We start from the raw sequence: 105,501 nt of genomic DNA, 5'->3' as shown, positions 1-105,501 counted from the left end.
TGCGGTGAAGATTCGACACCTCCACCACACACGGGGGCCTTCGCCATGATCAAGCCCGGCCAGTGTTAACAACGCTCGTGATCAATACACCTAGGGCCTGTCGTTTGGATCACGCCGCAGACGCGGGGCCGAGCAGAACAGTCGCTTCCCTGCGACCTGATCCAAACGACAGACCCTAGTCCCGGGGCCCCGGCGGGCCGGGAGGACCGCCCGCCGGTACCCCCGGCTTCCGACGCGGAGGACCTCGGGCCTGCGAAGCCCTGCGGACGGAGAGTCAGAACCTGGGCCGAGGGGCCCGGGCCTCGACGATCTCCGCGGCCTCGGCCTGCGTCTCCACGGACGGCGGGGAGCCGGCCAGGGGCTTGTTGGCTGTCTCCTTCATGCACAGGACGGCGATGACGCCGATGACCGCGGCACCCGTGGAGTAGTAGGCCGGCATGAGGGTCGAGTCGAAGGCGCTGATCAGGGCGGTGATCACCAGGGGAGTCGTACCGCCGAAGATCGACGTGGCCAGGTTGTAGGCGACCGAGAGGGAGCCGTACCGCACGTGGGTGGGAAAGATCGCCGGGAGCGCCGCCGACATCGTGCCCAGCATCGTCACCAGGGAGAGCCCCAACAGCAGCAGCCCCAGGGCGATCAGGACGACACTGCCCTGCCGGATGAGCAGGAAGGACGGCACGGACAGGAAGAGGAACCCGAGCATCCCCGCCATCAGCAGCGGCCTGCGCCCGAAGCGGTCCGACAGCCGCCCGACCTGGTTGATGACGCACATCTGAAGCACCATCACGAGCAGCAGGATCAGCAGCCCGTGGTTGGTCTCGTAGCCCAGTTCGTCGGACAGGTACGTCGGCATGTACGACAGCAGCATGTAGTCCGTGATGTTGTACGCCGCGACCAGCGCGAGGCACAGCAGCAGCGGCCGCCAGTACCGGGTGAAGATCTTGCCGAGGTCGGCGGCGGCCGAGGTCTCCACGGCCTCGGCCGCCTCGCTCGCCGTGACCTGGCCGCCCTCCAGCTTCTGGAAGGCGGGTGTCTCGTCCAGCTTCAGCCGCAGATAGAGGCCGATGAAGCCGAGCGGGGCCGCGACCAGGAAGGGGATGCGCCAGCCCCACGCCAGCATCTGGTCGTCGCTGAGGAGGGTCTGGAGGACGACGACGAGGCCGGAGGCCCCGACGTAGCCGGCGAGCGTGCCGAGCTCCAGGAAGCTGCCGAAGAAGCCGCGCCGCTTGTCGGGCGCGTACTCCGCGATGAACGTCGAGGCGCCCCCGTACTCCCCGCCGGTCGAGAAGCCCTGCACCAGCCGGAAGAAGATCAGCAGGGCCGGGGCCCAGAGACCGATGACGGCGTGCGAGGGGACGAGGCCGATGGCGAAGGTCCCCACCGCCATCATGATCATGGTGAGGGAGAGGATGCGCTTGCGGCCGACCTTGTCGCCGAGCGGCCCGAACACCATTCCGCCGAGGGGACGCACCAGGAAGGCCACCGCGAACGTCGCGAAGGAGCTGAGCAGTTGGGCGGTGTCGTTCCCCGAGGGGAAGAACACCTTCCCGATGGTCGAGGCCAGATAGCTGTAGATGCCGAAGTCGTACCACTCCATCGCGTTGCCGAGGGCGGCGGCCTTCGTGGCGCGCTTGACCGCCGCCTCGTCGGTCACGGTGATGTCGCTGCGGCGCAGCTTCGGGTGGCGTCGTTTCTCGATCGCCCGGAACAGCACCCGGTGTCGTCTCACGGCTGCGGGATCCACCGACTCGTCGTTGTCGGGCGCCGCCATTACGTCGTTCCTTTCGCCGGTCGTCTATCCCAACCACCACGCCTGCACAGAACTCGCGCGCTCAAACGAACCCCTTCGCGCGGCGCCCGGACGACTACCGAGAGTAACGGCCGGATGCTACAGGTGAGACCCGCGCTGCCTGCCGACAGTGGTGTGTGCGTGTCCCGGAGGGGGAACTTGGTTCGCCGGTGCCCACCTGGGGCACCCACCTGGTTGAGAGGAGCCCATGTGACAGCGTCGGCGTCGGGCGACCGGAACCAGGGCGCGCAGGAGGCCGGATACGAGCCGGACCCGCGCCGGTGGCGGGCCCTGTGGGTCACCCTGGTGGCCGGCTTCATGAGCCTGCTGGACGTCTCGATCGTGGCGGTCGCCCTGCCCTCCGTCCAGCGCGGCCTGGACGCCTCTCCCGCGCAGGTGCAGTGGGTGGTGTCCGGATACGCCCTCACCTTCGCTCTCGCGCTCGTCACCGCCGGCCGTCTGGGAGACGCGCTGGACCGGCGCCGCATCTTCCTGCTGGCCCTCAGCGGCTTCGTGGTCTGCAGCGCGGCCTGCGGGGCGGCCCCCAGCATCACGCTGCTGGTGGTGGCCCGCCTCGCCCAGGGCCTGGCGGCCGGCTTCATGGCTCCCCAGAACTCCGCGCTCATCCAGCAGATGTTCCGCGGTGCCGAACGCGGCCGTGCCTTCGGCTTCTTCGGCGCCACCGTCGGCATCTCGTCCGCCATCGGCCCTCTCGCCGGCGGCCTGATCCTCGCGCTGGCCTCCGGCGGCCAGGGCTGGCGGTGGATCTTCTACGTCAACGTCCCCATCGGGATCCTCGCCGTCCTCCTCGGCCGCCGCCTGCTGCCGCGCACCCGGCGGTCCGGCCGGCAGCACGTGGATCTGCCCGGTGTCCTGCTCCTCGGCCTCGGCGTCCTCGCGCTGATGTATCCGCTGGTCCAGGCAGGCTCCGGCGGCTTCGGCGGGCTGTGGTGGATGTTCCTCGCCGGTGCCGCGATCCTCTTCGGCTTCACCCGGTGGCAGCGTCGCCTCGTCGAGCGGGACAGCCAGCCGCTGCTCGATCCGCGCCTGTTCACGACCGTGCGCGGCTATGCCGTCGGCGCCGGCGTCGGCACGCTCTACTTCATCGGCTTCAGCGGCGTCTGGCTGGTCTTCGCGCTCTTCTACCAGGACGGCCTGGGCTTCTCCCCGCTCCGGTCCGGCCTCGCCGTGACTCCCTTCGCCCTCGGCTCGGCCTGCGCGGCCGCGGTCGCCGGTCGGCTGGTGGACCGGCTCGGCCGCAAGCTCACCGTGGGCGGCCTCACGGCCGTGATCGCCGGGCTGGGCGGCACCGCGCTGCTGCTCCGCTTCGCGCCCCTCGACATCGCACCCTGGGCCGCCGCCCCTGTGTTGTTCCTCGGCGGCCTCGGCAGCGGGTGCGTGATCTCGCCGAACATCACCATGACGCTGCGCGACGTGCCCGTGCACATGGCGGGCGCGGCGGGCGGCGCCCTGCAGACCGGGCAGCGGCTCGGCGCCGCGGTGGGCACCGCCGCCCTGCCCGGCCTCTTCTACCTGGTGCTCGGCAGCGGCGACGGCTACCGCGGCGCCCTCGCCACCGCACTGGGCGCCGGCCTCCTCGGCATGCTGGCCTCCCTGGCCCTCGCGACGTCCGACTGGAGGCGCGACCGGCGGAGGCAGCAGCACGGGAAGTGCCCGGACGATGTCGCCAACAGCCCCATACACGCCCGGCAGCACTGATCCCGCGGCGCGCCACCGACTACCGGAGCCGCCGGCCGAGCAGGGGGACCGGGATCAGCCGGCGGCCAGCACGGCCCTCCCCCCACCGGCACCGGCACCCGCAGCGGCGCTCGCGTGGTCGTGCGGGGACAGCCGCAGGTAGGCGGTGATCTGCTTTCCCCTGGCCCGGGGTGCCACGGCGACCCGCTCGCTGACCGTGTGCACCAGGCGCAGTCCGTGGCCGCCGACACGGAACCGGTCCCCCTTGCGCACCGTGGGCTGCTCCGCCGAGGTGTCCCACACGGTGATGGCCAACTGTCCCCGGAACAGGCGCAGGATCAGCTCGCAGGGTCCGGGAGCATGCCGGATGGCGTTGGTGACCAGTTCGCTGACGACGAGTTCGGCGTCCACGGCCAAAGAGGCCGTAATCCGGGCGGGGGCGGTGTGAGGGCCGTGGGCGAGGAAGGCGCGCAGGGCCAGGCGTGCGTCGACGGCGCTTGCCGCGCCGTCGTCCCAGGCCGCGCCGAAACGCACTGTGGCCTGCTCGTCCGCGCCCGGTCGATCTGCCGCCTGCTTCCCAAGCGGGAGGACCATACGGATGCTCTTTCGTTGTGTTCACCCCTGCCGGGGCCGCTCTGTCACCCTGCGTTTACCCGGGCGTGGGCCGCGCATACCAGGACGATCTCCGGCGATCCCAGCAAGCCGCTCCGATCGGCGGCAGCCACGCGGGAGCTGGTTTCGGTGCCACGGGCACATAAGGATGCGAGCCGGAGCGTACTCAGACCGCCGCGCAGCAGTCCGTGGCCGTACTCGGCACCTCGCTGACCCGAGGGGCGGACGCCATCGGAACCGGCGCCTACGCCGTGTACGAGGAGGGGCCCGGTCCGCCGAGGACCTGCTCCGTTCCCCGCTGCCCATCGCCCGGCTGATCACCCCGTACGACATCGGCGACGACGGAGCCGGCACGCTGGTGCTCTGCCGCACCGTCGAGCGGCAGACCGCTGCCCGAGCTGGAACGGCTGGCCCTGCCGGCCGACGTCACCACGCGGCTGGCCTCCACGCTCGACGTCGACGAGGTGCTGGAACGCCTGGTGAGCCTGGTCGTGCCCCGGCTGGCGGACTGGGTGATCGTCGACCTGATCACCGAAGACGACGAGGTCCGGCGTACAGAGCCCCGCGCGGCGTGGCCTCCACGATGGCCGGGCCCGACACCTACCAGCGGGAACCGGACTCCGGCATCGCGGTCGAGCAACGCCGGCTGTTCGACACCACGGGGATGCACTCGGCGGCCATGGCTCCCCTCCGCAGCACACGCGCGGTCCTGGGGGCTTGCCCCTCGGCCGGGCCGCGGACCCGGTCGCCTACACTGCCGCCGATCTCCCGCTGGTCGAGGACATCGCACGCCGGGCCGGTCTCGCCCTGGACAACGCCCGCCTGTACCAGCGCCGGCGCAAGGTCGCCGAGACCATGCAGAACCATCTGCTGCCCCAGATGCCGGGGGTTCCGGGCCTCCAGATGGTGCCCTCCTGGCCCTGCGCACACCTTCGGCCACGGCACGAGCGGACGGCCGGTGACCCGGCGACGGATCCTCAGGGTTCGACATGGATCTTGGGGCCGGGCCCGGAGTCGGCCGGGCGCTCGCCGACGAGGAGGGGGCCCACCTCGTCCAGGCCCACGGTGGCGGCGACGAGCGGCCTGGGGTCGACCGCCCCGGCGGCGTACGCCCGGATGGTGGCGTCGAGGCCGGGGGAGGCGGACAGGACACCTGTCGCGGTCACGTCCTTGAGGACGAGCGTGCGCGTGTCGATCCCGCTGGGCTCGCCGGCCAGCCCGATGTACACCAGGCGGCCCCCGGGTTCGACCCGTTCCAGGGCCAGGTCCGGCAGCCGGGCGGCGTTCGTGGCGTCGACGACCGCGTCGAAGGGCATGTCCGGCACGGAGTCCTCCGTCCACACGTGCTCGAAGCCCAGGGAGCGGGCGAAGGCGAGGGAGCTCTCGGTGGTGCCCATGAGGTGCACCTCGGCGCCGGACGCGCGCAGGAACATCGCCACCAGCAGCCCGATCGTCCCCGGGCCCAGCACGAGGGCGCGGTCCCCGCGCGCCGGCGCGGCGGCCCGAGCGGCGCGCAGGGCGTTGCCGCCGGGCTCCACCAGAGCGCCGAGCACGGCGTCGACGGAGTCGGGCAGGGCGTGCAACGAGGAGGCGGGTACGGCGAGTTGCTCAGCCAGCGCCCCGGGCAGGTCCCCGCGTATGCCGACCTCCCGCCGCTGCTCGCACACATGCTGACGGCCGCGCAGACAGCGGCGGCAGGTGCCGCAGCCGAGCATGGTGTCGCCCGTGACACGGCGGCCGAGCCAGCCGGGATCGACACCGCCACCGACCGCCGTCACCCGCCCGGCCCACTCGTGGCCCGGCCGCATCGGGTAGGCGGAGTGGCCCTGGTGGAGGTAGGCCATCGCACCGGTGAAGAACTCCACGTCCGTGCCGCACACACCGACCCGCTCGACGTCGACGACGACCTCACCGGGGCCGGCCACCGGCACCGGAAGCTCCTGGACCTCGTACGCGCCGGGACCGGTCAGGACGAACGCGCGCATCACGCGACGGCTCACCACGGGTGGGGCTCGCCCAGGAGGCGGGGCGGTTCCATCAGCTCGGGCATGTCTCTTGCTCGACCATCTGTTTATGCTTCATGACGTTCCGGAATCTAGACCGCTGTACCGTCTATCGGAAGGGCTCCATGGAGAGACTCCGCAGCGCGCAGTGGTACGAGGGACGGGACCGCAACGCCTACATCCACCGGGCATGGATGCGACGCGGCGTGCCCGGCGACGCCTTCACCGGCCGGCCGCAGATCGCCATCGCCAACACCGCCTCGGACCTGACCCCTTGCAACGCGCATCTGAACGAGGTCGCGGCCTCGGTACGCAACGGCGTGTACGAGGCGGGCGGCATCCCGCTGGACCTCCCGGTGGTGTCGCTCGGCGAGACCCAGGTGCGGCCCACCGCCATGCTGTGGCGGAACATGGCCGCGATGGCCACGGAGGAGATGCTGCGGGCCAACCCCGTCGACGGCGTCGTCCTGCTCGGCGGTTGCGACAAGACGATCCCGTCGCTGCTCATGGCCGCGTCCTCGGTGGACCTGCCCGCGGTCGTGGTCCCCGGCGGCCCGATGCTCAACGGCACCTTCCGCGGCGGACTGCTGGGCTGCGGCACCGGTGTGTGGCAGCTGTCGGAGGAGGTCCGCGCGGGCACGCTCTCCCAGGAACAGTTCACCCGCTCCGAGTCGGCGATGATCCGCAGCCGCGGCCACTGCAACACGATGGGCACGGCCTCGACGATGGCGCTGGTGGCGGAGGCGCTCGGCACGGTCGTCCCCGGTACGGCCGGGATCCCCGCCCCCGACAGCCGGCTGCTGGAGGCCGCGCACCACACCGGCCGGCTGGCGGTGGACATGGTGGGCGCCGACCGGCGGCCCGGGACGTTCCTGACCGAGGCGTCCTTCCGCAACGCGATCGTCGCGCTGGCCGCCATCGGCGGCTCGACCAACGCCGTCGTCCATCTCCTGGCCGTCGCGGGCCGGCTGGGCATCGACCTGTCGCTCGACGACTTCGACCGCATCGGCTCCCGTGTGCCGGTCCTGGTGGACCTCCAGCCGGCCGGCCGCTTCCTCATGGAGGACTTCCACCGCGCCGGCGGCCTGCTCGCCGTCCTGCGTGAGGTGCGCGACCTGCTCGACCCCGACGCGCTGACCGTCACCGGCAGGCCGCTCGCCCACTACCTCGACGGCGCCGAGATCTGGGACGGCGAGGTCATCCGCACCCGCGCCCGGCCGCTGGTCGCCGAGGGCGGCATCGCCGTCCTGCGCGGCAACCTCGCACCCGACGGCGCGCTCGTCAAACCGGCCGCCGCCTCCGCGCACCTGCTCCGGCACCGGGGCCGGGCCGTCGTCTTCGACAGCATCGAGGACTTCCGCGCCCGTATCGACGACCCCGATCTCGACGTCGACGCCGACTCCGTCCTCGTGCTGCGCGGCTGCGGACCCAAGGGCTACCCGGGCATGCCCGAGGTCGCCAACATGCCTCTGCCGAAGAAACTCCTCGCCCAGGGCGTGCGGGACATGGTCCGGGTCTGCGACGGCCGGATGAGCGGTACCGCGTACGGCACGGTCGTCCTGCACGTGGCCCCCGAGGCCGCGGCCGGCGGCCCCCTCGCCCTCGTACGGACCGGGGACTTCATCACCCTCGACGTCGAGGCCCGCCGTATCGACGTCGACGTGCCGGACGGCGAACTCGCCCGCAGAACCCCCGACAAGGCCACCGTCACCGGCTTCGCCAAGCCCCGGCGCGGCTGGGAACGCCTCTACGTCGACCACGTCCTGCAGGCCGACACCGGAGCCGACCTCGACTTCCTCGTCGGCTCCAGCGGCTCCGAGGTGACCCGTGAGTCGCACTGACACCAGGTTGGCTTTATCAGTGAGTCCTGACACCGGTTGTCGATCGGCGACGACACCGCCCGGTGTTGGCGGAGAGTGATATCGCCAAGTTTTGACACCACTTGGGTGCTTGCGGTGGGAGGCTGGGAGTGCTCTGCATGGTGAGGGGGCGCCGGTGCCACCGAAGTCCAAGGTCGATCTGTACGCGGCGATACGCCGTGATGTCCGGGCGGGGATGTCGAACCGGGCCTTGCAGCGCAAGTACGGGGTGGGCTTCCGGACGGTGAAGGCGGCCATGGAGTCCGTCTGGCCGGAGCCGCGCAAACAGCTGCCGCCCCGCAAGACGCGGCTGGACGTGTTCAAGCCGGTGATCGACCAGATGCTGCGGGCGGATCTGGACGCGCCGCGCAAGCAGCGGCACACCGTCAAGCGGATCTTCGACCGGCTGCTGGACGAACACGGTGCGGTGGAGGTGACCTATCCGATGGTGCGGGCCTATGTCGCTGTCCGTCGGCCGCAGATACGGATCGAGGCGGGACGCGGGCCGCTGAACGCGTTCATCCCGCAGACCCACCTGCCGGGGGCCGAGGCGGAGGTCGACTTCGGGGACGTGACGATCCGTCTGGCCGGTGAGCAGGTCAAGGTGTTCCTGTTCGCGATGCGCCTTTCGTATTCCGGCAAGGCGGTGCACCGCATCTTCGCTTCCTGCGGCCAGGAGGCGTTCTTCGAGGGCCACGTCCACGCTCTCAGCGTGCTGGGCGGCGTCCCCTGCGGCAAGGTGCGCTACGACAACCTGCGGGCCGCGGTCGCCCGGGTGCTGGGCCTGTCGAGAGCGAGAGTGGAGAACGAGCGGTGGACCGCGTTCCGTTCGCACTACGGCATCGAAAGCATGTACTGCCGCCCGGGACTCGAAGGCGCCCATGAGAAGGGCGGGGTGGAAGGCCAGATCGGCTGGTTCAGGCGAAACCACCTGGTCCCCGTGCCGGAAGTCGACTCCCTCGCCGAACTCAACGCGATGGTGGAGCGGTGGGACTCCGAGGACGACGACCGCCGCATCCGGTCGCGGCCCAGGACGATCGGCGAGTACTTCACCGTCGAACGGCCGCTGCTGCAGCCGCTGCCGGACGAGCCGTTCGAGACCGGCCGGCTGTTCAGCCTACGGGTGGACCGATACGCACAGGTCAGCGTTCGCACGAACCGCTACTCGGTACCGGTGGACTGATCGGCCGCACGGTTCGGGTGATGCTGCACGCTTCCGAGGTCGTCGTCTACGACGGGCGCAGGGAAGTCGCCCGGCACGAGCGTTTGATCGCCAAGGGCCAGGCCCGCCTGGAGCTCGACCACTACCTGGAGGCTATGGTCCGCAAACCCGGGGCTTTCCCCGGCGCGACCGCGCTGGAACAGGCCCGCTCCGCAGGCAAGTTCACCCCTGTCCATGACGCGTGGTGGGCGGCGGCCTGCAAGGCCCACGGCGACCGGGACGGCACCCGCGCTCTGATCGAGGTCCTGCTGCTGGGCCGGCATCTTCACCACGAGTACCTGGTGACCGGGCTCGCCGCCGCCCTGCGGGCCGGCGCCCTGACCGCAGACGCGGTCGCCCTGGAGGCACGCAAGGCCGCCGAAGCCGACGAGGCACCGGCCGCCACGACTCAACCGGAGCCGGACCGGGCGAGGGTGACGTTCCTGACCGAACGGCGGCTGGCTCACCTGCCGCCCGACAACCGGCCGCTGCCGTCCGTCGCGGCCTACGACCAGCTGCTGCGACCGCGGCAGCGGCCGGACCGTTCCGCCGTCGAGGGAGACAGGCCATGACGACGTTCAAACGCCACCGCGGACTGACCGAACAGGCCGCCGACGCCGCGGTCGACCAGGCATGCCGCATGCTGCGGCTGCCCACCATCCGGGCCCAGTTCCCCGAGCTGGCCGAAGCAGCCGCCCGTGACCAGATGTCGTATCGCGGGTTCCTCGCCGAACTGCTGATGGCCGAGTGCGACGACCGGGCTCGCCGCCGTTCGGAACGGCGGATCAAGGCCGCCGCCTTCCCTCATGAGAAATCGCTGCGAGCCTTCGACTTCGACGCGAACCCCAGCGTGGACCCGGCGGTCATTCACACCCTGGCGACCTGCGAGTGGGTCAAGAGGGGCCTGCCGCTCTGCCTGATCGGCGACTCGGGCACCGGCAAGTCGCATTTGCTGATCGCGCTGGGCACCGAGGCAGCGATGGCCGGCTACCGGGTCCGCTACACGCTCGCGACCAAGCTCGTCAACGAGCTGGTCGAGGCCGCGGACGAGAAGGTGCTGACCAAGACCATCGCCCGCTATGGCCGCGTTGATCTTTTGTGCATCGATGAGCTGGGCTATATGGAGCTGGACCGCAGGGGTGCTGAGCTGCTGTTCCAGGTGCTGACGGAGCGGGAGGAGAAGAACAGCGTCGCCATCGCCTCGAACGAGAGTTTCAGCGGCTGGACCAAGACCTTCACCGATCCCCGGCTCTGCGCGGCCATCGTCGACCGGCTCACCTTCGGCGGCAACCTTATTCAGACCGGCACCGAATCCTACCGACTCGCCATCACCCAAGCCCGGGCCGCCGCCCAGGACGGCAAGGCAGGCTAACCGCCCTGGGACTCTCTTCACCAGGAGGCGTCGCACCCCTCAACCTCAGTAACTGGAACAATGAAAGATCTTGCAGACGTCACATGGGGAGAGGGGAGATTCGACTGTGAAGGTCGGACTGGCACGTTCCGCCGCGATCCAGTGGGTTGCCCAGCATGCCCAACCCGATGCTGGCTTCCGGGGTGCGTACTTCAGCGGCTCAACCGTCGGGCTGCCGGACGACGCGGAGCTGTCGCCCTCTTCGGACATCGACATCTTCGTCGTCACCGCCCAGGAGGACCCACCGGCCAAGCCAGGGAAACTTCGCTTCCAAGACGCCCTGCTGGAAGTCAGCTACTTGCCCTGGACCGAGCTCGCCTCCGCCGACGACGTCCTGGCGTCCTACCACCTGGCCGGCAGCTTCCGCACTGACGCGATCATCGATGACCCCACCGGCGATCTGCACAAACTGCACGCACACATCTCGCGCCACTTCGGCGCCCGACCCTGGGTCCGCCGCAGATGCCAGGATGCCCGCCACCGGATCGAAACCCGCCTCGCTGCGATCGACACCTCGGCGCCGTTCCACGAGCAGGTGATCTCTTGGCTATTCCCCACCGGCGTGACCAGCCACGTCCTTCTCGTCGCCGCCCTGCGCAACCCCACCGTCCGCTTGCGCTATCTGGCCGCTCGCGAGGTCCTCACCGACTACGGCCACCTCAGCCTCTACCCGGAACTTCTGAACCTTCTCGGCTGCTCACACCTGCCCGCGCAGCGTGTCCAGCACCATCTGCGTGAACTCGCCGCGACGTTCGACGCCACCGTCCAAGTGGCGAAGACCCCGTTCTTTTTCAGCAGCGACATCACGCCCACCGCACGGCCGATCGCGATTGACGGAAGCCAGAGGCTCATCGACTCAGGCGACCACCACGAGGCTGTCTTCTGGATCATCGCGACCTTCGCCCGCTGCCACATCATCCTGGCCGCCGATGCCCCCCAGCTGCACGAACCCCTCGCCCCAGCCTTCCAGGCGGCCGTCACCGATCTCGGCATCAGCTCCACCCGTGACCTCATCCACCGGGCCGAAGAGGTGACCCGGTTCCTGCCCCGGCTCTGGCAGACCACAGAGGACATCCTGCGCAGCAACCCCAACATCACCGAATAGCAGAGAAAAGACGTCGACTCGGCCACCGAGCGGTGTCAGTTCTCATCGACATTTCACGGCTCGGCGATCGACAAGTGCTGCCCAAACTCGTCGACAAGTGGTGTCCGTTCCCACCTACGAAGCCACTTCCAGTTGTACGGCGCCATCACCGCCACCCAGGCCGTGCTGCCCGCGATGCGGGAGGCCGGCGCGGGCACCCTGCTCTACACCACCGGCGCCGGATCCATCCGGCCCGACCCGAGGGTCGCCAACGTCAACGCCGCCGCCGCGGCCCTGCGCAACTGGGCGATGAACCTGCACAAGGAACTGGCCGACGCAGGCACCGGCATCCAGGCCGCCCATGTCGGTATCGACGCGTCGATCGGCGTCTCCGTCGTCCCCGGGCTGGAGGCGGCCGAGCCCGAGCAGATCTCCCCCCTCTACTGGGAACTGCACACCACCAAGCGCGATCAGGCGGAGCTCGTCTTCAAGCTCTGACAGCCGGGCTCCGGGTCCGCGAACCTCATCCGTCACTCCTGTTTCAGGCCTCGGCGTTTCGGCCAACCGAAGCCGCCCCGGGGCGGCTTCAGTACCGCGTCCACCCGTTCGCGCCCTTGCCGCACCTGGGGGCGCACGCGTCCGGAATCGATCGCGTTCGATTCCCGCGCTGCGTCGTTATGCCGTGCACCGCCGAGCCATCCAGGTGCGGCACGACCCGAGGAGCGATGCGGATGACGGTCACCGACGCCTCGACCGACAACGCGAAGACGCCGCCCCCTCCACCCCCGGCCACCATCACCTTCGAGGGCAAGTTCGGCAAGAACCCGCTGGCAGACGCCGGCTTCACCGCGATGTGCCGACGTCTGCCCGCCGTGCTCGGGCACACGGCCCGGATGGCGTGGGCCGTCGACAGGACCGGCGTCGTGCTGCTCCTCGCCTGCCAGTTGCTGACCGGCGGCGCGGCCGCCGTCGTCCTCGCGTTCACCGCACAGGCGATGACCCACATCCTCGGCACCGGCACCGTGTCCGAACGCCTGCACGCCGCGCTGCCCGCCCTGATCGTCGTGACGACGGCCGCGGCCATCGGCCGAATCAGCGGCGCCCTGTCCTCGTACGCCGACGGACGCATCACCCCGCTGCTGACGACCGAAGCGGACATCGCACTGGTGACCGCCGTGTGCCGCGTGGAGTCGAGCGCCTACGGCGAGGACGGATTCGCCGACCGGCAGGAGGCCGCCGAAATCGGCGTCACCCGGACCCGGCTGATGGTGCAGGACGCCCAGCGGTTCATGTCCGCCCTCATCCGCATGATCGCCGCGAGCGGGGTCGTCACGACGCTGCACCCGCTGCTGCTGCCCCTGCTCCTGCTGGCCGTCCTCCCGGCCGGCGCCGGAGCCGTCCTGTCGGCACGCGTCGACTACGAGACCCACTACCTCAACCTCGGCGACCGCAACGTGCGCTCCATGATGCGCTGGTGGGCCACCTACTCCCGCTTCGGCGACGAGGTCCGCGCCAACGGCATGACCGGCTACCTCACCTACTGGTACCGCGCCCTGTCCGACCGGATCGACGAGCGCACCCTGACCGCTGCCCCGCGCATGCTGCGCATCACCCTCGGCACCAGCGCCCTGGGCGGGGTCTTCCTGCTGTGCACCTGGGCCACGCTGGCCTGGCTGGCCGCCACCGGCCGCATCGCCCTGCCCGTCGCGGCCACGGCCGTGGTCGCCGTCCAGACCACACTGGCCGCGCTCTCCCAGTTCGTCATCCACGGCGCCGCGATGTTCCACACCTCGCTCTACCTCGCCGACATGCGGTCCTTCCTCGACATGGCGAGTGAGCGCGCGCCCAGGCGCGGGGACCTGGCCATCCCGGAACGAGTGGACGAGATCCGCCTCGACGAGGTCGTCTACCAGTACCCCGGCAAGGAGGAACCCGCCGTCGCGGGCGTATCGCTCACGCTGCGGCGCGGCGAGATCCTGGCCGTCGTCGGCGAGAACGGCTCGGGCAAGTCGACCCTGACCAAACTCATCACCGGCATCCTGCTCGCCGACAAGGGCCGCGTCGTGTGGGACGACACCGACCTCGCCCACGCCGACCCCGACGCCGTGTGGAAACGCACCGCGCTCGTCCCGCAGAACTTCGCCGCCTGGCCCCTGCGCGCCCGCGAGAACATCACCCTCGGCCAGCCACGGACGATCGACGACGGGCCGGTGTGGGACGTCGTCGACGCCGTCGGCATGCGCGAGGCGATCGAGAAACTGCCCCAGCAGCTCGACACCCTCCTCGCCAAAGAGCTGTGGGGCGGCGCCGAGTTGTCAGGCGGGCAGTGGCAACGCCTCGCGTGCGGCCGCGCCCTCTACAGGCAGACTCCGCTCCTGATCCTGGACGAACCGACCTCGCAGATGGACGCCCGCGGCGAGCACGCCATCTTCCTGGAGATCAAGCGGATCGCCGCCGAGCGCATGACGATCGTCGTCACCCACCAGCTCGAGAACACCAAGCTCGCCGACCGCATCGTCGTCATGGACCAGGGCCGCGTCATCGAACAGGGCACGTACGAGGAACTGGCAAACGCCGGAGGTCTGTTCGCGGAACTCGTCTCCCTGTCCCAGGACCGGTGACGGACCATGAACCTCGCAACCCGACCCACACGCCCGCCTCGTCGCCGACGGCAACGGCACCACCGGCCTCGCGAACGCTCGAGCCGGTTTGCGCCAAGTAGAGGGTGAGACCGCCGACCGGCGGTCCGCCGGCAGAGGTCCTGAGACGGAGGTCCGGTGACCAAGGACCTGAACGACAAGCATGCGCCGACCCCTACAGTGCTGGACCCGGCAGCCTTCGAGCCGCTGGTGGAGCGACATTCGGTGGGCCTGCACGGCTACTTCGCGCGCCGCGCGCCGTCAGCCGCCGACGACCTGCTCGCCGAGCTGTGGCTCCAGGCGTACGCGACGCGACACGGTTTCGATCCCGACCGGGGGTCCGTACGAGCCTGGCTGTTCGGTGTGGCCAGAAACGTCCTGTCCGCGCACTGGCGGCGGCTCGCGGCATCCCGGCCGCCGGGCCCGGCGGGATCGAGCGGGACCGACGATCCCTGGGAGGCGGTCGACGACCGGCTCGTCGCCGCCGCGATGGCCCCGCGACTGCGCGCGTCCCTCGCTGAACTGCATCCGGACGAACGTGAGTTGCTGCTCCTGGTCGCCTGGGAACAGCTGACGCCGAGCGAGGCCGCGGCCGTGGTCGGCATACCCGCCGCGACGGCTCGCACCCGACTGCACCGCGCCCGCAACCGCATGCGCTCCGGCGCCTCCTGCGACCTGACAGGCGGCCCCACGTGACGGACACAGAAGGAGTGAACGGCATGAACAGCAGGAACGGAAATCACGGGATGGGCAGGATGAACGAACGCGACGACATTCTCGACTTCCCGGGCGCCGACGAACTGATAGCGGCCGGAGCCGTGGCTCCGCCCCGGGCGGACCAACTCACCGCCGCACGCGACCTGGTGGCACGCCTCGCGGAGCGCGAGACCACGAACACGCGCGCCGCCCTGGCGCATGACGCCGTGCTGCCGCCCGCCGTGGCGCGACGGGACGGTCCGACGGCATACCTGGCCCCTCCGCGGACACCACGGGTCGTCGGCCGCGCGGCGCACGGCCCGGACGGGGAGGAACCGTCGGGGACCGGGGTCCGGCGAAGCCGGGGCCCGCGCCGCCGCCGGTTGCTGGTCGCGGGTGCGGCGGTGGCGGTGCTCGCCGCGGGCACAGTCGCGTATCCGGTGCTGGACGTGGGAGGCAAGCCCGCGTCCACGGCCTCGGCGGCCACCCGGTTCCTGAACGAGATGGCGGAGGTCTCGACACAGGCCCCGACGCCCCAGGGGAAGTACTGGATGTCCCACTACCGGGCGAAGGACGGCCGGGCGACGGCCACGGTGACCGTCTACAGCGACCGGTCGGGCGCCACCTGGATTCGGCACCCCAGCGGCAAGGTGACCAGGTCGGGCCACAACATCGCCGACTGGCCCGTGGGCGACCGACGGCTGTCCTGGACCGACTTCGACCGGCTGCCCACCGACCCGGAAGCGCTGAACGCCCACTTCTCCAAGGACGCCGCACAGCGGTTCGACCAGGCCATGGCGCTGCTCGCGGAGTCCCCGGCGAGCCCCCGGCTGCGCTCCGCGCTGTTCCAGATCGTCGCGGAGACCCCTGGGGTGACCATGACCCAGAACGTCAAGGACAGCCAGGGCCGTCCGGGCACCGTGATCAACCTCCGCCGCGAGGTGGAGAATCGCAAGGAGAAGATGGGGGCGGAGCCCTCCGCCGCTTCCCGCACCTACGTGGACGGCCCCTACTACTTCATCGACCCGGGAACCAGCCGCGTACTGGAGCAGACCAGCGAACTCGGCGCCACCTCCCTCGTCCGCACGACCTACCTCAAGGTCGGATGGACCGACCGCATCGGCTGACCGGACCCGGCCCCGGCGCGCACGCCGCGCCGGGGCCGGCAGCCACGCCCATGGAGCGTGTGGCAATGCCTCTACCCGCCGCGGACCGCACGGCGGAGCTTAGTGAGGCGCTCGCGCAGGGTGCGTTCCCCGCCGTGCTGCGTGGGGCGGTAGTAGTCCTTGCCCACCAGTGCGTCCGGCGGGTACTGCTGCTCCAGGACTCCGTCGGACGTGGCGTGGGGATAGCGGTAGCCGACCGCGTTGCCCAGCTCCGCGGCGCCTGTGTAGCGGCCGTACCGCAGGTGAGCGGGCACCTCACCGACGGCGCCCGCTCGGACGTCCGCCATGGCCTCGTCGATCCCGACGATCACCGTGTTCGACTTCGGCGCCAGGGCCAGATGCACGGTGGCCTGCGCCAGGGCGAGACGGGCCTCGGGCATCCCGATCAGCTGGACCGTCTGCGCCGCGGCGACGGCCGCCTGCAGCGCTGTCGGGTCGGCCAGCCCGACGTCCTCACTGGCGTGCACCAACAGCCGCCGCGCGACGAACCGCGGGTCCTCCCCGGCCACGAGCATGCGGGCCAGGTAGTGCAGCGCGGCGTCGGGGTCCGAGCCGCGGATCGACTTGATGAACGCGCTGATGACGTCGTAGTGCTGGTCGCCCTGCCGGTCGTAGCGCACAGTGGTCTCGGCGATGGCCCGCTCCACGGCCGGCACGTCAATCACCAGGCCGCCCGTGTCAGCCACCCCGTCGGCACTCGCCTCCAGCGCGGTCAGCGCGCTACGGGCATCGCCGGCGGCAAGGCGCACCAGGGCGTCCTCGGCCTCGGCCGACAGCGAGACCGAACCGCCGAGGCCGCGCTGATCCGTCACAGCCCGCCGCAACAGCTCGTGGACCTCGTCCTCGCTCAGCGACTGGAGCTGCAACACCAGCAACCGCGAGAGCAGCGGCGACACCACCGAGAACGACGGGTTCTCCGTGGTGGCGGCAACGAGCAACACAAGCCTGTCCTCGACAGCCCCGAGCAACGCATCCTGCTGCGTCTTGGAGAAGCGGTGCACCTCGTCGATGAACAGCACGGTTTGCCGGTTGTGACGGTGGCGACGGCGCGCGTCGTTGATCACCTCGCGCAGTTCCTTGACTCCGCTGGACAGCGCCGAGAGGGCGACGAAGTGCCGGGTATCGACGGTGGCGAGCAGGCGCGCAATCGTGGTCTTCCCGGTGCCGGGCGGGCCGTAGAGCAACACCGACGCCGCCTCCCCGCCCTCGACCAGCCGTCGCAGAGGGGCGCCGGGTCGCAGCAAGTGCGTCTGGCCGACGACCTCATCGAGCGTGCGCGGCCGCATCCGCACCGCCAACGGCGCGGTGGCCCGCACGGGCTCGGCGGGCGGGGTGTCGGACAGGGTGTCGGACATCGGTAACTCGAACAGCCCCTGCTCCTCGGCAGTCATCACTGCACCCCGCCATCGGTACAGAGCACACCTTGGTGTCGGAGTCGGCCGCGAGTCCGAGGACTTCGGTCGCCTCGGTCCACCGCGGTCTGAATGATCAGCCGCGCCCCGAGACGATCGGTGGAAGATGCTCTGCTGGACACGCGTGGTGGCCCTTCCTGTGTGGGGTGGTCACTCATGAACGGACCCTACGTCTCATGAACGGACGCTATGTCCGCCGTCACACCTACGCGTACAGCGTTCCCCGGGCGACGACGACGGCGGACCCCGCCACCTGGACCGACTCGATCCGTTCCGACGTCCCCATGGCCCGAGCCTGCATCGTCGAAGGACGGCCGATCTCGACACCCTGGCGGATCTCGATCCACTCCCCGAACGGGATCAGACCGTGCCGGGCGAGGTGTACCGCGAGAGAGCCAGCGGCCGAGCCGGTGGCCGCGTCCTCCACCACGCCATAGGCGGGCGAGAACATCCGCAGCCTCCATCGCGAACCCGAACCCGCGAAGCAGTTGGCGGCCATATCGGGAAGCCTGGCGAGAATCCTCTGGTCCGGCTCCACAGCGGAGAGCGCAGCCACGCTGTCCAGGCCGACGAACACGTGCCGCGGTCCGTTGCAGTAGACCTCGACCGGCAGGGTGCAGGTGGACGCCGCCAGACCGAGACCGGCGAGCAACTCGTCCGCATGGTCGTAGAGCTCCCACGTGGGGATGGGTTGCGTCATGCGGGCCGCGCCGACCCGGCCGTCGCCGGCCCGCTCAAGACGGAACGCCACAGTGCCCATGGCGGTCTCCATCCGGATCGTCTCCGCCGCGTTCGACTCGCCGAGCACGATGGCGGTACCAAGGGTCGGATGCCCGGCGAACGGCAACTCGTTCACCGGGGTGAAGATCCGGACCCGTACGTCACCGTCGTCTTCCGCGGGGAGGACGAAAACGGTCTCCGACAGGTGCATCTCCTGCGCGATCTGCTGCATGCGCTCGGGAGAAATACCGACGGAATCCACGAAGACCGCAGTCGGGTTGCCTTCCAGCGGGACGTCGGTGAAGACGTCGGCTACCACGTACTCATATGTACCCATCGGTTTCCGTCCTCGACATCGGGTCATCGCGGCTCATCCGCTGAAGTCCAGGTCAGTGGGTGTCGAACAGGGTCTGGTATCGAGCGACTGCCTGTTCTGTTGCTGCACACTCGTCAGAGGTCGGGTCGAACGGATCGGCCGCAGGGGGAAGTGCACCAAGTTTGAGTAGCGCGGCCATGAGAAGCATGCGCGCCTTGGAAGCTGTGAGGTTGTTGCCCGAGATGAACGTCGGGTCGGTCCGGTAGGCCATGCCTCCGGTGTTGCCGCGGCCGGTGCGGACCACCGGCATACCGGCGAAGATGGCGACGCTCAATGCCGCATTCCTCGTCGGGTCGGCCATCCCGAACGGTGACATGCCTTCACATACGAAACCGGCCAGTGGCGCCGTGGCGAGATTGGCTTTGATCCGTGCGAGGATCTCCACTTCCTCGTCAGCCGTGGACGGACTGTCGGTGTCGATCCGCGTCGCCGCGTACCGGCCGTACTTGGTGATCGTGACGTGCGGCATGGCGGTGGGGACGAGCCCGTCGGTGTCCCTGATCGAAACGTCGACCAAGGACACGCCCGTGTCCAATGTGCCGGCGACGCCAGTCACCTGCTTGGGGAGCACGGTGAGGCGTAGATCCGAGCAATGTGTGTGACGACGGGCGGGGAGGTACGTGAGCTGAGGCGGGCCATAGCCACCCAGGTCGGCAACGACTCCACCATGACCACCGGTGACTTCGTAACCCCCCGGTCGGGCGTCGACCTTGGTCACGTCCCGGGCCGCGTAGACGAGTTCATCGACGATCACGCAGGCACCCACGCGGTCTTCGCCCCGTTCGTCCAGGGCGACGCCTGACGCGATGTACTTCACGCCGTCCACCACGTTGCGGTCGCCGTCGGCGCTCAACGATTGGTGACGGCGTTGAGCGGCGTGTCCGATGAGTGGCACCGTCGTATCGACCATCAGTCCGAGCCAGTACAAGGTCTCCTCGACGGTCGGACTTCCCTCGAGCCATTGAGCGCCGGCGTACTCTCCGGTAGCGAGGACAGCCTGGACCTGATTGGTCGCCTGGGCGAGGTTCGTCAGGCCGGGTTCGCGCTGCAGGTGGTACGGGTAGTAGACGAAGAAGTCCTGCCCGAGGCGTTCGGAATCGGGGTCTGCGGTGTATCCGCCCGACGGAGCGGCGCGGAAGAAGTCAAAGTCGGCGATCGACCACAGCTCGACGGGAGTTCCGTGGTCGGCAAGGCCGAACCGCTCGATCTCCTCGTAGAGGCGGCGGGCATCGGGGTAGAACGTTTGTCGAGCTGCTTCCGGTGGTGCGAACGGTGTGGTCGCGGTCTCCTCCCAAGCGGACCCATCCGCTTGTCTGGCCATGTAGGGGAGGGGATAGAGACCGTCGTCGGGATGGAGTTCGACGGCATACACCGGTGTGGCGTGGTCGTGAGGCTGCTCCTGGTGGAATGTGCCGTCCTTGTCGAGCCAGCCGTCCGGGGGAGCGTACAAGCGGGCTGCGTCTCGTTCGAGTGGGTGCGCGCTGAACGCCTCGATGTAGACCGTCACGGGTGCCGCGAGCCGCTGAGGGCGCAGGACGTCGAAGTGCGCGGGGCGCGGCGGAAGACCGTGACGTGTACGTGCCTTGTTCGATGTGATCAGGTCCGGTGTGTTGAGAATCGTCGCCGTCGGCCCGGCGAACACCGCGATCCGCGGTCGCGGTGCGCCGCCCGGAAGAATTTCACGCATCACAACGGGCGCAGGTGCTCGATCGCGACGCCGTGCCGCTCGGTCAGCCGCTGGGCGACCAACGATCGATGGCAGGCCTCAGGGTCGCGCTCGACACAGAACAGCGCTGCGGTCCCGCTGCTCGGCAGCGCCGACACGATCGGCGCGAGGTCGGCGCGGTCGAGGATCTCGCTCGTGTAGCGGCGGGTGTACTCGGCGGCGAGCTCGCGGCGCGAGCGTTTGCCGACCCCGCGGCGGTCGTCCTCGGCGTACTGGAGCTGACGTAACTCGGTTGTCGGGGCGAGTTCCCGGTGGTGCTCGTAGGCGATCCCGGCAGCGGCGAGGGCCGCCTGCAGCCGGCGTGAGTTCGCCCAGGCGTACTCGGGTCCGCGCACGCCGCGGCGCTGGCGTACGTCGAGCAGCAGGCGGACATTCGCCTGCTGCAGTCGTTGCAGGTAGGACTCGCCGTCGAAGCCATAGACGCCGATTGTTGCCACCTTGAGCACCACAGATCTCCCGTCCGCTCGATTGCTTGCCGCTGATTCGGTTCGCTGGCGCGTCACACGGCGGCAGCGATCAGGGCGGTCGTCTCCATGGGCAACTCGGCGATCCGTGCAATGTCCAGACCGGCTCGGTTCAGCAGCGCTGTGACCCGGTCGAGGGTGCGGTGCTCGCCGCCCGTTGTCATCAACAGGTGCAGATCCCAGAGGGCAGGCAGCACGGTGGAGTCCTCGTCCTCGACGAAACGATCGAGGATCAGCAGTCGCGACGAGGAGTCCGCCATGGCGCGGCGGCAGTTCTCGAAGACCTTGACGACCGCGTCGTCGTCCCAGCCGGCCAGCACTCGGCAGAGGATATAGACGTCCCCGCCCGTCGGGACGTCTTCGAACATGTCGCCCCCCACCAGGTGGACGCGGTCCAGTCCGACGGTGGCGGCCAGGTGCTCACGCGCCTTGGGCATCATGTGTTCGCGGTCGAAGAGCGTGCCTCTGGCATCTGGTGCAGCGCCGAGGATCGTGGCGAGGAGGTGCCCGCCCCCTCCGCCCACGTCCACGACCATCTTGCCGCCGGAGAAGTCGAAGATCTCCGGTACCTGGTGGAAGAACATGCTTCCGGCGTTCATGGTGTGCTGGAACCGCCTGGCGGTGGCCGCGTCCTGACTGAGATAGTCGTAAAACGACTGGCCGTAGGCGACTTCGAAACCCGAGCTTGCCGTACTGATGGCGTGGTGGGCGTGACCCCAGGCGGAGTAGAACTCCTCGCCGTAGAGCAGGCACATGTCGCGCAGCGACTGAGGGCCGTCGAGCAGCGCTGCGCTCACCTGGGTACTCCGGTAGCCGGTCGACTCGCTGCCCTCGAATATGCCCATGGCCACCAGGAGGCGCATCAGGCGGTGAAGGCCCTTCTCATTGGCCCCCGTCGATTTGGCGAGTTCGCCGCAGGTGGTCCGGCCGGCCTCTATATGGTCCGGCAGTCTGAGTTTGACCGCGGTGTACAGGGCCTGCGCCCTCCACCCGCCGGTGATGATGTCGACCACCTCTCGAGTGGCCTGCACGTCGACTGTCATTGAGTCCTCCCCATCCTTCGCATGAGCACCCGGGCCCCCGAGGACCTCCCGGTGTGAAGCGGAACCATCGGACAGCCCCACCACACACCGGGAGATCCCCACCCTTCACCCGTCAGCCGGCCGTGGCGCCTCGACAGGTCACGGCGGCGGGTGGTGGGGGGCGTACTGCTTCACGATCCACCGGCAGATCACCTCCACGACGTAGGCCCGCTCGGCGTCGTCGAGTGCGTGCCCGGCGGGGATGCCGTGCCAGCGCGCGAGGCAGGTGCGGCAGCACGTCGCGGTGGCGTGCTGGGCGACGAAGACGGGATGTCCGCGGTAGGGCGTCTGACGGCCGTCGTTGCGCGGTTCTGCAGGGGCCAACCTGCGACCGATCAGATCCTCGGCGTGCCTGCGGACGGTCATGATCCCGCGCAAGTCGACCACCGCACGGTCCCTTCCGCGCAGCCGAAACTTCGCGCGGAAGGGGTGCCGCCCGATCCGGTCCAACCTGTCATCCAACTCGTCCGTCATCGGTTCTGGGCTGGTTCGAACGCGGTAGCCCGTGGTCGATCAGGACCGCTGCTGGCTGATGTTGACCATCCAGGTGATCCCGAACTGGTCCACGAGCGAGCCGGCCTCGTCACCCCACGCCTGCTTCTCCAGAGGCATCGTCACGATGCCGCCGGCGGACAGCTTCTCGAAGTAGTCGCGGAGTTTGGCGTCGTCGCCGCCGAGGTAAAGCGCGACGTTGTTGCCCGGGTTGAAGGGCACCTCCTGCGGGACGTCCCACGCCATCACCGTGTAGCCGTCCGGGGTGCTGAGCATGGCGTGCATGATCTTGTCGGCGTTGGGCGCGTCCGGTGAACCGAACTCGCCGACCGTGCCCATCTCCAGCTTGCCGCCGAGGACTTCCTGGTAGAACTCCATGGCCTGCCGTGCGTTGCCGTTGAAGGCGATGTACGGGTTGAGCTGAGATCCCATCTGATGCTCCTTGCTGAGAGTGCGGACAACTTGAACCTAGCAACGGGCACTGACAAACCGTCCGAGCCCTGGGAGGAAGTCCCTACGTGGGGATCCCGCCGCGCTTGATCTGCGGCACCTCGATACCCAACGCGCGCAACTGCTGGAACGGGTTCATGAACTCGCGGTTCTGCTTGATTTTCCCGTTCTCGAGCAGGAACGAGTGTATGAAGTGGTTCTGGTAGTAGCCGGGCGGGTAGTCCGGGTACCGGATCTCGCCCTTTCCGTCACACTCGACCCAGAACCTGTTGGGGTCTTGTGTCTCGAAGATCTCGACGTTGACCCATTCCCAGTCGGGGAACATGCGCAACGACCACTCGCCGTGCGCCTTGAGCTTTTCGTGACCCTGCGAGACGACAGGTTCGCCGGTGTCAGTGGTGTACAGGCCGGCGCTGCCGTCCTCGGTGAAGAGGAGATACCGTGTCAAGCGGTTCTCGCCCTTTCGGCTCATGTAATCCGCGACGACCTCACGGTGCCGGCGGCGGAGTTCGGCGTCGGTGTCGAATCCCTCGGGCTGCGCGGTGGTGTCTGCCATCTTGAATCCCCCTACTCCAATGATGTGACCGCCCGGTCGTGGCCTGTTTTCGGTGCTTGTCGCACGGCCCTGCGCCGCCGCCCTTGGTCGGATGAAGCCCCCGGAACACGGGCGGCGGCAGAGTTTCAGGACCGCGTGGCGACCGCTTCTACCTCGAACAGGATGTCGGGCATGGCCAAGCCGGCGACCCCGATGACGGTTTGCGTGGGCGGCTTCTCCGCGCCGCCGCTCGCCACGGCCTGGCCGATTGCCTTGAGCTTGTCGAAGTCGGGGTTCACCACATACGTCCTGAGCTGGACGACGTCGGTGAGGTCAAGCCCGTGGGCCGCAAGGGCCGTGCCGAGGTTGCTGAACGCTTGCTGCACCTGCTCGTTGAAGTCGTTCGAGACGACCATGCCGTCCGGGCCCGATCCGTACTGACCCGAGACGAACACCAGCTCCGCGCCGGCCGGGACGGAGGCGGTGTGGCTGTAGCCGAACGGGCTGGGGTCGTGCAAACCGTCTGGATTGACGATCGTGTGTGACACGTGGATTACCTCTTCTGTGAGATGCGTGTTTCTTGTAACTGGCACTCAGTGCAGACGGAGCTCGGGGCGGTAAATGTCCAACCAGGTGCTCAGATCGAGTACTCGCTCCATGCCGTTGCGGACATCGATGGGCATCGCGTCCGAGTCTCGCCGCGCAATTTCTTCCAGCCAGCTACGGTCGACCAGATCGAACACCGGATCATCGGTCGAGAGTAGTTCCTTGCACTGTTGTAGCAGAGCACCGGTGTACAGCGGATCGAGAGTGGCCGGATAGGGAGCCTTGGCTCGATTCAGCACCGACTGCGGCAACAGGTCGGCAGTCGCGGCGCGGAGCAGGCTCTTCTCCCTGCCGTCGAAGGTCTTCAATGACCACGGCGTGTTGTAGACATACTCCACGAGCCGGTGGTCGCAGAAGGGGACCCGGACCTCCAGTCCGACGGCCATGCTTATCCGGTCCTTGCGCTCCAGGAGCATGCGGACGAAACGGGTCAGGTGCAGGTAACACATCACCCGCATCCGCATCTCGTGGTCGCTCTCACCGTCGGCCCGCTCGACCTCGGCAACCGCGTCGGCGTAGCGGTCGCGAATATACGTGGGCAGGTCCAGTGCAGCCGTGATATCGGCATTGAACCGATCGGACACTTGGGCCCGCGCGCCGCTGACAAAGACGGCCATCCAGGGAAAGGTGTCCGCCGCCTGTGCCTCCGGCTGGTGGAACCACCTGTATCCGCCGAAGACCTCGTCGGCGGACTCCCCGGACAGGGCGACCGTGGAATGCTCACGAATGGCTTGAAACAGCAAGTACAGCGAGGCATCCATGTCACCGAGGCTGAGCGGACTGTCCCGCGCGGTGATGACCGCACGGCGCACCCCCGGGTCGGCAATCGCGGCATGGTTGAGCACGATGGCCTCATGCTGCGAGCCGACGTGCGTGGCCACCTCACGCGCGTAGGGGGCGTCCGTGGTGGGGCGCAGGTCGTCGGCGACGAAATCGTCCTCCCGCCCGACGAAATCCACTGCGAAGCTGCGCACCTTCTCGCCGGGCTCGCCGTGCTCGCCGGGCCTGCCGAGCTTGGCGGCAGCCAGTGCGGTGATCACGCTGGAGTCCAGCCCACCGGAAAGCAGTGTGCAGCGCGGCACGTCGGAGACCAACTGACGGCCCACGATGTCCTCGAGCAGCGTGCGCACGGTGGCGATGGTGGTCTGCCGGTCATCGGTGTGAGGGCGGGTCGGCAGGGTCCAGTAACGGCGTTCACGCAGGCCGGCGCGGTCGACGGTGACCACGCCACCCGGTACCACCTCGCGCATCCCGCACCACACCGCAGCCCCTGGCGTCTGGGTGAAGCTGACCAGCTCACGCAGTCCGTCGAGGTCGACCGCCCGGTCCGCCAGCGGGTTGGCGAGGATCGCCTTCGGCTCGGAGCCGAACAGCACCCCGTCATCGGTACTGGAGAAATAGAGCGGCTTGACGCCCAACCGGTCGCGGATCATCACGAGCTTGTCGGTCCTGGCATCCCAGACGGCGAAGGCGTACATGCCGTTGAGCCGTTCGGCGACTGCTTCCCCCCACTCCAGGTAGCCATGAAGCACCACCTCGGTATCGCTGCGGGTCCGGAACCGATGGCCTCGACGGAGTAACTCGCTGCGGAGCTCAGGGAAGTTGTAGACCTCACCGCTGTAGGTGATCGTCACCGCACCGTCGTCGGTGTCCACCCACATGGGCTGGTTGCCGCCTTCGATGTCGATGACGGCCAGCCTTCGATGGCCGAGCGCCGCGTGCCGGTCAAGCCGGGTGCCCTCGGCGTCCGGTCCCCGGCAGGCCATGGTCGCTGTCATCGCGTCCAGGTCCGCGCGGTGCTGAGTCAGATCCCGATCGAACGAGACCCATCCCGCAATTCCACACATCGATTCGCCTTCTTCCTCTCGCGTGCACGGTCCAGGGCGCGGTCACGGTTGGAGCCGGCCGGCACGCCAGCCGGGGCCGTCACGCTCGTACCGCAGCCTCTGGTGCAACCGGTCCGGGTCGGCCTGCCAGAACTCGACCGACGCGGGCTGAAGCAGATAGCCCAGCCAGACGGCCGGGCGAGGCAGCGCCAAGCCGTCGCGGCCCAGTTCCCGGGCCTGCTTCCGTAACGCGTCCTCGTCCGGCAGTGGCGCGCTCTGATGCGAAGCCACCGACATCGGGTGCGTGCCGACCGGCCGGGCGGCCCACAGGGCATCGGATTCCTCGTCGGGCAACGGATGGGTCGGGCCGGACACGATCACCTGGCGGCCGGCCTCGCGCCAGTAGAGGACGCCTGATGCCCAGCCCGTCTCGGCCAGTTCTCGGCCCTTGCGGCTGTTGGCGTGGCTGGCGAACACCAAACCGGTATCGCGAACCGCGAGCACCTGCACGATCCGGTTGGAGGCATGACCGCGGGCATCGGCGGAGGCCAGTGCCAGCGCGCCCGGCTCGCGGACGGCGTTCGCGACCGCGCTGTCGAACCAGGCCTTGAGCAGGCCCATCGGTTCGGCGGGCGGGGTGGAGAACTCGTCGGCACCCGGCGGTTGGGTCGATGCGCTCACGACGACTTCCTGACCGGTTCGAAGGCCAGGCCGCGATCGGCCAGTTGGCCGGAGTGGACGCCTTCGACGATGGCCTCGACGTCGGTCGCCATTCGGTGAGTCGGCGGGTATCCGATGAGCTCGGTGGCCCGGTTCGGCGGCATCGGTGCCGTCAGGTCGGCTGTGGACTCCCACAGCATCACCGCGCCCCAGCGGTTGGTCTCCCGGTCGGAGATCCAGAACTTCAACCGCAGCCCCTGAATCTGCGCCCACGGCTCCACGCCTTCTTCTCGCAGGTAGACGCGTAGGGAGTCGATGGTCTGGTCGGACCCGGCAAGGTCCCACCAGGAGATGGTGGCTTTCATGCGTTCAGTACCTCCTCGGTCTCCGTCAGCGGCGCCAGCAGCTCTCCCAGGAGGCGCTCCCCGTCCTGGGTGAGCACCGATTCGAGGTGGAACTGCACCGAGCTGAAGTGCGGCCCGCGCAGGGCATGTACCTCGCCCGTGTCGGCGTCCAGGCTGACCTTCACCTCGCCGACGCCAGGCACCTCCAACTGCTCGGCTCGCCCGCAGGCCACGTAAGAGTTGTAGAAGCCCACCCGTTCCCGCGAGCCGAACAGGTCGATCTCGCGCTGGGTGCCCTGGTTCGGGACCTCCCGGCGCCTCAGCCCGAGCCCGAGGTGCCGGCACAGCAACTGATGGCTCAGGCACACGGCCAGAAAGGGGGTGCGCCGGGACAGCAAGTGCTCGATCGCCGAGGTGAGGTGCGCCATCCTGGGATGGTCGGCCTCTCGCGGGTCACCGGGACCGGGGCCCAGAACGACGAGATCGTGGTCGTCGAAGCGGTGGACCGCGTCGAAGCGGGTGAGCTCCACCGTCAGCCCGATGGCGCGCAGTTGGTGGGCCAGCATCGCGCTGAAGGTGTCCTCGGCATCAATGATCAGCGCCCGGCGGCCGGCCAGCACCGGCTGCGGTTGTGCTCGCGAGTCGGCGTCGCTGAGCCAGAAGCGCGCGATCGTCGCGTTGCGCCTCCCCAGGGCTTCCTGGACCACCGGGTGCTCGTCGAGCCGCTCGTCGGCGCCCAGCGCCGAAAGCAGGCCCGCGGCCTTGGTGCGGGTCTCGGCGACCTCGGCGTCGGGGTCGGAGTGCCGGACCAGCGTTGCGCCCACCCCCACCTCGACGTGACCGCTGTCGTCGAGGTCCGAGGTACTGATGTCGGCGGTGCGGATGAGGATGGCGGAGTCCAGGGTGCGCGCGCCGCCGGCGTCCCGGCCGATGAGGGCCGCGACGCCCCCGTAGTAGCCGCGGCCGCGCGGCTCGTAGCGGGCGATCACCCGGCAGGCGTTCTCCAGCGGGCTGCCGGTCACTGTGGGGGCGAACATCGTTTCCCGCAGGATGTCCCGGGGATCGAGGTCGCTGCGCCCCTCGATGATGTACTCGGTGTGCGCAAGCCAGGCCATTTCCCGCAGGAACGGGCCCACCACTCGGCCTCCGCCCTGGCAGACCCGGGCCATCATTTTCAGTTCCTCGTCCAAGACCATGTACAACTCGTCGGTCTCTTTGCCGTCGGTGAGGAAGTCCATGACCTCCGACAGCACCGGTCCTGTCGGCGGGTAGCGGTAGGTGCCGCTGATCGGGGTCATCGCCGCGACGCCGTCTCGCAGGCTGACGTGGCGCTCCGGTGTGGCGCCGACGAAGGTCCGAGTGCCGGTGTGCACGAGGAAGGTCCAGTAGGCGCCGGTCTCCCGGGTGAGCAACCGGCGGAACAGGCTCAGTGCGCTGCGCGTGGAATATCCGGTGATGGTGGCGACGAACGAGCGCTTGATGACGAAGTTCGAGCCCTCTCCGGTGCCTATCTCGTTGTCGAGCACCGCGCGAACCGTGTCGGCGTAGGCGTCGTCCTCGGTGTCGAAACGCCCACCGGTCAGGGCGATCGGCTCGTCCGGCAGGCATCTCAGCGCCTCGGACGTGGCGATGCGACCCTGGTCGGTCACCGACATCGCGAGCAGCGGTGAACCGTCCTCGGCGGCGGCGAAGCCGCGCTCGGTGATCTGCTGGTGCGGCACCAGGACCAGCGCTTCCTGCCGGGCCTCGCCGGGCCGCCCGGTCCGGTCGGCCAGCGGGATGTCGGCGAGCCGGGCCGGGGTGCTGACCTGGCCCAGCAGGATCTCCATTCGGTCCGGGCCGAGGGTCTCGGGGCGGTGCAAGAGGGCGAAGGCGCCGGGGTTGGGTCCCAGCACGTGATCGAGTAAGTGAGGGGAGTTCATCGGAAGACCTCCTCGGTGGTGGTGACCACCGAGCAGCGAGCGGCCGCGTAGTCCAGGGCCAGCCGGTGGTACTCGGCGGAGAAGTCGCCAACGGCGTCGGCGACCAGGAACGGCTGGATGTCGTTGGTGAACGCCTCGATGGCCGTCACCAGTACGCCGACGTGCGCGTACACGCCGCAGATGATCAGCTGGTCGCGGTCCTGGTCGCGCATCCGCGCCAGCAGTTCCGAGCGGAAGAACGCGCTGTAGCGCCACTTGGTGAGCACCCGGTCCGCCGGCCGGGGTGCGAGCTCCTCGACGACCAGACGATCGAGGGGGTCCACCCTCATGCCCGGACCCCAGAAGTCCTTCAGCAGGCCGCGTTCCTGCTCCGTCATGCCACCGGGTTGCGCGGTGTAGAACACCGGGACCTCGAGCGCGGCGCAGCGCTCCCGCAGCAGCGCACAGTGACGTACCAGCGGGTCACGCACCGACGAGGGAAACGGTGCGAGGAAATAGCGCTGCATGTCGTGCACGAGCAGCACCGCCCGGCGCGAGTCGAGGGTCCACTGCGCGGTGTTGACGGGCAGTTCGCCCTTCGTCGGCAGTGGGTAGCCTGGGATCGGCGCTATGCCCGGCACGGTTCTCCCTCGGCCCGGTTCGTCATCATCTGCGCCTGCCAGGCCGAGACCACCGATACCGCCTGGCGGGGGTTGAGTCGCGGGTCGCACAACGTCGTGTACTTCTCACCGATCCGGTCGGTGCCGTAGTGGGCGTCGACGCATTCGGTCACCGCATCGGGGGTGGTCTCCAGATGTATCCCGCCCGGTATTCCGCCGGCTGTGCGAACCGCGACCTGGAACGCGGTGACCTCCCGGATGATCGTCTCCACGACTCGGGTCTTGCGTCCCTCGGCGGTGGTCACCGTGTTGGCGTGCATGGGGTCGACCAGCCAGATCACCGGGTGTCCGGCGGCGCGCACGGCCCGGACCAACGGCGGCAGCAGATCCATGGTCGCCTCAGCACCCATCCGAGCGATCAAGGTAAGTCGGCCCGGCTCCCGTCCAGGGTCGAGCCGCGCGCACAGCCCGAGCAGATCGGGGACGGTCATTCGCGGCCCGACCTTGCAAGCAACCGGGTTGACCACATCTGCCAACAGCGCGACGTGGGCCCCCTCGAGCTGGCGGGTTCGCTCGCCGATCCACGGCCAATGAGTGGAAGTGAGCGCGAGGCGACCCTCCCGGTCCCGACGCAGCATGGGGATCTCGTAGTCGAGCAGCAGAGCCTCGTGGCTGGTCCACACGGCCGGCTCGATGCGCGCCCGCGGCGTCGGGGTGAGGTTGGCCATGAGCTGGCTCGCCGCCCGGTAGCCCGCCAAGAGGCGCCGGGGATCGGCCCGCCGCGCTTCCGGGTCCGGCTCCGGACCGTTCACCATGTGCCCCCGGTACACCGGGATCTCGACGCCGTCGACCCACTCGGTGTGCGCCGACCGTGGCTTGGCGTACTGGCCTCCGATCCGGCCCACCCGCACCACCGGCTGATGAGTAATCGCGTTCATGACGCCGGCGAGCACGTTGAGGAGTCCCGCCTTCCGCTCCACGTCACCCGCGGTGCATTCCGCGGGATCCTCCGCGCAGTCACCCCCCTGCACCACCTGCGCCTGCCCGGCGGCAACCCCGGCGAGCAACTCCCGGAGCCTGCTCAGCGATTCGGCCTCCACGAGCGGGGGAAGGGCCGCCAGCACATCCCGGACCTGCTCGACCTGTGCCGGGTCCTCCCACTGAGGCTGCTGCCGCGCCACCGGGGCCCGCGAAACTTCCAGCGAGGTGACGTTCAAGTTCTCTCCAAACCTCGGACATGTCGGCAACTCGCTATTCGCGCATCAACCGATGACCGGCCACCGATGGCCGGTGGCGGAGTGACTCCCGTCTGTGCAGTCGGCTCGCCGACCAGTCGCTGAGCTTGAAGAAGACGAGACCGCCGAGGTGGCCCGATCAGTGGTGGGCCGATGTTCCGCTGCCGTGGGGCGGGTAGGGATTATCCTGGACGTACAGCCACGTACCATTCGGCTGCTCTTGTACGGTGTCGCAGAAACTCCCGGTGAAGCTCTCGCGGGTACCATCCGGCCCGGTCTGCTCCAGGGAATAGTCGCCCATTATGGCTGCCGTACGGCCACGTACTTTCTCACCTGTGCGCTTGCCTCCCGCCAGCACAGTTTGGCGAGGGTTGACCGTGAGCACCGGATCCGACTTGAACCACTCGACGTAGAACTCCCGTATTTCCTTGTGGCCCCTGACAATCGATCCGTCGTAATCGACAATCGCCGCTTCGGGCTCATGGAGAGCGATGATTCCGTCCACGTCCTTGGCCTTGATCCGCTCGCCCAGGAACTCCAGCAACTGGGCGGGGGTCTTGGCGGCGGCCCGCGCACCGCTGATATCCGCGGAGGTCGTGGTGGCAGTTGAGTTGCTCGCGGCCGGCGACGCATTCGTCGTCTCGGCCTGGAGGATGAAGGTGGGGCCGACGAGGCTCCCAGCCGTCAGCAAAACGGCCGTGGCAGCGATCGGCAACGTGCGCATGATCCTATTCATGACATCTCCCCCAAACTGGAGATGGCAACCAGGTAAATGCAACGCGTCTGCAGCGTTGGACCCTCGGCCCCTGCTCCTCGAGGGAATACCGCGATCCGTTTGCTGCGGAATACCGCGATCCGTTTTCTGGCGGGTGTGGTCTCACCGGCCCCCGTTTGCCATCCCGTCCCCGTGATGGCAGTCATATAATCGTCCGAGGTTGACCTCTGTCAAGTCCTGGAGAAATGCGGCGGGTGTCAATGTTTGGCTTTTCCGGCCGTGCAGTCGTAAACCACCTTGGCGGCTGTAGTTCTTGATCGTTGATGCGTTCGTGCTGGTCAGCGGCGCGGTTTTTGAGGCTCTTCGCAGACGGGGGTGTATTGCTGGCGCGTCGCTCGCTGGGTGGTTGAGTCGATCCGAGCACTGGGTCCGGCGTGGGAGGTCGAGCATGTCGGTTCCACCTCCGTCCCCCAGGCCAGCCGCGTGCCGCGGTGACAGATAGCGCGACAACCAACAGGGCTTCGGGCGCTCCGCAAGGTGCTGTAGATCCACCGAACGGTGGAGGCGCGAATCAACCCAAGCTCAGACGCTACGGTCGATGTGGCGGCGTGCGGGGCGCCCGTAACTTCGCGGTATGACCGCATTGGAAGTGCGCCATCTGCACAAGCGCTACGGGCGGCACGTTGCCGTCGACGACGTCTCCTTCACCGTTGAAGAGGGGGAGATCTTCGGCATCATCGGGCCCAACGGCGCCGGCAAGACTACAACCGTCGAGAGCATCGCCGGCCTGCGAACGCCCGACTCGGGCTCGATCTCTTTGCTGGGACTCGACCCGATCAAGGACCGGGCGGAGGTGCGTGAGCGACTCGGCGTGCAACTGCAGGAGAGCAGCTTCCCGGACGCGATCAAGGTCGCCGAAGCCCTCGAGCTCTACAGCTCCTTCTACCGGAACCCCGCCGACCGGCGCGGGCTCATGGAGCTCCTTGGTCTCGCTGAGAAGCGCAACACGCAGTACAAGGCTCTCTCGGGCGGGCAGAAGCAGCGGCTTTCGATCGCACTCGCTCTGGTCGGCAATCCGAAGGTCGCGATTCTCGACGAGCTCACGACGGGACTGGACCCGCAGGCGAGGCGCGACACCTGGAGCCTCGTTGAGCGGGTTCGTGACACGGGCGTCACGATCCTCCTTGTCACGCACTTCATGGATGAGGCGGAGCGTCTCAGCGACCGGATCGCCGTCATCGACGGTGGCCGGGTTGCTGCGGTGGATACGCCCGCAGGGCTGATTACGCGGTCGAGCGCGGTGCAGCAGGTCCGGTTCCGCGTGAGTCAACCGCTGGACAAGAGTGTCCTGACCGAGCTTCCCGACGTGACCCATGTCGAGATCACCGAGGGCCGCTGGCTGGTCACCGGCAGGGGACAGCTTCTGAGCAGCGTCGCAGGGGCTCTCGCCAGAGCGCAGGTCGTGGCGGAGGATTGGGACGCGCCCCGGAGTCCCCGGAACCCTCCGAGAGGAGGGGTGACTGATGCGTGCTCTTCTGAAGATGGTCAAGGTCGAGACGAATCTCTTCCTTCGAGACCCTGCCACCGTCATCTTCGGTGTGCTGTTCCCGGCGGGACTCCTGGCGTCACGTGAGCAGGCGACGGCGGTAGCCCTCGGCCACCGCCGAGGCTCGATCACGAACGCCGAGTTTGTCGTAGATGTGTTGCAGATGGGTCTTGATGCTCGCTTCGGTTCAGAGGGTCGAACTCCACATGTCGGCCGGAGTGGGTGACCGGCTGGAACGCCACGGACCGTACGGCGGGGTGGTCGATGCCGTACTCGATGATCGCGCCGAGTTCGTGCTCGTTCAGGCCGCGTTCGACCGCCGCGACGAGGGTGACGGTCAGACCGGCCTCCGCGCAGTTGTCCAGGGCCCGCTGCTTGAGCGTCCGCAGGTCCCGGCCCCTGATCTCAAGGTGGGTACGTTCGTCGAAGCCGTCGAACTGCAGGTAGACGTTCACCGACCGGCCCGCCACCCGGTTGCGTTTGCCGAGCTCGGCGACGAAGGTCTTGTCGGTGGCCAGGCGGATGCCGTTGGTGTTGAGGTTGACGTTCTTGACGGGGCGGGCCTGAGCGAGGTCGATGAAGTCGAGGATGTGCTTGTGGATGGTGGGCTCGCCGCCGGAGAACATCACCACCTCCGCCTCCCCCTCCGAGGCGACGAAGGCGTCGAGCATCCGCTCGCACTGCTCGTGGGTGATCGCATAACCGTCGCTCTGGTGGCCGGAGTCGGCGAAGCAGATCGGGCAGTCCAGGTTGCAGCCGGTGTTGACCTCGATGATCCCCAGGCAGGCGTGCTGCTTGTGCTCCGGGCACAGCCCGCAGTCCGACGGACAGCCGTCCTTCACCTCGGTCTGGAAGGTGAGCGGGATCGTGCCGGGCTTGTTGAACCGGGCCGAGGACAGGTACTCCTCGGCGTCCCCGTACACCAGCGCCTCGAACTCACCGTGCTCACGGCAGCGTTTACGCAAGTACACCTTGCTGTCATGGATGTTGACCTGCGCGTCAACGGGCGTCTTGCACATCGGGCAGATCGACTTGGTGAACTCCACGAACACCTCGTCGCGGTCCACCTTGCGCCGGGGCGCGGGTGTCTGGGTCACGCGGAACACCTCCATAGATCGGCTTCCTTCACTCACCGGGCAACGTCACGGTCTGCGATGTCGCCCGAGTGCCACGCAGGTGAGGCCGGGATCGTCGGGCAGCAGTCGTCTGGCCCGGCGCCCCGGCGGCGAAGGGCCCGGCAGTGCAGGGTGTAGCCGGCGCCGGCGAAAAGGATGACCGCGCCGACGGAGATCAGCCACCCATTGGCCAGGACCCCGCCGAGGGCGCTGAGTGCTCCGCCGGCGACGAGCAGGGGGCCCGCACAGCACACCATCACCAGCAGCGCGGCACCCACGGCCGCCGCCAGGCCACCGAGACCGGAACGCTCACGGGATGACGACACGGCGGCTCGCCTCCTCCCGGTCGCCGTGCGAGGGGGCCGACGCCGTGCGGGCGGAGCGGACCAGCAAGGCGGCGTAGAGCAGGATCAGGGCGTCCTGGAGCAGCACGAACCAGCTCAGCCGCTGGGACAGGTAGATCCCGAAGCAGCCGCAGTTGTCCACTGCCAGGCCCCGGGCGTACGCCTGCACCGCCAGCAGCGACCACACCACCGACACGCCCGTGTACACCCACACCGGCGCCAGGGCCTTCGACCGCGGCCGGGCCAGAAACCAGATCCCGCACACCAGCTCGCCCGCGATCAGCGCCACGGCCAGCATCGTCGCGGCGCCCCCGATCACCAGCCCGTATGCGGACAGAATCTGCGACATGTGCCCGAAGGAGGCGATCTGGCCCAGGGCCATCGCCGTGTACACCGTCCCGAGCACGATCCTCAGCACCATGATCCGACCGTAGGCCGCTGGGGAGGGCGAGAACTGTAAGCGCGCTCACCGAACCACCCTCTCGCCTCCGGCGATCGAAGGTGCGAAGCGGTGTTCGCCACCGCGCGAGCCCGCGTCCCGAGGAATCGGGAGGTGGCAGGTGAACAGTCAGCAAGCCCACCGCCCGCCACGGCGGCAGCGGGATCCCCGCCATCGACAAGCCCCGCTTCGTCCCAGCCGACGCCGACTTCCTCTCGGAGGACGAGCCGGTGTTCGGCCTGCGGTATCGGGGCGAGGTGAGGGCGTACCCGCAGCAGGTGCTGGTGTGGTACGACCCGGACGGACGCACAAGAACTGCGGAAACCGTCACGGCGGCGATCGCGGCAGCGACCGGCACGGCCGGAACCTGACGCGCTCCGCCCCGCAGGAGCCGCAGGGCCCGGCCCGCCGGTCTGCCGCTCAGCCGGGGGCCGCGCGCCGCTCCGCCTCCTGCTTGACCGCCTCCAGTGTGGCCGCGACGGCCGCCTCCCAGCGCGGGGCGACCGCATCGCCCCACCATCGGCCCAGCGCCCACAGGTCGGTGCCCAGCTCGCCGCGGTACACCAGCCGTGTACCCCCCTGCTCCTCGGTGAGTTCAAACGTCTCGGTGACCGCCGGGACGGGCCCGCGCACCAAGCGGAAATCGACACGCTCCGGCCGGGCGAACCGCACGGTCTCCACCGTCGTCGCCGTCAGCCGCCCGCCCAGGACGGGGGTGCGGTGTGCGGCGAGCACCATGTCGCTGCCCTGCTCCAGCACCGTGACCTTCTCGCGCATGGCCCGGGTCGCTCGGCCGAGATAGGGCTGAGCGATCACCTCGAAGACCGCCTCGCGCGGTGCGGCGATGTCGACGCTTCGCGGGCCGAGCGGGCGCGTGCGCCGGCCCACCCCGAGATCGAGCGGCACCGCTCCGGTCACCAGCCCCAGATACCCGGCCGCCACGCCCGTGCCGGCCGCGGTCACCGCCGCCAGAGCACCGATCCGCACCATCGCCCCGACCTCTCCACACGTCCGTCCCTGTCTCCCGTCCGACGCTAGGGCCTGTCGTTTGGATCATGCCGCAGACGCGGGGTCTGGCACGCACCTCTGCGGCGTTGTCGTCGGTTGCCGACTCCCCCAAGCTCTCGACTTCGCTCGAGCAAGGGGGGACCCCCATCGCGTCGACGCCCTCCTCCGCCTTGCAGAGGCACGCACCAGACCCCGCTCGCCGGCACCGAGCAGAACAGTCGCTTCCCTGCGACCTGATCCAAACGACAGACCCTAGGCCGGTCATCCCCGCCGATCAGTGAGCGCGCTCACCTTCCTCCCGGCGCGTCGGCCCCTACCCTGAGCGCCATCACCCGGTGGAGAACGGAGGAGCGTGGAGCCCGTATCCGACATGGCCGACAGCCGCGCCGCCACGAACGCACTGCTGGCCGGTCTGCGTGAACACAACCTCGCCCCGGCCGCCGTCGTGCGCTTCCTCGGGCACGCCGCACGCCGGTCGCTGATCCAGGCCGTCCGGCGCCCGCGGGCCCTGGCCGAGCTCACCGCCCTGCACGGCGCCATGTACCTGCTGGCGGCGGGCAGGCGGCCCGGACGGCGCTGGGTGGCCGCTGGCTGGGTCCTGGCCGTCCTGCACCTGGGGCTGCTGGAGCACCGCACCCGCCTTGCCACGGCAGACTTGCTGACGCTGATGCGCGCCAACCTCCCCGCCCTGCCCGGCGGGGCCGGCCGTGCCTCCGGAGTGCTGGCGATCGGCCTGGATCTCGCCGACGGACGCCTCGCCCGCCGGCAGGGCACGACCTCCCCCTTCGGGGAGTACGCCGACACCTTCGCCGATGCCGCCTACTGGACGTGGCTCACTCTGCGCCACGAACCCAGCCGCGCCGTGCGGATGGCGGCGGTCGCCTCCTGGGCGCTCCCTGTCGTCACCGTCACCGGCCTCGCACTGCGCCGCGGCGCCATGCCCGAACGGCCCCGCCCCGTCCTGCTGCGGCCGGCCGCCGCCCTTTAGGCCGTCGTCGCCCTCCGGCACCTCACCCGCCGCTGACCGCCTTGGTCACTTCCCGCCGTCCTCCGGCGCGTCCGGCTCCGGCGTGCCCTCCACGCGTAGGCCCCGCCAGAACGCCACATGGTCCTTGATCTTCCGGGCCAGGGGGCTGGCCATGTCATTTGGTGAGCCAGCGGAAGCAGACGAGGGTGCAGGCGGCGGCATCCGGCCGGCCAGGAGGCGGTGCGTTCGATCGTCCAGCGGTGGCGGCCCAGGCGGCTCGAGGACTCCATGTCCTTGCGGGTGACGCCGGGTTTGCGGGGCCAACGACGCGGGTGGTCGTAGTCGTAACCCTTGTCGGCGTGGAGCTTGGCCGGCCGGCGTCGGCGCGGACCGCGGCGGGAGCGGGGCGGCAGGGATTCCGCAGACGTTCCATGGCCTGGCTGTCGTGCTCGTTCGTGCCGGACCAGTCATGCGGTCCGCGTGCAGTGGCCCTGCGCCTGCTGCCTTGGGAGGAGCTGGCCACTGCGCCCGGGAGCCAACAGCGTTACGTGGTGGAAGGGCCGGGGAGTTCCGTTACCGCCGATTCCGGAGATCCCCATGGTTCCTCCAGTGCGGCCCGAAGTGCGGTGACGGTATCCGCACCGACGCGCCCGGCGAGCGCGGCTTCGAGCCCGGCCAGCATCTGCATCGTCTCAGCGCGGCGCCGGACGCCGGCCGCCGAGAGGAGCACCAGCTTCGACCGGGCGGAGTGCGGATCGCTCTCGACGGTCACCACGCCCATGGCGACAAGTTCATGGACCCACTGGTGCGCAGTCGGGGCGCTGACGCCCAGACGCCGAGCCAGCTCGGCGATGCTCGCCCCCTCCGACGGGAGCTGACTCAGCAGGGTCACGTGTGCCGCACTGATGGCCGACCCGTCTCCCTGTGCCTCGAACGCAGTGGTCAGGGCGGCTCGGAACCAGTTGTGTGCGCGCCACAGCAGCCGGATGAGCGGCTCGGGTTCAGGCGGGGAGGAGGGCATGTGGTTCTGCTTTCACGGTGGGGCGGTCGGTTTGGCGCGGTCTGCCGATCGTAAGCCGGTCAGGTCTGGTGCCCAACATCACCGGAGCTTCCGGGACAACCCTTCATTAGGTAGCCTACGAGTAGGTTACCTAATGGTTGAGGCATCTCCACCGCCCGACCCATGCCCCTGATTCCCGTAAACCGATGGAAAGGCATGACGATGACGACAGGATCGTCTGAATCCCCCCTCGTCGCGGCCACCTCGCGGCGGCGTCTGCTGGCCGCCGCAGCCGGCGCCACCGCCGGCACGGCAGCCCTCACGGCCCCGCCCGCCGCCGCCCAGGCCGCCACCTCCGCGTCGGCCGGGACCGCCGCCGGCCGCCCGGGGCGCGGCATGAAGGTGATCGCGGTCGAAGAGGCGTTCTCCGTTCCGGAGTTGATCCCGTGGCCGGGCGAGGCCCGTATGCCTGCCGGCTGGGGGCAGGAGTGGGGGCGTCGGCTCGCCGACTTCACGGAGTTGCGGCTGGCGGACATGGATGAGCATGGGGTGGACATGCAGGTCCTGTCGCTCACCTCACCCGGCGTGGAGGCCATCGAGGACCCCTCCGAGGCCGTGGCCACGGCCCGCCGGGTCAACGACCGCCTGGCCGAAGTGGTCGCCGCCCACCCGACACGGTTCGCCGGCTTCGCCACCCTGCCGTTGCAGGACCCGCAGGCCGCCGTGGTCGAACTGCGCCGGGCGGTGGAGCAACTCGGCCTCAAGGGAGTCCTGCACAACGACCACGTTCTAGGCCACTACCTCGACGAGCCGCAGTTCCGGCCGGTGTGGGCCGAACTTGAACGGCTCGGCGTGACGCTCTACATCCATCCCGCGCTCTTCCCCGCCGATCAGTGGCGGGTGTTCCAGGGGCATCCCGTGCTGAGCGGGCCGTCCTGGGGATGGACAGCGCAGGTCGGCGCCCACGCACTTCGCCTGATCTACGGTGGAGTGTTCGACGAGTTCCCCGGGGCCTCGGTGACGCTGGGGCACATGGGAGAACTGCTTCCTTTCCAGCTGGCCCGGCTCGACAGCCGCTACCACCAGGCCGATCCCAAGAGCAGGCCACGGCAACTGCCCTCCCACTACCTGCGGCACAACCTCTACGCGACCACCAGCGGCGTCTTCTCCCACGCGGCCCTCCTCGGAGCCGTCCACGCCATCGGCGCCGACCGGCTGCTGTTCGCCGTCGACTACCCCTACGAATCAACGGCCGAGGCGGTCGAGTTCCTCCGCTCAGCGCCGTTCTCCCGTGCCGACCTCGAACGCATCGCACACCGCAACGCGGCGCACCTGCTGAACCTCTGATCAAGAAGGCAGCAGGTAAGGAGTGTGGCTGGGCCGACGGCGCATACATGTGCCGTCGGCCCAGCCCCGCGAGCACCGGCACCGGGTGCTCGGTCCTGAGCCCACAGGATCCGCCCGCACGTCGATGGCGCTTTGCGCCACTTGGGCATCCGCCAGACTTCAAACGGTGATGCTTGTCCGGCTGGGCGCGACTTCCGTCGGGCAGGGCCTGGCCCACCGCGCCGACAGCCGCAAGAACGAACCCTCGGACGAAACGGCCGAGTCACTGCGAGGTCTCGATGCCCCTGCGGGCGATGCGGGACAGGCCGGTCCGCTCCGTAATCAAATGGATCTTTGATCTGTACTTGCCCCGGTCTACAGGGTTCGGACCTGTCAGGTCCGGGTGGCCTCCGCCGCAGCGGCCGCTCGCAGACCTCCCGGAATTACTTCCGCCCGCCGTACAACCCTCGGTGTCCCCCGCGAGTCTCCTTAGGGCCTCCCCCCGCTTCATTTCGCACATGCCATCTGACATTTGGCACACTCGGAGCGTTCATAGTGATAACCGGCATCAAGGGCGTACGTATCCGCAGAGCCGCAGCTGTCGCCGGCGCCACCGGCGCGCTGCTCGCGGGCGGCGCCCTGACCGCGCCCGCGCAGGCGGCGACCGCGCCCTCGGTCAGCGCCAAGGGCGCGTTCATGCTCAACAGCGCGACGGGCTCCACGCTCTACAGCAAGTACGCCGACACCAAGCGGCCCATGGCGAGCACCACCAAGATCATGACGGCTCGCGTCGTGCTGAGCACCCCCGACCTGAACCTCGACCGGAAGGTCACCATCAAGCAGGCTTACCGGGACTACGTCACTGCCAAGGGCGCGAGCACCGCGGATCTCAAGACCGGCGACAAGGTCACCATCCGCCAGTTGCTCCATGCGATGCTGCTGCCGTCCGGCTGCGACGCCGCGATGGCCCTCGCGGACACCTTCGGCACCGGTACGACCATCTCGGCGCGGACCAAGTCGTTCATCAGCAAGATGAACGCCAAGGCGGACACCCTGGGCCTGACCAACACGCACTTCGACTCGTTCGACGGCAACTCGACGCAGAACACGAACTACACGACGCCGCGCGACCTCGCCAAGCTCGCGCGCAGCGCGATGAAGTACTCGACGTTCGCGGGCATCGTGAAGAAGCCGAAGACCGTGCAGTACGCGACGACGAGCACCGGCGGCACCCGCACGTACACCTGGTACAACACCAACCAGCTGCTGGGCTCATACAGCGGCGCGATCGGGGTGAAGACGGGCACCAACACGCCGTCCGGCCCCTGCCTCGTCTTCGCCGCGACCCGCAACGAGAAGACGGTCATCGGCGTGCTCCTCAACGACCAGTACCGCTACACGGACGCCGCCAAGTTGCTGGACTACGCCTTCGGCACCAGCTCGGCGAGCACCATGCGGCTGCGCACCCTGCCGACGGGCGCACAGAGGGACTGACGTGGGCTGACGCGCACTCGAAGAACGCTGGTGGGTACCGGCGCGGGCAGGAGCACCCTCGGTAGCTCGCTGGGCTCACACCCAGGCCCCAGGTTCAGAACCTGCCCCCGCCGCCACCACGCAGGCGCCCTCGAGATGGCCCGTACTACGACGTGCTGGTACTCCCCTCAGCGTGGGCGGTGCGTTGCCAGCCAGAGGCAGACCATGGGCGGGACGGCGCTGCCGATGCCCACGATCAGGGCGGTGGCCGCGAGCGGCTCGTCGAGGGTGGGCAGCGCAGCAGTCACCGGACCCATGGTGGTGGTCGGTACGGTGACCTCGCACCCCCTCTCCGTCATGGTGGAGCCGCCGCCCTCGACCCCGAGGCCGTACGCATGGTCCATGCACTCACGGGTCCCGACGACATCGGCGCCGAGCCACAGCACGCCGGCCAGCGCGGCGACCAGCAGCGAGCCGAGCAGCCCGGCCCTGCGCAGGACGCGGCTGGGGTCCGGGGCGTTGCGGTCTGGTGCGGTCATGCGGTGATCATCTCCGGAAGTGGCTGTCAGCGGTTGGCCGGGCAGGCGTACGTGCCGCGGGAATTGCCCACAAGGGGCTCGGTGCCGGTGCCGGTGCCGGGCCGGTCGTAGTTGAGGCCCATGTACGAGCTTCCGGGGTCCATGCCCATGTCGTTGCGGCCGTTGCTCAGCTTGTGGGTGCCCAGGTCGTACTGCGAGGGGGACTTGGTGCCCTGCCGCAGGATCGTACGTCGGCCAGGTGGATGCCCACTGCGGTGGCCCACTTCGTCGATCGGCCCGCAGGTCGGCGCCTGGAGACGCCCGCCGCAGCGCGGGCGGACCTCCGACAGGAACGACAGGTCCGGCCTTTGGCCCAGTGCCCCGGGCAGTGCCACCGCGGCCGGCCCCACTGGTGAACGGGTCCAGCCGGTCGTCGGTGTGCTACGTGTCTACTTCTCCCAGATCCTGCGGTAAGCCTCGCGGTAGCCCTCGGAGTCCCAGGACAGTGCGCCGCCGCTGGTGGCGGCGGTGGTGACGTGGACGGGGGCGACGTATCCGCTGGCCGACTTGCCGGCGAAGGAACGGTTGAACTCGTCGATGATCTGCCAACCCTGTTCGGACAGCGGTTCGGGCACGGTGGCGGCCTGGAACTCCTTGCCGTTGATGCGCTGGAAGGCCGAGGGGTCGCCGTCACCGGCCCCGATGTTGAACGGGGCGCCGTCGCCCTGCCTGCCTGCGGCACGCAGGGCGTGGCCCGCGTGGTCGAAGTACAGGTCGTTGATGGCGGCGGAATGGGTCCACCTGTCGCCGAAGCGGGAGGCCAGGGAGGAGACCCTCTTGGTGGTGAGGCTGCCCGCCTGCGGGATGGGGACGTTCTCGTAGCTCAGCAGCTCGACGCCGGAGCAGGTGGCGAGTTCCTTCTTGATCAGATCCGACTTGCGCTTGGCGAAGGGGATCGAGGCGTCGGTGAACAGGACGACGCCCGCGCGACCGTTGGACCGGGCGATGATCCAATCGGCGCTGATCTTCGCGACCTCCTCGACCCTGGTGGTGATGTTGCTGAACAGCTTCGGATTCTCACTGGGGCCGGGAGCCGCGACGGCGTGCCAGCCGATCAGCGGGATGCCGTCCGCGGTCGCCTGCTCGACCTGTGCGGCGGTGGAGGTGGGATCGAAGCCGCCGATGACGATGCCGTCGGGCTTGAGGGCCAGGGCCTCGGCGAAGGCGGCCTTGATTCCGGCGGGCGTGCCCTGGCCGTTGAGGGTGCGGACACGCCAGTCGATGACGCCGGCGGCTTCCCGGACGCCCTTGGCGACGCCCGCCACGCCGGGATTGGTCAGGGTCTGGGCGATGTAGACGATGGTCTTGTCGGGGACGGCTCGGGGCCCGCTGGTCGGCCCGGACCAGGGGGCGTTGACGTCCTCGGCCGTATTGACGGCCCGCTTGGCCTCGGCGAGGGCGGTGGGGCAGCCGGCTCTGGACGAGCCGCTGGGGGAGGCGGCGACGGATCCGCCGGTGGTGGAACCGCTCTCGCAGCCGGTGGCGAGGGTGATGGCGGCCGAGGCCAGGAGAGCGGTGGCCGTCACGGCCGCCTTGCGGGTGGGGTGCACGGGGTCTCCAACACGGTGCGAAGAGAGGGCAGGGCTGGGTGGGGAGGCGGGGCGTGGGGTCGGCGACGGTTCCCGCGCGTGGCCGCTGTCGTGAGGATCAGGCCGGCGACGGGAGGAGAGGCACGCGAGGCCGGCGGGCGGTGATGCCCGGCGGTGGCTCGGGGCGGCAGCGCGTGCCCGAGTCGAGGGGCGCGTTCGACTGGTCGGTCCGCGTCAACGTCCGCCCTGAGCACGGTGGATCGATCAGCGGTGTGCAGTACGACGAGCGCCTCATCGGGCGAAGCATTGCACTCGGGAGATACTTCGCAAACATTCCGTCATTGACTCTTTATGACCCAAACTTTGTCATGTCATGGTAAAGGCGATACTCTCGCTCAGCTGGTTCCAGACACCTGGCGCGATCTCTTCGTTCCTATCAGCGATGAAGGCCGCGAAAGTGTCACGTCCGGTGCCGGCCGGTCGGCGGTCCGTGAACACGACGTCCCCGTCACCGCTCAGCAACACGTCGAAGGAGGCCCGGGTGTCCGCCACCACAGGGAACCCGCCGCACGCACCGGACCCGCCCAGGCATGCCCGCCGGACTCCGCGGTTTCGCCGCAAGGTGGCGACCGATCTCGACCGGTGGCCCTTCCGGCGTAAGCTCAACGTCCTGGTGATCGCGCCCATCGCGGTCGTCGGCGTACTGCTCGGCGTCGGCGCCTACGGCCAGGTGCAGCATGCCCGGGACGCGGGCCGGATCGCGGACCTGGTGCGCGACAGTGAACAGGTCGCGCAGCTCATCAACGACATACAGGCCGAACACCGGCAGGCGCTCCTGCTCTCCGTGCAGTACGACTCGGCCCGCCCCGGAGTCCCGCTGCCGCCGACCACCGACTACCGTCGGGCACAGCGGAGCACCGACGCGCAGGTCGCCGCCGTGCGTTCGGCGTTCGCCTCCGGCCTGCCGCCTGAGGAGGCGCAGGCGTTCGACTACATCCGCGGCCTCGGCGTCCTGCGCGAGAAGCTCGAACGTGGCTATGTCCCCGCCGCCAACATCGACCCCGCGTACGCCTCCGCGGTCGAGTACCTGATCGACGGCATCGGCCTGGGGCGCTACTTGGGCACCTCGTCGTCCTCGGTCGTGACACTCCTGGACACGGTGCTGCGCGCCGACGCCTCCCACGCGGCCTTCGAGAGCGCCGTGTTCTCCGCCCAGACCAGGGACGCCAACGCCCTCACCGAGTACAGCCGGGCGGTCGGCGCTCGCAAGCTCTACGACCACCAGTTGGACCGGTTCGAGGGCATCGCCACACCGGCGCAGGTCCTGCGCATGGACGGCATCCGGCGCGGCGCCGAACAGTACGGTGTCGAAGCCCGGTTCGCGGAGCTCCAGATCGATCCCGGGGCCCTGCAGGGCCAGACGCCGACGCAGCTCCGCAAGGCGATCGCCGACGGGACCCGGCAGTCCGAAGCCCGACTCGGCATCACCAGGTCGCTGATCGAGCAGACCGCCGCCCGGGCCGACGCCGTCTCCGCGGATGCCCTGCGGAACGCCATCTACCTGCTTGGTCTGACCCTGCTCGGCTTCGCCGCCTGGCTGACCTTCTGCGTCCTGATCCGGCGTTCGGTCGTGCGCCCCCTGGAGGCCCTGACCCGCTCCGCCCAGGAGGTGGTCGACGTGGCGGGCGAGGAACTCGCCCGGGTCTCCGACGACGAGTCCGCCGACAGCACCCCCCTGCGGCCGAGGTCGATCCCGGTCCCGGTCCGTGACGAGATCGGCGAACTGGCCGGGGCGTTCAACCAGGTTCAGGTCGCCGCCGCCCAGCTGCTGGAGCGGCAGGTGCTCAGCCGGCGCAACGTCGCCGAGATGTTCGGCAACGTCGGCCGACGGGTAAGCAATCTGACGACACGTCAGCTCATGCTGATCGACGCCGTCGAACGCGAGGAGACCGACCCCGAACTGCTCGAACGGCTGTACAGCATCGACCACATCGCCGTACGCCTCCAGCGCAACGCCGACAGCCTGATGCTGCTCGCCGGAATCCGGGAGACCGGCGTCGAGGCCCGGCCGACCCCCCTGGCAAACGTCATCAGGGCGTCGCTCGGCCAGATCGAGGGCTACCAGCGGGTGTCTCTGCGGTCCGAGACGGAGGCCACCGTCGCGCCCGACATCGTCGGTGACCTGACGCTGATGCTCGCCGAACTGCTGGAGAACGCGGTCGCGTTCTCGCCCTCCCACACGCCCGTCGAGGTGGCCGTCCGCCCCGGGACCGACGTCACCGAGGACGGCGGGGCGCTGATCGAGGTCATCGACCACGGCCTCGGCATGAGCACGGAGCGCCTCGCCGAGGAGAACGCCCGGCTCGTGCGCCGGGAACGGCTCGACCTCGTGCCGACCAGGGTGCTCGGCCTCTTCGCGGTCGGCAGTCTTGCCCGGCGGTGGGGAGTGCGCGTGTCGCTGAGCCGTACGCCGGGCGGCGGGGTCACCGCAACAGTCTGGCTCCCCGCCTCGCTCCTGCTGACCATGAGTCCCGAGGACCCCGAGGACCCCGAGGACCCCGAGGACCCCGAGGACCCCGAGCAGCCCGTGGACACGGGCCCGATCGGAGCCGTGGCGGCGCTCCCGGTGAGGACCGGGCAGGAGACCGCCGCGCCCGCGCCGTCGCGCCTACCGGTCTCCGCCCCCGATGTCACCGAGCGGTCGGCGGCCCCCTCGTCGCACGACGCGCTTCCCCGGCGCCTGCCGACGCGCACCGGCGCGGGACCGACCACCGCGGAACGGACCGTCGAGGACGCCGGCGGGGAGCGGACGGCCGCCTCGGGCGAACAGCGTGCCGCACAGGACTCACGGCCGCTGCGGCGGCGGGTACGGGGCGCGACACTCGCCATGACCTCTTCGCGGGCGGACCGGGGGGCGTCGACGGTGCGGCAGCCCGCCGACGCCGAGGCCGTCCGCTCGGAGCTCGACGAGTTCGAGGCAGCCGTACGCAGGGCAGAGCAGGACAGTGCTCACGCCCGGACGAAACCAGCACCATCGCACCACCAGCAATCCCAGAAGGAGTCCGGCAGTGACCACGTCGACAGCTGACAGCAGTTCCGAGCGGCCGGAACCCACCGATCTGCGAGCCGCCGCGGCCGATTTCACCTGGCTGCTCGACCGGTTCGCCACGGAGACCGCCGGTGTGGTCGACGCCATCGCCGTGTCGTCCGACGGCCTGCTGATCGCCGTCTCCCAGCTGCGTGAGCACGCCGACTCCGAGCGGCTCGCCGCGATCGTGTCCGGCCTGACGAGTCTCGCCGCGGGCGCCTCCGGCAACTACGGGCTCGGCAGCCTCAACAAGGTCATCATCGATCTGGAGGGCGGCCATGTGCTGGTGTCGGCCATCGGCTGCGGCGCCGTCCTGGGAGTGGTGACCTCCAAGGAGGCGAAGCTGGGCAACATCGCCTACGAGATGACTCTCTTCGCCAACCGGGCCGGGGCCGCGCTCACCCCCCAGCTGGTGCTGGAGCTGAAGAACAGTGTCGGCGCGGCCCCGGCCGGCTGACCGTCCCCCGCTCGGGGCACGGATACAGGCACTTCGGAAAGGGATCGTGATGGCCGTCGGCGGACCACCACACGACGCAGCGGGGCACGCCGGGGGTTCGCCGGATCCGGCCGCCGGCCGCGCCCCCGCGATCCGGCCGTTCCTGCTGACCGCAGGCCGGGTGTCGGGGGGCGGCGCGGCGTTGCCCATCCCGGTCGAGACCCAGGTCGTGTCGACCTCGGCCGGGCTCTGCGTCCTGCACTCGCTCACCTTCGAACATCACGACATCATCGCGGCCTGCCGGCGGCCGCAGTCGGTGGCGGAACTGGCCGCAGGGCTGCGACTGCACCTCAACGTGGTCCGCGTGCTGGCCGAGGACCTGCGTGCCGCAGGGCATCTGGCGGTCCACCGGCCGAACGCCGGGACCGCCCAGGATCTCTCCGTACTGCGAAGGGTTATCGATGGTCTTCGTGCCGTCCCCGACTCACGGGGGACACTCCGTGACACCAGTTGAACAGCCGCCGACGCCGGTCAAACTGGTCATCGCCGGCGGCTTCGGTGTCGGCAAGACCACGACCGTGGGCTCGATCTCCGAGATACGGCCGCTCACCACGGAGGCCGCGATCACCGAGGTCGCGGCAGGAGTGGACGATCTCACGCACACTCCGGGCAAGACCACCACCACGGTCGCCATGGACTTCGGCTGCATCACCATCGACCCGACGCTCAAGCTGTACCTGTTCGGTACCCCGGGCCAGGACCGGTTCGGCTTCATGTGGGACGACCTGGTGGAGGGCGCCCTCGGCGGTCTGGTGATCGTGGACACCCGCCGACTGGACGACTGCTACGCGGCGGTGGACTACTTCGAGCACAAGGACGTCCCCTTCGCGGTCGCCGTCAACGCCTTCGACGGGGAGGTCGAGCACGACCTCGACGAGGTGCGGTGGGCACTGGACATCGCCGAGCACGTTCCGCTGGTCGTCTTCGACGCACGGAAGACGGGCTCGGTCCGCGATGCTCTGCTGGTCGTACTGGAAGTCGCCCTGGCCCGGGCCGAAGCTGCCGTGGCCCCCTGAACGTGAACGCGTGCTCGGCACCCCCGCCGGACTCCCCACCGGCAGACGTTACGCCGGAGCCGGGCGCTCCCCTGAGCCTCGGACAATGAGCCGGGTGGGCACGTTGATGGTGCGTGCGCGGGAGCGGTCGCCGTCGAGGCGTGCCAGTGCCGTGGTGGCAGCTGTCCTGCCGATCTCCTCGGCGTCCTGGGCGACGACCGTCAGGGCCGGTTCGAGGGCCTCAGCGAGTTCCACGTCGTCGAAAGCGACGACGGCGACGTCGTTCCTCTTGCTGCGGGCGAGTTCGGTGACGATGCCCAGGGCGACGATGTTGTTGCCGGCGAACAGAGCGGTGGGGGGATCGGCCGAGTCGAGCAACTGGGAGGTGACGGCGCAGGCCCCTTGCTGGTCGTGAGCGTTGGCGACCAGAGAGCGGTCGTAGGGGATGTCGGCTTCCTGGAGGGCCTCTCGGTAACCGGCGAGGCGTTCACGGCGGGTGTAGAGCTTGGTGGGCAGGTCGCCGACGAAGCCGATGCGCCGGTGGCCATGGGCGATGAGGTGGGCGACGCCGTCGAGGGCGCCCGTACGGTTGGAACTGACCACGCTGTCCGTGGACAAGCCCGCCCCCGGGCGGTCGAGGAAGACGACGGGCAGGCCCCTGGTGCGGTGGGCCTTGAGGTGGGAGTGGTCGGCGCCGACGGACGGCACGACCATCAGAACGCTGACGCGGCGGGCGAGGAACTTGTCGGTCAGATCGCGTTCGCGGTCGGGGTCGTCCGCGGAGGAGCCCATGAGGAGGGTCAGTCCTCGTTCGCGGACGGTGTCCTCGATGCTTCGGGCCACGGCTCCGAAGAAGGGGTTGCCGAGGTCGGGGATGACCAGTCCGATGGTGGTGTCGGGCCCGCCGACGCGGATGTTGCGTGCCATGAGGTTCGGCTGGAAGCCGAGTTTGGCCACGGCGGCGAGGACCTGTTCCCTCGTCTCCGCGGAGGCGGGTCCGTCCTCGTTGAGGACGCGGGAGACGGTCTTGGCGCTGACACCGACTTCTCGTGCGACGTCGGCAAGGGTCGGGCGGCGGTTCGCTGCCATGGGGGACTGTCTCCTGTGCTCGTCGGTTCCGGCCGCGGCCTCGGCCGGAAACCTGTGAGTGCGGGTGGTCAGGTGGCCTGGACTCCGGCGGCCTTCGCGGCTGCGGAATCCGCTACGACCGTATCTCCGGCTTCGTCGACGCTGAGCGCGCCGGTCATGATGGCGACGACCTCCGCCATGGAGTAGTCGGAAGGCTTGATCACGGCGGCGCGCCGGCCCAGCCGGTGGACGTGGATCCGGTCGGCGATCTCGAAGACGTGCGGCATGTTGTGGCTGATCAGGACGACCGGCATGCCCTTGTCGCGGACGCGGCGGATGAGGTCGAGTACCTGTCCGGACTCCTTGACGCCGAGGGCGGCGGTGGGTTCGTCCATGACGACGACACTGCGGGCCCAGGCGACGGAACGGGCCACGGCAACCGCCTGGCGCTGTCCGCCGGAAAGGGTCTCGACCGCCTGCGTCAGGGAACGCAGCCCGATCTTGAGGTCGGCCATGTGTTCGGCGGCCTCCTGGCGCATGCGCTTCTTGTCCAGCATGCGGAAGACACTGCCGAGGACGCCGGGTCGGCGCAGTTCGCGGCCGAGGAACATGTTGGAGGCGATGTCCATGGAGGACGCCACCGCGAGGTCCTGGTAGACGGTCTCGATGCCATGGGCGCGAGCACTTTGCGGACCGGAGAACTGGATCGGCTTGCCATTGAGGCGTATCTCGCCCTCGTCCGGGACCACAGCACCGGTGAGGGCTTTGATCAGGCTGGTCTTGCCGGCACCGTTGTCGCCGATGACGGCGAGGACCTCGCCGGGCAGCAGGTCGAAGTCGGCGCCGTCGATGGCGGTGACGTGGCCGTAGCGCTTGACCAGACCGCGGGCCTGCAGGACGGGGGTGGGGGAGGAGAGGGCGGTCATCGTGCCTTCTTCCGGGAGATCTGGTCGACGGTCACCGCGAGGATCACCAGGACTCCGGTGATCAGGGTCTGGTAGATGGAGGCGACGCCCATCAGTTGCAGGCCGTTGCGGAAGACGCCGACGATGAGGACGCCGATGAAGGTGCCCAGGACCGAGCCGCGTCCGCCGAAGAGGCTGGTGCCGCCGAGGACCACGGCGGTGATGCTGTCGAGGTTGTCGGTCTGTCCGGCCTGCGGATCGCCCACTCCGGTACGGGAGATGAGCAGCAGGGCCGCGATGCCGTACAGCACACCTGCGGTGGTGTAGACGCCGATGGTCAGCCGGGAGGTGCGGATGCCGTTCAGCCGAGCCGCTTCCTGGCTGTTGCCCAGGGCGTAGACGTGCCGGCCCCAGCCCGTGCTGCTCAGCGCGTAGGCGAGGAGGAGGAACAGGGCGATGGTGACGAGCGAGCCGTAGGTGATGTCGGTCTTGCCGAGCGGGAAGGTCTGCCCCAGGGCCGTCAGCGGTCCGGGCAGGCTGGTGACGGTCTGCTCCTCGGAGTAGATGTGGGTCAGAGCGAACGCCACGTTGAGCATGCCGAGGGTGACGATGAACGGCGGCAGCGGGATCTTCTGCACCAGCAGTCCGTTGAGCAGACCGAAACCGCCGCACACGACCAGGCCCAGGGCGATCGCGGCGAGCGGCGACAGGGAGCCCTCGGCCGCCATCTTGGCGATCACGATGCTGCCGAACGCCATCACGGCCCCGCACGACAGGTCGATGCCCGCCGTCAGGATGATCAGCGTCTGGCCGATCGCCAGCGTGCCGACGACCATGACCTGCTGCACGATCAGCGAAAAGTTCCCACCCGTGAGGAACTGGTCGGTCGAGACGGAGAAGAACACACAGGCCAGCAGGAGCGCGACCAGCGGGCCGGTGGTCGGTTGCGTGAGCAGCCTGCGGACCGTGGTGGGCGTTTTGAGTTCGGCGTACGGCGAGGATGTGGACGGTGGCGTGGACGTGGCAGTCATGCGAAGTCCTTGACGGAGAATGAGAGGGCGGCCGACTCCCGGTCGGGAAGGTGGGAGCCGGCCCGCCGACTGAGGGGAAAGGCGGTGCGGGAGGCCCGCGGGGCGGCTCAGCCCCAGCAGTTCTCCAGGCCGTAGGCGGTGTCCTTGGACGTGACCCCGTCCTGCGCCTTGTCGGTGATCAGCGTGACGCCGGTGTCGGTGTAACCCGAGGCCTTCTTGCCGTCCTTGGCGTACGTCACGACGGCCTTGACGCCCTCGGCGGCCATCTTCAGCGGGTACTGCTGCGAGGTCGCGGCGATCTTGCCGTCCTTGACGGCCTGGGTGCCCGTGCAGCCGCCGTCGACCGAGACGATCAGCACGTCCTTCTCCCGGCCCTTGGCCTTCAGCGCGGTGTACGCGCCCAGCGCGGCCGGCTCGTTGATGGTGTAGACGACGTTGATGTCGGGCGCCTTCTGCAGGCAGTTCTCCATCGCGGTCTGGCCCTTGGCCTGGTCGCCACTGGTGTCCTGGGCGCACACGACGTCCTTGTCGGTGGCGCCGAAGCCCTTCAGGAAGCCGTTGTGCCGCTGGATGCCGACGGAGACGCCCGGGGCGAGGTCGAGGGCGGCTATCTTGGCGGCCTTGCCCTTCATGGCGGCCTTGGCGTACTCGCCGATCAGCTCGCCCGCCTTGAGGTTGTCGGTGGCGAAGAGGGCGTCGACCGCGCTCTCCGGTTCGGTCGGGGTGTCCAGGGCGATGACCAGAACGCCCTTGGCCTTGGCCTTCTCGATCGCGGGCACGATCGCCTTGGAGTCGCTCGGGGTGATCAGGATGCCCTTCACCCCGGCGGCGACCATGTTCTCGATGGCGGTGACCTGCCCGGCGTTGTCGCCGTCGAACTTGCCGGCCGCGGTCATGAGCTTGACGCCCTCGGCCTTTGCGGTCTTCTCCGCGCCCTCCTTCATCTTGACGAAGAACGGGTTGGTGTCGGTCTTGGTGATCAGGCCGACCTTGACCTCACCCGAACCGGCGCTGGACGAACCCGATCCGGAACCGGAGCCGGACCCGCAGGCCGTCAGGGTCAGGGCCGCGATGCCCGTGACAGCGGCGGCTCTGAAGAGGGAGGAGGGCAGGCGAGTGGTGCGAGACATGATCGACTCCTGTGGGATAGCGAGCGGCACGGGGGTCGGGATTGAGAGCATGCCGCCCAAGATGTCATCGTTGACCTATGTCATCGTTGACTCTGCATGGCGAGGATGATGGACTCCGGATCCCGGCAACGTCAATGCCTTCCACTCGTCACAAATCGGCAACGTCCGTACCCGGCGTCCCCGCGCAGGATCAGCGGATGCGTCGCGACGCGGCCCCTTTGCCCCACTTTTCGAGAGAGAGCAGCCCATGAGCCCGCGTCAGATCACCGTTCTGGGAGAGTGTGTCGCCGACGCCTTCACCGAACCGGCCAGCGCCTCGAACGAACTCGCCCTGCGGGTGCTGCCGGGCGGCGGACCTGCGAATACCGCGGTGGCCCTGGCCCGCCTCGGCACCCCGGCCCGCTTCCTCGCGCGCCTGTCCGGCGACGTGTTCGGGCGCCTGTTCCGAGCCCACCTGGAAGAGTCCGGCGTGGACCTGTCGTGCGCCGTCGCTGCCGTCGAGCCCAGCACGCTGGCCGTGGCGGAACTGGATGCCACGGGGCAGGCGGCGTACTCGTTCCATGCGCAGAACACGGCCGACTGGCAGTGGACCCCCGGCGAACTGGCGAAGGTGGAGCTCTCCGAAGCTGCCTGTGTGCACACCGGGTCACTGGCGCTGGTCCGTGAGCCCGGCGCGGCGGTGGTGGAGGAATTCCTGGCGGCGTCCTCGCCTCAGGCCACCATCAGCATCGATCCCAACGTCCGGCCGCTCCTGGTGAATCCCCAGGTCTACCGCGACCGGCTGGCGCACTGGTGCGGCCTCGCGGACGTGCTGCGGCTGAGCGAGGACGACCTGGATCTCCTCCTGCCCGGGACGCCCCCCGAGCAGGCGTGCGACACCTGGCATGCGGCGGGGGTGCGGCTCGTCGTGATCACGCGCGGCGCCGAGGGCGCTGTGGCCTCACTCGACGGGGAGCGGGTGCAGATGCCCGCGGTGGCGACACCGGTCGTCGACACGGTCGGTGCGGGGGACTCCTTCACCGCCGGACTGCTGCACCACCTCGGCGCCCAGGGACTCCTCGGCGGCAGGCTGACGGACCTGCGTCTCGCCGATGTCGAGGCAGCCTGCCTGTTCGCCGTGAAGGTCGCGGCCCTGACCTGCTCGGTTGCCGGCCCCAATCCGCCGTGGCAGAGCCAGGTGGCACAGCTCGCGACGGCCGGCGGGGCCTGACACGCCGGCAGCACGCGCCGGAGCAATCACGCCCTGGCCATTGACGTGACGACGGAGTTTCGCCCATCATCAGGCACTCGATGTCATCGATGACACAGGTCAACGATGACACTCCTGGTCGGCGGCGTGGACGACGCCGCCCGCCAGGGCGTCAGTTTCCGGCCGGTCCATCGCCAGGGCCGCAGGCTCCGCCGAGTGGACGGCCACGGCACAGGAGACATCATGAGCTCTGGACGTGTATTCGGGCATGCCCGCATGCGGTTGATGGCGGCGGTGGCGACCGTCTGCGCCTTGTCCGCAGCCCCGCTCGCCCCGCAGGCCGTCGCCGCCGACACCCCGCCGTACGCCGAGACCTACAGGCCCCAGTTCCACTTCACTCCGCAGAAGAACTGGATGAACGACCCCAACGGCCTCGTCTACTACAAGGGCGAGTACCACCTCTTCTACCAGTACAACCCGAACGGCAACTCCTGGGGCGACATGTCCTGGGGGCACGCGGTGAGCCGGGACCTCGTTCACTGGGGGGAGTTGCCGCTCGCCCTGTCGCACGACGACGAGGAGATGGTGTTCTCCGGCAGCGCGGTCGTCGACTGGAACAACACCACCGGCTTCGGCACGAAGAAGAACCCGCCCATGGTGGCGGTCTACACCAGCGCCTACAAGAACGGCGGCAAGCAGGCGCAGTCGCTCGCCTACAGCACCGACCGCGGCCGCACCTGGACCAAGTACCAGGGCAATCCGGTCATCGACATCGGCTCGAAGGACTTCCGCGACCCCAAGGTCCAGTGGTACGAGCCGACCAAGAGCTGGTTGATGACGGTGTCGCTCTCCGCCGAGCACAAGGTGCAGTTCTACTCGTCGAAGAACCTCAAGGACTGGGAGTTGCTCAGCGAGTTCGGGCCCGAGGGCGCGACGGGCGGCGTGTGGGAGTGCCCCGACCTGTTCCCCCTCGCGGTCGACGGCGACGAGAACAACATCAAGTGGGTCCTCGTCGTCAACATCAACCCCGGTGGAATCGCAGGCGGTTCGGCCGCCCAGTACTTCATCGGCGACTTCGACGGCAAGAAGTTCACCGCCGAGGACAAGGGCACCTACACCCCGCCCACCGGTCAGGTCGTGCAGGACTTCGAGAGCACCGACTTCGGTGCGTGGACGACCACCGGCACCGCGTTCGGCCAGGGACCGGCGGCCGGGGCACTGGCCGGGCAGGGAACCGTCACGGGCTTCGACGGCAAGGGCCTCGCCAACAGCTTCCACGCAGGTGACGGCACCACCGGCACCCTCACCTCACCGGAATTCACCGTCGACAGCTCCTACCTGAACTTCAAGGTCGGCGGTGGCCGGCATCCGCACGTACCCGGAACCGTCATGGAACAGGGGCCCCCGCCCGCGGGCACGGTCCTCGCCGACTTCGAGGGCGGCACCTACGGCGACTGGACGACGACGGGGGACGCCTTCGGCACCGCACCCGCCACCGGCACCCTGCCCAACCAGCAGGAAGTCTCCGGATTCCTCGGTGACGGCCTGGTCAACAGTTACCTGAACGGCGACTCCACCACGGGCACCCTCACCTCGCCCGAGTTCACCATCGACAAGAACCACATCAACTTCCTCATCGGCGGCGGCAACCACCCCGCCGGCTCCGACCACCCGACCGCCGTCGAGCTCCTCGTGGACGGCCAGGTCGTGCGCAGCGCCACCGGACAGGACGGCGAGGCTCTCAACTGGGCCTCCTGGGACGTCGGCGACCTCGCCGGCAAGAAGGCGCAGATCAGGATCGTCGACGACAACACCGGCGGCTGGGGCCACCTCAACGTCGACCACATCGTGCTGTCCGACGCCCAGGCCCAGCGCGTCTCCCAGGAGACGTCCGTCAACCTGATCGTCGACGGCAAGGTCGTCCGGAGCGCGACCGGCGCCGACAGCGAGACCCTGGACTGGGCGTCCTTCGACATGCGCCCGTACGTCGGCAAGAAGGCGCAGATCCAGATCCTCGACATGAACACCGCCGGCTGGGGCCACATCCTGGCCGACCGGTTCACCGCCGCCGACGCCCCCGCCAAGTCCGGCCTGCAGCGCGCCGACTGGGCCGACTACGGCAAGGACTACTACGCGGCCGTCTCCTGGGAGAACGCACCTGGCGGCAAGCGGTACATGATCGGCTGGATGAACAACTGGGACTACAGCGGCGCCATCCCCACGTCTCCCTGGCGCGGCGCGCAGAGCATCCCCCGGGAGATGGCCCTGCGCACCATCGACGGCCGGATCCGGCTGACCAGCAAGCCGGTCGACAGCGTGAGGTCCCTGCGGCAGGACCCGGCGTCCGCGACCGGGGTTACCGTCAAGAGCACGTCCAAGCCCCTGATCGGCCGTGCGGCCGAGGGCAAGGCGCTCGACATCGAGGCGACCTTCTCCCTCGAGGACGCCGAACGGTTCGGCTTGAAGGTGCGCGCGGGTGCCGACGGCGAGGAGACCGTCATCGGCTACGACACCACCACGCAGGAGCTGTACGTCGACCGCAGCCGCTCCGGCGCCGTGGGCTTCAACGCCACCTTCCCCGGCGTCCAGACCGGCCCGCTCAAGGCCCAGAACGGCAAGGTGAAGCTGCGGATCCTGGTCGACTGGTCGTCCGTCGAGGTCTTCGGCGGCAACGGCGAGGCAGTGATCACCGACCAGATCTTCCCCGACCCTTCCAGCACCGGCGTCGAGGTCTTCGCCGAGAACGGCTCGGTGACGCTGGACAAGGCCGTCGTCTGGCACCTCGACTCCGCCCACAAATGATCCCCGCTACCGACAAGGACACCAGACCGTGAAGAAGACCCTGCTCGCCGAGTTCACAGCCCGCGAGGGGGCGGAGGCCGAAGTCGCCCGCCTGATCGGGGAGTACGCCCTGAAGGTGCGCGAGGAGGAAGGCAACCTGGCCTTCGACGTCTACACCAAGGCGGCGAACCCCCGCGCCTTCTGGATCTTCGAGGTGTACCGGGACGAGAACGCCTTCCAGGCGCATCTGAACGCCCCGTACGGCGGCCCCTTCAACACCGCCCTCGCTCCGCTGATCGAGGAGGACGCCTCCGTGCTGACGTTCCTCGATCCGCTGGCCACGAATCCGTGACGAGCCGTTGACAAGGGCCCCCGCGGGGGGCGCACTGTCATCCCGCACTCACTTGCCAAAACGATGGGGCACGGCATGGGCAGGCGGATCGGGACCAAGGACGTGGCGGCGGCCGCCGGCGTCTCGGCCACGGCCGTTTCCCACATCCTCAACGAGGTCGAGGGCAAGCGGATCGACGCCGAGACCCGGTAGCGCGTTCTCGACACAGCCCGCGAGCTCGGCTACGCGCCCAATGGCCTGGCACGCTGGCTGCGTCTGAAGCGGTCGAACACCTCGGGGCGCAGGAGGAGGCCGCCAAGGACGACTCCGCCATGGCCACCGCCGGATGGGGTTCCTCAACAACGTCGACGACGTCCCGGCCACTCACGGACGGCTCGCGGGATACCGGCAGGCTCTTGCCGAGGCCGGTGTCCCCTCCCCCCCGGCTGGTGGTGAGCAGGCCAGTGACGCCGTCGGCGGGTACCGGGCGTCGCTCGGGCTGCTGCAGGGAACGGAACGACCCACCGCGCTGTTCTGCTTCACCGACCGCATGGCGATGGGCGCGTACCACGCGACGGCATGTACCCCGGGCTGACCACCGTGGCCCTGCCGCACTACGAGAGGGGGGCGCGGGCTGTCGAACAACTGCCCGCGTTGACGGACGCAATGGGCCGGGGGACTGGTTCGGCTGTCCAAAGCTCTGTCGACCGGGGCAGAAGTGGCAGGCAAACACCACGTGATCACCGACGCCGCCGGCATCTCGCCCGCCGCCACGCTGACCGGCGGCAACCGCAACCTCGTCACCTGGCTCATCCCGCTGCTCCAGGCGGTACCGCCCGTGGGCGCAAACGCGGCCGGGGATGCGCCGTCCGCTGACGACTGCCGCGGCCGCCACGTGGGAGCTTGGGCGCGTTCACGCCGGTGTCGCGCAGCCGCTCGGCGCGCGGCCATCCCCGCGCGGAAGTTGGCGGGGTTCGGGGGCGGTCGTGCCCCGGTTCGTGGGGGGCGTGCCCTCGGCCCGGGGTGACCTCGCCCTGGCCTGGGGCGGTCGTGTCCCCGGCTCGGGGGTGGCCTTGCCCTTGGCCTGGAGGCGGCCTTGCCTCGACCGGGGCGAACTCGCCCTGGCTGGGAGCGATCGTGCCCGGCTCGGGGACGGCCGTGCCCTCGGCCTTGCCTTGTCCCGGGGGCGCCCCTGCCCTCGGCCCGGGTCGACCTCGCCCTGGCCTGGGAGCGTTCGTGCCCCGGTCCGGGGGCAGCCGTGCCCCTCGGCCTGGGGCAGCCTGCCCGGGCTCGGGAGCGACTTTGCCTCGGCCCGGGAGCGATCCGCCCCGGACCGGGGACGACCTTGCCCCGGCCCGGGAGCGGCGTGCGGCGGATCGGCGTGACCTTGCTCCGGCCCCGGAGTGATCGGGCCCCGGCCCGGGGACGGCCCTGCCCCGGCCTGGGGACGATCTCGCCCCGGCCTGGGGACGGCCTGGCCCGGCTCGGGGACGACCCCGCCCGCCCCGGAGACAGCCTCCCCCGGCCCGGGAGCGGCGTGCGGCGGATCGGCGCGACCTTGCTCCGGCCCCGGAGTGATCGGGCCCCGGCCCGGGGGACGACCCCGCCCCGGCCCGGAACGACCCCACCCGCCCCGGAGACAGCCCCGCCCCGGCCCGGGAACGACCCCACCCGCCCGAAGACAGCCCCGCCCCGGCCCGGAACGACCCCGTCCTGAACGGGCGACCGCCTGACTGGATGTTTGTCCGGTGCCCGCGTGCCGCCGTACGGGTGACGGGTTCACTCGACCCGACGGACGGGGCCCGGCCCGCGTACCACCGGTGCGGCGCGTCGCGTTGCCTGGGCATGGACAGCACTGAGACGGTGCGGCGCCCTCTCGGGAACGACGCCGCTCCCCGGTCGTTTGCCGAACTCACCAGCGGATACGGGGGTCATCCGCCCATCTACGCGGCGCTCGTCGCCGAGTGGCAGGCCAGGGGCCACGCGGTCCCGGAGCACCGTGACGGCCAGTGGGTCTCCTTCGCGGCCCCGGCCGCGAGCGAGACCTGGGCCGCCGTCACCACTTGGACCGCCGGCCGGCACCCGGGGACGGCCACCCCCGACGGCACTCGCCTCACCAGCAGTCAGCCACCGCGTGCTCCGCGCTGACCGGCGCCAGCACGGCGAGGGTCTCGGTGGCCTCCCGCAGGGCCGACTCCAGCGTGCCCGGGGCGTGCAGGCTGCCCGTGCCGTCCGGCGGGACCAGCCACTCCAGGCGCCCGGCGGGCCGGTACGGTGGCGGCACGGCGACCCAGGAGCCCCGGCCGACGTGCCGGACACCGGAACCGACCCACTCGCTGACGGGGTCGGGTGGCAGGAAGAAGCCCACTCTGCGTGCCGCGCAGTCCACCAGGGTGGGGCCGGGCGGCACCTTCAAGGGGTCGCGCCACAGATAGTCCAGGGCGAGCAGGCCGAGCCGGTCCGGGACGCTGAGCACGTCCCAATACCGCCCCGCCTCCACGAGCGCCATGCCCGTGCCGTAGTCCCACTCCCGCTTGCACTCCTGAGGGTCCCGGGCGGCCGCGGCGAGCCACTCGACGGCTTGCTTCCACATCACGCTCTGCATGGCCACCCCAGGCACAGTCGGTCGCGCCCCGACGGGCGCACGCTGGACACGGGCCGGTGACCCGCGGAGCCTCGGGCTCCGCGTGCCGGTCCGGCACTAGCCATGCTCGTAGATATTTCTACGGTCTGGAAGGGGTGGCGCGGCCTGGCGTTTGGGTCGGGCATGTCCCGGTCGAAAGGGGGCAGGCGGAGATGGATCCCGTAAGGCCTCGGTCAACTCCGTGCGCGTCCATGCCGCCCCGCTGAAACCGGCCATCGAGGGGTGGACGACTGGGGGAGGACCCGGGGAGCGCGCCGGGCGGATGAGGCGCCGTTGCCGGAAATGCGGGGTCTTTCAGGCATGCCCTCCGCCCGGCGATCACCGCCGTCGTGCAGGAGGTGTGGGCAGATCCACGAGGGCGCGCGGGCGTGATGTGTGGATCGCGGAATTCTGCCTTCACGAAACCTCCCACTGTGCTGGCCAGAACCCGTCTTGTTCGGTCAACTCCGAAAGCAGCAGGGTGGGTTGAGCACTTGAGCATCAGGAGTCACAAGCGCGCTGCTTGACCCGTGTGACCGAACCGCACGGGTACTGACGGGGGAACTGATGAGGTGCGCGTGTGTCCACCGTCCACGGGCGGGGGCCAGGTCCTCGCGTACGGCCGAAACGTCTCTCCCTCACCTCTCTTGGTGCCTTCATCCGGTGCCCTAGACAGGGATAGGAGGGGGAATGCCGATGAGTGCAGTGAGCGCCGCCAAGCCGACGTATCCCGGTGTCTACGTCGAAGAGCTTCCCAGCAGCACCCGCACCATCTCGACCCTGACCACCTCGGTGACCGCCTTCGTGGGCCACACCCGGCGCGGTCCGCTGAACGAGCCGGTCCGCGTCACCAGCTTCACTGAGTTCGAGCGCCGCTTCGGGGGGTTGAGCGCCCAGAGCGCCGTCGGCTACGCCGTTCACCAGTTCTTCGGCAACGGCGGCACCGTCGCCGTGATCGTCCGTGTCGCCAAGGCCGGCAGCGGCAAGGCGGCCTGCGTCACGCTGGAGTCCACCGAGGGCCACAGCGAGTGCGACGTCCTCAAGGTGCACGCCAAGGAGCCAGGCGTGTGGGGCAACGGCCTGCGCGTCGCCGTCGACTACGACACGCCCCGCCCCGACGAGACCTTCAACCTGCGCGTCCACGACGCCAAGGGCGAGGCCCGCGAGAGCTTCACCGGCCTGTCCACCGACCCGTCCCACGGCCGGTACGTGCAGACCGTCGTCAACGCCGGCTCCCGGCTGATTCGCGTCGAGGTCGTCGGCGAGGGCCGGCCCGACCCGTCCGGCACCGTCTCCAAGCCGTTCGGGCACGAACTGCCCGACCTGGCCGTGGACCTCACGGTCAAGATCGGCGACGTCGAGCGGGAGTTCACGCTCTACGACCCCGACTGCGACGGCGAGGCCCCGCACTCCGTCGCCGAGCTGGCGCTGCTGCTGGAGCGCAAGCTGCGCGCCCTGCCCGACGCGCCCGGCAAGCACGCCTTCGCGGGCGTCGAGGTCACCGCCTTCGGCCGGCGCATCCAGGTCGTCGCGGGCTCCACCGACCCCGAGGACGTCGTCCGCTTCCTCGGCGAGTGCGCCAACGACCTGGGCCTGGAGGCCTCGGTCAACCCGCCCGTCTTCCCGTTGGAGGGCGGCGAGGACGGCGAGGCGCCCGGACCGCGCGACCTCATCGGCTCCGAGGCCGACAAGTCCGGCATCCAGGCGCTGCGCGGCGTCGCCGACGTGAACCTCCTCGTGCTGCCCGAACTCGCGGCGTACGAGAAGACGGAGGACGCCGTCACCGTCGTCTCGGCCGCCCAGCGGCTGTGCCAGGAGAGGCGGATCTTCCTGCTGGTCGACGCGCCGAGTACCTGGGTCAGCGTCGACACCGCCCGGGCCGGGCTCGCCGCCTTCGACGCCGTGCGCGGCAACCACGCGGGCCTGTACTTCCCGCACCTCCAGCTCACAGACCCCCTCACGGGTCGGCTGCGCTCCTTCCCGCCGTCCGGCGCGGTCGCGGGCGTCATCGCCCGTACGGACTCCGAACGCGGCGTGTGGAAGGCCCCGGCCGGCACCGAGGCGCGGCTCGCCGGCGTGCACTCCCTCACGGTCAACCTGACCGACCGCGAGACCGGCCTGCTCAACCCGCTCGGCGTCAACTGCCTGCGCACCTTCCCGGTGACCGGCCCGGTGGTCTGGGGAGCGCGCACACTGGAGGGCTCCGACGCCCTCGACAGCGAGTGGAAGTACGTGCCGGTGCGGCGGCTCGCCCTGCACGTCGAGGAGAGCCTCCAGCGAGGCCTCCAGTGGGTGGTGTTCGAGCCCAACGACGAGAACCTGTGGCAGCAGATCCGGCTCGCCGCCTCCTCGTACCTGCACACCCTCTTCCGCCAGGGCGCCTTCAAGGGCGGCACCCCGCGCGACGCCTACTTCGTCAAGTGCGACAGCGACACCACGACCGACGAGGACATCGAGAACGGCATCGTCAACGTCCTCGTCGGCATCGCACCGGTCCGGCCGGCGGAGTTCGTGATCGTCAAAATCCAGCAGACGTCCGGGCAGTTCGCGCTCTAGGCGCGGGGAATCGTGGAGAACTGAAGGAATCCGATGGCTGAGTTCACGGTCAACGCGCATCGCTTCGACCCGTACAAGAACTTCAAGTTCCTGGTCCTGTGGGACGGTCGTACGGTCGCCGGCATCAGCAAGATCAGTCCCCTGAAGCGGACGACGGAAGTCGTCAAGCACCGGCACGGAGGCGACCCGTCGTCTCCCCGCAAGTCGCCGGGCCGCTCCGAGTTCGAGGGCATCACCCTGGAGCGCGGGGTCACCCACGACCCCGAGTTCGACCGCTGGGCCAACAAGGTCTGGCAGGTCGGCGCGGGCCTCGGCTCCGAGGTGTCCCTCGCCGACTTCCGCAAGGACATAGTCATCCAGGTCCTCAACGAGGCCGGCCAGGTCGCCGTCTCCCACAAGCTCTACCGGACCTGGCCCAGCGAGTACCAGGTCCTCGGCGAGCTGGACGCCAACGCCAACGCGGTGGCCATCCAGTCGCTGAAGCTCGAGTGCGAGGGCTGGGAGCGGGACTACGAGGTGCCCGAGCCGGAGGAGCCGTCGTCCCTCAACCCAGCCTGATATAGGGCCAGTTGAGTAAACGGGGGGAGAACATGGCGATCACCGGGGCGGCCGAGCTGCTGGCCACCTGGGAGGCGGGCCTCGCCGAGGCACCGAACGGGCGCGCCCTGCTGCTGCACCGCACGGCCCGCCCGGACGCCGACGCCGCGAGCCTGCCGGTACTGCCGGTGGGGGAGCGCGAGGCCGACCTGTTCGCGCTGCGCCGGGCCCTGTTCGGGGAGCGGATGCAGGTACGGCTGGCGTGCTCGGCGTGCGGGGAGGACATGGAGTTCGACCTGGACGCCGGGGAGCTCGCGCGGTCACTGGCCGGGCGAGGCGCCCCGGGCGACTCCGTGGTGCGCGTCCGGCAGGACGGCTGGGACGTCGAGTTCCGGCTGCCCGGTGTCGCCGACCTCACGGCGGCGGCCCGGGCGGCGGACCCGCGTGCCGCCCTGCTCGCGCGGTGCCTCGTCTCGGCGGTGCGCGACGGGGCGGCGGTGGGCGCCGGTGAGCTGCCGGTCCCGGTCCAGCGCCGGATCGCCGAGGCGGTCGAGGCCGCCGACCCGGGCGCCGACGTGACGCTCAACATCGCCTGCCCCGAGTGCGGCGAGCCCACCCGGGCCGAGCTGGACATCGCCTCCTACCTGTGGACCGAACTGGACGCCTGGGCAAGGGATTTGCTGCTCGACGTCCATCTGCTCGCCACGTCGTACGGCTGGAGCGAGCCGGAGATCCTGGCGCTCAGCCCGCTGCGGCGCCGCTACTACCTGGAGCTGTGTGCGGATGTCTGACGCCGACGGGGCGCCGGTTCCCGACTTCCTCGACCGGCTGATCGCCCGGCACACCCCGGCCGCCGCCGGTCCACGCCCGGGTGTGGTGCGGGTACGGCCCCGGCTGCCCGGGCCGTTCGAGCGGGTCGAGGCGGTACGGAGCACGGCACCGGAACCGGACGACGGCACCGACCTGCTGTGGCCCTCCACCACGCCGTCCGCCGTACGGCAGGGGGACGCGCCACGCCCGGCCACGTCCCCGGCCCGGCTGCACACGGAACGGGAGCGGACGGTCGTACACACCGAACGCGCCCCGTCCGACCCGGCACCCCCTCCCGCCCCGAGGGCCCTGCCCGAGGCACCGCTTCTGCGCCCCGTCGCGCCTCTCGCCGCCGAGCCGCGGCCGATGCCCGACGCCGTGCAGCGGGCGGCGGGCCGTGGGCGTCCGGAGCGGGGCGCACCCCGGACTGCGGCGTCCGTACCCATCCCCCCGGGTAGGGACGCCGCTTCCCCCGCCACTGTGTCCGCGGCACTGCGCCCCAGTGCCGCGGACACAGCGGCAGCCCGGGACGCCGTACGGCAGGCCGCGGCGCGGCGGCCCTCGCGGGCGCCCGAGCAGGTGGTCCAGGTGCAGATCGGGCGGCTGGAGGTGACGGCCGGACCGTCGCCGTCCGGCGGCGCCCGGCAGCGTACGTCGTCGAGGGAGCGGCCGGGCGTGACCTTGAGCCTGGCCGACTATCTGGCGCGGGGGCGGGAGTGACATGACGGATCGAGGAACCGAGGAACCGACTTCATGAGCAACGCACTCGCCATCGCCCATGTCACCCAGGCCCTCGCCCTGCTGCTCGCGTCCAACGTAGGACCGGAGTTCGACGAGGCCGTGAAGGTGGAGCCGCACAAGCCGCCGACGGAGCCGCCGGACTACCCCACCCTCAACGTGTTCCTCTACCAGGTCACGCCCAACACGTCGATGCGCAACAACGACCTGCCGACCCGGGCGTCCGACGGCACGCTGGTGAAGCGGCCGGCCGCCGCGCTGGACCTGCACTACCTCATCAGTGCGTACGGCGACGAGACGACCCTGGTCGGGCAGCGGCTCATCGGCTCCGTGGTGCGAACCCTGCACGAGACACCGATTCTGCCGAAGGACGTCATCGAAGAGACCGGTCAACTCCCGCACCTGACGGGCAGCGATCTCGCGGAGGCGGCGCAGCGGGTGCGGTTCACGCCCACGGTGATGGACATCGACGAGACGTCGAAGCTGTGGGGGATGCTTCACCAGACGCCGTACGCCCTGTCGGTGGTCTACCAGGCGGCCCTCGTCTTCATCGAGGGCCGCGAGACGCCGGTGCCGGCGAAGCCGGTGGAGCGGCTCACGACGCGGGTGCTGCCGTTCGGGGCGCCCGGGGCACCGGTGCCGCCGGGCAGCCGGGCGGAGGCGCCGCGGGACAGTGAGAGCGGCGCGCCGGCTCCCGAGCCCGTTCCCGCGGAGAGCGGGACTTCGGGAGAAGCGCACGTCCGGGAGGCGCGTGAGAAGGCGCCCGCCAAGTCGGTCGCGAAGGTGCCTGCGAAGGCTGCGGCCAAGGCGCCCGCGAAATCCGCGGCCAAGGCGCCCGCGAAGGCTTCGGCCAAGGCACCTGCCCGCGCCCGAAAGGATGTGCAGGCCAGCAAGGCGGCGCAGACGGCCAGGCCCGCGCGTGGCGCGGCCAAGAGCACGGGTGCCGTGCCTTCTTCGGACTCCTCGTCGCAATCGTCGCCGGGCTCCTCTTCGGCGAGGGGCTCCGAGGGCGCGGAGAGCTGAGGCGGTATGGGGACAACGGGGGCAGGCGAGGACATGGGGACACACCGGACGGGCATGGCGGGCGCACCGGGCGGCAGCCCGACGCTGACCGCGGAGATCCGGCGCGTCCTGGCCCGTGTCGACAACCACGCGGCGCGCGCGGCCGGACCTGGCACGGCCGAAACGGGCACGGCATCGAAGTCCGGCGACGGCACCCCCGGTCGTGACACAGCCGTCGATCACGTACAGGACCCGGCGGCCCCCGCGACCGCCCCCCTCGACACGCTCGTCAACTGCTTCGGTCTCTCGGCCTTCGAACGGGACCTCGTACTCCTCACCGCCGCCTACGAGCTGGACCCCACGACCGCCGCCCGTTGCGCCGCCGCGAGCGGTGACCCGGAGCGGGCGTACCCCACCTTCTCGCTCGCCCTGGCCGCCCTCGCCGAACCGCACTGGAGCGCTCTGACCCCCGTGGCACCGTTGCGGCGCTGGCGCATCGTCGAGCTGGACGACGCGTCGCGCCTGACGCTGTCCCGGCTGCGGCTCGACGAACGCATCCTGCACTTCCTGCTCGGCTCGCCCTACCTGGACGCCCGGCTGCACGGCCAGCTGCGCCGCACTCCGGTGCCTGACGAACTGCCACCGTCGTACGACCTGGCCGCGAGCCGGGTCGCCGCCGGCTGGACCACCGCCGCGCGCCCGGACGCGCCGCTGCTCGTCGAGGTGGTCGGCGGCGATCTGCGCAGCCGGGCCGAGATCGCCGCCGCGGCGGCCGCGCGGTCCGGGCTCGGGCTGTACGCGATGAGCGCCGAGGACATCCCCACGGACGCGGCGGAGCGCGACCGGCTCGCCCGTCTGTGGCAGCGCGAGGCGATCCTGCTGCCCGCCGTGCTGCTCGTGGAGGTCGGCGAGCTGGACCGCGACCAGCACGCGGCCACCGACGCGTTCCTGACCGGGGCCGCTGTTCCCGTCGTCGTGTCGAGCGGCGATCCCCGGCACTCGGACCGACCGCACGGCGAGCGGGTGACCGTGCCGCGCCTGGACGACGAGGAGCAACTCGGTCTGTGGGCAGGCGCGTTCCGGGACGTCGTCGACATCGGCGAGAGCGAACTGCGATCGCTGGTCGCCCAGTTCGAACTGCCGCCGCACGTCGTACGCTCCGCCGCTGCCGCCGTACGCCGTGATCTGCCCGGCGAGGACGAACTCGACGCCGCTGGGCTCGCCTGGCGGGCCGGGCTGAACGAGGCCCGGATCGGGATGGATGAACTGGGCCGCCGTATCGAGCCCGAGGCGGGCTGGGGCGATCTCGTCCTGCACGACCGGCAGACGAGCGTGCTGCGGGAGATCGTCGCGCATGTGCGGCAGCGGGCCACCGTCCACCAGGAGTGGGGGTTCGCGGCGACGCTGCGGCGCGGCCTCGGCGTCACCGCCCTGTTCGCGGGCGGCTCCGGCACGGGCAAGACCCTGGCCGCCGAGGTCATGGCCAAGGAGCTGGGCCTGGATCTCTTCATCATCGACTTGTCGCAGGTGGTCAGCAAGTACATCGGCGAGACGGAGAAGAACCTCCGCAAGGTCTTCGACGCCGCCGAACGAGGCGGCGCGCTCCTGCTCTTCGACGAGGCCGATGCGCTCTTCGGCAAGCGCAGCGAGGTCAAGGACAGCCACGACCGGTACGCCAACCTCGAAGTCAGCTACCTGCTGATGCGGATGGAGGCCTACCGGGGTCTCGCCATCCTCACCACCAACATGAAGAAGGCCCTGGACACGGCTTTCATGCGTCGCATCCGCTTCGTCGTCGACTTCCCCTTCCCGGCGGAGCACGAGCGGGCGGAGATCTGGCGCCGGGTACTGCCGCCGCAGACCCCGACGAAGGGCATCGATCCGGAACTCCTCGCCCAACTCACCGTCGCGGGCGGCTCGATCCGCAACATCGCCCTGTCCGGCGCGTTCCTCGCCGCCGAGGAGGGCGACCGGCTGCAGATGCGACACATGCTCGCCGCGGCCCGCACCGAATACCTCAAGCTGGAACGCTCCTTGACACCGGGGGAGGTCCGCGGATGGGTGTGAACAGGCCCCATCGGCAGAGCGCGGCCGGTCGTCCCGAGCCGCGCGAGATCCGCGTCGACATCGGCGAGCTGGTCCTGGACGGCTTCGGCCCGTCCCTGGACCCGCGACGCGTATCGGCGTCGTTCGAGCGGGAGTTGACCCGTCTCGTACGGGAACACGGCGTGCCGCTGGCCGCGGACGGCGCCGTGTCGGTGGACGGCGTGTCGGGACTGCCCCCGATGCCCGCCGGGTTGTCCGCGCGCCGCCTCGGTCAGGAGCTGGCCCGCGCGGTGCACGCGGGGCTTTCGGGCCGTGGGGAGGTGACGCGATGACGACCTCCGCCTCCCAGGACTCCCAGGCGGCCGAGCAGGCCGCCGCCGAGCGCCGCCGCAAACGCAAGGAGCGCGCGGCGAAGAACCGCGCGCCCGAGCCGAAGAACATCGTCAGCGGAGCCGGGCAGCCACTGGACGCCGGTGTGCGCCGGGAGCTGGAGGAGCAGCTCGGCCACGACCTGGGCTCCGTACGCCTGCACACCGACCGCGACGCGAGCGCTCTCACCGGCATGCTGGGTGCGGACGCGGTGGCGGTGGGCCAGGACATCTTCTTCGGCGAGGGCCAGTACCAGCCGGGCACGCAGCAGGGCCGCGCCCTGCTCGCGCACGAGCTGCTGCACACGATCCAACACCCCTTCGCCAGCGGCACATTGGCGGCGGGCCGCGACCTGGGCCAGGTCAGCGCGCCCCACGAGGCGGCCGAGCGCGCCGCCGAGGACACCGCCCAGGCCGTGGCGCGCGGCGAGCAGGCACCCGAGATCGCCCCGGAGGCCAGCACCCCGGCGTGGATGCGCTACACCACCGTCCACGCCGACCGCAATCGGCTGGAGCACCTCGACCCCGCCACGCTGGTCGACCGCCTCGCCAACACGGTCATCCGCTCGCTCCGTACCGACCCGACGGACAGCACGCAGCGCGTCCGCGCCTCCCTGGCCCCGCTCTCGGAGGAACTGCAGGAGCGCGTACTGGATCGCCTGGAGCACCGGCTGCTCACCTCCGAGCACGACTTCGTGGTGGACCTGGTCACGGAGATCGACGAGGACGGCCAGGCGGAGAGCGAGGCCACCGCCCGGCAGCGCGGCCTCCTCGCTCCGGAGGTCGAGGAGGACACCGCCGAGGACGTACAGGCGGAGCGGGAGAGGGAGCAGGAGGCCGCCCAGGAGGAGCAGCAGCGCACCGAGCGGACGGGGCCCGCTCCCGGCCCGGAGAAGCAGTCCGTGGACGGGGCCGGGGACACCGCTCCCGCCGCGGGCAGTACGCCGGAGAACGCGGGCGGCACCATCCCGCAGGGCGGCACTCCGGGCGCGGACGCAGGGAAGGCCGAGGACGACAAGGAGTCCGACCCGCGGACGGGTGGGGACGCCTCCAGCCCCAAGGGGGACGGGGAGCAGCCCACATCGCCCGCCGCGCAGTCCGAGCAGAAGCCGGGGCAGCAGCAAGGGCAGCAGGATGCCGCGGCCGGCGAGAAGGCCGGAGCGCCGGCGTCCGGGAAGCAGGGCGAGAAGTCCGGCGCGGAGAAGAGCGGACAGCAGGGGCAGCAGCAGGACAAGGGGGACAAGGGGAAGCAGGGCGGCGGGAAGGACGGCGACCGCGCCGGGGCGAAGCAGGCCGAGGAGAAGGGCAAGAAGGAAGCCGGCCAGGAGGAGGCGGCGGGCCCGCGCGCCGACGCCGAGGACGAGGCCGCCAAGGCCCGCGAGAGCGCCGCCGCGGCCGAGGCGGCCAAGAAGGACGAGCCGGGCCGCGACGAGGGCACCCCCACTGACACGGGGAAGGACGACGGGTTCCCCGGCCGTGCCGGCATGCTGGACGGGGCCCGCGCCCAGGACCAGGAGGGCGAGGAGGAGCGGGAGGAGTCCCCCGGCCAGGGCGGCGACTCCGAGGTGGAGGTCGGCGGCGGGGAGCAGAGCGCCTGGGACATCAAACTCAGGCCGGAGGACTTCCTTCCCGAGCAGGACCTCGACGTGCCGACCTCCGACCAGATCGACGAGTCCGCCGGGAACTCCGCCCCGCCCACCCCCTCCTTCTCAGCCCCGCCGCCGACCAGGGCCGAAAAGGTGCAGGCACAGCGTCAGCAGGAGGACGAGGAGGACGCCGAGCGCGAGGCGGCGGCGGAGAAGGACGACCCGGGCACCGACGACTCCCCGCCCGTGCCGGGCGCCGAGGAGGAGGCGGCGGAGCAGTCGCGTCGTACGGAGAGCGAGCTCGACCCCGAGGAGAAGAACGAGCCGAAGCCCGCCCCGGGCGTCGCCTCCAAGGACCCCAAACAGGGCGACGATCCCAAGGCGGGCCCGGTCGCGGCCGAGGCCAACGTTCAGGAGGCCAAGGACCGTTCGAAGGAGACGGGCGGCGATACGGCAGAGAAGGCTGCCAAGGAGGAGAAGGGCACGCCCGCCGCGGGCGGCCCCGGTGACAAGTCCTCGGGCGGCGGCGAGAAGGGCTCGGCGCAGGCCCGCTCCGACACCTCGGCCGCCGCGTCCCCGTCGGACACGGCCACGAAGGGAGCCGAGGGGGAGAAGGCGGCTTCCGACGAGGGCGCCACGGGCGCGGCGAAGGCCGAGGAGTCCCCCGGTCCGCAGGAGTCGAAGGGGCCCAAGGACCAGGGCGGGAGCGGCACTTCGGAAGGGTCCACGTCCGGTGGCGGGACGACCGACTCCGGTAGCTCGGCCGATTCTGGCGCGACACCGTCGTCCGGCTCGACTGCCAGCCAGTCTGCGGGCAGCGACAACTCCGGTTCGAACACGGTGAGTTCAGGCTCGCGTACGGAGTCCCGCTCTTCCTCCCGTACGGAGAAGCCGAGCCCGAGGGCCCAGGAACCGCGGACGGAGAAGCCGAAGGAGCAGGCCCGGCAGCCGGAGAGCAGGGCGCAGACCAGGGCCGAGTCCGGGGGCGGGAACGACTCCGGCACCCGGGCGGCGCCCGCGCCGGCGCGCGGTGGGGGCGGCGGTGGCGGCGCCTCGAAGGGTGGCTCCACGGGTGGGGGCAAGGGCTCCGCGGCCAAGGGGAAGAAGGCGTCCAAGGCGGCGCCGGACCTCTCCGGTGGCTCCCCTGAGGAGGGCCTTTCCGCCGCGTCGAACCTCAAGCCGCACCAGGCCGTCGAGGCGATGGACAGCGTCGGCGGCGCCGTGGACAAGGACGTCGGCAAGGAACACAAGCAACTGGCGTCCAAGCCGCCCGCCATGGACCGCCCCACCGGCGCCCCGAAGACCCTGCACGGCAAGCCGGACGCCGAGGAAGCGGCGCAGTACAACGAGGACAAGGCCGCGCGCGCCGAAGACGCCAAGGACGAGAAGGCCGAGGTCAAGGGCGAGAAGAAGCCGGAAGGCAAGATCGACGCCGAGGAGATGGAGGAGCCGGACTTCTTCGACCAGATCGGGATGATGGCCGGTTACGCCATCGGTGGGATCGGCGACTGGCTCGGCTTCGACGTGACGGCGGAGGACCTGGCCGCCCAGTTCGCCGGGATGCCCACCAAGGACGAGGCCATGAAGGAGGCGCAGAACGGCACCGCGCCGGGCGTCGACATGCAGGGCCAGGCCGACGACAAGGCCACGGAGCAGGGCGGCAACACCGACGACAAGAGCCAGGAGGCCGCCGAGACCGGGGCTGACGACGCCGGTCGCAAGATGGGCGAGGACCAGGTCTACCCGGACGCGCCGAAGGAACGGCTCGAAGGGAAGGTGCCGGCCGAGCAGGGCGGCAAGTCGCGAGTCGGCGGGGGCGGCGCGAGCACCGGTGCCGTACCGCCTGAAGCGGCCTCGGAAGTGGCCGAGCACGAGCGCAAGCCGCAGTTCAAGAAGGCTCTCAGTGACGGCCGCCAGGACATGGGCAAGGGCCGGGAGAAGAAGAACCAGGACACCCGTACGTCCCAGGAGAAGCACAAGCGGCAGGTCGACAAGGAAGTCCAGTCCAACACCAAGGAACAGACGGGCAAGCGCGAGGGCGTCCTGACGGACGTGGACAAGCAGCGCTCCGACTGGACGGCGGAGCAGGACGACGAGCTGAAGAAGCTCGGCACGAAGAAGTCCGACCGTGAGAAGAAGATCCGCGACGACGTCAAGAAGGAAGAGGAGGACACCGACAAGGACGTCGACAAGCAGAAGGAGACCAGCGACAAGGACGTCAAGGACAAGGGCGACAAGGCCGAGGAGGACGCGGAGAAGAAGAAGGACGAGAACGTCGACGACTCCAAGGGCTGGCTGTCGAAGACGCTCGACTGGATCAAAGAGAAGTTCATCGAGCTGCGGGACAAGGTCGTCCAGATCATCAAGGACGCCCGTAACGCGATCATCGAGGCACTGAAAAGCTTCAAGGAGACGGTCGAGGGCTGGATCAACGCGGCCCGCGAGGGCATCGTCGAGATGATCAAGCAGTTCATCGAGGACCTGATCGAGTTCGTCGTGTCCTTGGTCGAAGCGATCATCGAAATCGGCCGCCGCATCCGCAAGTTCATCACGGACCTGATCAACGCGGCGCTCGCGTTCGTCACCCAGCTCGCCGACGCGCTGAAGCAGATCATGAAGGATCTGCTGGAGTCCATCGCGAAGCTTCTCAGTGACATCCTGAACGTCCTGAAGAAGATGCTTCTCGACGTCCTGAAGGCCTGCAAGGACGCGTTGAAGGCGGTCCTCGACTTCGCGACGAAGTTCATCGCCGCCTTCGGCGAGTTCATGATGATCCTGGTCGACATCCTCTCGGACCCCGGCGGCTGGCTGAGCGGCGCGAAGAACTCCGCGTACGACGGCGCGAAGAACCACCTCTTCAACGAGGTCAAGAGCGCGGTCAAGCAGTGGTTCAACGACAAGGTCAAGGAGATCACCGGCCTGACCGAAGCCGTCTGGAACAAGCTCATGAAGGGCGGCTGGACCCTCGAGAAGATCGCCAAGGAGGTGTGGGACGCGATCGTCCCCCAACTCCCGTTCATCATCGGCGAGATCGTCATCACGAAGGTCCTGGCGAAGCTGATCCCCGGCGCCGGCTGGGGCGCTGCCATCCTGGAGGCCATCCAGGCCGCGATCGGCTCACTGGGCGAGATCATCAAAGCCGTCGGTGCCCTCATCACCTGGCTGAAGTCCGTACGCCAGGGCGGTGCGGGCGTCCTCTTCGCCAAGGCGATCGCGGCCGGCGTCGTCGTCCTGCTGGAGATGGCCTACGAGCTGCTCCTCAGCGGCATCGGCAAGTACGTGTCGAAGGTGGGCCAGCGGTTGAAGGGCGTGGCCGCGAACCTGGGCAAGGACAAGGGCGGGGACAAGGACAAGGGTAAGGACGGGCAGGGCGGGGACGACAAGGGGTCCAACAAGGACGGGGACAAGGGTGCGCCCTCGTCGACACCCCCCAAGACGCAGACGGCCACGACGCCACCCGGCAAGAAGTCCCAGGACCCGCCGGGTAAGCCGAAGGACCAGGACAGTCCGGGTAAGCCGAAGGACCAGTCCGGTCCCGGCAAGCCGAAGGACCAGACCCCTCCCGCCAAGCCCAAAGACAAGGACGGCCCGACCAAGCCGAAGGACCAGGACGCGCCGGCGAAGCCAAAGGAAACGGACACTCAGGCCCCGTCCCCCAAGCCCACGAAGCCCAAGGGCCCCACGAACAAGAACGACAAGACCGAGGGCAAGAACAACACCCCGAGCAACAAGTCGACTACGCCGACGCCTCCCACATCCAAGGACAAGAACGGCAACCCGAAGGACAAGGACCAGCAGCCGGACAAGGACAAGCAGGACACCAAGCCGACTCCACCGGCCAAGCCCAAGCAGGACCCGGGCAAGAAGGACGGTCCGGACGGCACGAAGAAGGACGAGAACAAGGGCAACGAGGACAAGAGTCCGAACCCCGACAACAAGCGTCCCGATCCCGACTCCAAGAAGGACCCGTCGGACAACGACAGTCCGGGCAGGAAGGGCACCGACGGAGAGGGCAAGGGACGCAAGGACCCCGACAGCGACGGCAAGGAAAAGGACAAGGACGAACCCGGGCGCCCGAAGAGCAAGGACGCGAAGGACAAGAGAAGGAAGGAAGAAGAAGCCCAGTTGCCCCAGCAGGCACCTCCGCTACCGCAGGTGCGGTTCCGTATGGCGAATGGTGAGATCCACACTCTCTCCTTCAACGGGCGCACCAAGAGCGCAGACCTTCAGGTGCACAGCGAGCTGACGTCGATGGACACATTTCTAGAAGAATGGGGCATAGAAATTGGGGACATCGACGATGGGCGTGAGCGAAATAGCCAGACCGCCGCACTAGAGGGTGCGAAGGACATGCGCTCCAAGGTCGAAGAAGAGCAGGACGATGCGTCGCCGCGATACTCGAAGACGAGTGACAACCAGAGTCGCATCACGAGAGGCCGCCGGGTTGATTACGATAAATTGCGCCAAATGATGAACAGGTTGGCAGAGTTCATGTCGGTGCGAGATGCGAAGGATAATGAGCTGCCACCCACGGTCTGGCCTCCGTTCGCGGACAACGTGCGTGCTCACGAAAAATCCAAGGTGCACTATCTCCAAAAGAAGACGCCGTTTGGGGAAACATCCGACCAGAACGAGGACGGTAACCCCCTGGGATGGTCCGAGGACCTGTACAAGGGGCCTGATAAAACGGTTAAAATGCACCTCATTACGATGGTGATGGGCGGCCTCGCCTCGGGCTCCAATTTGATACCCTCCCCTCACCGCGTGAACCGGAGATTCGACACGGGAATCGAAAAGAAGGCAGAGAAAGCCGCTGCTAAATCCGACCGTTCGATGGTCTGGTATGAGATTGACGTGGAATTCTACCCCCACCCCGAAGAAAATTTCCCTCGCAACATCAGCAGCCAATGGAACACTTACGATAACAGAGGGGGAAGATGGGTAGAGAAAGACCCCGAACAGGGTAAGACATTCACAGAGCAGAATATCCCGTTGCCGCGCGCAAATGACGGGAATGCGGCGATTCGAATCAATGACCCGAAAGAATCCAAGACGCATATAGCGCGTGAGCTTGACGCTCCCTCCCGATACGCTGAAGCCATCCAGCGCTTCGCCAAAAAGCGCAAATTCGACGATGTCGAAGATCTTAAAACTCGACTCCAATCCTATGAGCTGGGTAAAAAGGATAGCGATCTCGACACGCTCGGAAAAGTACTGGAGGCGATCGAGAGGAACAGGGGGAGGATATCTGTCTAGAGCTTTACCGTGTAAGTTTAGCTCGATCAAGTCTAGGAAAGTGAGGTGTGCCGATGACCGTTCTCACCGAGCGCGAGACCCAACTGCTGGCGATGCACAGGCAGCTTGCGGAAAATCCGCAGGTGCAGATTTTCTCCGCCAAGCCGGGTCAGATTATCGAAGAATACGGCGATGCCCGGGAGGTTTTTGAAAAGATCTCCATATTGCACGGAATCGACCTTGACCCTTCTCTCCAGCGGTGTTTCGTCCGCTTCAGTTGGTTCTCCAGTCACTGGCGGATCGAGCGCCCAGGGATCCAGTTGACAGGTGAGTTCACCATTCGCCATCTCCTCACATCCATGAACGTCAATGCGCCGGACATTGATTGGGGAGAAACCCCGTCCGAGCGGCAACTCTATTCCGAGCTCCGTGTCATCGATCATCACCCCGGGAGCGGGACGGGAACATTTGCAGCGCTACGCATAAAACCCGATATGCCACAACCCGAGGTCTGGTTTCACGACTTCCGCATCGGGGCGTTCAAGATGGACATCGATTACTGCGATTACCTGGCCGCATTGACCATCACCAAGGGAACCTCCGGCTGGCACTATCTTTTCTGTGATGTTTCACTCGGTGATCGTGAATTCAGGCACATCGCCAGAGAGCTCGAAGACATGCTCACCGTGTTCTCAGAACTGTTTCCTGAGTATGACTACGCATCTCTGAGGCAACGTCTGGACGAACGGCTCCGCTAGGCACTGATCCACGATGACCTGCCCACCTCCCAGGAACATCAGAAGGACGCGGTATTCATGACCCGCTACGCCGACATCCCCAAACCCATCCGCTCCGGAATAGTCCTGGTCGACCCCGAGCTCGGCACCCCGCAGCGCATCATCGTGCTCCAGTTCAACCCGGACACCCTGGAACGCAGCCTCTCACCTCAGTCCGCAGGAGGCAGCGGCGATTCCGGTGGCGGAGGCAGCGGCAACGGGGACAGAAACGAAGCGCTCCGCCTCAAGGGCCCCGCCCAGGAGACCTGGAAGTTCACCGCCGAGATCGATGCCACCGATCAGTTCGAGGTCGCGGCGCCGGACGGGATTCACCCTCAACTCGCGGTGCTCGAAATGCTCGTGCAGCCGACGTCCTCCCAACTGCGCGAAGCCAGCCGGCAGTCGCAGAAGGGGACCATCGAGATCTCTCCGATCGAGATGCCGCTCACCCTCTTCACCTGGGGGAGCAAGCGGGTCATGCCCGTGCGGCTCACCGAACTGTCCATCAACGAGTCCGCGTTCGACGTCAATCTGAATCCGATCCGGGCCTCGCTCAGCATCGGACTCAAGGTGCTCACCGTCAGCGATCTGCCGATGGGGCACCCGGGCGCCGAGTTGTACTACGCGCATCTCGCGCAGAAGGAGCGCCTCGCCGCCGCCGCGCGCACCGCGGGGATCGGGTCGCTGGGGCTCGGCTCCGGTGGCATCGGCGTGGGAAGGGGCTGAGGAGCGAACGCCATGGCTGACATCGAGCCGTACGAGAACGCGCTTGACGCGATACCGGGAGCCCACCCGTACCCCCGGACAAGCCGGTACCACGATGCCGAGATCGGCGTGCACCGGCTGCCGGACGGGACCGAGGTCCGGTACGCCAAGCGGCGGTTGCTCCCTCCGCTGGAGGAAACAGGCGACGCCACGCAGACCCACACCGTCCGCACCGGTGAGCGGCCCGACCTGCTCGGGCAGCGCTACTTCGGCGACCCCGGCCAGTGGTGGCAGATCGCCGACGCCAACCCGGTACTGGATCCGCGGGAGCTCACCGACGAACCCGGTCGCGAGGTCGACGTGCCGCTCGCCGGGCACTTCCCGCAGGGGCCGCAGGGAGTCCGGCGTGGCTGAACTGCCCGTGGGGCGCGGCCCCGTTCACATCACTCTGCACATGGGGCCGAAGCTGGCCAAGCCCGTGCCCGCGGAGGTCGCCGAGGCACTCCTCTCAGCCCAGATCACCGCCACCGCGGGCGAGCGCTCCGGCTTCCAGCTCGCCTTCGACCTCACCAAGAACGGGCTCATCAGCCGCACCCTCCTGCCCGAGGGCTTCTTCGACCCGAAGACGCGGCTCATCGTGACCGTCACCGTCCGCGGCACCCCCGAGGTGCTCTTCGACGGGCTCGTCGTGCGCCAGGAAGTCGGGGCCAGCAACCAGCCGGGGCACTCCACGCTCACCGTCACCGGCGAGGACCTGAGCCTCCTCATGGACCTGGAGGAGCGGACCGACCGCTACCCCAATCTGCCGCCCTCCCAGCGCGTCCTGGCCATCCTGCGCCGCTACTCCGACTACGGCATCCGGCCCGACGTGTACACCGAGAAGATCGCCCAGCCCCCGCACCAGGACCTCCGCGTCCACTACCAGACCGGCACCGACCTCCAGTACATCAACGAGCTCGCCCGGGCCAACGGCTACACCTTCTACCTGGAGCCCGGCCCCAACCCCGGTCACTCCTCCGCCCGTTGGGGACCCGAAGTGCGCCTCGGCATCCGCCAGCACGCCCTCAACGTCAACATGGACGCCAACTCCACCGTCGACCAGCTCACGTTCGCCTACGACGGGACGGCCCGCGAGGAGCCGCAGGCCCGCTGGCAGGACCCCGGCACCCGGCAGTCCACCCTCCTGCCCCAGCCGCCGATCAGCCCGTTGCGCCCGCCGCTCGGCAAGCGACCCACCCCGGCTCTCAAGCGCAGGACCCTCTCCGGCACCGCCAAGCACCAGCGTGAACAGGCCGAGGCCGAACTGCTCGCCCGGGCCGCCGTGTCCGCCGACGTCATCTCCGGTTCCGGCTCGCTCGACGTGAACCGGCACGGCTACATCCTCCAGCCGCGCCAGCTGGTCGGCGTGCGCGGCTCGGGCCGTACGTACGACGGCGACTACTACGTCAAGTCCGTCACGCACAACCTGCGTCCGGGCTCCTTCCGGCAGAACTTCACGCTCTCCCGAGAGGGACTCGAAGCACGCAGCGCCTACGTCAGGCCCTGACCCACCCCGACCCGAACATCACGACCAGGAGCAGTACACATGGCGGCACCCGGCAATCGCTACCTCGGCAAGTTCCGCGGCCGAGTCGTGGACAACAACGATCCGCTGCACATCGGCCGCATCACCGTCGAGGTCCCGGACGTCCTGGGCGACGAGCCGTCGACCTGGGCGCTGCCCTGTCTGCCGTTCACGGGGCCGCAGGCCGGGCAGTTCGTGGTGCCGTCGCCCGGCGCCGGTGTGTGGGTCGAGTTCGAGCAGGGCGACCCCAGCTTCCCGGTGTGGACGGGGTGTTGGTACGGGGAACAGGCCGAGCTGCCGCCCGACGCCCGCCGGCTCGTCCAGCCGGCGTCCCAGGCCAAGCCCGTCGTGGTCCAGACACCCGAGGCGCACAAGATCGTGATGAGCGATCCGCCCGGCACCGACCAGGGAATCCTGCTCCAGGCCCAGGGCGGCGCCTACATCCGCATCACCAAGGAAGCCATCGTGATCTCCAACGGCCTGGGCGCGGAAATCACCCTGCGCGGCGACCAGGTGGACGTGAACGAGGGCCAGTTGACCGTCGCGTCCAAGCGATAGAAACGGGGGAACGAAGAACGTGTCCGGAACATCCGGGAGTCTGCTGGACACCGCCGCCGTGATCGGCTGCCCGCACGGCGGGCGCGTCACGGCGGCCACCCCACCGGCCGGCGGCGTACGCGTCGCGGGCGCCGCCGTCGCCACCACCGCGCACAACTACGTGGTCACCGGCTGCCCGCACACCGTCGACCGGGTGCCGATGCCGTGCGTCACGGTCCGCTGGACCGCGGGCAGCAGCGGCATCACCGTCGACGGCGCGCCCGTGCTGCTCGACATCTCCGCCGCCCAGTGCTTCACCGCGGCCTTCGTCCCGCAGGGACCGCCCGTCGTCCAGGGCACGCAGCGAAAGGTCACCGTCCGATGAGTCCCACGAGCCGCGGTACACGCCCCCGCAGCGACATCGCCTTCCCCTTCCGCGCGGACCGTCGCGGACGCACCGCGCACGCCACCCACGGCGAGCACGTCCACGACCTGATCGAGCAGTTGCTGTTCACCAGCCCCGGCGAGCGCGTGATGCGCCCCGACTTCGGCTGCGGGCTCCTCGACCTCGTGTTCACCCCCAACAGCCCCGAACTGATTAGCACGCTCGAACTGTCCGTGCAGGCCTCGCTCCAGAGCTGGCTCGGCGACCTCATCGACGTGGAGGCCCTCGACGTGGTCAGCGAGGACCACGTCGTGCGCGTGTACCTGTCGTACGCCCTGCGCGCCACCGGCACCCGGCACGAGGACGTCTTCGAAGGGAGGGCCGCATGACCACCGGCACCACCGCGTCCCGCCGGGCCCGCGTGCGCGCCGCCCAGTTGGGCGGTGTCGACACCGTCGAGGTCGGCGACGACGGCCTGCTGCTCACCGTCACGTTCCTCGGCAAGGCCCCGCACGGCCTCGGCCCCGAGAACGTCCGCATCGACGGCGGCCGGCGCATCACCGGCATCACCGCCGTCGACGTCAGCGTGGAGCGCGAGGAGGACCCCGAGCTCGACGACCGGCTCTACGTCACCCTCGACAAGGGCGGCGACACCTCCCGCTACCGGCTCTCCCTCGTCGAGACCGACCCGTACGGACGGCCCGGCACCGAGCCCTACCGCGGCTTCGACCAGCGCTACCACAGCGCCACGTTCTCCTTCCGGCCCGACTGCCCGACCCCCTTCGACTGCAAGGACCAGGACGAGCCGGAGCCGGACTTCCCCGCCGCGCCCGTCATCGACTACACGGCCCGCGACTACGACACCATCCGCAAGCTGCTCCTGGACCGGCTCGCGCTCACCACCCCCGACTGGGTCGAGCGCAACGCCGCCGACCTGGGCACGACCCTCGTCGAACTCCTCGCCTACACCGGCGACCAGATCAGCTACCAGCAGGACGCGGTCGCCACCGAGGCCTACCTCGACACCGCCCGCCGCCGCGTCTCCGTACGCCGCCACGTCCGGCTCATCGACTACGCGATGCACGACGGCTGCAACGCCCGCGCCTACGTCACCGTTCGCACCGCGGACGACCGCACGCTCGCCCCGGGCACCTTCCGCTTCGCCTCCGTCGACGTGCGCAGCCTCGACCCGCACGACCGCCCCGAGCCGGGCACCGTCATCGACGAGAGCGAACTCGGCGACCTCGACGAGCGCGGCTCGGTGGAGGTCTTCGAACCGGTCGTCGCCACCGACCCGCTTCAGCTGCGGGTCGCGCACAACGCGATCCGGCTGTGGACCTGGGGCGGCGAGGTGTGCACCCTGCCGAAGGGCGCCACCGCCGCCACCCTGCGGGACGCCTGGGTGGACCCGGAGACCTGCCGCGAGCGCCGTCTCGACCTCAGGCCCGGCGACGTCATCGTCCTGGAGGAGGTGAAGGGCCCGCGCACCGGCACCCCCGGCGACGCCGACCCCAGCCACCGCCAGGCCGTCCGCCTCACCTCCGTCACCCCCGGCCTGGACCGGATCGAGGACCAGCCGGTCCTGGAGGTCACCTGGGCCGCCGAGGACGCGCTGCGTTTCCCGCTCTGCCTCACCACGCGCGGCGGACGCGACTGCCTGCCCGTCGAGGACGTCACGCTCGCCCGCGGCAACGTCGTCCTCGTCGACCACGGCCGGACCCTGACCGGGCTGCCCGAGACGGTCACCGTGCCGACTGTGCCCGCCGTGGTCGCCCCCTGCGACCGGCCCGCCTTCGGTTGCCGGGACACCGAGGAGGGCAACGCGCCCGCGCGGCTCGTCAACGCCCTGACGGACAAGACCCGGTCGGGCCGGGCGCTCGTCCCCGACGACGTCCGCGAACTCTTCGAGGTCGTCGGCGAGCGCACAACCGCACGCGCCGGCCTCGGCCTGGAGCGCGCCGGGCAGCGGCACGAACAGGTCGTGCCCGGCACGGCGTACGCCCAGACCGCCGCGCTGCGCACCCTGCTCGCCCAGTCGGTCTACCCGGGCATCGCGCCCCGCTTCCGCCCGGTCCTCGGCCGTACGCCCGTCACCCAGGCGGTGCCCTTCCCCGACCCCGGCACCGTCGCCGCCGGGCAGGCCGAGCGGATCGCGGCCATCCCGGGCCGCATCCGGCAGCGGCTGGTCGAGCTGTGGCGCAGCGCTCGCGACCGGGACGGGCTCGGCGAGCAGGAGATCGCCGAACTCGCCGTGGTCTACGGCCTGAACGTGCTGGAACGCTTCGAACTGCGCCGCCACCCGGTCCGCGCCCTGCGCGAACTGCTGTACCGCAGCGACCAGTTGCTCGACACCAAGCTGCGCCGCGTCGAGGTCCTCGCCGCCCGGGCCCGCGCGGGCACGGTCCTCGACGGGCACATCGCCTGGGAGATCGCGCACAGCTGGGGCCCGGCCTACGCGGCCGGTCTCCACCCCGAGGAGACGGTGCTGCGCGGCTCGGCGACCGCCGCCCTGGCCCAGGACCCGCGCCGGGCGCTGCCCGCCGTACGCGTCCACGGCGACGACGAGACCTGGGAGCCGCGCCGCGACCTGCTCGACAGCGGTCCGCGCGAGCGGCACTTCGTGGGCGAACTGGAGGACGACGGTCGTATGGCCCTGCGTTTCGGCGACGGCCGGCACGGCGCGAAGCCCAGGCCCGGTTCCCGGCTGGCACTGCGTTACCGGCTCGGCGGCGGCACCGCCGGCAACGTCGGCGCCGAGGCCATCAACCACCTTGTCGTGCAAGCCGGTTGCGAAGCGCCGGCCGTCGCCGTGCGCAACCCCTTGCCCGCGGCCGGCGGCACCCAGCCCGAACCGGTCGAGCAGGTACGCCAGCTCGCCCCGCTCGACCTGCGCCGCACCCGGCTGCGCGCCGTCACCGCCGAGGACTACGCGGCCCTCGCCACCGCCCTGCCGGGCGTGCAGCGGGCGGCGGCCGAACTCCGCTGGACGGGCAGCGTCCAGGAGGCACACATCGCGATCGACGCCGACGGCACCGCCGCCCCGTCGCGGGACCTGCTCGACTCGGTCGCCCAGGCGTTGGAGACGTACCGGCGCATCGGCCACGACCTCGTCGTGGGCCCCGCCCGCCTGGTGCCGCTCGACATCGCGCTGACCGTCTGCGCCGAGCCGGGCCACCAGCACGGGCAGATCCTGGCCGAGCTGTACCGCGTGCTCGGCAGCGGGCGGCTGCCGGGCGGACGGCTCGGCTTCTTCCACCCCGACGCGCTCACCTTCGGTGAACCGGTCCGGCTCAGCCGCCTGGTCGCCGTCGCCGCGGCCGTGCCCGGCGTGCAGAGCGTCGAGGTCACCCGGCTGCGGCGGCTGTACGGACAGGACCGAGGAGAGAGGGAGGACGGCGTGCTGCGGCTCGGCCCGCTGGAGATCGCCACCTGCGACAACGACCCGGACCGGCCGGAGAACGGCCTGCTGGCGATATCCCTGGGAGGTGCCCGATGACGGACACGCACCCGGTCACCGCGACCGACGAGTGCGGCTGCGGCGGCGCCTGCCGCGGCGGCCACGACGAGCGCCTCGCGCCGGCCCCGTTGCACAACCCGCCCGGCCGCACCGCGCTGGACTACCGCGTCGGCGAGTACGGCTCCTTCCTGGCCGCCCTGCTCGACCGGCTCGCCTCACCCGCCTACCCGGCACTCAACCAGCTCACCGTCCGCACCCCGGACGACCCGGCGATCGGCCTGCTCGACGCCACCGCCGTCCTCGGCGACCTGCTCACCTTCCACTCCGAGCGCATCGCCGACGAGGCCTACGTCCGCACCGCGAACGAGCACCGCTCCCTGGTGCTGCTCGGCCGGCTCGTCGGACACCGGCCGCGCCCCGGCGTCGCCGCCGCCACGCACCTGGCGTACACCCTCGAACGCGACCCGCGCGCAGAGGCCCAGAACGTGCTGGTCCCGCGCGGTGCGCGCAGCCACAGCGTGCCCGCGTCCGCCGGCGAGGAGTCGCTGACCTTCGAGACCAGCCGGGACCTGACGGCCCGCTGGGACTTCAACGAGCTGAAGGTCCGCCGCCGCCGTCCCTCGCTGCTCACCCCGCGGGACCTGGAGAAGCGCTCCGCGCTCTTCGTCGAGGGCACCGCGCACTCCCTCAGGACCGGCGACCAGTTGCTGTTCGTCTTCGGGGAAGGCGCCGGCGGCGAGCGCAAGCTGCTGCCGGTGGCGAACACGCGCGTCGACCGGGACGACGACGTCACGGCGATCTCCCTGCCGAAGTCGGCGCCGCCGACCCTGAAGGAACTCGTCGACGAGGTGCGGCGCTGGACCGCGCTGCCCGCGCAGCCCGGAGAGCCCGGCGAGGAACCGCCCACCCCTCAGGTCCCCAACCCGCGCCCGGTCAGCCGGCTCATCGAGGACTTCGAGGACCAGGTCCTCGCCCCGCTCCGGGCCGACCTGGACGGCGTCAAGACGCCCGAGCGGCTCGCGGCCCGCCTCGCGGAGCCCGTAGCCCGCCTCGGCGAGGCCCAGGTGCTGGCCACGCACTACGAGGACGTGGCCGCGTGGTTCGAGCAGCTGGAGGCGGTGCTGGCGGAACTCGCCGAGCGGGCGCTGGAGTTGGCGCCCGCCCAGACGGAGGAGGTCCCGGAGACCAGGACGAGCACGGAGCTCGGCCCCCGGCAGACCGCCCTCGAAGCCCTCGGCTCCGTCCTCCCCGCCCTGCGCGCCACGGCCCCCGCCTCCCGGGGCGCCACCGGCCCTCAGCTCCCCGGCACCGACACCGCCCGCCTGCTGTCCGCCCTCAACCCCGGCCTCGGCAGCCTCTACCCGGCCTGGCGCACGGCCGCCGCCCCCGGCGCCCCGCGGCTCCTGCGCGAGCTGCTCGCCCTGCGCGTCACCGCGGCCCCCTTCGGCGCCACGGCCCCGCTCAAGCCGGTCCAGGACGACCGCGGCCGGGTCATCCGTACCGCCGACTGGCCGCTGACCGGAGCGGTGCTGGCGACCATGCGCGTCGTGTACGACGCGGCGGGCAAGACCCCGGTCCGGGCCGAGTTCCAGTACGTCGAGGGCAGCAGCTCCGACCAGCGCGCGGAGAACCTGCCCGTCACCCAGCCGGTCACCTTCACGCTCGGCCCCGGCCAGGTCGAGCTGTCCGTGCGCTCCGGCCAGGACCGCGACCTGAGCTGGCTGAACCGGCGGCCCGCCGACTCCCAGGAACCCGGCGTCACCGCCCGCCTCCACTCCGGCCTGCCCGAGCGCACCCTGTTCGTGTCGCGGCCCGACGACGAAGGCCTGATCCACGTCGGCGTCCACAACGGCACGTCCGAGCAGATCGCCCTGCGCCCCGGCGCCAGTGAGCAGTTCACGCACGGAGAGCACGAGGTCAGCCTCAAGTACACGGTGGGCAGCGCCGAACCCAACGTCGAGATCGTCATCGCCACCAAGCCGGAGCCCGTCAACCGCCGCACGCTCCAGCTGGACACCGTGCACGAGGGCATCACCGTCGGCAGCTGGGTGGCGATCCAGCGGCCCGCCAAAGGCTCCGACAAGGGCGTCCCCGGCGATCCGAAGCTGGCGTTCGTCACGACCCAGGTCACGGCGGTGCGCACGGCCGCGTACACCAACTACGGCATCACCGGCCGCGGCACCGAACTCACCCTCGCCGACGCCTGGTTGGACGAGTTCGACGTGCTCCTGTCGCACATCCGCGACACCACCGTGCACGCGGCCGGCGAGCCCCTGCGCCTCGCCGACGAACCGCTGGGCGAGGACGTGCACGGCAACGAGATCGAACTCGCCGAGCTGTACGAGGGCCTCAGGCCGGGCCGCAAGCTCATCGTCGAGGGCGAACGCAGCGACATCCCCGGCACGGCGGGCGTCCGGGCCACCGAGGTCGTCACCATCGCCGCCGCCGACCCCGCCGCGGACCGCCGGCTCCCCGGCGACCACATCCACACCCGGCTCACCCTCACCGCCGACCTCGCCCACCGCTACCGTCGTGAGACGGTCCGCATCCTCGGCAACGTCGTCGAGGCCACCCATGGCGAGAGCCGCGAGGAGGCCATCGGCAGCGGCGACTCGGACCGCGTCAACCAGACCTTCGCGCTCTGGCAGTCCCCGCTGACCTGGCTCGCCGACGACAACCCCCTCGGCGCCACCCCGGTCCTGGAGATCCGGGTCGACGGCGTGCTGTGGCACGAGGTCGACAGCCTCGCCGGACGCGGCCCGACCGAGCGGGTCTACATCACCGGCTCCACGGCCGACGGCCGGACCACGGTGACCTTCGGCGACGGTGTGCACGGCGCCCGGCTGCCCTCCGGCCACGAGAACGTCCGCGCCCGCTACCGTTTCGGCACCGGCAAGGCAGCCAACGTCCCGGCCGACCGCGTCACCCAGCCGCTCACCCGGCCCCTCGGCGTCACCGCGGTCACCAACCCGCGCCCCGCCACCGGCGGCGCGGACGCCGACGGCCCGGGCCTGACCCGCCGCACGGTTCCGCTGGCCGTCTCGGCCCTGGACCGGCTGGTCTCCGAGTCCGACTACGAGGACTTCGCCCGCTCCCGGGCCGGCATCGGCCGGGCCTCGGCACGCGAACTCTTCGACGGGCGGCGGCGCGTGCTGCACGTGACGGTCGCGGGCACCGACGACGTGCCCATCGCGCCCGACTCGAACACCCTGCGCGCCCTGCGCGGCGCCCTCACCGAGTACGGCGACGCGAACCTCCCGGTCCGCGTGGACGGCCGGGAACTGGTCCTGCTGCTGATCGCCGCCAAGGTGAAGGTGGCCCCCGACCACGCCTGGCAGACCGTCGAGCCGCGCCTGCGGCAGGCCCTGCTGAACCGGCTCGGCTTCGAGGGCCGGGAGCTGGGCCGCCCCGCCCGCCTCTCCGAGGTCCTGGCCACCGCCCACACCGTGCCCGGCGTCGACTACGTGGACGTCGACATCTTCACCGGCGTGCCCGCCTCCGCCACCCCGAAGGAGCTCACCGAGCTGCTCACCCGGCCCGGCCCGCCCAGGGCGACCGTCCCGGCGCACCCCGCGACATACGACGAGAAGATCCACACCGTCCGCGCCGAGAACGGCGAGACGCTCTCGGAGATCTGCGCCCGGTACGGCCTCCCGCTGGCCGAACTCCTGCGCCTCAACCCCGACATCACCGACACCCGGCGCCTGCCCAAGGGCCGGTCGGTGTACGTCTTCCGCGGCATCCGCCCGGCCCAGCTCGCGCTGCTGTCGCCCCGGGCCGCGGACACCCTGATTCTGACGGAGGTCAAGTGATGTCCCCGGACACCCAGTTGGAGACGCAGGCCCCGGTGGTGCCCAGGGAACCGGACGGGCTCGCCGAACTGCTGCCCCGCTGGCACCTGCTGCGCGACGCCGAGGAGGGCGAGCCGCTGCGCGCCCTGCTCGCGGTGATCGCCGAGCAGCTCGACCGCGTCCGCGACGGCGTCCAGCAGGGCTACGAGGACCTGTTCGTGGAGACGGCGGCCCCCTGGGTGCTGCCGTACCTCGGCGACTTGGTCGGTTACCGCACCCTGCCCGGCTACGAGCGCGTCCTGACCACCGGTCTGCACGACGGCGGCCGGGCGGCCCTCGCCGAGGCGGTCGCCCCGCGCCGGGACGTGGCCGCCACGGTCGCGGGCCGCCGCCGCAAGGGGACCCTGCACCTGCTGGAGGAGCTGTCCGAGCGGGTGGCGGGCTGGCCCGCGCGGGCCGTCGAACTGTCCCGGCAGGTCGCCCACACCCAGCCGGTGAAGCTGTACGGCACGGGCACGCACCGCGGCGAGCGCGGACGGCTGGCCGACCTGCGCGACGGCGCCGAACTCGCCCTCGGCGGCGGCCCGTTCGCGAACTCGGCCCGTACGGTCGACGTCCGCCGCGCCGAGTCACGGCACCGGCAGGGCGGCTGGACCCCGGCCGGCGTCGCACTCTTCGTGTGGCGGCTGCAGGCGTACGCGCTGACCCGGAGCCCGGCCTACTGCATCGACCGGGCCCGCAACCTCTACACCTTCTCGATCCTCGGCAACGACACCCCGCTGGTCACCAAGCCGCTCCCGGAGCCCTCGCCGGCGCACATCGCCACCGTCGACAACGTGCCGGCGTTCGTCACCCGCCGTCTGCTGCACGACCGGCTGCTCGACTACTACGGCCCCGGCAAGAGCTTCGTGATCCGCCTCGACGGCGAGGACAACCCCGTACCGCCCTCGGACATCGTGGTCGCCGACCTGTCGGACTGGCGCTACCGGCCGAAGCGTGGCCAGGTGGCCGTCGACCCGGAGCTGGGCCGGATCGCGTTCGGTTCGCGCTCCGCGCCGCGGCAGGGCGTGTGGGTGGACTACCACTACGCGTTCGCCGCAGACATGGGCGGCGGCGAGTACGAGCGCGACCGCGAGCCGCGTCCTGACGCCGAGGTGTACCGGGTCGGCCCCGGACAGCCCTACCGGCAGATCATGGACGCCTACCGGGCCTGGCAGCACGACCGCCGGGCCGACCGCACCGGCCCCGCCGGCATCATCGAGATCACGCACAGCGGCGCCTACCAGGAGCAGCTGGACTTCGACCTCGACCCGGGCGACCGGCTCGAACTGCGCGCCGCCGAGGGCACCCGCCCCGTCGTCCGCCTGCTCGACTGGTACAGCAACCGCCCCGACGCCCTCAACATCCGCGCGGTGTCCGACGACTGCGCCCCGCACGAGCGGCCGCGGGTCGTCCTCGACGGACTGCTCGTCGCCGGGCGCGGCATCAACGTGGCGGGGGCGATGGGCGCCGTCGTCGTACGGCACACCACGCTCGTGCCCGGCTGGTCCCTGGAACCCGAGTGCGAGCCGCACTCGCCAGAGGAGCCGAGCATCGTCCTGGACCGCACCACCGCCTGCCTCCAGATCGAGCACAGCATCCTCGGCACCATCGAGGTCATCGGCGACGAGGTGAGCGAGGACCCCCTCGACATCCACATCCGCGACAGCGTCCTCGACGCCACCGCCGACGACCGCGAGGCCCTGTCCGCCCCGGACTGCCGCCACGCCCACGCCGTGCTGCACCTGCACCGCACCACCGTCATCGGCGAGATCCACACGCACGCCGTGAAGATCGCCGAGAACAGCGTCTTCACGGGCAGGCTGCACGTGGCGCGCCGCGGCATCGGCTGCCTGCGCTACTCCTACGTCCCCACCGGCTCCCGCACTCCGCGCCGCCACCGCTGCCGGCCCGAACAGGCCTCGGACATCAGGCCGTTGTTCACCTCCCAGCGCTACGGGACGCCCTGGTACGGCCTGTTGTCCGACCGCTGCCCCGAGGAGATCCGGCGTGGCGCGGACGACGGCGCCGAGATGGGTGCCTTCCACGACCTGTACCGGCCGCAGCGCGAGGACGGCCTCAGGGCCCGGCTCGCCGAGTACACGCCCGCGGGCACCGACGCCGGGATCTTCTTCGTGACGTGAGGCGCGCACCCGCCACCGACCTTGTGAACCCGCACTTCTGAACCAGGGGGGACACCCTTCATGCACGCAGACCTCTCCCGCTCCACGTTCCGCCCGGAGCGGCACTACTCCGCGGTCGTCGCCCAGCAGGGCCGCGTCCAGCTCGACGCCGACCTCAACGAACAGACCGCGATCCAGCTCCACCAGGCCCGTACCCTCGCCGCCGACCTGATCGGACCGCACGGCGGGCCGCGCTATGCCGCCGGCTTCCGCATCGAGTACGTGGGCGGCAAGCACGAGATCGACACCCTCCTCGTCCACGGCGGCCGCTACTACGTCGACGGCATCCTGTGCGACGCCGACCGCCCGGCCGCCGGCGTCCCCGTCACCGACGAGGACAGCGAGGAGTCGGCGCCGGAGCAGCCCGCGCACTGGACCTACTGGGACCAGCCCGACGGCTTCCGCGACCCGGAGAAGCCCGGCGACCGGCTGCCCTCGCCCGCCCAGACGCCGTTCGTCGTCTACCTGAACGTGTGGGAGCGCTCGGTCTCCGCGGCCGAGGACCCCGCGCTGCGCGAGGTCGCCCTCGGCGCGGCCATGCCCGACACCGCCGCCCGGGTGAAGGTCGTCTGGCAGGTGCTGCCGCTGTCCCTCGCCGCGCTGGAGATCGAGGAGACCGACCCGTCCAAGGACGTCGTCCGCGCCGCGTTCACCCGCTGGGCGCAGCGCCGGTCGGCCCCCTCGGCCCGGCTCGCCGCCCGCAGCGAGCGGCCCGACCACGCCGACGAGGACCCGTGCCTGGTCAAGCCGGACGCCCGCTACCGCGGCCCGGAGAACCAGCTGTACCGGGTGGAGGTCCACGAGGGCGGCGAGGCGAAGGACGCCACCTTCAAGTGGTCCCGCGAGAACGGCTCCGTCGTCTTCCCCGTCGACGAACTGGACGGCACCTGGGTGCAGTTGGCGTCCCTCGGCCACGACGACAAGCTGGACCTGGACGTCGGCGACCACGTGGAGTTCGTCGACACCGCCTACGCCTCCCGACTGGAGCCCCTGCCGCTGCTGCGGGTCGAGGAGCTGGACCTGCCGGGCCGCCGCGTCCGCCTGTCCGCCGAACCCGCCCCGGGAGTGGGGCGGCTCGCGCACCTGAACCCGTACCTGCGCCGCTGGGACCACCACGGCGGCCCGAGGCGCAAGGGCCGCACCACCGCCCTGCGCGGAGGTGCGGTCCCCGTCACGGAGGGGGAGTGGCTGCCCCTGGAGGACGGCGTCGAGGTGTACTTCGCCAAGGGCGGTACCTACCGCACCGGCGACCACTGGGTCGTCCCCGCCCGCACCGCCACCGGCAGCGTCGAGTGGCCGGTGGACGCGGCCCGCCGTCCGCTGCTCCAGGGCCCGGCCGGCATCGCCCGGCACTACGCCCCGCTGGCCCTGATCAAGGGCGAGGGCAGCGCGATCGACCTGCGCCTGGCGTTCGGCCCGCTGGCGAGCAGCATGCCGCCCGCGGACGAGGCGACGCTCGCCGCCGAGGAGCAGGCACACCGCGAGGAACTGGCCGCCGAGGACCCCTCCCACGGGCGGTCCCAGACCACAGCCGAGGCGGAAGCCGCCGCGGAAGGAGACAACTGATGGCCAAGCCGCTGAGCGCGTCCAAGCTGGTGGAGATCCTCAGAGCCGAGGGCGTGACCGTCCACGAGGTCCGCAGCTGGCGCACCCACAACCGCAACAGCAAGGGCCCCTGGGGCCCGGTGAACGGGGTGATGATCCACCACACCGTCACCTCCGGCACCGCCGCCTCCGTCGACATCTGCTACGACGGCTACTCCAGCCTGCCCGGCCCCCTGTGCCACGGCGTCATCGACAAGAAGGGCCATGTGCACCTGGTCGGCAACGGCCGGGCCAACCACGCCGGCCCCGGCGACAGCGACGTCCTGCGCGCCGTGATCAACGAGTCGAAGCTGCCGCACGACAACGAGGCCGACACCGACGGCAACCGGCACTTCTACGGCTTCGAGTGCATCAACCTCGGCAACGGCAAGGACCCCTGGCCCGAGGCGCAGAAGGAGGCCATCGAGAAGGTGGCCGCGGCGATCTGCCGGCACCACGGCTGGTCCGAGCGCTCCGTCATCGGCCACAAGGAGTGGCAGCCGGGCAAGGTCGACCCGCGCGGTTTCACCATGGACGGCATGCGCAAGCGCATAGCCCAGCGGCTCAAGGGCGGCGGAGGCGGCAGCAAGCCGGCCCCCGACCCGAAGCCGTCGCCCAAGCCGTCCTACGAGCCGTTCCCCGGCGCCGCGTTCTTCCACGTCGGCCAGCGTTCCCCGATCATCACGGCGATGGGCCGCCGCCTGGTCGCCGAGGGATGCAGCCGCTACGAGGAGGGCCCGAGCCCCGACTGGTCAGAGGCCGACCGCCGGTCCTACGCGCTCTGGCAGCAGAAGCAGGGCTTCTCCGGCAAGGACGCCGACGGCATCCCCGGCAAGCTCACCTGGGACCGGTTGAAGGTGCCGAAGTCCTAGGGGGTGCCTAGCGACCGCGTGCGCCCCTCCGCGCGGAGGGGCGCACGCTCGTCACCAGCGGGGAAGCCGCAGCTCGTACTCCGGCTGGATCCGCCGCATGTAGCCGGTGTCGTCGCGGCCGCGCATCCCGGAGTCGACGTACCGCCGGTGCAGCTGCTCCAGCCTGTCGTGGTCGAGCTCGACCCCCAGCCCCGGCCCGGTGGGCACCCGGACCTCCCCCTCGCGCAGCTCCAGCACGCCCGGCACGATCACGTCGTCCGCCGAGTTCCACGGGTAGTGCGTGTCGCAGGAGTGGTCGAGGTTGGGGATGGCCGCTGCCACATGGGTCATCGCGGCGAGGCTGATGCCCAGGTGCGAGTTGGAGTGCATCGACAGGGCGATTCCGAACGCCTCGCACACGGCGGCCAGTTCCCGGGTGCGGCGCAGCCCGCCCCAGTAGTGGTGGTCGGTGAGCAGGACCTGGATGGCGTTCTGTTCGACGGCCGGCTTCAGATGCTCCCAGGCGATCACGCACATGTTGGTCGCGAGCGGCATGGGCGACTCCTTCGCCACCTCCGCCATGCCGTCGATGCCCTTGGCCGGGTCCTCCAGGTACTCCAGCACACCGTCCAGTTCACGGGCGACGTACTTCGAGGTCTCGACCGTCCAGGCCACGTTCGGGTCCAGCCGCAGCGGCTGCCCGGGGAAGGCCTCCGCCAGCGCCCGGATCGCGGCGATCTCCTCGTCCGGCGGGAAGACGCCGCCCTTGAGCTTGAACGACCTGAAGCCGTACCGCTCCTGCATCAGCCGGGCCTGCTCGACGATCCCGGCCGGGTCGAGGGCCTCGCCCCAATCGTCGGTGATGGCCGGACGGCCGTCGAGCGCGGGATGCTCGGCCCACTTGTAGAAGAGGTACGCGGCGAACGGCACCGCATCGCGGACCCTGCCGCCCAGCAGATCGCTGACCGGACGGCCGAGCAGCCTGCCCTGCGCGTCGAGGCAGGCCACCTCCACCGCCGAGGTGGTCCAGCCGCGCTCGTGGGAGCTCGGCACGGTCGGCAGCAGGGCCGCGTCGATCGCCGCGGCGACGGCTGTGGTGTCGAAGACGTCCATGCCGACCACCACCTTCGCCGCGGCCTGAAGCCGCTCCAGCCGGGCGGTGCCGCCCGGGGACTCGCCGAGCCCCACCGTGCCGTCCTCCAGGACGAGTTGGAGGACGATGCGCAGCGCGAGCGGCTCGTGCACGCCGTTGGAGTTGAGCAGCGGCGGGTCGCCGAAGGCGATCGGTGTGACGATCAGCTCTCGGATACGCGTCGGGTTCATGCGCCGACCACCTCCAGACCACGGTCGATGAGTTTGGACAGCCGGGCGATGTGCTCCGGTGTCGGATCCAGCAGTGGTGCCCGCACGCCGCCTGCGTCCAGGCCGCGCAGCGTGACTCCGGCCTTGACGAGCGACACGGCGTACCCGGGGACCTCGTCGCGCAGGGCGACCAGCGGGCCGTAGAACTCGTAGAGGAGCCGGGAGACCAGGGCCTCGTCGCCCACGGCGAGGGCCCGGTGGAAGGCCAGGGCGATCTCCGGGGCGAAGGCGAACACCGCCGAGGAGTACAGCGCGACGCCGATGCCCTGGTAGGCGGGCGCGGTCATCTCGGCGGTGGGCAGGCCGTTGAAGAACTGGAAGTCCTCCGTGCCCGGCACGGCACGCACCGCGCGGACGACGCGGTGCATCCGCTCGATGTCCCCGATGCCGTCCTTGAGTCCGACGACCCCGGGCAGCGCGGCGATCTCGGCGGCGGTGTCCTCGGTGAGCCGGGCGGTGCCGCGCTGGTAGAAGACGACGGGCAGGTCCGTGGCCGCGGTGACCTCCTCGACGTACCGCACGAGGCCCTGCTGCGGGGCGCTGACCAGGTAGGGCGGCAGCAGCAGGATGCCGTCGGCGCCGGCCCGTTCGACCCGGGCGGCCTGGTCCCGGGCGACCGGCAGGGGACCGCCGGCGGCCGCGAGGACCGGCACCCGCCCGGCAGTTGTCGTTACCGCGACCCGAGTGGCCCGCTCGATCTCGTCGGCCGACAGGGCGTGGAACTCCCCGGTGCCGCAGGCGACGAACACACCTCCCGCACCCGCGGCGACACCCGACTCGATGTGCTGGGCGAGCCGTTCCTCGTCCAGAGAACCGTCCGCCGCGAACGGCGTGACCGGGAAGAACAGCACTCCGTGGAACTTCATGTCTCCCTCATACGTGGGGGGTGGGTGGTCAGCCCTTCGTGGCACCGGCGGCGATGCCGGTGACCAGCGAGCGCTGGAGGAGCAGATAGACGATCAGGCTGGGAACCAGGGCGATGACCGCACCGGCCAGCACCACCCCCGAGCCGACCTCGGGGTCGGTGCGCAGGATGGACAGGGCGACGGTGACCGTGTAGTCGGTGGGGTCCTTGGCGGCGATCAGAGGCAGCAGGTACTGGTCCCAGATCATGATGAAGCCGAGCACCCCGGCCACGCCGAGCGCGGGCTTGCACAGCGGCAGGACGACCTGCCACAGCATCCGCAGCTCACCGACGCCGTCGATACGGGCGGCCTCCTCGATCTCGGCGGGGATGTCCTTCATGAACTCGGTGAGCACCATCACCGAGAAGCCCCAGGCGCCCAGCGGCAGGATCACACCCCAGACGGTGCCCTTCAGATCGAGGCCGACCACGGGCACATGGCCGAGGATCAGGGACAGCGGGATGGCGATGACCTCCTCGGGGAGCATCATCGTCAGCATGAACAGGGTCAGGATCAGCGCCTGCCCACGGAACTTGTGCCGGGCCAGCGCGTACGCCGCGAGCGTGCAGACGACGAGTTGGAGCAGCAGTCCGCCGCCGGCGATGACCAGGGAGTTGCCGAAGTAGTCCCAGATGCCGCGCGCGCCCGCCACCTGGAAGTTCAGCAGGGTCGGGTGGTGGGGGAGGAACGACAGGGTCGAACCGCTGGCCTTCTCGCTGAAGGAACCGGAGAAGACCGTCAGGAACGGCGCCGCGAAGACGCCCAGGGCGAGCGCGCAGAGCAGGACGCGCAGCGCCCAGGCGGGGCCCGGCCGGTCGCTCCAGCCGAGGGCGGTGTCGAAACGGGCGGGGGTGGTGCGCTGCTTCCCGGCGGACTTCTCCGCGGGGGAGGCGGTCACCGGGGTCCGGACGGGGTCGATGGCGGGCGCGCTCATCTCGCGTCTCCCCTCTTGCGGAAGTAGTTGACCGTGACGGTGAGCAGCAGCGTCACGCAGAGCAGGAGCACGGAGGCGGCCGAGGCACCGCCGATGTCGTTGCGGGAGAAGCCGAGGGTGTAGGCCCGCGTCATCCAGACGTCGGTCGACCCGGCCGGACCGCCGCCGGTGAGGACGTACACCTCGGTGAAGACGCGCAGTCCGCGGATCGCGGCGAGGGTGAGGACGATGCCGAGGGCCGGGCGGATGGCGGGCAGGGTGATGTGCCGCAGCCGCTGCCCCAGCGACACCCCGTCCATCGCGGCGGCCTCGTACAGCGAGCGGTCCACACCCGCCAGTCCGGCGAGGATGATCACCATGTTGTAGGGGGCGAGCATCCAGATGCCCATGGCCATCGTCGCCCACAGGGCCGTTTCGGGGTTGTCGAGGTAGGGCACGGGCCCCAGACCGAGGAGCCCGAGACCGCTGTTGATCAGGCCGTCGGAGGTCGGGTAGTACATCAGCCGCCACATCTCGCCGACCACAGCGGTGGCGGTGACGACGGGCAGGAAGACCGCGGTACGGATGATCTTGAGCGAGCGGGCCTGGCCTTCGAGCAGCAGGGCCAGGAGGAAACCGGCGACGATGCCGCCGAGGGACATGCCGATGCCCAGGACCAGGGTGTGGCCGATGGCGTCCTGGAAGCGGTAATCGGTCAGGACCCGCGTGTAGTTGTCGAGGCCGACCCACTTGTCACCGAGGAAGGGCCGCACGTCGAAGAAGCTGAGCCAGACGCCCTTGCCCATGGGGAGGAACTTGAAGACCAGGGCGAGCAGCAGTCCCGGCGCGAGGAACAGCCAGGGCAGTACGGCCTTCTTGCTGGGAACCCGGGCTCTGCGCGGCCCGGGTGTCGTCACGGTCGCGGTCATTTCAACAGGTCCTGGTCCTTGAGGTCACCGGCGAGGGTGTCGTTGAGTTCCTTGAGACCGGCCCTGACGTCACTGCCGCAGTACGTGAACAGCGCGTTGAGGGAATCGGCCGTGTCCTGCTTGATCGGGGCCCAGTCCGGTGCGTTGGGGAACTGCAGTGAGGCGTCCTCGTACGCCTTCTGCACCACGCTCCAGCGCGCGTCGCCCCGCACTTTCGCCGCGTCCAGCGTGGAGTTGACGGGGATCCGCACGACGGGCTGGTGGTCGCCGGTCATGGCGAGCGTCTGGCCCTCGGGGGAGATCAGGAACGCGGCGAGCGCCTGCTCCTGCTTCGCCTTCCCGGTCCTGGCGCCGAAGTAGATGTCCTCGCCGTCGGCCAGCACGTCGTTCCCGGCCGGGCCCGCGGGCGCGGGCAGGACCTCGTACTTGTCCTTGCCGAGCGCCTTGTCGAACGTGGAGATGTTGTACGGGCCGGTGAGGTACATCCCGGCGTTGCCGTCCTGGAAGTCGGTGGTGTTCGCGGTGACGGAGGTGAGGGCGCTGGGCTGGATGACACCGTTGTCACCGCAGAAGAGGTTGTCCTTCATCCAGGTGACGGTGCGCAGGGCGGCTGCCGAGTCCATGGCGGGCCGGTAGCCCGAGCCGTCCTTCTCGATGATCCGCACGCCGCCCTGCCACAGCCAGCTGGCGCCCCACCAGGCGACATAGCCGTTCTGCGCGCTGCCGGGCACGACCATGCCGTACGTGTTCTTCCTGTCGTCCCCGTCCGGGTCGCGGGTGGCGAAGGCCTTGGCGAGGGCGAGCGTGTCCTGCCAGGTCTTCGGCTGCGGCAGGCCGAGCTTCTCGCGCCAGTCCTTGCGGACGAACAGCGTCATGGCCTGCCGGGAGTACGGGATGCCGTAGTGCCTGCCGTCGCGGCCCAGGGTGGAGGACCAGGACTTGGCGGTGATCTCGTCGTGTCCGGCGATCGAGGCCGGGTCGATGGGCTCGAGCAGGCCCTGGGCCTGGTAACTGCCCATCAGGGCCGTGTCGTTGATCATGACGTCCGGCAGGTCCTTGGTGGACGCGCGGCTCTGCAACTGCTGGTCGAAGTTCATGACCGGCTGGTAGTCGATCTTGATGCCGGTCTTCTCGGTGAAGGCGGCGAACACCCGTTCGTAGGTCTGGGCGGACTCCGGATCGCTCCGGGTCCACACCTCCAGCGTGTTCGGATCGCCGGCCCGGGCGCTGCCGGAACCGGAGCCGCAGGCGGCCGTTCCGAACAGGAGCCCCGAGACGGCGAGCGCGGCAGCCAGGCGGTGCCCGCGGCGGAGCCGCACATCGATGCAGCGTCGGCGATCCCGCATGGATGATTCTCCGTTCATATGCGTGAACCGACTTCACGAATCTAAATGATCGGCCAAGCTACGGATCGTTTCATCACCACGTCAAGACAAGGCTGAAATATTTCACCGAGGTCACACGAGACCGTGGCAGGGCCCCGGGAACGACAACGGCCCCGACCGGATGGACCGGTTGGGGCCGTCTGAGAGAAGGTTCGAGGTCAGTCGCGGTGCTCGGCGCGCTCGGCGTTCTTCTTCTTGATGCGGGCCGCCTCCTTGCGGACCTCCGCCTGGGTGGCGCGCTCCCGCTGAAGCCACTCGGGGTTCTCCTGCTTCAGCGTCTCGATCTCCTCGGTGGTGAGGGGCTCGGTGACGCCACCGCGGGCGAGACCCGCGATGGAGACGCCGAGCTTCGCGGCGACCACCGGGCGGGGGTGCGGGCCGTTGCTCCGCAGGTCCTGAAGCCACTGCGGCGGGTTCGCCTGGAGCTCGTTCAGCTCGGCGCGCGAGACGACACCCTCCCGGAACTCGGCGGGTGTGGCCTCGAGGTACACACCCAGCTTCTTCGCCGCGGTCGCGGGCTTCATGGTCTGGGTGCTCTGGTGCGACGTCATGACCACCAGGGTATCGAGCGTGTGCACGACCGCCGACCACGGCCGGTAACCTGGCCTGGTGACAGGCTCGGAAGAATCTTCCTCGTTCCGGCTCGTGTACGTCCCCGGGGTGATGCCCGACAAGTGGGTGCGCATCTGGAACGAGCGGCACCCCGACGTCCCGCTGGCCCTGACGCAGGTGCCCGCCGGAGCGGCGGCCGGGCGGCTGCTGGACGGTGACGCCGACGCGGGCCTCGTACGTCTCCCCGTCGACCGGACGGTGTTCAGCGCGATCCCGCTCTACACCGAGCAGACGGTCGTCGTCGTGCCCAAGGACCACCTGGTCACGGCCGTCGACGAGGTGTCCCCGGAAGATCTGTCCGACGACATCGTGCTGCACCCTCTCGACGACGTCCTCGACTGGGAGAACCTCCCCGGGCGGCCCGCCTTCGAACGCCCCGCCACGACGGCCGACGCAATCGAACTGGTCGCGGCGGGGATCGGCGTGCTCATCGTCCCCCTGTCGCTCGCCCGCCTCCACCACCGCAAGGACCTCACCCACCGTCCCCTCAAGGACGCACCCGAGTCCGGAGTGGCCCTGGCCTGGCCCGAGGACGCTACGACGGATCAGGTGGAGGACTTCATCGGCATCGTCCGCGGCCGCACGGTCAACAGCACCCGGGGCCGCACACAGCCCCCGGCGCAGGAGAAGCCCAGGCGCGACGACCGCCGCAAGCAGCCGGCCAGGTCGACGGGCGCACAGCGACGCGGGTCCTCCGGCGGCGCCCCCAAGGGCAGCAAGAGCGGCAAGCGGGGCAAGCCCCGCCGCCGCTCCTGACCTCCGGCACCTTCGCTCAGCCCGCGGAAGGCGACGGCTGGATCGCGTTCGGCGCCTCCGTGCGCAGGTCCTCCATACCCTTGGGGATGTTCAGGGTCAGCACCGGCGAGCCCGGCTGCGGGGGCGGCGGCGTGGTCATCTCCTCCGGCATCTTGGGCGGGCTGGTCTGCTGGAGGTTGACCTGCTCGTGATTGACCAGGCCGGTCTTCTCCAGGATCGTGATGTGGTCCAGCACCGTGGAGTTGGCCTGGTCGGCGAGCTGACGCACCAGCGTGTTCCGCGTGTTGGCACGGATCTTGGCGATCGTCGAGAAGATCTGGCCGTGCGTGATGCGCATGATGCTCACCGCGGTGGAGTCGAACTCCTGTCCCTGCGCCCCCTCCACCGTCGCCACGAACTGCTGCTGCTGCGGCGACGCCTGGTTGGGCAGCGTGATGCCAAGCTCGGGGGCGACCCTGCGGCAGGCCGCGTCCAGCCGCCCGTGCCCGACGACCAGATGCTCCCCGGCCTCCTTCATCGCGGGCGACCCGCCGCGCTGCATCACGATCAGCCCGAGCGGGTGCTCCCACAGCCCGGCCGCGCGCACCTTCACCACGAAGTCGCGGTCCGCCTCGGTCAGCGGACCGTACTGGGTGTTGGCGATGATGCGGTCCTGGCCGGCAGCCGTGTTCTGCACGCCCAGCATGCTCGGGTAGGCGAGCGCGGTGAGCGTCAGGATCATCGCACCGCCCACGAACGCGGTTCCTGCCGTGCTGCGCGAGATGCGCATCGTGCCTCCTGGGATATGAACGGCCCAACGCCAGGAGGTACGGATGCCAGGGTCGAAACAATCACCCCTGCCGCAAAAAAATTCGGTGAACCGGCCCGGCCCGGTGCCGAGGGCGGTACGGCACCGGACCTGGAGGGAAAGGCTCAGGGCTGGTACGAGGCCGCGCCCGCCGTGCTCACCACCTTGTCGCCGTCCGCCCTGCTCAGCAGCCCGGCCGTCACCCACGCGTCCACCGTGGACCGCACCCGCGCCACCAGCGCCCCCTTGTTCCGGAACGGCGCCCCGGCCCAGACCTCGTCGAGCAGCGTGGTGCCGCCGGCCTTCGCGGGGTTGGTGACGCCCGAGTCCCGGCCGCCGAAGACGACCTTCGGCTCGGAGCGCCGGAAGTAGGCGTGCGTCGGATCCTCCGTCCCCTCGGAGAACGGCGCCCACTCCCTCCCGTCCAGCGTGAAGTGCAGCGGCTTGCCGGACACCGGCTTGAGGGAGGCCGACAGGTCGCCGGACAGGCCGGCGTTGCGGTACAGCCCGACCTTCAGGTACTCCGTGGCGGCGTCGCGGGCGACCAGGTTGACCGGGCCGTGGAACAGCGTTTGCAGGGACGGATCGTCGAGGGCCTTTTCCACCCGCATCCGGAACGGCATGGCGATGCGGACGGTGTCGCCGGCCAGCCAGGTCCGGGACACGTCGAAGTAGCTCCCGGGTCTCGGAGTCCCGGACACCGCACGCCCGTTGACGGTCACCCGGAACCCGGCCGCCGCCCACGACGGCACCCGCAGCCGCAGTGTGAAGGAGGCACGACCGCCCCCGAAGGTCAGCGTGCTGCCCTGCTCCTGCGGGTAACGGGTGGTCTGCGTGACCGTGACGCCCTTCTCGGCCCAGGTCAGCGTGGACGGGCTGTACAGGTTGACGTACAGGGCACTGTCGTCGGACTTCGCGAAGTACACCGAGTCCTGGTACTTCGTGGCGCTCTCCATGCCGGTGCCCTCGCAGCAGGTCGTGCCCTGCTTGGGCGTGTAGTCCCGGACATGACCGGGCGTCAGCCCGATGAAGTACGTGACGAGCGGCTTCTCCGCGTCCGGCTTGTCCTGCTTCGAACCGAGCACCTGGTTGTACAGGGCCCGCTCGTAGTAGTCCATGTACTTCGGGTCCTGCTCGTGGAAGAACAGGGTCCGGCTCAGCTTGAGCATGTTGTACGCGCAGCAGGTCTCCGCGGTGGTCGCGCTGATCGTGCCCGCGATCACGTCCCGGGCCTTCCAGAACTCCTGCGTGCTGGTGCCGCCGATGCCGTACATGCGGTGGGGTACGACCATGTCCCAGAAGTTCTTCGCCGACGTGAGGTAGCGCTCCTCGCCCGTCTCGTCGTAGAGCCGCACGTACCCGGTGAAGATCGGGATGTGCTGGTTGGCGTGCAGCCCGTCGAGGATGTCGGTGTTCGCCGCGCACGCGTCGATCAGCCGGTCGAGGTCGAACAGCTTGGCCAGCGCGAGGTGTTCGGCCTTGCCGGTGATCGTGTGCAGGTCGCAGATCGCCTCGACGATGCCGCCGAACTCGCCGCTGGAGAAGATCCCCCACATGCGCTGGAGCGTGGACTCCGGCAGCTTGGACAGCCGGGAGTACATCCAGTCGCACATGCCGGACGCGAGGTCGAGGGCCCGGTCGTCGTCCGTGGCGGTGTACGCGTCGAGCAGGCCCCTGAGGATCTTGTGCGCGGTGTAGTACGGCGCCCACACCTTGGTGTAGTCGGGGGTGGTCCGCGACTCCAGTTCGATGAACTGCGTCTCCGGATACGCCGCGAGGAACCCGGGGTGGCTGGGCGCGCCCCAGGTGCGGCGCAGGGTGGCGGTCAGGCCCCGGCCGGAGGCGTCCGCGAAGGTTCCGCCCGCCGTCTCGTCGAAGGCGTACGACGCCAGGTCGCCCCGGCCCGTCGAGGCGTCGGCGGCCCGGCGGCTTAGCAACTCGGTGATCTCGGCGGCGGTCAGCGCCCGCGAGAAGACGTTGAACTCCTCGAAGGCGCCCGCGAAGACCGGGTCGGCGGGGTAGTTCGAGCGGCCGAGCCAGTTGTTCTTCAGAGTGCCGAGGGCCGCCGGGGTGAGGCTCATCGCGGTGTTCCGCGCGACGGCGGTGCCGTTGACGTAGAGCGTGCCGGTGCCGCCCGCGATCGTCACCGCGAGGTGGCTCCACTGGTTCAGCGGCAGCGCGGCCGTCCCGTTGAGGGCCTGCTCGCCGCCGGGGCCCGACGTGGTGATGGCGAAGCGTGGCACTCCGGCCTGGTTGCGGGCGGCCAGATACAGGTAACGGGTGGTGTCGTTGCCGAAGTCGAAGACGCGGGTCCAGTCGGCGCTGTGCGTGGGCCGCACCCAGACGGAGAGCGTGATCGCCGAGGCCCCGCCGAGCACGGCCGCCGGCAGATCCACGTACTGGTAGGAGCCACGCACCTGATCCGCGGCGGTCCCGAACTTCCCGGGGACGCTCAGCACCGCCGGGTCCCGGCGCAGCGCCGCCCGCACCTCGGTCAGCGTCCCGACCATGGCGGTGATCCGGTCGGCGAACACCCGGTCCTTCGTGCCGCGGTACGCCTGCGCCAGCATGGTCAGGAAGTGGCCGGTGTAGTGGCCCCGCAGGTTGCCGTTGGCCTCGCCGTCCAGCCCCTCCCAGCCGCCGGGGGCGACCGCGCCGCCCGTGGCGAGACCGGCGTTGGCGCGGAACACCTGGAGCAGCCGGTTCACGTCGTAGCCGCGGGCGTGGTCCAGCATCAACTGCCGCTTGTCGGCGAAGACGCCCCGGCCGAGGCTGACGTCCTCCAGGTCGAACGGCCGTACGGTCCAGGCGGACGGGGTGCCGGCGGCTGTCGCGGCGGTGGCGGCTGTCGCGGCGGACGCCGGGGCCGCGACGGCCCGGCCTGTCGCCGCCTCGGATATCGCGGGTAGGGCCGCGGCGAGGGTCGCGGCCTGGAGAAGGGTTCGTCTTGAGAGGGGCCGTGCCATGTGTGCTCCTCCACGGGTCCACGGACTCGAAGTGTTCTATATTTCGAACGCTGTGCGAGTGATCGACCAGACGATAGAGAGGGGATGGGGGAGCGTCAACGGGTCGGAAGAGGTGAGTTGAAGAAAGGTCCGTCCTCGGTGGTGATTCAGGAAAGGTGGTTGGTGGTTCAGGCAAGGTGCTTCAGGAAAGGCCCGCCGAGTGCACCAGCCAGCCGAACGCCGCCTGCGCCGTGAACTCCTCCTGGCCGCCCCGCAGAAGCAGACCCGCGGTGGCGAACTCCGGCGCGTCGGCCTGGGCGGCGACGTAAGGGAGGGCGATGCAGCGCATCCCCGCCGCGTGCGCGGCGGCGGCGCCCGGGGCGGCGTCCTCCAGCACCACGCAGGCCGCCGGGTCCGCCCCGAGCCGGCGGGCCGCCTCCAGGAAGACGTCGGGAGCCGGCTTGCCGTGCGCGACCTCGTCAGCCGAGACGACCGTCCGCAGGTGGGCGTCCAGGCCCGTGCCCGCCAGGACCGCCTCGATGGCCTCGGGCGAGGACCCCGAGGCCACGGCCATGGGCACGCCTTCGGCCGCCAACAGCTCGACGAACTTGCGCATTTCGGGGTACGCGCGCGTGGAGCTGCGCGCCAGGTCCAGATAGCGGCGGTTCTTGGCGGTGAACAGCTCTTCCACGGAGGCCCGCAGGCCGTACCGCTCGATCCAGTCCGCGACCGTCTCCTGTGTGCTGATGCCGACGTACCGCTCGTGGTCCGTCCAGCTGAAGTCGGGGACGCCGTGCTCGGCGAGGGTCTGCCGGCCCGCCTCGTAGTAGTTCGGCTCGCTGTCCACGAGCGTTCCGTCGAGATCGAAGATGACCGATATGCCGCCGAGGTTGCTCATGGTTCCAGCATGTCAAAGACCATGATCCATAGGTCGCCGGGGGTCAGGCCCGGGCCGCGCGGCCGATCGACTCCACCAGCGGCAGCAGCCGGTGGGGGACACGCTCCCGCAGGGCGATCTCGGTGCGGGTACGGACGACCCCGGGCAGGCTGATCAGCTTCTGGACGACGTCCTCCAGATGCGCGTTGTCCCGCGCCACGACCCGGGTGAGCAGATCCCCGCCGCCCGTGATGGAGAACGCCTCGACGATCTCGGGCACCGCCGCCAGCGCGTCGCCCACCTCGTCGAGATGGCCCTGGGTGACCTCGATGTGCACGAACGCGAGCACCGGATGCCCGAGTGCGGCGGGGGAGAGGGCCGGTGCCGTGCCGGTGATCACGCCGTCGCGCTCCAGACGGTCGAGCCGGGCCTGCAACGTGCCCCGGGCGACGCCGAGGGTACGGGCGTACTCGCGCACGCTCGTGCGCGGCTGCTCCAGCAGCAGCCGCAGGATGCGGGTGTCGAGCTGGTCCACGGCCATACCGCGCCCTCCTCGTCCGTTGGCCCTGCCGCGGCCGCTCTCCGACCGCTTCAGCTGTGCCAATGGCCCAGTCTAGAAGGAGCCTGTTGAGCCAGTGGCCTCCGGGAGGGTGATATGGAGGCGTCGATGGCGCTGCGGACCCCGCGGCGCCTTTTTCATGCTTTCCCATCCGGCGTTCCGAAGGGGGCGGTAAGTGGTGCTGAAGAGGGTGTTCGTGGCTCCGGATCCGGGGCGGACGCGGCTGCGGTCCGCCACGCGTGCCGTGCTCGGCATCGCGCTCGCGGTCGCCGTGTGCGGTCTCGCCGGACACTCCCTCACGGGAGCAGTCACCGGCGGTCTCGCCGCCCTGCTCGCCCTGTTCACCGTCACCGACGCCACGATGCCCTTCCACACGCACAACGACTTGGTCGGGCTGTCAGTGAGGTACTCGTGGTTGAGTGACTCGGGCGGGAAGTAGTCATTGCCCTCGACCCGTTTGGTCCGCGGGGTTTCCGCGATAGTGACGCCGTTCCAGATTGCACGCATCATGGCTCACTCGTCTCCTCCGCTCGGGTCCAGGGAACCCGGTGAGCGGCCGATTGGCTTCCATCTTCAGGCCGGGTCGTGGAAGGGAGCCTCGTCCTCGGCGGGTTCCCTACTCGGAGGCCCCGCTTCAGGGCTGCATATGCCCGGCGCAGCAGATCATCATCACGAGCCCGGCCCCAGTGGTTTGAGGTATTGGCAAAAGCGACAAGTTGCGAGGCCGGTGTAGCTCGGTACTGGGAGAGGCAGCACCATGAGAGGTACAGACGCCGGCTTCGATCTGGCGGTCATCGGGTCCGGTGCAGCTGCGTTCGCCGCCGCCATCGCCGCGACCGGCAAGGGCAAGCGCGTGGTGATGGCCGAACGGAGTACCACTGGTGGGACCTGCGTCAATGTCGGCTGCGTGCCGTCCAAAGCGCTGCTGGCCGCCGCCGACGTCCGTCACGCGGGCCAGGCCGCGGGGCGCTTTCCGGGCCTGGCGGCGAGGGATGTCCCGGTCGGTTTTCCGGCTCTGATCGGCGGGAAAGACGTGCTGGTCGAGTGGCTGCGGACGCACAAGTACGCCGGTCTCGCGGAGGGGTACGGCTGGCGGATGACCCACGGCAGCGCCGCCTTCGGCGGGGATGCCGACCACCCGGTCCTGCGCATCGCAGGCGAGGACGATGGTGAGGTTCGGATCGAGGCTGCCCACTATCTGATCGCTACGGGCGCCAGCCCATGGACACCGCCCGTAGAAGGGCTGGCGCAGGCCGGGTATCTGACGTCCACCACTGCGATGGAGCTTGATCAGCTGCCCGCCTCCATGGTCGTGGTCGGGGGCAACGCGGTCGGCCTGGAGCAGGCCCAGCTCTTCTCTCGGCTCGGTACGCGGGTCACGGTCGTTGAGGCCCTGGACCGGCTCGCCCCGTTCGAGGAGCCCGAGGTCTCCGCCGCGATCGCAGAGGTTCTCGCGGACGAGGGCATCACCGCCCACACCGGTACCACCCTCACCACCGTCCGGCGCGACGCGGTCGGCTACGCCCTCGGCACCACCACGGCCGGGGAAGTGCGGGCCGAGCAGGTGCTGATGGCGACCGGTCGCCGTCCCGCCACGGCCGGACTGAACCTGGAGCGGGTCGGCGTGAAGACCGGTGCGCTGGGCGAGGTGGTCGTGGACGAGCAGTTGCGCACCGCGCATCCGCGGATCTGGGCGGCCGGGGACGTCACCGGCCAAGCGCAGTTCGTCTATGTCGCCGCGGCTCAGGGTTCGCTCGTCGCCGAGAACGCCTTCGACGGTGCGCAGCGGTCGCTGGACTACGCGGCGCTGCCCCGGGTCACCTTCACCAGCCCCGCCCTGGCCTCGGTCGGCATGACCGAGGCCCAGGCGGCCGAGTCCGGCATCGGCTGCGACTGCCGTACGCTGCCGTTGGCGCACGTGCCCAGGGCCCAGGTCAACCGGGACACCTGCGGACTCGTCAAGATCGTCGCCGAGAGCGCCACCGGCCGCGTGCTCGGTGTGCACGTCGTGGCCGAGGGCGCCGGAGACGTGATCACCGCGGCGACGTACGCGGTGGTCGCCCTGTACCAGTTCGGACTGCTGAGGCGGCTCCCCGAACCGCCTCTGCCCGGGCTGGATGCCAAGCGCGTCGACGCAAGCGGGGAGGCTTACGCCCTCCTGCGCACCCCTGATGCGGCACTGGGGCTGACCAGCGCCGGCATCACCTTGGCGCTCACCGGGATGGGGAGCCGCCGACGGCATCGTGAGCACCCGTGGGTCTCGCTGGCAGCCGCCCTGGCCTCGTACACGCGCACGGCCTTGCGGGTAACCCCGGCCGCCTTCGCGGCCGGCCCGATGGTCAGCCCCTGCATTTCCATCGCCGCCTCCTGTCGCCTTGACCTTTCCCTTGGGTCCAGGTTCTAGCGTCGCTCTTACCGGATCAGAACGCGAACAAGGAGGTGAGCTCGGATGCCGTTCCGCGAAGGTGAGGTTTACCGATGCCCGGACGAGAGCTGCGGCTGTGAGATCACCGTCACGAAAGGTGCCGCTCCTGGCCAGGAAGGGGACCGGGCTCCGACTTGTTGCTGCGGCCGGGAGATGACCAAGATCTCCTGAGCCACGGAAGAACCGTCCGCGCATGTCCGGGTCCCGGGCCGGACGCGCGCGGCCGTCGGCCGCCTAGGATCAGGAGAGATGCTGGGCAGGGTGCGAGGGGCTTTCGCCCCATGCGACTACCGTCGGCTGTGAAGAGCCTCGACGCTGTCGAGGTGGGGGGACCCCTTCCGCATCCTGCCGCTGCTGCTCCTGGGCCGGCTCGGGGGCTGAGGTGGGGTGGGGATGCCTGCGGAAACCTCCCCGTCCTCTCGCCCCGGTGGCCAGGGCAGTGGTCCCACAATCGACAGTCGGGAGGGACGCCCTTCTGCGTACCGACTGGCGGGACAGACCCCCATTGCCGCTGGCCTCATCGCGAGCATGGTGTCAGCCCGCCAGCGGTCACCAAGCTCCTCGGTGATCCAGTCCTGGGACACGAGGGCTTGGCCGTGGCTGCGCCCCCAGCGGGCTTCGACCGAGCTGCGGAAGGGCCCGTCGTCCAGGTCGGCGTGCTCCATCACGATCACCTGGTGAAGCCGGTGCTCAAGCCCCTCATCAGCGGTCCGTCGATGCCTCCGGACCGGTGACACCACCCCCCGAATCATCAAAAACGGGAGGGGGAAGTCATGTCGGGCCGAAGGCCGGAGGCCCCATTGCGGAGCCTCGAAAACGGTAACGGGGGGCTGCCTTGCTGAGTACAGGACTTCACTCGCCTCACGAGACGTCTGTATCAGTTGATAAGCGCCGTATTCGTCTTCGGTACGACCGACTTGTTCCGGGCAGGGGTGTTCGACTCCCGGGACAATCGGGTTTTCGTAGTCGAATTCCACGTTGCCGAACGAGTCACTGAGGTTTTCTCAGAGGCTAATAGGACTCCGTTAGGTCTTCCCGTCGGCCCTGTTCGGGAGCACGTTGGTTGGGTGGATGCACATGAAGTGAACCGTTTCCGAGCGAAGTTGGCGTTGTTCGTGGCGGATGTGTTCGCCTCGGTGCCTCGGAAGGACCAGCGGGCCAAGGGCGACTGCTATCTGCGCGGACTGATGCTGGACGGCCGCCGCAAGTCCATTCAGGCCATGGCCTCGCGATTACCGGACGGCAACGAGCAGAACCTGCAGCAGTTCGTGAACCAGTCCACGTGGGATCCGGTGCCGGTGCAACACCGGATCTGCGAACGGATGCTGCCGCTGATCGGTCCGGCGGCGTGGGTGATCGACGATGTGTCGGTGCCCAAGGACGGCCGGATGTCGGCCGGGGTGGCCCCGCAGTACTGCGGCGTCCTGGGGAAACGGGCCAACTGTCAGGTCGCGGTCAGCGTCCACGCCGCGACCGATACCGCGTCCTGCCCGCTGCAATGGCGGCTGTTCCTGCCCGAGGAGTGGGCGTCGGACACCGCTCGCCGGGCCCTCGCCCGCATCCCGGCGGACATCACACACCGCGAGAAATGGCGCCTCGCCCTGGACATGCTCGACACGCTCGCAGGTTGGGGCATGACGCCTCCGGTCGTGGTGGCCGACGCCGCCTACGGCACCAACGCTCACCTGCGGACCGCGCTGTCCGAGCGCGGACTTGCCTACGTCCTGGCCGTCCGGTCGGATGTGAGCGCCCACCCCTTCGAGACGAAGCCCGTCGCTCCGGCTCGCAATGGGGCCATCGGCTGCTGGCCCCAGCCCCGCTACCGGCAGACCGCACCGTCGGTGGCAGCCCTGGCCGCCGGCCTCGGGCCGGAGGCATTCACCCCGCTCACGTGGCGGCACGGCTCGAGAGGTGATTTACGCTCCCGCTTCGCCGCCGTGCGCGTGCGGCCGGCCGGCAAAGCAGTCGAGCGCCCCATCAAAGCCGCGGCATCGGCCGAACAGGGCTGGTGG

At 69.9% G+C, this 105,501-nt stretch carries 88 protein-coding genes and 6 pseudogenes; 50 read left to right on the top strand and 44 right to left on the bottom strand.

The annotated features are described in order from the left end of the window. Window positions 1-274 precede the first annotated feature (274 nt). Window positions 275-1,771, bottom strand: coding sequence for a glycine betaine/L-proline transporter ProP (gene proP, locus ACIBNA_RS34960; RefSeq protein ID WP_399169200.1), 1,497 nt, complete (start codon window positions 1,769-1,771; stop codon window positions 275-277). Window positions 1,772-1,999: 228 nt separating this feature from the next. Here proP and ACIBNA_RS34955 point away from each other — a divergent pair, with 228 nt between their 5' ends. Continuing rightward, the gene (locus ACIBNA_RS34955) at window positions 2,000-3,508 is read left to right on the top strand and encodes an MFS transporter (protein WP_399169199.1); all 1,509 of its coding nucleotides are present in this window, start codon (window positions 2,000-2,002) and stop codon (window positions 3,506-3,508) included. A 54-nt stretch (window positions 3,509-3,562) separates the two neighbouring features. Here ACIBNA_RS34955 and ACIBNA_RS34950 read toward each other — a convergent pair whose 3' ends face one another. Next, window positions 3,563-4,081: an ATP-binding protein gene (locus ACIBNA_RS34950; RefSeq protein ID WP_399169198.1), complete on the bottom strand. Its 519-nt coding sequence runs from the start codon at window positions 4,079-4,081 to the stop codon at window positions 3,563-3,565. Window positions 4,082-4,391: 310 nt separating this feature from the next. On the opposite strand from ACIBNA_RS34950, the pseudogene ACIBNA_RS34945 reads away from it, so the two are divergent. Then, window positions 4,392-5,005: pseudogene (locus tag ACIBNA_RS34945) on the top strand (GAF domain-containing protein); the annotation flags it as partial. A 71-nt stretch (window positions 5,006-5,076) separates the two neighbouring features. On the opposite strand, the gene ACIBNA_RS34940 reads toward ACIBNA_RS34945, so the two are convergent. Beyond that, on the bottom strand, window positions 5,077-6,084 hold the full coding sequence (locus ACIBNA_RS34940) for a zinc-binding dehydrogenase (RefSeq protein WP_399169196.1): 1,008 nt from the start codon (window positions 6,082-6,084) through the stop codon (window positions 5,077-5,079). Between the two features lie 143 nt (window positions 6,085-6,227). Between ACIBNA_RS34940 and ACIBNA_RS34935 the strand changes: the two genes are divergently transcribed. The 8 genes and pseudogenes from ACIBNA_RS34935 (at window position 6,228) to ACIBNA_RS34900 (ending at window position 16,119) form a co-directional block, all read left to right on the top strand. After that, window positions 6,228-7,943 (top strand): IlvD/Edd family dehydratase, encoded by a 1,716-nt coding sequence (locus ACIBNA_RS34935; protein WP_399169195.1) that lies wholly within the window; start codon window positions 6,228-6,230, stop codon window positions 7,941-7,943. Window positions 7,944-8,157: 214 nt separating this feature from the next. Further along, window positions 8,158-9,734, top strand: a pseudogene (gene istA / locus ACIBNA_RS34930) (IS21 family transposase). Continuing rightward, window positions 9,731-10,534: an IS21-like element helper ATPase IstB gene (gene istB / locus ACIBNA_RS34925; protein ID WP_399169194.1), complete on the top strand. Its 804-nt coding sequence runs from the start codon at window positions 9,731-9,733 to the stop codon at window positions 10,532-10,534. Before istA ends, istB begins: the two are co-directional and overlap by 4 nt. A gap of 106 nt (window positions 10,535-10,640) precedes the next feature. Further along, a complete protein-coding gene (locus tag ACIBNA_RS34920; protein WP_399169192.1) occupies window positions 10,641-11,678 on the top strand; it encodes a hypothetical protein in 1,038 nt (345 codons plus the stop codon). A gap of 132 nt (window positions 11,679-11,810) precedes the next feature. After that, window positions 11,811-12,155, top strand: a complete 345-nt coding sequence (locus ACIBNA_RS34915) for a hypothetical protein (protein ID WP_399169191.1) — start codon at window positions 11,811-11,813, stop codon at window positions 12,153-12,155. 233 nt (window positions 12,156-12,388) lie between these two features. Then, entirely contained in the window at window positions 12,389-14,278 is a 1,890-nt protein-coding gene (locus tag ACIBNA_RS34910; RefSeq protein ID WP_399169190.1) for an ATP-binding cassette domain-containing protein, read from the top strand. Window positions 14,279-14,434: 156 nt separating this feature from the next. Beyond that, window positions 14,435-14,992 carry an RNA polymerase sigma factor gene (locus tag ACIBNA_RS34905; protein WP_399169189.1) on the top strand — a complete coding sequence of 186 codons (558 nt, stop codon included), beginning with the start codon at window positions 14,435-14,437 and terminating at the stop codon, window positions 14,990-14,992. A gap of 23 nt (window positions 14,993-15,015) precedes the next feature. Beyond that, window positions 15,016-16,119: a hypothetical protein gene (locus ACIBNA_RS34900; RefSeq protein WP_399169188.1), complete on the top strand. Its 1,104-nt coding sequence runs from the start codon at window positions 15,016-15,018 to the stop codon at window positions 16,117-16,119. A 71-nt stretch (window positions 16,120-16,190) separates the two neighbouring features. On the opposite strand, the gene ACIBNA_RS34895 is transcribed toward ACIBNA_RS34900, so the two are convergent. From ACIBNA_RS34895 to ACIBNA_RS34820, 16 genes are all read right to left on the bottom strand, one after another. Further along, a complete protein-coding gene (locus ACIBNA_RS34895; protein WP_399169187.1) occupies window positions 16,191-17,549 on the bottom strand; it encodes a replication-associated recombination protein A in 1,359 nt (452 codons plus the stop codon). Window positions 17,550-17,775: 226 nt separating this feature from the next. Continuing rightward, window positions 17,776-18,627 carry a PhzF family phenazine biosynthesis protein gene (locus ACIBNA_RS34890; RefSeq protein WP_399169186.1) on the bottom strand — a complete coding sequence of 284 codons (852 nt, stop codon included), beginning with the start codon at window positions 18,625-18,627 and terminating at the stop codon, window positions 17,776-17,778. A 52-nt stretch (window positions 18,628-18,679) separates the two neighbouring features. Continuing rightward, complete coding sequence (locus ACIBNA_RS34885; RefSeq protein ID WP_399169185.1) at window positions 18,680-20,353, bottom strand: asparaginase domain-containing protein; 1,674 nt, start codon at window positions 20,351-20,353, stop codon at window positions 18,680-18,682. Then, window positions 20,353-20,829, bottom strand: a complete 477-nt coding sequence (locus ACIBNA_RS34880; protein WP_399169184.1) for a DUF488 family protein — start codon at window positions 20,827-20,829, stop codon at window positions 20,353-20,355. The genes ACIBNA_RS34885 and ACIBNA_RS34880 overlap by 1 nt, the downstream gene beginning before the upstream one ends. 62 nt (window positions 20,830-20,891) lie before the next feature. Further along, the gene (locus ACIBNA_RS34875) at window positions 20,892-21,899 is read right to left on the bottom strand and encodes a methyltransferase (protein ID WP_399169183.1); all 1,008 of its coding nucleotides are present in this window, start codon (window positions 21,897-21,899) and stop codon (window positions 20,892-20,894) included. Window positions 21,900-22,037: 138 nt separating this feature from the next. Next, window positions 22,038-22,412, bottom strand: a complete 375-nt coding sequence (locus ACIBNA_RS34870) for a DUF4186 domain-containing protein (RefSeq protein WP_274814542.1) — start codon at window positions 22,410-22,412, stop codon at window positions 22,038-22,040. Between the two features lie 39 nt (window positions 22,413-22,451). Continuing rightward, window positions 22,452-22,862, bottom strand: a complete 411-nt coding sequence (locus tag ACIBNA_RS34865) for a VOC family protein (RefSeq protein ID WP_399169182.1) — start codon at window positions 22,860-22,862, stop codon at window positions 22,452-22,454. Window positions 22,863-22,944: 82 nt separating this feature from the next. Beyond that, a complete protein-coding gene (locus ACIBNA_RS34860; RefSeq protein WP_399169181.1) occupies window positions 22,945-23,436 on the bottom strand; it encodes a PhzA/PhzB family protein in 492 nt (163 codons plus the stop codon). 125 nt (window positions 23,437-23,561) lie between these two features. Further along, on the bottom strand, window positions 23,562-23,963 hold the full coding sequence (locus ACIBNA_RS34855) for a RidA family protein (protein ID WP_399169180.1): 402 nt from the start codon (window positions 23,961-23,963) through the stop codon (window positions 23,562-23,564). A 45-nt stretch (window positions 23,964-24,008) separates the two neighbouring features. Beyond that, on the bottom strand, window positions 24,009-25,868 hold the full coding sequence (gene asnB, locus ACIBNA_RS34850) for an asparagine synthase (glutamine-hydrolyzing) (RefSeq protein ID WP_399169179.1): 1,860 nt from the start codon (window positions 25,866-25,868) through the stop codon (window positions 24,009-24,011). Between the two features lie 42 nt (window positions 25,869-25,910). Next, window positions 25,911-26,528: a phenazine biosynthesis FMN-dependent oxidase PhzG gene (gene phzG, locus ACIBNA_RS34845; RefSeq protein WP_399169177.1), complete on the bottom strand. Its 618-nt coding sequence runs from the start codon at window positions 26,526-26,528 to the stop codon at window positions 25,911-25,913. Continuing rightward, on the bottom strand, window positions 26,525-26,872 hold the full coding sequence (locus tag ACIBNA_RS34840) for a hypothetical protein (protein WP_399169176.1): 348 nt from the start codon (window positions 26,870-26,872) through the stop codon (window positions 26,525-26,527). Before ACIBNA_RS34840 ends, phzG begins: the two co-directional genes overlap by 4 nt. Further along, window positions 26,869-28,773 carry an anthranilate synthase family protein gene (locus ACIBNA_RS34835; protein WP_399169175.1) on the bottom strand — a complete coding sequence of 635 codons (1,905 nt, stop codon included), beginning with the start codon at window positions 28,771-28,773 and terminating at the stop codon, window positions 26,869-26,871. The genes ACIBNA_RS34840 and ACIBNA_RS34835 overlap by 4 nt, the downstream gene beginning before the upstream one ends. After that, window positions 28,770-29,393: an isochorismatase family protein gene (locus tag ACIBNA_RS34830; RefSeq protein WP_399169174.1), complete on the bottom strand. Its 624-nt coding sequence runs from the start codon at window positions 29,391-29,393 to the stop codon at window positions 28,770-28,772. The genes ACIBNA_RS34835 and ACIBNA_RS34830 overlap by 4 nt, the downstream gene beginning before the upstream one ends. Continuing rightward, entirely contained in the window at window positions 29,381-30,589 is a 1,209-nt protein-coding gene (locus ACIBNA_RS34825) for a 3-deoxy-7-phosphoheptulonate synthase (RefSeq protein WP_399169173.1), read from the bottom strand. Before ACIBNA_RS34825 ends, ACIBNA_RS34830 begins: the two co-directional genes overlap by 13 nt. Before the next feature lie 157 nt (window positions 30,590-30,746). Continuing rightward, entirely contained in the window at window positions 30,747-31,343 is a 597-nt protein-coding gene (locus ACIBNA_RS34820; RefSeq protein ID WP_399169172.1) for a YybH family protein, read from the bottom strand. A 613-nt stretch (window positions 31,344-31,956) separates the two neighbouring features. Here ACIBNA_RS34820 and ACIBNA_RS34815 point away from each other — a divergent pair. After that, window positions 31,957-32,955: an ABC transporter ATP-binding protein gene (locus ACIBNA_RS34815; RefSeq protein WP_399169171.1), complete on the top strand. Its 999-nt coding sequence runs from the start codon at window positions 31,957-31,959 to the stop codon at window positions 32,953-32,955. A 41-nt stretch (window positions 32,956-32,996) separates the two neighbouring features. Here ACIBNA_RS34815 and ACIBNA_RS34810 read toward each other — a convergent pair whose 3' ends face one another. Genes ACIBNA_RS34810 through ACIBNA_RS34800 form a run of 3 tightly spaced genes read right to left on the bottom strand, consistent with a single transcriptional unit; the run spans window position 32,997 to window position 34,748 of the window. Then, window positions 32,997-33,965 (bottom strand): radical SAM protein, encoded by a 969-nt coding sequence (locus ACIBNA_RS34810; RefSeq protein ID WP_399169170.1) that lies wholly within the window; start codon window positions 33,963-33,965, stop codon window positions 32,997-32,999. A 32-nt stretch (window positions 33,966-33,997) separates the two neighbouring features. Then, window positions 33,998-34,309 carry a mercury transporter gene (locus ACIBNA_RS34805; RefSeq protein WP_399169169.1) on the bottom strand — a complete coding sequence of 104 codons (312 nt, stop codon included), beginning with the start codon at window positions 34,307-34,309 and terminating at the stop codon, window positions 33,998-34,000. Then, complete coding sequence (locus ACIBNA_RS34800) at window positions 34,293-34,748, bottom strand: MauE/DoxX family redox-associated membrane protein (protein ID WP_399169168.1); 456 nt, start codon at window positions 34,746-34,748, stop codon at window positions 34,293-34,295. The genes ACIBNA_RS34805 and ACIBNA_RS34800 overlap by 17 nt, the downstream gene beginning before the upstream one ends. Before the next feature lie 182 nt (window positions 34,749-34,930). Between ACIBNA_RS34800 and ACIBNA_RS34795 the strand changes: the two genes are divergently transcribed. Next, the gene (locus ACIBNA_RS34795; RefSeq protein ID WP_399169203.1) at window positions 34,931-35,137 is read left to right on the top strand and encodes a DUF3179 domain-containing (seleno)protein; all 207 of its coding nucleotides are present in this window, start codon (window positions 34,931-34,933) and stop codon (window positions 35,135-35,137) included. A 49-nt stretch (window positions 35,138-35,186) separates the two neighbouring features. Here the strand turns inward: ACIBNA_RS34795 and ACIBNA_RS34790 are convergent, their stop codons facing one another. Next, on the bottom strand, window positions 35,187-35,756 hold the full coding sequence (locus tag ACIBNA_RS34790) for an SRPBCC family protein (RefSeq protein WP_399169166.1): 570 nt from the start codon (window positions 35,754-35,756) through the stop codon (window positions 35,187-35,189). A 370-nt stretch (window positions 35,757-36,126) separates the two neighbouring features. Here ACIBNA_RS34790 and ACIBNA_RS34785 point away from each other — a divergent pair, with 370 nt between their 5' ends. Then, window positions 36,127-36,762, top strand: coding sequence for a CDP-alcohol phosphatidyltransferase family protein (locus ACIBNA_RS34785; protein WP_399169165.1), 636 nt, complete (start codon window positions 36,127-36,129; stop codon window positions 36,760-36,762). Window positions 36,763-36,941: 179 nt separating this feature from the next. On the opposite strand, the pseudogene ACIBNA_RS34780 reads toward ACIBNA_RS34785, so the two are convergent. Further along, window positions 36,942-37,204 (bottom strand): annotated as a pseudogene (locus tag ACIBNA_RS34780) (IS5/IS1182 family transposase); the annotation flags it as partial. A gap of 81 nt (window positions 37,205-37,285) precedes the next feature. Next, window positions 37,286-37,762 carry a MarR family winged helix-turn-helix transcriptional regulator gene (locus ACIBNA_RS34775; protein ID WP_399169164.1) on the bottom strand — a complete coding sequence of 159 codons (477 nt, stop codon included), beginning with the start codon at window positions 37,760-37,762 and terminating at the stop codon, window positions 37,286-37,288. Between the two features lie 195 nt (window positions 37,763-37,957). Between ACIBNA_RS34775 and ACIBNA_RS34770 the strand changes: the two genes are divergently transcribed. Then, a complete protein-coding gene (locus ACIBNA_RS34770; RefSeq protein WP_399169163.1) occupies window positions 37,958-39,088 on the top strand; it encodes an amidohydrolase family protein in 1,131 nt (376 codons plus the stop codon). Between the two features lie 534 nt (window positions 39,089-39,622). Continuing rightward, on the top strand, window positions 39,623-40,561 hold the full coding sequence (locus ACIBNA_RS34765) for a D-alanyl-D-alanine carboxypeptidase family protein (protein WP_399169162.1): 939 nt from the start codon (window positions 39,623-39,625) through the stop codon (window positions 40,559-40,561). Between the two features lie 167 nt (window positions 40,562-40,728). Here ACIBNA_RS34765 and ACIBNA_RS34760 read toward each other — a convergent pair whose 3' ends face one another. The 3 genes from ACIBNA_RS34760 to ACIBNA_RS34750 are packed head-to-tail and all read right to left on the bottom strand — an operon-like array spanning window position 40,729 to window position 42,668. After that, on the bottom strand, window positions 40,729-41,079 hold the full coding sequence (locus tag ACIBNA_RS34760; protein ID WP_399169160.1) for a hypothetical protein: 351 nt from the start codon (window positions 41,077-41,079) through the stop codon (window positions 40,729-40,731). Window positions 41,080-41,105: 26 nt separating this feature from the next. Next, window positions 41,106-41,453: a hypothetical protein gene (locus tag ACIBNA_RS34755; RefSeq protein WP_399169159.1), complete on the bottom strand. Its 348-nt coding sequence runs from the start codon at window positions 41,451-41,453 to the stop codon at window positions 41,106-41,108. A gap of 54 nt (window positions 41,454-41,507) precedes the next feature. Beyond that, window positions 41,508-42,668, bottom strand: coding sequence for a substrate-binding domain-containing protein (locus ACIBNA_RS34750; protein WP_399169158.1), 1,161 nt, complete (start codon window positions 42,666-42,668; stop codon window positions 41,508-41,510). A 520-nt stretch (window positions 42,669-43,188) separates the two neighbouring features. Here ACIBNA_RS34750 and ACIBNA_RS34745 point away from each other — a divergent pair. From ACIBNA_RS34745 to ACIBNA_RS34730, 4 genes are read left to right on the top strand one after another with little or no spacing between them, the layout of a single operon-like run. After that, the gene (locus ACIBNA_RS34745) at window positions 43,189-45,735 is read left to right on the top strand and encodes an ATP-binding protein (RefSeq protein ID WP_399169157.1); all 2,547 of its coding nucleotides are present in this window, start codon (window positions 43,189-43,191) and stop codon (window positions 45,733-45,735) included. Next, complete coding sequence (locus tag ACIBNA_RS34740; RefSeq protein ID WP_059422253.1) at window positions 45,716-46,192, top strand: roadblock/LC7 domain-containing protein; 477 nt, start codon at window positions 45,716-45,718, stop codon at window positions 46,190-46,192. Before ACIBNA_RS34745 ends, ACIBNA_RS34740 begins: the two co-directional genes overlap by 20 nt. Window positions 46,193-46,241: 49 nt before the next feature. Continuing rightward, entirely contained in the window at window positions 46,242-46,685 is a 444-nt protein-coding gene (locus ACIBNA_RS34735) for a DUF742 domain-containing protein (protein ID WP_399169156.1), read from the top strand. Continuing rightward, window positions 46,633-47,247 (top strand): GTP-binding protein, encoded by a 615-nt coding sequence (locus tag ACIBNA_RS34730; protein ID WP_399169155.1) that lies wholly within the window; start codon window positions 46,633-46,635, stop codon window positions 47,245-47,247. Before ACIBNA_RS34735 ends, ACIBNA_RS34730 begins: the two co-directional genes overlap by 53 nt. 48 nt (window positions 47,248-47,295) lie before the next feature. Here the strand turns inward: ACIBNA_RS34730 and ACIBNA_RS34725 are convergent, their stop codons facing one another. The 4 genes from ACIBNA_RS34725 to ACIBNA_RS34710 all read right to left on the bottom strand — a co-directional run bounded on the left by ACIBNA_RS34725 (window position 47,296) and on the right by ACIBNA_RS34710 (window position 51,360). Continuing rightward, entirely contained in the window at window positions 47,296-48,315 is a 1,020-nt protein-coding gene (locus tag ACIBNA_RS34725; RefSeq protein ID WP_399169154.1) for a LacI family DNA-binding transcriptional regulator, read from the bottom strand. A 68-nt stretch (window positions 48,316-48,383) separates the two neighbouring features. After that, window positions 48,384-49,220, bottom strand: coding sequence for an ATP-binding cassette domain-containing protein (locus tag ACIBNA_RS34720; RefSeq protein WP_399169153.1), 837 nt, complete (start codon window positions 49,218-49,220; stop codon window positions 48,384-48,386). Next, a complete protein-coding gene (locus ACIBNA_RS34715) occupies window positions 49,217-50,230 on the bottom strand; it encodes an ABC transporter permease (RefSeq protein WP_399169152.1) in 1,014 nt (337 codons plus the stop codon). Before ACIBNA_RS34715 ends, ACIBNA_RS34720 begins: the two co-directional genes overlap by 4 nt. 107 nt (window positions 50,231-50,337) lie before the next feature. After that, window positions 50,338-51,360 carry a sugar ABC transporter substrate-binding protein gene (locus tag ACIBNA_RS34710; protein ID WP_399169151.1) on the bottom strand — a complete coding sequence of 341 codons (1,023 nt, stop codon included), beginning with the start codon at window positions 51,358-51,360 and terminating at the stop codon, window positions 50,338-50,340. Window positions 51,361-51,607: 247 nt separating this feature from the next. Here ACIBNA_RS34710 and ACIBNA_RS34705 point away from each other — a divergent pair, with 247 nt between their 5' ends. From ACIBNA_RS34705 to ACIBNA_RS34675, 7 genes and pseudogenes are all read left to right on the top strand, one after another. Next, a complete protein-coding gene (locus ACIBNA_RS34705; RefSeq protein ID WP_399169150.1) occupies window positions 51,608-52,570 on the top strand; it encodes a carbohydrate kinase in 963 nt (320 codons plus the stop codon). 222 nt (window positions 52,571-52,792) lie between these two features. Then, window positions 52,793-55,351: a GH32 C-terminal domain-containing protein gene (locus tag ACIBNA_RS34700; protein ID WP_399169149.1), complete on the top strand. Its 2,559-nt coding sequence runs from the start codon at window positions 52,793-52,795 to the stop codon at window positions 55,349-55,351. A 28-nt stretch (window positions 55,352-55,379) separates the two neighbouring features. Beyond that, window positions 55,380-55,682 (top strand): putative quinol monooxygenase, encoded by a 303-nt coding sequence (locus tag ACIBNA_RS34695; RefSeq protein ID WP_399169148.1) that lies wholly within the window; start codon window positions 55,380-55,382, stop codon window positions 55,680-55,682. Between the two features lie 75 nt (window positions 55,683-55,757). Beyond that, on the top strand, window positions 55,758-55,874 hold the full coding sequence (locus ACIBNA_RS34690; RefSeq protein ID WP_399169147.1) for a LacI family DNA-binding transcriptional regulator: 117 nt from the start codon (window positions 55,758-55,760) through the stop codon (window positions 55,872-55,874). Between the two features lie 133 nt (window positions 55,875-56,007). After that, on the top strand, window positions 56,008-56,256 hold the full coding sequence (locus tag ACIBNA_RS34685; RefSeq protein ID WP_399169146.1) for a substrate-binding domain-containing protein: 249 nt from the start codon (window positions 56,008-56,010) through the stop codon (window positions 56,254-56,256). Window positions 56,257-56,357: 101 nt separating this feature from the next. Beyond that, a pseudogene (locus ACIBNA_RS34680) lies at window positions 56,358-56,502 on the top strand (IS5/IS1182 family transposase); the annotation flags it as partial. A gap of 1,004 nt (window positions 56,503-57,506) precedes the next feature. Then, window positions 57,507-57,809 (top strand): hypothetical protein, encoded by a 303-nt coding sequence (locus ACIBNA_RS34675; protein ID WP_399169145.1) that lies wholly within the window; start codon window positions 57,507-57,509, stop codon window positions 57,807-57,809. On the opposite strand, the gene ACIBNA_RS34670 is transcribed toward ACIBNA_RS34675, so the two are convergent. Next, complete coding sequence (locus tag ACIBNA_RS34670; protein WP_399169202.1) at window positions 57,775-58,266, bottom strand: hypothetical protein; 492 nt, start codon at window positions 58,264-58,266, stop codon at window positions 57,775-57,777. The genes ACIBNA_RS34675 and ACIBNA_RS34670 overlap by 35 nt on opposite strands. A 708-nt stretch (window positions 58,267-58,974) precedes the next feature. Here ACIBNA_RS34670 and ACIBNA_RS34665 point away from each other — a divergent pair. Genes ACIBNA_RS34665 through ACIBNA_RS34570 form a run of 20 tightly spaced genes read left to right on the top strand, consistent with a single transcriptional unit; the run spans window position 58,975 to window position 89,055 of the window. Next, window positions 58,975-60,840 carry a phage tail sheath family protein gene (locus ACIBNA_RS34665; protein ID WP_399169144.1) on the top strand — a complete coding sequence of 622 codons (1,866 nt, stop codon included), beginning with the start codon at window positions 58,975-58,977 and terminating at the stop codon, window positions 60,838-60,840. A 33-nt stretch (window positions 60,841-60,873) separates the two neighbouring features. Beyond that, complete coding sequence (locus tag ACIBNA_RS34660; protein WP_399169143.1) at window positions 60,874-61,398, top strand: phage tail protein; 525 nt, start codon at window positions 60,874-60,876, stop codon at window positions 61,396-61,398. A 32-nt stretch (window positions 61,399-61,430) separates the two neighbouring features. Next, window positions 61,431-62,168: a hypothetical protein gene (locus ACIBNA_RS34655; RefSeq protein ID WP_399169142.1), complete on the top strand. Its 738-nt coding sequence runs from the start codon at window positions 61,431-61,433 to the stop codon at window positions 62,166-62,168. Further along, on the top strand, window positions 62,161-62,907 hold the full coding sequence (locus ACIBNA_RS34650; RefSeq protein ID WP_399169141.1) for a hypothetical protein: 747 nt from the start codon (window positions 62,161-62,163) through the stop codon (window positions 62,905-62,907). Before ACIBNA_RS34655 ends, ACIBNA_RS34650 begins: the two co-directional genes overlap by 8 nt. A 33-nt stretch (window positions 62,908-62,940) precedes the next feature. Continuing rightward, a complete protein-coding gene (locus tag ACIBNA_RS34645) occupies window positions 62,941-63,948 on the top strand; it encodes a DUF4255 domain-containing protein (protein ID WP_399169140.1) in 1,008 nt (335 codons plus the stop codon). 33 nt (window positions 63,949-63,981) lie between these two features. Then, window positions 63,982-65,994 (top strand): ATP-binding protein, encoded by a 2,013-nt coding sequence (locus tag ACIBNA_RS34640; RefSeq protein ID WP_399169139.1) that lies wholly within the window; start codon window positions 63,982-63,984, stop codon window positions 65,992-65,994. After that, the gene (locus ACIBNA_RS34635; protein ID WP_399169138.1) at window positions 65,985-66,305 is read left to right on the top strand and encodes a hypothetical protein; all 321 of its coding nucleotides are present in this window, start codon (window positions 65,985-65,987) and stop codon (window positions 66,303-66,305) included. Before ACIBNA_RS34640 ends, ACIBNA_RS34635 begins: the two co-directional genes overlap by 10 nt. Continuing rightward, window positions 66,302-73,183, top strand: coding sequence for a DUF4157 domain-containing protein (locus ACIBNA_RS34630; protein ID WP_399169137.1), 6,882 nt, complete (start codon window positions 66,302-66,304; stop codon window positions 73,181-73,183). Before ACIBNA_RS34635 ends, ACIBNA_RS34630 begins: the two co-directional genes overlap by 4 nt. A 53-nt stretch (window positions 73,184-73,236) precedes the next feature. Next, window positions 73,237-73,920, top strand: a complete 684-nt coding sequence (locus ACIBNA_RS34625; protein ID WP_399169136.1) for a hypothetical protein — start codon at window positions 73,237-73,239, stop codon at window positions 73,918-73,920. Between the two features lie 57 nt (window positions 73,921-73,977). Then, a complete protein-coding gene (locus ACIBNA_RS34620) occupies window positions 73,978-74,664 on the top strand; it encodes a hypothetical protein (protein WP_399169135.1) in 687 nt (228 codons plus the stop codon). Window positions 74,665-74,676: 12 nt separating this feature from the next. Continuing rightward, window positions 74,677-75,057: a hypothetical protein gene (locus ACIBNA_RS34615; RefSeq protein WP_399169134.1), complete on the top strand. Its 381-nt coding sequence runs from the start codon at window positions 74,677-74,679 to the stop codon at window positions 75,055-75,057. Next, window positions 75,050-76,189 (top strand): hypothetical protein, encoded by a 1,140-nt coding sequence (locus tag ACIBNA_RS34610; RefSeq protein WP_399169133.1) that lies wholly within the window; start codon window positions 75,050-75,052, stop codon window positions 76,187-76,189. Before ACIBNA_RS34615 ends, ACIBNA_RS34610 begins: the two co-directional genes overlap by 8 nt. Window positions 76,190-76,228: 39 nt before the next feature. Then, the gene (locus ACIBNA_RS34605; protein ID WP_020276139.1) at window positions 76,229-76,765 is read left to right on the top strand and encodes a phage baseplate assembly protein V; all 537 of its coding nucleotides are present in this window, start codon (window positions 76,229-76,231) and stop codon (window positions 76,763-76,765) included. Between the two features lie 19 nt (window positions 76,766-76,784). Further along, entirely contained in the window at window positions 76,785-77,129 is a 345-nt protein-coding gene (locus ACIBNA_RS34600; RefSeq protein ID WP_399169132.1) for a hypothetical protein, read from the top strand. Next, on the top strand, window positions 77,126-77,518 hold the full coding sequence (locus tag ACIBNA_RS34595) for a GPW/gp25 family protein (RefSeq protein ID WP_086854390.1): 393 nt from the start codon (window positions 77,126-77,128) through the stop codon (window positions 77,516-77,518). Before ACIBNA_RS34600 ends, ACIBNA_RS34595 begins: the two co-directional genes overlap by 4 nt. Further along, complete coding sequence (locus ACIBNA_RS34590; protein ID WP_399169131.1) at window positions 77,515-80,625, top strand: putative baseplate assembly protein; 3,111 nt, start codon at window positions 77,515-77,517, stop codon at window positions 80,623-80,625. Before ACIBNA_RS34595 ends, ACIBNA_RS34590 begins: the two co-directional genes overlap by 4 nt. Then, window positions 80,622-84,398, top strand: coding sequence for a putative baseplate assembly protein (locus tag ACIBNA_RS34585; protein WP_399169130.1), 3,777 nt, complete (start codon window positions 80,622-80,624; stop codon window positions 84,396-84,398). Before ACIBNA_RS34590 ends, ACIBNA_RS34585 begins: the two co-directional genes overlap by 4 nt. Next, entirely contained in the window at window positions 84,398-86,560 is a 2,163-nt protein-coding gene (locus tag ACIBNA_RS34580; RefSeq protein WP_399169129.1) for a hypothetical protein, read from the top strand. The genes ACIBNA_RS34585 and ACIBNA_RS34580 overlap by 1 nt, the downstream gene beginning before the upstream one ends. Window positions 86,561-86,620: 60 nt before the next feature. Further along, window positions 86,621-88,165, top strand: a complete 1,545-nt coding sequence (locus ACIBNA_RS34575) for a DUF6519 domain-containing protein (RefSeq protein WP_399169128.1) — start codon at window positions 86,621-86,623, stop codon at window positions 88,163-88,165. Next, on the top strand, window positions 88,165-89,055 hold the full coding sequence (locus ACIBNA_RS34570; RefSeq protein ID WP_399169127.1) for a peptidoglycan-binding protein: 891 nt from the start codon (window positions 88,165-88,167) through the stop codon (window positions 89,053-89,055). The genes ACIBNA_RS34575 and ACIBNA_RS34570 overlap by 1 nt, the downstream gene beginning before the upstream one ends. A 51-nt stretch (window positions 89,056-89,106) precedes the next feature. Here ACIBNA_RS34570 and ACIBNA_RS34565 read toward each other — a convergent pair whose 3' ends face one another. From ACIBNA_RS34565 to ACIBNA_RS34540, 6 genes are all read right to left on the bottom strand, one after another. Then, on the bottom strand, window positions 89,107-90,357 hold the full coding sequence (locus tag ACIBNA_RS34565) for a glucarate dehydratase family protein (RefSeq protein WP_399169126.1): 1,251 nt from the start codon (window positions 90,355-90,357) through the stop codon (window positions 89,107-89,109). Beyond that, entirely contained in the window at window positions 90,354-91,262 is a 909-nt protein-coding gene (locus tag ACIBNA_RS34560; protein WP_399169125.1) for a 5-dehydro-4-deoxyglucarate dehydratase, read from the bottom strand. Before ACIBNA_RS34560 ends, ACIBNA_RS34565 begins: the two co-directional genes overlap by 4 nt. 28 nt (window positions 91,263-91,290) lie before the next feature. Then, window positions 91,291-92,235 (bottom strand): carbohydrate ABC transporter permease, encoded by a 945-nt coding sequence (locus ACIBNA_RS34555; protein WP_399169124.1) that lies wholly within the window; start codon window positions 92,233-92,235, stop codon window positions 91,291-91,293. Continuing rightward, window positions 92,232-93,143, bottom strand: coding sequence for a carbohydrate ABC transporter permease (locus ACIBNA_RS34550; protein ID WP_399169122.1), 912 nt, complete (start codon window positions 93,141-93,143; stop codon window positions 92,232-92,234). The genes ACIBNA_RS34555 and ACIBNA_RS34550 overlap by 4 nt, the downstream gene beginning before the upstream one ends. Beyond that, window positions 93,140-94,489 carry an ABC transporter substrate-binding protein gene (locus ACIBNA_RS34545; RefSeq protein ID WP_399169121.1) on the bottom strand — a complete coding sequence of 450 codons (1,350 nt, stop codon included), beginning with the start codon at window positions 94,487-94,489 and terminating at the stop codon, window positions 93,140-93,142. Before ACIBNA_RS34545 ends, ACIBNA_RS34550 begins: the two co-directional genes overlap by 4 nt. A gap of 197 nt (window positions 94,490-94,686) precedes the next feature. Beyond that, the gene (locus tag ACIBNA_RS34540) at window positions 94,687-95,079 is read right to left on the bottom strand and encodes a DUF5997 family protein (RefSeq protein WP_399169119.1); all 393 of its coding nucleotides are present in this window, start codon (window positions 95,077-95,079) and stop codon (window positions 94,687-94,689) included. 58 nt (window positions 95,080-95,137) lie between these two features. Between ACIBNA_RS34540 and ACIBNA_RS34535 the strand changes: the two genes are divergently transcribed. Next, complete coding sequence (locus tag ACIBNA_RS34535) at window positions 95,138-95,896, top strand: LysR family transcriptional regulator substrate-binding protein (RefSeq protein ID WP_399169118.1); 759 nt, start codon at window positions 95,138-95,140, stop codon at window positions 95,894-95,896. Window positions 95,897-95,912: 16 nt separating this feature from the next. Here the strand turns inward: ACIBNA_RS34535 and ACIBNA_RS34530 are convergent, their stop codons facing one another. The 4 genes from ACIBNA_RS34530 to ACIBNA_RS34515 form a co-directional block, all read right to left on the bottom strand. Next, window positions 95,913-96,665 carry a DUF4142 domain-containing protein gene (locus ACIBNA_RS34530; protein WP_399169117.1) on the bottom strand — a complete coding sequence of 251 codons (753 nt, stop codon included), beginning with the start codon at window positions 96,663-96,665 and terminating at the stop codon, window positions 95,913-95,915. Window positions 96,666-96,808: 143 nt separating this feature from the next. Then, window positions 96,809-99,649 carry a beta-L-arabinofuranosidase domain-containing protein gene (locus ACIBNA_RS34525; protein WP_399169116.1) on the bottom strand — a complete coding sequence of 947 codons (2,841 nt, stop codon included), beginning with the start codon at window positions 99,647-99,649 and terminating at the stop codon, window positions 96,809-96,811. Between the two features lie 181 nt (window positions 99,650-99,830). Then, window positions 99,831-100,526, bottom strand: a complete 696-nt coding sequence (locus tag ACIBNA_RS34520; RefSeq protein ID WP_399169115.1) for an HAD family hydrolase — start codon at window positions 100,524-100,526, stop codon at window positions 99,831-99,833. A gap of 43 nt (window positions 100,527-100,569) precedes the next feature. Continuing rightward, on the bottom strand, window positions 100,570-101,046 hold the full coding sequence (locus ACIBNA_RS34515; protein WP_399169114.1) for an Lrp/AsnC family transcriptional regulator: 477 nt from the start codon (window positions 101,044-101,046) through the stop codon (window positions 100,570-100,572). Between the two features lie 196 nt (window positions 101,047-101,242). Between ACIBNA_RS34515 and ACIBNA_RS34510 the strand changes: the two are divergent. Further along, a pseudogene (locus ACIBNA_RS34510) lies at window positions 101,243-101,428 on the top strand (FUSC family protein); the annotation flags it as partial. Window positions 101,429-101,463: 35 nt separating this feature from the next. On the opposite strand, the pseudogene ACIBNA_RS34505 reads toward ACIBNA_RS34510, so the two are convergent. Continuing rightward, a pseudogene (locus tag ACIBNA_RS34505) lies at window positions 101,464-101,571 on the bottom strand (DUF427 domain-containing protein); the annotation flags it as partial. Between the two features lie 250 nt (window positions 101,572-101,821). Between ACIBNA_RS34505 and merA the strand changes: the two are divergent. Together merA and ACIBNA_RS34495 are read left to right on the top strand one after the other, a co-directional pair. Further along, window positions 101,822-103,468 (top strand): mercury(II) reductase, encoded by a 1,647-nt coding sequence (gene merA / locus ACIBNA_RS34500; RefSeq protein ID WP_399169113.1) that lies wholly within the window; start codon window positions 101,822-101,824, stop codon window positions 103,466-103,468. Window positions 103,469-104,556: 1,088 nt separating this feature from the next. Further along, the coding region (locus ACIBNA_RS34495) for an IS701 family transposase (protein WP_399169112.1) at window positions 104,557-105,501 on the top strand (945 nt) is incomplete at its 3' end.

This window comes from Streptomyces sp. NPDC050164, assembly GCF_044459945.1.
GTDB lineage: Bacteria > Actinomycetota > Actinomycetes > Streptomycetales > Streptomycetaceae > Streptomyces > Streptomyces coeruleorubidus_A.
This window is presented reverse-complemented; position numbering and strand designations above follow the sequence as displayed.

Coding starts and splice junctions, on each gene's coding strand:
- proP (WP_399169200.1), bottom strand. CDS start 1,771: ATGGCGGCGCCCGACAACGACGAGTCGGTGGATCCCGCAGCCGTGAGA.
- ACIBNA_RS34950 (WP_399169198.1), bottom strand. CDS start 4,081: ATGGTCCTCCCGCTTGGGAAGCAGGCGGCAGATCGACCGGGCGCGGAC.
- ACIBNA_RS34940 (WP_399169196.1), bottom strand. CDS start 6,084: ATGCGCGCGTTCGTCCTGACCGGTCCCGGCGCGTACGAGGTCCAGGAG.
- ACIBNA_RS34935 (WP_399169195.1), top strand. CDS start 6,228: ATGGAGAGACTCCGCAGCGCGCAGTGGTACGAGGGACGGGACCGCAAC.
- istB (WP_399169194.1), top strand. CDS start 9,731: ATGACGACGTTCAAACGCCACCGCGGACTGACCGAACAGGCCGCCGAC.
- ACIBNA_RS34910 (WP_399169190.1), top strand. CDS start 12,389: ATGACGGTCACCGACGCCTCGACCGACAACGCGAAGACGCCGCCCCCT.
- ACIBNA_RS34900 (WP_399169188.1), top strand. CDS start 15,016: ATGAACAGCAGGAACGGAAATCACGGGATGGGCAGGATGAACGAACGC.
- ACIBNA_RS34895 (WP_399169187.1), bottom strand. CDS start 17,549: ATGACTGCCGAGGAGCAGGGGCTGTTCGAGTTACCGATGTCCGACACC.
- ACIBNA_RS34890 (WP_399169186.1), bottom strand. CDS start 18,627: ATGGGTACATATGAGTACGTGGTAGCCGACGTCTTCACCGACGTCCCG.
- ACIBNA_RS34885 (WP_399169185.1), bottom strand. CDS start 20,353: ATGCGTGAAATTCTTCCGGGCGGCGCACCGCGACCGCGGATCGCGGTG.
- ACIBNA_RS34875 (WP_399169183.1), bottom strand. CDS start 21,899: ATGACAGTCGACGTGCAGGCCACTCGAGAGGTGGTCGACATCATCACC.
- ACIBNA_RS34870 (WP_274814542.1), bottom strand. CDS start 22,412: ATGACGGACGAGTTGGATGACAGGTTGGACCGGATCGGGCGGCACCCC.
- ACIBNA_RS34865 (WP_399169182.1), bottom strand. CDS start 22,862: ATGGGATCTCAGCTCAACCCGTACATCGCCTTCAACGGCAACGCACGG.
- ACIBNA_RS34860 (WP_399169181.1), bottom strand. CDS start 23,436: ATGGCAGACACCACCGCGCAGCCCGAGGGATTCGACACCGACGCCGAA.
- asnB (WP_399169179.1), bottom strand. CDS start 25,868: ATGTGTGGAATTGCGGGATGGGTCTCGTTCGATCGGGATCTGACTCAG.
- ACIBNA_RS34840 (WP_399169176.1), bottom strand. CDS start 26,872: ATGAAAGCCACCATCTCCTGGTGGGACCTTGCCGGGTCCGACCAGACC.
- ACIBNA_RS34835 (WP_399169175.1), bottom strand. CDS start 28,773: ATGAACTCCCCTCACTTACTCGATCACGTGCTGGGACCCAACCCCGGC.
- ACIBNA_RS34820 (WP_399169172.1), bottom strand. CDS start 31,343: ATGAATAGGATCATGCGCACGTTGCCGATCGCTGCCACGGCCGTTTTG.
- ACIBNA_RS34815 (WP_399169171.1), top strand. CDS start 31,957: ATGACCGCATTGGAAGTGCGCCATCTGCACAAGCGCTACGGGCGGCAC.
- ACIBNA_RS34800 (WP_399169168.1), bottom strand. CDS start 34,748: ATGGTGCTGAGGATCGTGCTCGGGACGGTGTACACGGCGATGGCCCTG.
- ACIBNA_RS34790 (WP_399169166.1), bottom strand. CDS start 35,756: ATGGTGCGGATCGGTGCTCTGGCGGCGGTGACCGCGGCCGGCACGGGC.
- ACIBNA_RS34775 (WP_399169164.1), bottom strand. CDS start 37,762: ATGCCCTCCTCCCCGCCTGAACCCGAGCCGCTCATCCGGCTGCTGTGG.
- ACIBNA_RS34770 (WP_399169163.1), top strand. CDS start 37,958: ATGACGATGACGACAGGATCGTCTGAATCCCCCCTCGTCGCGGCCACC.
- ACIBNA_RS34760 (WP_399169160.1), bottom strand. CDS start 41,079: ATGACCGCACCAGACCGCAACGCCCCGGACCCCAGCCGCGTCCTGCGC.
- ACIBNA_RS34735 (WP_399169156.1), top strand. CDS start 46,242: ATGGCCGTCGGCGGACCACCACACGACGCAGCGGGGCACGCCGGGGGT.
- ACIBNA_RS34730 (WP_399169155.1), top strand. CDS start 46,633: ATGGTCTTCGTGCCGTCCCCGACTCACGGGGGACACTCCGTGACACCA.
- ACIBNA_RS34725 (WP_399169154.1), bottom strand. CDS start 48,315: ATGGCAGCGAACCGCCGCCCGACCCTTGCCGACGTCGCACGAGAAGTC.
- ACIBNA_RS34720 (WP_399169153.1), bottom strand. CDS start 49,220: ATGACCGCCCTCTCCTCCCCCACCCCCGTCCTGCAGGCCCGCGGTCTG.
- ACIBNA_RS34715 (WP_399169152.1), bottom strand. CDS start 50,230: ATGACTGCCACGTCCACGCCACCGTCCACATCCTCGCCGTACGCCGAA.
- ACIBNA_RS34710 (WP_399169151.1), bottom strand. CDS start 51,360: ATGTCTCGCACCACTCGCCTGCCCTCCTCCCTCTTCAGAGCCGCCGCT.
- ACIBNA_RS34705 (WP_399169150.1), top strand. CDS start 51,608: ATGAGCCCGCGTCAGATCACCGTTCTGGGAGAGTGTGTCGCCGACGCC.
- ACIBNA_RS34700 (WP_399169149.1), top strand. CDS start 52,793: ATGAGCTCTGGACGTGTATTCGGGCATGCCCGCATGCGGTTGATGGCG.
- ACIBNA_RS34690 (WP_399169147.1), top strand. CDS start 55,758: ATGGGCAGGCGGATCGGGACCAAGGACGTGGCGGCGGCCGCCGGCGTC.
- ACIBNA_RS34685 (WP_399169146.1), top strand. CDS start 56,008: ATGGGGTTCCTCAACAACGTCGACGACGTCCCGGCCACTCACGGACGG.
- ACIBNA_RS34675 (WP_399169145.1), top strand. CDS start 57,507: ATGGACAGCACTGAGACGGTGCGGCGCCCTCTCGGGAACGACGCCGCT.
- ACIBNA_RS34670 (WP_399169202.1), bottom strand. CDS start 58,266: ATGCAGAGCGTGATGTGGAAGCAAGCCGTCGAGTGGCTCGCCGCGGCC.
- ACIBNA_RS34665 (WP_399169144.1), top strand. CDS start 58,975: ATGCCGATGAGTGCAGTGAGCGCCGCCAAGCCGACGTATCCCGGTGTC.
- ACIBNA_RS34660 (WP_399169143.1), top strand. CDS start 60,874: ATGGCTGAGTTCACGGTCAACGCGCATCGCTTCGACCCGTACAAGAAC.
- ACIBNA_RS34655 (WP_399169142.1), top strand. CDS start 61,431: ATGGCGATCACCGGGGCGGCCGAGCTGCTGGCCACCTGGGAGGCGGGC.
- ACIBNA_RS34650 (WP_399169141.1), top strand. CDS start 62,161: ATGTCTGACGCCGACGGGGCGCCGGTTCCCGACTTCCTCGACCGGCTG.
- ACIBNA_RS34645 (WP_399169140.1), top strand. CDS start 62,941: ATGAGCAACGCACTCGCCATCGCCCATGTCACCCAGGCCCTCGCCCTG.
- ACIBNA_RS34640 (WP_399169139.1), top strand. CDS start 63,982: ATGGGGACACACCGGACGGGCATGGCGGGCGCACCGGGCGGCAGCCCG.
- ACIBNA_RS34635 (WP_399169138.1), top strand. CDS start 65,985: ATGGGTGTGAACAGGCCCCATCGGCAGAGCGCGGCCGGTCGTCCCGAG.
- ACIBNA_RS34630 (WP_399169137.1), top strand. CDS start 66,302: ATGACGACCTCCGCCTCCCAGGACTCCCAGGCGGCCGAGCAGGCCGCC.
- ACIBNA_RS34625 (WP_399169136.1), top strand. CDS start 73,237: ATGACCGTTCTCACCGAGCGCGAGACCCAACTGCTGGCGATGCACAGG.
- ACIBNA_RS34620 (WP_399169135.1), top strand. CDS start 73,978: ATGACCCGCTACGCCGACATCCCCAAACCCATCCGCTCCGGAATAGTC.
- ACIBNA_RS34615 (WP_399169134.1), top strand. CDS start 74,677: ATGGCTGACATCGAGCCGTACGAGAACGCGCTTGACGCGATACCGGGA.
- ACIBNA_RS34605 (WP_020276139.1), top strand. CDS start 76,229: ATGGCGGCACCCGGCAATCGCTACCTCGGCAAGTTCCGCGGCCGAGTC.
- ACIBNA_RS34595 (WP_086854390.1), top strand. CDS start 77,126: ATGAGTCCCACGAGCCGCGGTACACGCCCCCGCAGCGACATCGCCTTC.
- ACIBNA_RS34590 (WP_399169131.1), top strand. CDS start 77,515: ATGACCACCGGCACCACCGCGTCCCGCCGGGCCCGCGTGCGCGCCGCC.
- ACIBNA_RS34585 (WP_399169130.1), top strand. CDS start 80,622: ATGACGGACACGCACCCGGTCACCGCGACCGACGAGTGCGGCTGCGGC.
- ACIBNA_RS34580 (WP_399169129.1), top strand. CDS start 84,398: ATGTCCCCGGACACCCAGTTGGAGACGCAGGCCCCGGTGGTGCCCAGG.
- ACIBNA_RS34575 (WP_399169128.1), top strand. CDS start 86,621: ATGCACGCAGACCTCTCCCGCTCCACGTTCCGCCCGGAGCGGCACTAC.
- ACIBNA_RS34570 (WP_399169127.1), top strand. CDS start 88,165: ATGGCCAAGCCGCTGAGCGCGTCCAAGCTGGTGGAGATCCTCAGAGCC.
- ACIBNA_RS34565 (WP_399169126.1), bottom strand. CDS start 90,357: ATGAACCCGACGCGTATCCGAGAGCTGATCGTCACACCGATCGCCTTC.
- ACIBNA_RS34560 (WP_399169125.1), bottom strand. CDS start 91,262: ATGAAGTTCCACGGAGTGCTGTTCTTCCCGGTCACGCCGTTCGCGGCG.
- ACIBNA_RS34555 (WP_399169124.1), bottom strand. CDS start 92,235: ATGAGCGCGCCCGCCATCGACCCCGTCCGGACCCCGGTGACCGCCTCC.
- ACIBNA_RS34550 (WP_399169122.1), bottom strand. CDS start 93,143: ATGACCGCGACCGTGACGACACCCGGGCCGCGCAGAGCCCGGGTTCCC.
- ACIBNA_RS34545 (WP_399169121.1), bottom strand. CDS start 94,489: ATGCGGGATCGCCGACGCTGCATCGATGTGCGGCTCCGCCGCGGGCAC.
- ACIBNA_RS34540 (WP_399169119.1), bottom strand. CDS start 95,079: ATGACGTCGCACCAGAGCACCCAGACCATGAAGCCCGCGACCGCGGCG.
- ACIBNA_RS34530 (WP_399169117.1), bottom strand. CDS start 96,665: ATGCGCATCTCGCGCAGCACGGCAGGAACCGCGTTCGTGGGCGGTGCG.
- ACIBNA_RS34525 (WP_399169116.1), bottom strand. CDS start 99,649: ATGGCACGGCCCCTCTCAAGACGAACCCTTCTCCAGGCCGCGACCCTC.
- ACIBNA_RS34520 (WP_399169115.1), bottom strand. CDS start 100,526: ATGAGCAACCTCGGCGGCATATCGGTCATCTTCGATCTCGACGGAACG.
- ACIBNA_RS34515 (WP_399169114.1), bottom strand. CDS start 101,046: ATGGCCGTGGACCAGCTCGACACCCGCATCCTGCGGCTGCTGCTGGAG.
- merA (WP_399169113.1), top strand. CDS start 101,822: ATGAGAGGTACAGACGCCGGCTTCGATCTGGCGGTCATCGGGTCCGGT.